The 112,256-nt window shown below is 65.7% G+C and carries 100 protein-coding genes and 1 pseudogene (1 of these 101 only partly in view); 42 read left to right on the top strand and 59 right to left on the bottom strand.

The genetic code is table 11. The annotated features are described in order from the left end of the window. Window positions 1-54 precede the first annotated feature (54 nt). A complete protein-coding gene (leuA, locus tag AABM56_RS16985; protein ID WP_133862752.1) occupies window positions 55-1,725 on the bottom strand; it encodes a 2-isopropylmalate synthase in 1,671 nt (556 codons plus the stop codon). A 362-nt stretch (window positions 1,726-2,087) separates the two neighbouring features. Between leuA and AABM56_RS16980 the strand changes: the two genes are divergently transcribed. Further along, window positions 2,088-2,519, top strand: coding sequence for a DUF4174 domain-containing protein (locus tag AABM56_RS16980; protein WP_133862751.1), 432 nt, complete (start codon window positions 2,088-2,090; stop codon window positions 2,517-2,519). Window positions 2,520-2,606: 87 nt separating this feature from the next. Here the strand turns inward: AABM56_RS16980 and AABM56_RS16975 are convergent, their stop codons facing one another. The 3 genes from AABM56_RS16975 to AABM56_RS16965 form a co-directional block, all read right to left on the bottom strand. Next, entirely contained in the window at window positions 2,607-3,575 is a 969-nt protein-coding gene (locus tag AABM56_RS16975; protein ID WP_347883270.1) for an IS110 family transposase, read from the bottom strand. A gap of 409 nt (window positions 3,576-3,984) precedes the next feature. Next, the gene (locus tag AABM56_RS16970) at window positions 3,985-4,653 is read right to left on the bottom strand and encodes a glutathione S-transferase family protein (protein ID WP_133863197.1); all 669 of its coding nucleotides are present in this window, start codon (window positions 4,651-4,653) and stop codon (window positions 3,985-3,987) included. 27 nt (window positions 4,654-4,680) lie between these two features. After that, window positions 4,681-5,961 (bottom strand): mechanosensitive ion channel family protein, encoded by a 1,281-nt coding sequence (locus tag AABM56_RS16965; RefSeq protein ID WP_347883538.1) that lies wholly within the window; start codon window positions 5,959-5,961, stop codon window positions 4,681-4,683. Window positions 5,962-6,073: 112 nt separating this feature from the next. Here AABM56_RS16965 and AABM56_RS16960 point away from each other — a divergent pair, with 112 nt between their 5' ends. Next, window positions 6,074-6,463, top strand: a complete 390-nt coding sequence (locus tag AABM56_RS16960; RefSeq protein ID WP_133863195.1) for a DUF6491 family protein — start codon at window positions 6,074-6,076, stop codon at window positions 6,461-6,463. 74 nt (window positions 6,464-6,537) lie between these two features. On the opposite strand, the gene AABM56_RS16955 is transcribed toward AABM56_RS16960, so the two are convergent. The 3 genes from AABM56_RS16955 to AABM56_RS16945 form a co-directional block, all read right to left on the bottom strand. Beyond that, window positions 6,538-6,744, bottom strand: coding sequence for a hypothetical protein (locus AABM56_RS16955; protein WP_133863194.1), 207 nt, complete (start codon window positions 6,742-6,744; stop codon window positions 6,538-6,540). A 98-nt stretch (window positions 6,745-6,842) separates the two neighbouring features. Next, window positions 6,843-7,664 (bottom strand): peptidoglycan DD-metalloendopeptidase family protein, encoded by an 822-nt coding sequence (locus AABM56_RS16950; protein ID WP_347883537.1) that lies wholly within the window; start codon window positions 7,662-7,664, stop codon window positions 6,843-6,845. 76 nt (window positions 7,665-7,740) lie between these two features. Beyond that, on the bottom strand, window positions 7,741-8,847 hold the full coding sequence (locus tag AABM56_RS16945) for an L-dopachrome tautomerase-related protein (RefSeq protein WP_347883536.1): 1,107 nt from the start codon (window positions 8,845-8,847) through the stop codon (window positions 7,741-7,743). 158 nt (window positions 8,848-9,005) lie between these two features. Between AABM56_RS16945 and AABM56_RS16940 the strand changes: the two genes are divergently transcribed. Then, on the top strand, window positions 9,006-9,185 hold the full coding sequence (locus AABM56_RS16940; protein WP_133863191.1) for a hypothetical protein: 180 nt from the start codon (window positions 9,006-9,008) through the stop codon (window positions 9,183-9,185). A gap of 11 nt (window positions 9,186-9,196) precedes the next feature. Here AABM56_RS16940 and AABM56_RS16935 read toward each other — a convergent pair whose 3' ends face one another. Then, window positions 9,197-10,234, bottom strand: coding sequence for a purine nucleoside permease (locus tag AABM56_RS16935; RefSeq protein ID WP_133863190.1), 1,038 nt, complete (start codon window positions 10,232-10,234; stop codon window positions 9,197-9,199). A gap of 73 nt (window positions 10,235-10,307) precedes the next feature. Next, window positions 10,308-11,687: an exodeoxyribonuclease VII large subunit gene (xseA, locus tag AABM56_RS16930; protein WP_133863189.1), complete on the bottom strand. Its 1,380-nt coding sequence runs from the start codon at window positions 11,685-11,687 to the stop codon at window positions 10,308-10,310. Between the two features lie 102 nt (window positions 11,688-11,789). Between xseA and AABM56_RS16925 the strand changes: the two genes are divergently transcribed. Next, window positions 11,790-12,341, top strand: coding sequence for a sugar ABC transporter ATPase (locus AABM56_RS16925; RefSeq protein ID WP_133863188.1), 552 nt, complete (start codon window positions 11,790-11,792; stop codon window positions 12,339-12,341). Window positions 12,342-12,521: 180 nt separating this feature from the next. Here AABM56_RS16925 and otnI read toward each other — a convergent pair whose 3' ends face one another. The 6 genes from otnI to AABM56_RS16895 all read right to left on the bottom strand — a co-directional run bounded on the left by otnI (window position 12,522) and on the right by AABM56_RS16895 (window position 18,469). Beyond that, a complete protein-coding gene (otnI, locus tag AABM56_RS16920; RefSeq protein ID WP_133863187.1) occupies window positions 12,522-13,301 on the bottom strand; it encodes a 2-oxo-tetronate isomerase in 780 nt (259 codons plus the stop codon). Window positions 13,302-13,316: 15 nt separating this feature from the next. Next, a complete protein-coding gene (locus AABM56_RS16915; protein WP_133863186.1) occupies window positions 13,317-14,777 on the bottom strand; it encodes an SLC13 family permease in 1,461 nt (486 codons plus the stop codon). 138 nt (window positions 14,778-14,915) lie between these two features. Beyond that, on the bottom strand, window positions 14,916-15,554 hold the full coding sequence (locus AABM56_RS16910; protein ID WP_347883535.1) for an aldolase: 639 nt from the start codon (window positions 15,552-15,554) through the stop codon (window positions 14,916-14,918). Next, the gene (gene otnK / locus AABM56_RS16905) at window positions 15,551-16,843 is read right to left on the bottom strand and encodes a 3-oxo-tetronate kinase (RefSeq protein ID WP_347883534.1); all 1,293 of its coding nucleotides are present in this window, start codon (window positions 16,841-16,843) and stop codon (window positions 15,551-15,553) included. The genes AABM56_RS16910 and otnK overlap by 4 nt, the downstream gene beginning before the upstream one ends. Before the next feature lie 5 nt (window positions 16,844-16,848). Next, on the bottom strand, window positions 16,849-17,742 hold the full coding sequence (gene ltnD, locus AABM56_RS16900; RefSeq protein WP_133863183.1) for an L-threonate dehydrogenase: 894 nt from the start codon (window positions 17,740-17,742) through the stop codon (window positions 16,849-16,851). Between the two features lie 22 nt (window positions 17,743-17,764). Continuing rightward, on the bottom strand, window positions 17,765-18,469 hold the full coding sequence (locus AABM56_RS16895) for a FadR/GntR family transcriptional regulator (RefSeq protein ID WP_044341678.1): 705 nt from the start codon (window positions 18,467-18,469) through the stop codon (window positions 17,765-17,767). Between the two features lie 192 nt (window positions 18,470-18,661). Here AABM56_RS16895 and dksA point away from each other — a divergent pair, with 192 nt between their 5' ends. Then, window positions 18,662-19,066 carry an RNA polymerase-binding protein DksA gene (dksA, locus tag AABM56_RS16890; RefSeq protein WP_133863182.1) on the top strand — a complete coding sequence of 135 codons (405 nt, stop codon included), beginning with the start codon at window positions 18,662-18,664 and terminating at the stop codon, window positions 19,064-19,066. Window positions 19,067-19,349: 283 nt separating this feature from the next. Here the strand turns inward: dksA and pdxY are convergent, their stop codons facing one another. Then, window positions 19,350-20,243 (bottom strand): pyridoxal kinase PdxY, encoded by an 894-nt coding sequence (pdxY, locus tag AABM56_RS16885; protein ID WP_133863181.1) that lies wholly within the window; start codon window positions 20,241-20,243, stop codon window positions 19,350-19,352. A 183-nt stretch (window positions 20,244-20,426) separates the two neighbouring features. Between pdxY and AABM56_RS16880 the strand changes: the two genes are divergently transcribed. Continuing rightward, window positions 20,427-20,864, top strand: coding sequence for a DUF4345 family protein (locus tag AABM56_RS16880; protein WP_133863180.1), 438 nt, complete (start codon window positions 20,427-20,429; stop codon window positions 20,862-20,864). An 18-nt stretch (window positions 20,865-20,882) separates the two neighbouring features. Here AABM56_RS16880 and AABM56_RS16875 read toward each other — a convergent pair whose 3' ends face one another. Beyond that, on the bottom strand, window positions 20,883-21,815 hold the full coding sequence (locus AABM56_RS16875; protein ID WP_133863179.1) for a LysR family transcriptional regulator: 933 nt from the start codon (window positions 21,813-21,815) through the stop codon (window positions 20,883-20,885). Window positions 21,816-21,935: 120 nt separating this feature from the next. Here AABM56_RS16875 and fpr point away from each other — a divergent pair, with 120 nt between their 5' ends. Together fpr and AABM56_RS16865 are read left to right on the top strand one after the other, a co-directional pair. Further along, on the top strand, window positions 21,936-22,715 hold the full coding sequence (gene fpr / locus AABM56_RS16870) for a ferredoxin-NADP reductase (RefSeq protein ID WP_007160677.1): 780 nt from the start codon (window positions 21,936-21,938) through the stop codon (window positions 22,713-22,715). A 137-nt stretch (window positions 22,716-22,852) separates the two neighbouring features. After that, complete coding sequence (locus tag AABM56_RS16865) at window positions 22,853-23,539, top strand: dihydrofolate reductase family protein (RefSeq protein WP_133863178.1); 687 nt, start codon at window positions 22,853-22,855, stop codon at window positions 23,537-23,539. Here the strand turns inward: AABM56_RS16865 and AABM56_RS16860 are convergent. From AABM56_RS16860 to AABM56_RS16835, 6 genes are all read right to left on the bottom strand, one after another. Then, window positions 23,536-25,773 (bottom strand): bifunctional diguanylate cyclase/phosphodiesterase, encoded by a 2,238-nt coding sequence (locus AABM56_RS16860; protein WP_133863177.1) that lies wholly within the window; start codon window positions 25,771-25,773, stop codon window positions 23,536-23,538. The genes AABM56_RS16865 and AABM56_RS16860 overlap by 4 nt on opposite strands. A gap of 351 nt (window positions 25,774-26,124) precedes the next feature. Then, window positions 26,125-27,501, bottom strand: coding sequence for a nucleotide 5'-monophosphate nucleosidase PpnN (gene ppnN, locus AABM56_RS16855; protein WP_133863176.1), 1,377 nt, complete (start codon window positions 27,499-27,501; stop codon window positions 26,125-26,127). 126 nt (window positions 27,502-27,627) lie between these two features. Next, complete coding sequence (tsaA, locus tag AABM56_RS16850) at window positions 27,628-28,323, bottom strand: tRNA (N6-threonylcarbamoyladenosine(37)-N6)-methyltransferase TrmO (RefSeq protein ID WP_133863175.1); 696 nt, start codon at window positions 28,321-28,323, stop codon at window positions 27,628-27,630. 31 nt (window positions 28,324-28,354) lie between these two features. Next, a complete protein-coding gene (locus AABM56_RS16845) occupies window positions 28,355-28,627 on the bottom strand; it encodes a hypothetical protein (RefSeq protein WP_347883533.1) in 273 nt (90 codons plus the stop codon). Window positions 28,628-28,696: 69 nt separating this feature from the next. Further along, on the bottom strand, window positions 28,697-29,323 hold the full coding sequence (locus AABM56_RS16840) for a CatB-related O-acetyltransferase (RefSeq protein ID WP_133863173.1): 627 nt from the start codon (window positions 29,321-29,323) through the stop codon (window positions 28,697-28,699). Window positions 29,324-29,377: 54 nt separating this feature from the next. After that, window positions 29,378-30,121 (bottom strand): haloacid dehalogenase type II, encoded by a 744-nt coding sequence (locus AABM56_RS16835; RefSeq protein ID WP_347883532.1) that lies wholly within the window; start codon window positions 30,119-30,121, stop codon window positions 29,378-29,380. 100 nt (window positions 30,122-30,221) lie between these two features. Between AABM56_RS16835 and AABM56_RS16830 the strand changes: the two genes are divergently transcribed. Next, complete coding sequence (locus tag AABM56_RS16830) at window positions 30,222-30,809, top strand: HAD family hydrolase (protein WP_133863171.1); 588 nt, start codon at window positions 30,222-30,224, stop codon at window positions 30,807-30,809. Between the two features lie 92 nt (window positions 30,810-30,901). Beyond that, window positions 30,902-33,091 (top strand): ATP-binding protein, encoded by a 2,190-nt coding sequence (locus AABM56_RS16825; protein WP_347883531.1) that lies wholly within the window; start codon window positions 30,902-30,904, stop codon window positions 33,089-33,091. Between the two features lie 2 nt (window positions 33,092-33,093). On the opposite strand, the gene AABM56_RS16820 is transcribed toward AABM56_RS16825, so the two are convergent. The 4 genes from AABM56_RS16820 to AABM56_RS16805 form a co-directional block, all read right to left on the bottom strand. Then, the gene (locus tag AABM56_RS16820) at window positions 33,094-34,095 is read right to left on the bottom strand and encodes an alpha/beta hydrolase (protein WP_347883530.1); all 1,002 of its coding nucleotides are present in this window, start codon (window positions 34,093-34,095) and stop codon (window positions 33,094-33,096) included. A gap of 19 nt (window positions 34,096-34,114) precedes the next feature. Continuing rightward, on the bottom strand, window positions 34,115-34,975 hold the full coding sequence (locus AABM56_RS16815) for a neutral zinc metallopeptidase (RefSeq protein ID WP_133863168.1): 861 nt from the start codon (window positions 34,973-34,975) through the stop codon (window positions 34,115-34,117). 118 nt (window positions 34,976-35,093) lie between these two features. Then, window positions 35,094-36,161, bottom strand: a complete 1,068-nt coding sequence (locus tag AABM56_RS16810; RefSeq protein WP_133863167.1) for an NAD(P)-dependent alcohol dehydrogenase — start codon at window positions 36,159-36,161, stop codon at window positions 35,094-35,096. Window positions 36,162-36,410: 249 nt separating this feature from the next. Then, a complete protein-coding gene (locus tag AABM56_RS16805; RefSeq protein WP_347883529.1) occupies window positions 36,411-37,343 on the bottom strand; it encodes a LysR family transcriptional regulator in 933 nt (310 codons plus the stop codon). Between the two features lie 166 nt (window positions 37,344-37,509). On the opposite strand from AABM56_RS16805, the gene AABM56_RS16800 reads away from it, so the two are divergent. From AABM56_RS16800 to AABM56_RS16790, 3 genes are all read left to right on the top strand, one after another. Next, window positions 37,510-38,574, top strand: coding sequence for an SDR family oxidoreductase (locus AABM56_RS16800; protein WP_347883528.1), 1,065 nt, complete (start codon window positions 37,510-37,512; stop codon window positions 38,572-38,574). A 100-nt stretch (window positions 38,575-38,674) separates the two neighbouring features. Continuing rightward, complete coding sequence (locus tag AABM56_RS16795) at window positions 38,675-39,445, top strand: sulfite exporter TauE/SafE family protein (RefSeq protein WP_133863164.1); 771 nt, start codon at window positions 38,675-38,677, stop codon at window positions 39,443-39,445. 222 nt (window positions 39,446-39,667) lie between these two features. Next, window positions 39,668-40,555, top strand: a complete 888-nt coding sequence (locus tag AABM56_RS16790; protein ID WP_133863163.1) for an alpha/beta fold hydrolase — start codon at window positions 39,668-39,670, stop codon at window positions 40,553-40,555. 221 nt (window positions 40,556-40,776) lie between these two features. On the opposite strand, the gene AABM56_RS16785 is transcribed toward AABM56_RS16790, so the two are convergent. The 7 genes from AABM56_RS16785 to AABM56_RS16755 all read right to left on the bottom strand — a co-directional run bounded on the left by AABM56_RS16785 (window position 40,777) and on the right by AABM56_RS16755 (window position 49,504). Then, on the bottom strand, window positions 40,777-41,748 hold the full coding sequence (locus tag AABM56_RS16785) for a D-2-hydroxyacid dehydrogenase family protein (RefSeq protein WP_347883527.1): 972 nt from the start codon (window positions 41,746-41,748) through the stop codon (window positions 40,777-40,779). A gap of 145 nt (window positions 41,749-41,893) precedes the next feature. Continuing rightward, window positions 41,894-42,700, bottom strand: coding sequence for an ABC transporter ATP-binding protein (locus AABM56_RS16780; protein ID WP_133862634.1), 807 nt, complete (start codon window positions 42,698-42,700; stop codon window positions 41,894-41,896). Further along, window positions 42,682-43,695, bottom strand: coding sequence for an iron chelate uptake ABC transporter family permease subunit (locus AABM56_RS16775; protein WP_133862635.1), 1,014 nt, complete (start codon window positions 43,693-43,695; stop codon window positions 42,682-42,684). Before AABM56_RS16775 ends, AABM56_RS16780 begins: the two co-directional genes overlap by 19 nt. Next, window positions 43,692-44,732, bottom strand: coding sequence for an iron chelate uptake ABC transporter family permease subunit (locus AABM56_RS16770; protein ID WP_347883526.1), 1,041 nt, complete (start codon window positions 44,730-44,732; stop codon window positions 43,692-43,694). The genes AABM56_RS16775 and AABM56_RS16770 overlap by 4 nt, the downstream gene beginning before the upstream one ends. Continuing rightward, on the bottom strand, window positions 44,729-45,673 hold the full coding sequence (locus AABM56_RS16765) for an iron-siderophore ABC transporter substrate-binding protein (protein ID WP_347883525.1): 945 nt from the start codon (window positions 45,671-45,673) through the stop codon (window positions 44,729-44,731). The genes AABM56_RS16770 and AABM56_RS16765 overlap by 4 nt, the downstream gene beginning before the upstream one ends. 241 nt (window positions 45,674-45,914) lie before the next feature. Continuing rightward, window positions 45,915-47,150, bottom strand: coding sequence for a hypothetical protein (locus AABM56_RS16760; protein WP_133862637.1), 1,236 nt, complete (start codon window positions 47,148-47,150; stop codon window positions 45,915-45,917). A gap of 227 nt (window positions 47,151-47,377) precedes the next feature. Then, entirely contained in the window at window positions 47,378-49,504 is a 2,127-nt protein-coding gene (locus AABM56_RS16755) for a TonB-dependent siderophore receptor (RefSeq protein WP_347883524.1), read from the bottom strand. A 165-nt stretch (window positions 49,505-49,669) separates the two neighbouring features. Between AABM56_RS16755 and guaB the strand changes: the two genes are divergently transcribed. Both guaB and guaA read left to right on the top strand, forming a co-directional pair. Next, the gene (gene guaB, locus AABM56_RS16750; protein WP_059315777.1) at window positions 49,670-51,139 is read left to right on the top strand and encodes an IMP dehydrogenase; all 1,470 of its coding nucleotides are present in this window, start codon (window positions 49,670-49,672) and stop codon (window positions 51,137-51,139) included. A 128-nt stretch (window positions 51,140-51,267) separates the two neighbouring features. Next, window positions 51,268-52,845, top strand: a complete 1,578-nt coding sequence (guaA, locus tag AABM56_RS16745) for a glutamine-hydrolyzing GMP synthase (RefSeq protein ID WP_133862639.1) — start codon at window positions 51,268-51,270, stop codon at window positions 52,843-52,845. A 471-nt stretch (window positions 52,846-53,316) separates the two neighbouring features. On the opposite strand, the gene AABM56_RS16740 is transcribed toward guaA, so the two are convergent. Beyond that, the gene (locus tag AABM56_RS16740; protein WP_347884132.1) at window positions 53,317-53,907 is read right to left on the bottom strand and encodes a helix-turn-helix domain-containing protein; all 591 of its coding nucleotides are present in this window, start codon (window positions 53,905-53,907) and stop codon (window positions 53,317-53,319) included. A 143-nt stretch (window positions 53,908-54,050) separates the two neighbouring features. On the opposite strand from AABM56_RS16740, the gene AABM56_RS16735 reads away from it, so the two are divergent. The 11 genes from AABM56_RS16735 to AABM56_RS16690 all read left to right on the top strand — a co-directional run bounded on the left by AABM56_RS16735 (window position 54,051) and on the right by AABM56_RS16690 (window position 64,263). After that, window positions 54,051-55,145, top strand: coding sequence for an alkene reductase (locus AABM56_RS16735; protein WP_347883523.1), 1,095 nt, complete (start codon window positions 54,051-54,053; stop codon window positions 55,143-55,145). A 60-nt stretch (window positions 55,146-55,205) separates the two neighbouring features. Beyond that, a complete protein-coding gene (locus AABM56_RS16730; RefSeq protein WP_347883522.1) occupies window positions 55,206-55,994 on the top strand; it encodes an SDR family oxidoreductase in 789 nt (262 codons plus the stop codon). A 34-nt stretch (window positions 55,995-56,028) separates the two neighbouring features. Next, window positions 56,029-56,958: an alpha/beta hydrolase gene (locus AABM56_RS16725; RefSeq protein WP_347883521.1), complete on the top strand. Its 930-nt coding sequence runs from the start codon at window positions 56,029-56,031 to the stop codon at window positions 56,956-56,958. Beyond that, complete coding sequence (locus tag AABM56_RS16720; protein ID WP_347883520.1) at window positions 56,955-57,599, top strand: SDR family NAD(P)-dependent oxidoreductase; 645 nt, start codon at window positions 56,955-56,957, stop codon at window positions 57,597-57,599. Before AABM56_RS16725 ends, AABM56_RS16720 begins: the two co-directional genes overlap by 4 nt. A gap of 150 nt (window positions 57,600-57,749) precedes the next feature. Then, a complete protein-coding gene (locus AABM56_RS16715; RefSeq protein WP_347883519.1) occupies window positions 57,750-58,751 on the top strand; it encodes an NADP-dependent oxidoreductase in 1,002 nt (333 codons plus the stop codon). A gap of 39 nt (window positions 58,752-58,790) precedes the next feature. Further along, window positions 58,791-59,147 (top strand): SDR family NAD(P)-dependent oxidoreductase, encoded by a 357-nt coding sequence (locus tag AABM56_RS16710; protein WP_347883518.1) that lies wholly within the window; start codon window positions 58,791-58,793, stop codon window positions 59,145-59,147. Between the two features lie 101 nt (window positions 59,148-59,248). Next, window positions 59,249-59,467 carry a hypothetical protein gene (locus tag AABM56_RS23135; RefSeq protein ID WP_367576154.1) on the top strand — a complete coding sequence of 73 codons (219 nt, stop codon included), beginning with the start codon at window positions 59,249-59,251 and terminating at the stop codon, window positions 59,465-59,467. A gap of 359 nt (window positions 59,468-59,826) precedes the next feature. Beyond that, entirely contained in the window at window positions 59,827-60,813 is a 987-nt protein-coding gene (locus AABM56_RS16705; protein ID WP_347883517.1) for an MBL fold metallo-hydrolase, read from the top strand. 189 nt (window positions 60,814-61,002) lie between these two features. Further along, a complete protein-coding gene (locus AABM56_RS16700; protein ID WP_133860784.1) occupies window positions 61,003-61,995 on the top strand; it encodes a zinc-dependent alcohol dehydrogenase family protein in 993 nt (330 codons plus the stop codon). Between the two features lie 152 nt (window positions 61,996-62,147). Beyond that, window positions 62,148-63,050, top strand: a complete 903-nt coding sequence (locus AABM56_RS16695) for a LysR family transcriptional regulator (protein ID WP_263259402.1) — start codon at window positions 62,148-62,150, stop codon at window positions 63,048-63,050. 250 nt (window positions 63,051-63,300) lie between these two features. Next, complete coding sequence (locus AABM56_RS16690) at window positions 63,301-64,263, top strand: LLM class oxidoreductase (RefSeq protein ID WP_347883516.1); 963 nt, start codon at window positions 63,301-63,303, stop codon at window positions 64,261-64,263. A gap of 147 nt (window positions 64,264-64,410) precedes the next feature. Here the strand turns inward: AABM56_RS16690 and AABM56_RS16685 are convergent, their stop codons facing one another. Together AABM56_RS16685 and AABM56_RS16680 are read right to left on the bottom strand one after the other, a co-directional pair. After that, the gene (locus AABM56_RS16685; RefSeq protein ID WP_347883515.1) at window positions 64,411-64,719 is read right to left on the bottom strand and encodes a hypothetical protein; all 309 of its coding nucleotides are present in this window, start codon (window positions 64,717-64,719) and stop codon (window positions 64,411-64,413) included. 369 nt (window positions 64,720-65,088) lie between these two features. Beyond that, window positions 65,089-67,002, bottom strand: a complete 1,914-nt coding sequence (locus tag AABM56_RS16680) for a methyl-accepting chemotaxis protein (protein WP_347883514.1) — start codon at window positions 67,000-67,002, stop codon at window positions 65,089-65,091. A gap of 754 nt (window positions 67,003-67,756) precedes the next feature. Here AABM56_RS16680 and AABM56_RS16675 point away from each other — a divergent pair. After that, window positions 67,757-68,257, top strand: coding sequence for an isochorismatase family protein (locus tag AABM56_RS16675; RefSeq protein WP_347884131.1), 501 nt, complete (start codon window positions 67,757-67,759; stop codon window positions 68,255-68,257). Between the two features lie 2,682 nt (window positions 68,258-70,939). Here AABM56_RS16675 and AABM56_RS16670 read toward each other — a convergent pair. The 8 genes and pseudogenes from AABM56_RS16670 to AABM56_RS16635 all read right to left on the bottom strand — a co-directional run bounded on the left by AABM56_RS16670 (window position 70,940) and on the right by AABM56_RS16635 (window position 79,573). Then, window positions 70,940-72,886 carry an EAL domain-containing protein gene (locus tag AABM56_RS16670; RefSeq protein WP_347883513.1) on the bottom strand — a complete coding sequence of 649 codons (1,947 nt, stop codon included), beginning with the start codon at window positions 72,884-72,886 and terminating at the stop codon, window positions 70,940-70,942. Window positions 72,887-73,299: 413 nt separating this feature from the next. Continuing rightward, on the bottom strand, window positions 73,300-73,977 hold the full coding sequence (locus AABM56_RS16665; RefSeq protein WP_347883512.1) for a type 1 glutamine amidotransferase domain-containing protein: 678 nt from the start codon (window positions 73,975-73,977) through the stop codon (window positions 73,300-73,302). A gap of 146 nt (window positions 73,978-74,123) precedes the next feature. Then, window positions 74,124-75,374 carry a hypothetical protein gene (locus tag AABM56_RS16660; protein WP_133862643.1) on the bottom strand — a complete coding sequence of 417 codons (1,251 nt, stop codon included), beginning with the start codon at window positions 75,372-75,374 and terminating at the stop codon, window positions 74,124-74,126. Window positions 75,375-75,551: 177 nt separating this feature from the next. Then, window positions 75,552-76,726, bottom strand: a pseudogene (gene chrA, locus AABM56_RS16655) (chromate efflux transporter). Between the two features lie 10 nt (window positions 76,727-76,736). Next, the gene (arsC, locus tag AABM56_RS16650) at window positions 76,737-77,162 is read right to left on the bottom strand and encodes an arsenate reductase (glutaredoxin) (protein WP_133862645.1); all 426 of its coding nucleotides are present in this window, start codon (window positions 77,160-77,162) and stop codon (window positions 76,737-76,739) included. Further along, window positions 77,159-78,244, bottom strand: a complete 1,086-nt coding sequence (gene arsB / locus AABM56_RS16645; RefSeq protein ID WP_347883511.1) for an ACR3 family arsenite efflux transporter — start codon at window positions 78,242-78,244, stop codon at window positions 77,159-77,161. The genes arsC and arsB overlap by 4 nt, the downstream gene beginning before the upstream one ends. Before the next feature lie 48 nt (window positions 78,245-78,292). After that, window positions 78,293-78,616, bottom strand: a complete 324-nt coding sequence (locus tag AABM56_RS16640) for a metalloregulator ArsR/SmtB family transcription factor (protein WP_133862646.1) — start codon at window positions 78,614-78,616, stop codon at window positions 78,293-78,295. Between the two features lie 69 nt (window positions 78,617-78,685). After that, on the bottom strand, window positions 78,686-79,573 hold the full coding sequence (locus AABM56_RS16635; protein WP_133862647.1) for a LysR family transcriptional regulator: 888 nt from the start codon (window positions 79,571-79,573) through the stop codon (window positions 78,686-78,688). A 101-nt stretch (window positions 79,574-79,674) separates the two neighbouring features. Here AABM56_RS16635 and AABM56_RS16630 point away from each other — a divergent pair, with 101 nt between their 5' ends. Beyond that, window positions 79,675-80,208, top strand: coding sequence for a GNAT family N-acetyltransferase (locus AABM56_RS16630; RefSeq protein ID WP_133862648.1), 534 nt, complete (start codon window positions 79,675-79,677; stop codon window positions 80,206-80,208). Beyond that, window positions 80,208-81,368 (top strand): MFS transporter, encoded by a 1,161-nt coding sequence (locus AABM56_RS16625; RefSeq protein WP_133862649.1) that lies wholly within the window; start codon window positions 80,208-80,210, stop codon window positions 81,366-81,368. The genes AABM56_RS16630 and AABM56_RS16625 overlap by 1 nt, the downstream gene beginning before the upstream one ends. On the opposite strand, the gene AABM56_RS16620 is transcribed toward AABM56_RS16625, so the two are convergent. Both AABM56_RS16620 and mntR read right to left on the bottom strand, forming a co-directional pair. Continuing rightward, on the bottom strand, window positions 81,365-82,678 hold the full coding sequence (locus tag AABM56_RS16620; RefSeq protein ID WP_133862650.1) for a PAS domain-containing methyl-accepting chemotaxis protein: 1,314 nt from the start codon (window positions 82,676-82,678) through the stop codon (window positions 81,365-81,367). The two genes, AABM56_RS16625 and AABM56_RS16620, sit on opposite strands and share 4 nt — an antisense overlap. Before the next feature lie 101 nt (window positions 82,679-82,779). Further along, a complete protein-coding gene (gene mntR, locus AABM56_RS16615) occupies window positions 82,780-83,229 on the bottom strand; it encodes a manganese-binding transcriptional regulator MntR (RefSeq protein ID WP_017640022.1) in 450 nt (149 codons plus the stop codon). A gap of 218 nt (window positions 83,230-83,447) precedes the next feature. Here mntR and AABM56_RS16610 point away from each other — a divergent pair, with 218 nt between their 5' ends. Continuing rightward, entirely contained in the window at window positions 83,448-84,794 is a 1,347-nt protein-coding gene (locus AABM56_RS16610) for an Nramp family divalent metal transporter (protein ID WP_133862651.1), read from the top strand. A 124-nt stretch (window positions 84,795-84,918) separates the two neighbouring features. Continuing rightward, on the top strand, window positions 84,919-85,932 hold the full coding sequence (locus AABM56_RS16605) for a YrzE family protein (protein WP_133862652.1): 1,014 nt from the start codon (window positions 84,919-84,921) through the stop codon (window positions 85,930-85,932). A 97-nt stretch (window positions 85,933-86,029) separates the two neighbouring features. Here AABM56_RS16605 and AABM56_RS16600 read toward each other — a convergent pair whose 3' ends face one another. Then, the gene (locus tag AABM56_RS16600; RefSeq protein ID WP_133862653.1) at window positions 86,030-86,587 is read right to left on the bottom strand and encodes a TetR/AcrR family transcriptional regulator; all 558 of its coding nucleotides are present in this window, start codon (window positions 86,585-86,587) and stop codon (window positions 86,030-86,032) included. 95 nt (window positions 86,588-86,682) lie between these two features. On the opposite strand from AABM56_RS16600, the gene AABM56_RS16595 reads away from it, so the two are divergent. After that, window positions 86,683-87,864 carry an MFS transporter gene (locus tag AABM56_RS16595; protein ID WP_133862654.1) on the top strand — a complete coding sequence of 394 codons (1,182 nt, stop codon included), beginning with the start codon at window positions 86,683-86,685 and terminating at the stop codon, window positions 87,862-87,864. On the opposite strand, the gene AABM56_RS16590 is transcribed toward AABM56_RS16595, so the two are convergent. Then, a complete protein-coding gene (locus tag AABM56_RS16590) occupies window positions 87,861-88,799 on the bottom strand; it encodes a DNA/RNA non-specific endonuclease (protein ID WP_347883510.1) in 939 nt (312 codons plus the stop codon). The genes AABM56_RS16595 and AABM56_RS16590 overlap by 4 nt on opposite strands. A gap of 153 nt (window positions 88,800-88,952) precedes the next feature. Between AABM56_RS16590 and AABM56_RS16585 the strand changes: the two genes are divergently transcribed. Then, on the top strand, window positions 88,953-90,308 hold the full coding sequence (locus AABM56_RS16585; protein WP_133862656.1) for an OprD family porin: 1,356 nt from the start codon (window positions 88,953-88,955) through the stop codon (window positions 90,306-90,308). 557 nt (window positions 90,309-90,865) lie between these two features. On the opposite strand, the gene AABM56_RS16580 is transcribed toward AABM56_RS16585, so the two are convergent. The 3 genes from AABM56_RS16580 to AABM56_RS16570 form a co-directional block, all read right to left on the bottom strand. Next, the gene (locus AABM56_RS16580) at window positions 90,866-95,998 is read right to left on the bottom strand and encodes a DUF4011 domain-containing protein (protein ID WP_347883509.1); all 5,133 of its coding nucleotides are present in this window, start codon (window positions 95,996-95,998) and stop codon (window positions 90,866-90,868) included. A gap of 140 nt (window positions 95,999-96,138) precedes the next feature. Next, a complete protein-coding gene (locus tag AABM56_RS16575) occupies window positions 96,139-97,521 on the bottom strand; it encodes a heavy metal sensor histidine kinase (RefSeq protein ID WP_273861353.1) in 1,383 nt (460 codons plus the stop codon). Next, the gene (locus tag AABM56_RS16570; RefSeq protein ID WP_093254533.1) at window positions 97,518-98,189 is read right to left on the bottom strand and encodes a heavy metal response regulator transcription factor; all 672 of its coding nucleotides are present in this window, start codon (window positions 98,187-98,189) and stop codon (window positions 97,518-97,520) included. The genes AABM56_RS16575 and AABM56_RS16570 overlap by 4 nt, the downstream gene beginning before the upstream one ends. Before the next feature lie 120 nt (window positions 98,190-98,309). Here AABM56_RS16570 and AABM56_RS16565 point away from each other — a divergent pair, with 120 nt between their 5' ends. The 5 genes from AABM56_RS16565 (at window position 98,310) to AABM56_RS16545 (ending at window position 102,363) form a co-directional block, all read left to right on the top strand. Beyond that, the gene (locus tag AABM56_RS16565; RefSeq protein ID WP_017640014.1) at window positions 98,310-98,921 is read left to right on the top strand and encodes a hypothetical protein; all 612 of its coding nucleotides are present in this window, start codon (window positions 98,310-98,312) and stop codon (window positions 98,919-98,921) included. A 63-nt stretch (window positions 98,922-98,984) separates the two neighbouring features. Next, window positions 98,985-99,611, top strand: coding sequence for a cytochrome b/b6 domain-containing protein (locus AABM56_RS16560; protein WP_133862660.1), 627 nt, complete (start codon window positions 98,985-98,987; stop codon window positions 99,609-99,611). Beyond that, entirely contained in the window at window positions 99,598-100,353 is a 756-nt protein-coding gene (locus AABM56_RS16555; RefSeq protein ID WP_133862661.1) for a molybdopterin-dependent oxidoreductase, read from the top strand. Before AABM56_RS16560 ends, AABM56_RS16555 begins: the two co-directional genes overlap by 14 nt. 231 nt (window positions 100,354-100,584) lie before the next feature. Then, window positions 100,585-101,466 (top strand): NAD(P)-dependent oxidoreductase, encoded by an 882-nt coding sequence (locus AABM56_RS16550; protein ID WP_133862662.1) that lies wholly within the window; start codon window positions 100,585-100,587, stop codon window positions 101,464-101,466. A 69-nt stretch (window positions 101,467-101,535) separates the two neighbouring features. Then, window positions 101,536-102,363 (top strand): AraC family transcriptional regulator, encoded by an 828-nt coding sequence (locus AABM56_RS16545; RefSeq protein WP_133862663.1) that lies wholly within the window; start codon window positions 101,536-101,538, stop codon window positions 102,361-102,363. On the opposite strand, the gene AABM56_RS16540 is transcribed toward AABM56_RS16545, so the two are convergent. Further along, the gene (locus AABM56_RS16540; protein WP_347883508.1) at window positions 102,349-102,936 is read right to left on the bottom strand and encodes a LysE family transporter; all 588 of its coding nucleotides are present in this window, start codon (window positions 102,934-102,936) and stop codon (window positions 102,349-102,351) included. The genes AABM56_RS16545 and AABM56_RS16540 overlap by 15 nt on opposite strands. Window positions 102,937-103,138: 202 nt before the next feature. Beyond that, window positions 103,139-105,361 (bottom strand): ATP-binding protein, encoded by a 2,223-nt coding sequence (locus AABM56_RS16535; RefSeq protein WP_133862665.1) that lies wholly within the window; start codon window positions 105,359-105,361, stop codon window positions 103,139-103,141. Window positions 105,362-105,612: 251 nt separating this feature from the next. Here AABM56_RS16535 and tadA point away from each other — a divergent pair, with 251 nt between their 5' ends. Continuing rightward, window positions 105,613-106,116, top strand: coding sequence for a tRNA adenosine(34) deaminase TadA (gene tadA, locus AABM56_RS16530; RefSeq protein ID WP_133862666.1), 504 nt, complete (start codon window positions 105,613-105,615; stop codon window positions 106,114-106,116). On the opposite strand, the gene AABM56_RS16525 is transcribed toward tadA, so the two are convergent. The 5 genes from AABM56_RS16525 to AABM56_RS16505 all read right to left on the bottom strand — a co-directional run bounded on the left by AABM56_RS16525 (window position 106,113) and on the right by AABM56_RS16505 (window position 109,809). Then, complete coding sequence (locus tag AABM56_RS16525) at window positions 106,113-106,511, bottom strand: SufE family protein (protein WP_133862667.1); 399 nt, start codon at window positions 106,509-106,511, stop codon at window positions 106,113-106,115. The two genes, tadA and AABM56_RS16525, sit on opposite strands and share 4 nt — an antisense overlap. Then, on the bottom strand, window positions 106,508-107,716 hold the full coding sequence (locus AABM56_RS16520) for an aminotransferase class V-fold PLP-dependent enzyme (RefSeq protein WP_133862668.1): 1,209 nt from the start codon (window positions 107,714-107,716) through the stop codon (window positions 106,508-106,510). Before AABM56_RS16520 ends, AABM56_RS16525 begins: the two co-directional genes overlap by 4 nt. A gap of 50 nt (window positions 107,717-107,766) precedes the next feature. Further along, window positions 107,767-108,801 carry a 2,3,4,5-tetrahydropyridine-2,6-dicarboxylate N-succinyltransferase gene (dapD, locus tag AABM56_RS16515; protein WP_133862669.1) on the bottom strand — a complete coding sequence of 345 codons (1,035 nt, stop codon included), beginning with the start codon at window positions 108,799-108,801 and terminating at the stop codon, window positions 107,767-107,769. A 73-nt stretch (window positions 108,802-108,874) separates the two neighbouring features. Next, window positions 108,875-109,237, bottom strand: a complete 363-nt coding sequence (locus AABM56_RS16510; protein WP_133862670.1) for an ArsC family reductase — start codon at window positions 109,235-109,237, stop codon at window positions 108,875-108,877. A gap of 131 nt (window positions 109,238-109,368) precedes the next feature. Continuing rightward, window positions 109,369-109,809 (bottom strand): YhcB family protein, encoded by a 441-nt coding sequence (locus tag AABM56_RS16505; RefSeq protein WP_064307427.1) that lies wholly within the window; start codon window positions 109,807-109,809, stop codon window positions 109,369-109,371. A 185-nt stretch (window positions 109,810-109,994) separates the two neighbouring features. Between AABM56_RS16505 and AABM56_RS16500 the strand changes: the two genes are divergently transcribed. The 3 genes from AABM56_RS16500 to zapE all read left to right on the top strand — a co-directional run. Beyond that, entirely contained in the window at window positions 109,995-110,630 is a 636-nt protein-coding gene (locus AABM56_RS16500; RefSeq protein WP_133862671.1) for an alpha/beta fold hydrolase, read from the top strand. Window positions 110,631-110,663: 33 nt separating this feature from the next. Next, on the top strand, window positions 110,664-112,010 hold the full coding sequence (locus AABM56_RS16495; RefSeq protein WP_133862672.1) for a tryptophan--tRNA ligase: 1,347 nt from the start codon (window positions 110,664-110,666) through the stop codon (window positions 112,008-112,010). A gap of 85 nt (window positions 112,011-112,095) precedes the next feature. Further along, on the top strand, window positions 112,096-112,256 hold the 5' end (the start) of the coding sequence (gene zapE / locus AABM56_RS16490; protein WP_133862673.1) for a cell division protein ZapE. The gene runs 934 nt beyond the window's last position; only the first 161 of its 1,095 coding nucleotides appear in the window; it begins with the start codon at window positions 112,096-112,098; the stop codon falls past the right edge of the window.

Below are 112,256 nucleotides of genomic sequence, written 5' to 3'. Positions count from 1 at the left end.
CATAAAAAAAGGGAATACCGGTCGGTATTCCCTTGGGCTTGACCAACGTCAGCGTCAGGCGGCCTTGGCCTGGGCCTGAGTGACCGCGCGGTTCAGGGCGCTGAGCAGGGCGCGGAAGCTGGCGGTGGTGATGTTCTCGTCGATGCCGATGCCATGCAGCGGACGCTGGCCTTCCAGGCGGACCTCGATGTAGGAGGCGGCCTTGGCGTTGGCGCCGGCGCCGATGGAGTGCTCGTGGTAGTCCATGATCTCCACCGCCTGGGGCAGGCTGGCGACCAGGGCTTCCAGCGGGCCTTTGGCGGTGCCGTGCCAATGCTCGGTACGACCCTCGACGGCGACCTTGATGTCGACGGTGGAGGTGCCGTCTTCCTCGCGCAGCTTGTGGCTGACCAGGGCATAGGGGCTCTTGGCCTGCAGGTATTCCTGTTCGAGCAGGGCATGGATCTGCGCCGCGCTCATCTCCAGGCCCAGGCGATCGGTCTCGCGCTGCACCACCTGGCTGAATTCGATCTGCATGCGACGCGGCAGGCTGATGCCGTATTCCTGCTCCAGCAGGAAGGCGATGCCGCCCTTGCCCGACTGGCTGTTGACACGGATGACCGCCTCGTAGTCGCGGCCGATGTCGGCCGGGTCGATGGGCAGGTAGGGGACCTCCCAGAGGGCGTCCGGCTTCTGCTGGGCGAAGCCCTTGCGGATGGCATCCTGGTGGGAGCCGGAGAAGGCGGTATGGACCAGGTCGCCGACATAGGGGTGACGCGGGTGCACCGGCAGCTGGTTGCACTCCTCGACGGTCTTGCGCACGGCGTCGATGTCGGAGAAGTCCAGCTCGGGATCGACGCCCTGGGTGTAGAGGTTGAGCGCCAGGGTCACCAGGCAGACGTTGCCGGTGCGCTCGCCGTTGCCGAACAGGCAGCCTTCGACGCGATCGGCGCCGGCCATCACCGCCAGTTCCGAGGCGGCCACGCCGGTGCCGCGATCGTTATGGGTGTGGACGCTGATCAGCACGCTGTCGCGGCGGTCGATGTGGCGACCGAACCACTCGATCTGGTCGGCGTAGTTGTTGGGCGTGGCGCACTCGATGGTGGCCGGGAGGTTGAGGATCAGCTTGTTGGCTGGGGTCGGTGCGAACACCGCGATCACCGCGTTGCACACCTCGACGGCGAAGTCGGTCTCGGTGGAGCTGAACACCTCGGGGGAATACTCGAAGCCCCACTGGGTCTCCGGCCGCTCGGCGGCCAGGCGCACGATGGTCTGGCCGGCGGCCACGGCGATGGCCTTGACACCGGCCTTGTCCTGGCCGAAGACGATGCGGCGGAAGCTCGGCGCGCAGGCGTTGTAGTAGTGGACGATGGCGCGCTTGGCGCCCTTGAGCGATTCGAAGGTGCGCTCGATGAGGTCGTCACGGGCCTGGGTCAGCACCTGGATGGTGACGTCGTCGGGGATATGACCGCCCTCGATCAGCTCGCGGACGAAGTCGAAGTCGGTCTGGGAGGCGGAGGGAAAGCCCACCTCGATCTCCTTCAGGCCCACGGCGACCAGGCACTTGAAGAAGGCCATCTTCTTCTCGGCATCCATCGGCTCGATCAGCGACTGGTTGCCGTCGCGCAGGTCGGTGGACAGCCAGATCGGCGCCTTGTCGATGACCTTGTCCGGCCAGGTACGGTCGGGCAGGGCGACGGGCGTGAAGGGACGGTACTTCTGCGAGGGATCTTTGAGCATGGTCATGGGGATTCTTTCCTTGGGCGGGGTCGGGACTTACGAAGCGAACGCGGTCGAGCTTCGCAGTCGTGGACTGACCAGTCGCAGGCAGCGGTGCTGCCGGAGGAGGATGAGGGTATGGGCGTTGTGCATGGCGCTAACGTTAGTCCGCCGAGGGCAGGTCTCGCAATGTTCTTTTTAAAATTGGCAGAAATGTTCGCATAAGGGGTTTTGGTGGGGATTTATTGCTGGTTGCGGCTGTGTATTGGTGATTTATAAATTGGAGGAGAGGTTTTTTTGTGTAACCCGAGATCGCCGGAGCGACCCCTGGCGCCGGGCCGGGGTCAATGCTGGACGATTCCCGGCAACCGAACGAAAGGAAGGCGTCCATGAAGACTCTCGCACTGGTAGGCCTGGCGACCACCCTGGTCGCCGGTCTGGCCTCGACGGCCCAGGCGGCCGACAACCCTCTGGAGGCGGAACGCTGGAAGACGCGACCACTGATCCTGGTCGCGCCGACGGCCAATGATCCCCAGGTCGCGAAGCTCCGCGAGGAACTGGCGCAGCCGGCCAACCGCGAAGCCTTCGTCGAGCGCGAGATGGTGCTCTATACGGTGGTGGGCGACGCTGGTAGTCGCAACGACGAGCCGCTGCGGCCGGAGCAGACCCGGGCCCTGCTCAAGGCGCTGGACGCCCGTACCGGCCAGCCGGCGACGCTCTATCTGGTCGGCAAGGACGGCGGGGTCAAGGTGCGAGAGCAGCAGGGGTGGTCGCTCAAGGCGCTGTTCGGCACGGTCGACCGGATGCCGATGCGGCGGTAGGGCAGGAACCTCACCCCAGTCCTCTCCCGGGGGGAGAGGGGGTTTTCCGAGACCAGCCGGACGCCGTGTAGATACCGTCTTCGCCCCTCAGTGTGCAATCGCTAAAGCAGGATCGAAAGGCTTGCCCGATTTGAGCACGCCATAGGCGATGGTCAGCAGCTTGCGCATGGCGGCACAGACGGTTTGTTTACCTTTCTTCCCCCTGGTTTTCAGACGCTCGGCTTGCGCCTTGATAGCCGGGTTGTAGGTCAGCGCCACGACGGCGGGTAGGTATAGCGCACTTCGTAAGCGGACCGATCCCATGCGCGAGATGCCGGTATGGCCGCGGTAAAGACCTGATTCCTGTAGGCGTGGGTTCAAACCGGCAAAGGCGGTCACGGCGCGGGCATCGGCGAAGCGACCGATATCGCCGAGCTCCGCCAGGATCAGGGCGGCGGTCTTGTCGGCGATGCCGTCTATGCTCACCAGCAGATCACGTTTGCCGCGCAGGTCCGGGTCATCGTCGATATGCCGTTTGATCTGTTCGAGCGTCCAGGCGATCTGCTCATCGAGCCGCTGCACGACCGCCTGGATCGAGTTTTGGACTTTTTCCGGGCTGACCTCGAGCCGATTGAGCTCCATCTGCCGTAGCGATTGGAGATCCTCCAGGCGCCGGGTCAGCGCGCGAAGCGTGCGGATGGACACAGGCTCCGGGTGCCAGGCCCGCAGGCTGTCTTCATGCCGCTGGCCATAGGTGGCGATCAGCTTGGCGTCGAGTTTGTCCGTCTTGCTGCGCTGCAACTGGCTTTGCGCATAGCGAGCGATCTGTGCCGGATTGAGCACGGCGATTCGGTAGCCCAGCGCATGGAAATGCTCGGCGAGCGCTTCGTGATAGGTGCCTGTGGCCTCCATCACGATCCAAGCGCCTGGCTCGGCATGCTGTTGCAGCCAGTCGGCAAAGACCGCGAAGCCTGACGGATCATTGCTCAGCCTGCCCTTGGTCCGGTGCTTGCCATTGGATTGCAGGATCGCCAGATCGAAGCTGCGCTTGGCGATATCAACACCGATTACGGCCATGATGTCTCCTCCTTCAGATGCGACACGATCACGTCATCCCGTCCAACCTTGTGCAATACGAGCTCTGGAGGCTCTAGATACCGTTCGGACTCGGGGATGGGTGTGGAGGAGGCGGCCTATCTACGTTGCAAGCTCAAAGGCTTAAGGGTGGACACGGCCTGCCATCCTCCCCCGATGATCAGTCGGGGACTATGCCCCCCTAAGGAGGCTGTCGTCGAGATACAAGGGTGGACAACGGCGTAGCCTTGTCCACGCGGCTAAGGCACCGGGCCGTCAGTGGAAAACGCTGGCGCGGTTTTCCACGCTACGGGGCTGGAGTTTCCCCCTCACCCCAGCCTTTCCCCGAGGGAGAGGAGGCGCAGGACCCTAGGTTGGGTTGAGCGTTTAGCGCGGCCCAACAGACCCAGCTTCAGGCGTAGACGTAGGGCCCGCCCTGTTCCAGCGCGCGCTGGTAGGCCGGACGGGCATGGATGCGCTTGAGGAAGTCCACCAGCTTGGGGCGCTTGCCGTTGTCCAGACCGGCGCGGCTGGCGGCGGCTTCCAGCGGGAAGCTGAGCTGGATGTCGGCCGCGGTGAAGCGGTCGCCGACGAACCAGCCGCTGGCGCCCAGCTGGCTTTCCAGGTAGTCCAGGTGCAGGTCCAGTTGCGGCTGGATGAAGCTCGCGGTGGCCTTGGCGGCGATGCCCTTGGCGATGGGCCTGGCGAAGAAGGGCATGGGCGAGGTGGCGATGCGGTCGAACACCAGCTTGAGCAGCAGCGGCGTCATGGCCGAGCCTTCGGCGTAGTGCAGCCAGTAGGTGTAGCGCACGAACTCCGGACTGTCCTGGGCGGGCAGCAGTTGCGGCCCGTAGCGCCGTGCCAGGTAGTCGACGATGGCGCCGGATTCGGCCAGGGTCAGCTCACCGTCGACGATCACCGGCGACTTGCCCAGCGGATGCACCTTGCGCAGCTCCGGCGGGGCGAACAGGCCGCCCGCCGCTCTCTCGTAGCGCTGCACCCGATACTCGATGCCGAGCTCTTCGAGCAGCCAGAGCACCCGCTGGGAGCGGGAGTTGTTCAGGTGGTGGACGACGATCATGGTCTTTCCTTAGGCCGGGGCGGGCGATCAGGGCGCCGGGGTGCCCGGTTCGCCGAGGGAGGTCATGGCCTCGCGCGGTTCCAGCCGCCCGCGGAAGTCGCGTCCGCTCGGGTGCTGGAACACATGGAGGCCGAATTCCGGGAGGATGGAGAGCAGGTGATCGAAGATGTCCCCCTGGATGCCCTCATATTGCGCCCACACCGTGGTGTTGGTGAAGCAGTAGATCTCCACCGGCAGACCCTCGCCGGAGAGCGGCATCTGGCGGACCAGCATGGTCATGCCTTGATGCACCCCGGGATGGGCGCGCAGGTAGCGTTCGACATAGGCGCGAAAGGTCCCCAGGTTGGTGACCCGGCGGGTGTTGACCGGCTCCTGGCCGCGCTTTTCCAGCTTGCGATTCCAGTCCGCCAGTTCCTGCTCCTTGGCGGTGAGGTAGTCGTCCAGCAGGTTGAAGCGGTGCAGGTGCTCGCGCTCGGCGTCGCTGAGGAAGTGCACGCTGTTCTGGTCGATGTTGAGCGCGCGCTTGATCCGGCGGCCACCGGCTTCCTGCATGCCGCGGTAGTTGCGGAAGGAGTCGGTGATGAATCTCTTCGTGGGGATGGTGGTGATGGTCTTGTCGAAGTTCTGCACCTTGACCGTGTGCAGGGCGATGTCGATGACGTCGCCATCGGCGTTGAGCTGGGGCATCTCGATCCAGTCGCCGACGCGGATGATGTCGTTGCTGGAGATCTGCACGCTGGCCACCAGGGAGAGCAGGGTGTCCTGGAAGATCAGCAGCAGCACCGCGGCCATGGCGCCGAGGCCGGAGAGCAGGATCAGCGGCGAGCGATCGATCAGGGTAGCGATCATCAGGATGACCGCGATGGCGTAGATGACGATCTTGCTGACCTGGACATAGCCCTTGATCGGCTTGAGCCGCGCCGAGGGCCGGCGCGAATAGAGCACGTTGACCACGTTCAGGGCGCTGCCCAGGGCCAGGGCGATGGTCAGCACGATGAAGGCGCTGCAGACGTTCTGCACCACGGTGACCAGGGCCCCGGGCCGCCCGGGCACCAGTTCGATGCCGATCGACAGCACCAGGGCCGGGACGATGTTGGCCAGCCTACCGATGACGCGATGGTGATTGAGTTCGTGATCCTGACCGAAGGAGGTGCTGCGCAGCAGGCGATAGAAGCCGCGCACCAGGATGCGCTTGACGATCCAGTTGAGCACCCAGGCTGCCAGCAGCAGGCCGAGGCAGGCGACCAGGGTAATTAGTTGCGGGTGTTTTTCGAGATCGTCGATCAGGTTGGTCAGGGCCGTGGGCATAGGGGGTCTCTTGACGGGATACTACGGACGCCACGTTAGCAAAGCTGCGCCCCGCTTGCCGTATTCGGCGCCCGGGGTCGGTCCAAGGTTCAGCCCTTCCAGGAAAATTTCCATGCGCGTCCTCCCTGCCTTTTTTACCCTCGTCGCCGTGCTGCTGCTCGCCGGTTGCGCCGGGCGTCCCTTCGGACCGCCGACCCTGGACGATCGCCTGGCCGAACTCGGCTATCGGCAGGGTGCGGCCATGGACACCATTCTGGGCTTCGACCTCTCCGGCTGGCACTACCTGGATACCCGGCACCTGGCGCTGGGGACGGGATTGGGCCGCGCCTATCTGGTGGATTTCGCCGTGCCCTGTCGCAACCTGGCCGCCGGCAATCGCCTCGGCTATCGCTCGCGCGCCGCCGGCCTGCGTCCGGGCGACTTCCTGGTGTCCACCGATGCCCGGGGCAGCCGGATGGAGTGCCCCATCGGCGGCCTGTATCGCCTCGATCCCGTGCGCTGAGTGGCGCAGGGCTGACCAGCTCGCACAGCCCGGAATCCGGTTGTGGCCGGCGATCCGTCTTGCCTGCGAGCGGCCTAGCGCTCCACCGGCTCGCGCTTCTTCCACCAGCCGCCGAACAGGCCGACCGGATAGATCGTCGCCATGACGACGAAGACCACCCAGGTGCGCCAGGACCAGGCCGACAGCACGAAGCCCTGGGAGAAGCCCACCAGCAGGTAGCAGGCCGCGGTGACCAGCAGGATGCTGCCGAGGGCGCTGCCGAAGCGAGGTCTTGGGGTCATGGCGGCGGTTCCAGGTCGGGCCAGAGGAGGGCGTCCCTTTTAAGCCAGCGCCGGACGCCTGGCAATGCCCCCGACTGCAACCAATTGTTTGCTGCCGGTCAGGGCTTGAAGGCGCCGATGAAGATGCTCGGGTCGACCCGCACGTCATTGAGACTGACGTTCCAGTGCAGATGCGGACCCGTGGCGCGGCCGGTGCTGCCGACGCGGCCGACCACGCCGCCGCGCGGGACCTCCTGGCCGATCTGGACATCGATGCGCGAGAGGTGGCAGAACATGCTGATCAGGCCCTGGCCGTGATCGACGAACACCGTCTTGCCATTGAAGAAGTAGTCACCCACCAGTACCACCTTTCCAGCGGCCGGGGCCTTGACCGGCGTGCCGGCGGGCACGGCGAAGTCCAGCCCTGAATGCGGGTTGCGTTCCTGGCCGTTGAATAAGCGGCGCAGGCCGAAGGGGCTGGAGAGCGGACCCTCCACCGGCTTGTCCAGCAGCAGGTTGCTGGGCTGGTTCGGCGAGAACAGCCGGTAGGCGGCCTGCTGTTCGGCCAGTTCGCGCTCGAAGCGCTTGAGGTCCTCCGGGTTGGGCGTGACCTGGCGCTGGTTCTTCAGGGTGATGCGCTGCTCGGCGTAGTGCCGGCTGCCGACCGTGAAGGCCTGGGGCGCGGCGCCGGCGACCTCCAGCGGCTGGCGACCCGCGGCGGTGCCCAGGGGGATGCCGACGATGGCCACCCAGCCGTTGCCATCCTTGACCACCAGCACCGGCTTGCCCTGGTAGCGCACCCGCGGCGCGGCGTCACCCGGAATGGGGACCACGGCGACGCCGCCCGGCACGGGCTTGTCCAGCAGGCGTTGCAGATAGGTGCCCGCATGGGCGGGCAGGGTCAGCAGCAGGCAGCAGAGCAGGACGAACAGGCGGGGCATGGGCGCATCCGGTGGCGAAAACGCCCATGCTGGAGCAGGCGAGGGCCCCGGGGCAAGGTGCCCCAGGCCCCCTTGGTCAGTTGGGGACGATCTTGTAGAGCACGGTTTCCAGCGCCGGCTTCTGCTTGGGATCGAAGAAGCTCATCTCGGGGATACGCGAATCCGTGACATAGACGGTGCCATCCGGACCACGGCCGAAGGTGTCCGGCCAGACCAGTTTCTTGTCCTGCACCAGGGTGGTGAGCTGGCCGTTCTCGCGGATCTTCACCGCATGCTCTTCCACCGCGCTGACATAGAGGCGCCCTTGCGGGTCCATCAGCAGGCCATCGGCCGGACCGTTCTCGCCGACCTTTTCCACCTTGGCCGGCAGGCTGCCGAGTTCGTCGCCCTGCAACGCCGCGGTAGGAATGCGGTAGAGGGTATTGCCCTTGACCGCCTGCCAGTAGAGGTAGTCGCCGGCCGGGGAGAGGGCGATGCCGTCGGCGGAGAATTCCACGCCACGGCCATCCGGACGCACCAGCGGCTCGCCATCGGCCTTGACCTTGACGCCCTTCTCGGCCTGGGTGCTCGGATCGCCATCCAGGGCGCGGCGGGCCTTGCCGCTCTCCAGATCCAGCACCACTAGGGCGCCGCGGGCACCGGAGTCGGTGATATAGGCGTGGCGGCCATCCGGGCTGAATCTGACGTCATTGAGGTAGCTGCCCTGGGGTGCCACGCTCTCGTCCAGGGCGTAGACCTTGCTCACCTGGTTGCTGGCCAGGTCGATCTTGACCAGCTTGGGTGCGCCGGGCACCACCAGCGCCTGGGCCGGAGCGCCCGGGTCGATCACCCAGAGACTGCCACGACCGTCGGCCACCACGGATTGCACGCAGACCCAGTGGTTGCCCGGGGTCAGCTCGTCGCGCTTGGCATTGCGCCAGCCGTTCCAGGCCGGGTCCGGATAGGGCACCAGGCTGCCGTCGGGCTTGAGTTCGGCCACCGAGACCTCGCTGTCTTCGGTCCAGCGCGGGAAGTTGACGAAGATCCGTCCGCTCTCGCTGACGGTCACGCCGGTGACCTGGTGATCGAAGCTGGCGACCTTTTCCAGTTTGGCGCCGGATTCGGCGGCCAGGGCGAAGGGTGCCAGGGGCAGGGCGCTCAGCAGGGTGGCCAGGGCGAGGCGGGAGAGGGCAGGTCTGGGCATGGCGGATTCCTGATAGGTGACCGGAGAGGCCGGTCCTGCAGGTACGACTGCGCCATCCACCTGGAAGATCGCCAGGGCCGACAGCCGGCCGGCCTTGGCCTGCGCGGGAACGTCCGGGGAAATCCCGGGGTCCTCCTTCAAACCCCAGGGAGAAGACCATGCCTCGTCTGATCACCAGTAGCCTGGCGTTGCTGACCCTCGGCGCTCTGCTCGCCGGTTGCGACAAGTCACCGGAAAGGCCGCCATCCCAGCGCAGCGAGGTGGTACAGAAGAGCGCACCGGGTAGCGATCCGGCCGCCCAGTCACCCGAGCGGACCGTGGAGCAGCCCCGCCAGTAGGGCTCGGAGTCTCAGCTCGCCGGCACGCCCTTTTCCCAGGCGTCCCAGTGCTCGACGATCTCCTGCACCAGCGGATTGCCGGTGCGATAGAGATTTTCCAAAGCCGGGGCGAAACCGCCCTGCTTGGCGTAGTCGAGCAGATTGGCCACCTCGGAGGCGCCCTTGGCCGGACGGTCGAAGTCGGAGCCGGCGCGGACCACCGCCAGCCGTTGCAGGTCGACCTTGCCCAGGCGGCTGGCGCGCAGCAGCGCTTCGTAGGTGGCGTTGTCTTCCTGCTGGGTGGTGCAGTAGCGGCCCTGGCCATCGGTGACCAGGCGGGTCCATTCCTCGGCCCGTTCGGCGAGGCGGGTGCCGGAATACCAGGTATCGCCGGCCAGGGTGTCGCAACGGGTCACCACCGGCGGCTGGTTGGCCGGGGCGTAGTCGTAGGTCTGGCGCCAGGCCTTGGATTCCGCACTTTCCGTCAGCTCGGCCTGGCGGGACAGGGCATAGGCCTTGTCTCTCAGCCGCACATTGAGTTCGAACACCTCGGTCTTGTAGTCGAGCGGCGGTTTCTCGCCAGGCCCGCGGGTATTGATGCCCAGGTAACCAGTGGGCCAGTCCTTGGGCACGTCACGGGGATCGAGCTCCCACTGGATGCCGAAGTCGACCAGGTAGCGCGCCCAGGCGGTGGTGCCCAGGGTGCCTTCCTTGGGACTGATCCCGGCGATACCGGCGACCAGGAAGTAGGTGTGCTTGAGGTCGAATTTGGGCGACAGGGTCAGCGCCAGGGTCGAGGCGGCGGCGTTGGCATGCCCCATTCCAGTGGTCATCAGGCACACCCGTGCCTCATTGCAGAGCACATCGGGATAGTCGGCGGACAGCCCGTCGACGGCGACCTTGTGGGTGAGCTTGAGGCGATCGATCCAGGTCTGGGCCTCGGGGGCGAACATCGCCACGAGCATGACCTTGGGTTGCAGCGGCGCGGCGGGCGGGGTCGTGGCCTGGGCCGCGCCGGCCAGCAGGGCGGTGGTGAGGGGGAGCAGGGAAGCGCGCAGAAGGGAATGCATGGAGGGCCTCGGTAGGGGGAAATCCTGACCGAGGGTTCAAGATGCATGCCACCATCGGTCCGGGTTGGACCGATCAGTCCAACAGAGACAGAGTGGTGGGTTCCTGGTGATTGTCCAGTACCCGCACCGCCAATTCACCCTCGGCGAGCCGGGCAGTGAGCTTCTGCCCATTGGCGACCTCGGCGGCGGCACGCACGGCGTGACCGCGTTCGTCGAGCAGGATGCTGTAGCCGCGACCCAGGGTGGCCAGGGGGCTGACGATCTGCAGGGTCTGGACGGTACCGGCCAGGCGCTGCTGGCGCTCCTTCAGCTGCCGCTGCATGACCCGCGGCAGGCGTTCGGCCAGTTGCTCCAGCCGTTGGCGCAGCAGGACCAGCTGGCGCCCGGGATGCTGGCCGGCCAGGCGGGTGTCCAGGTGCGCCAGGCGATCGCGGCGGCGATTCTGGGCGATGACATAGGCGCGGCGCAGGCGCAGATCCAGGTCGTCCAGCCGTTGGGCCTGCTGGCGCAGCCGCTCGCCGGGATGACGCAGGCGCCGGCTGCAGGCGTCCAGGCGCAGCCGTTCGCGGGCCAGCCGTTCGCGCATGCGCAAGAGCAGTTGGCGATGCAGGCCGTCCAGGCGCTGGCGCAGGTCGGCGCTGTGGGGGGCGAGCAATTCCGCCGCCGCCGACGGGGTAGGGGCGCGGACATCGGCGACGAAGTCGGCGATGGAGACATCGGTCTCGTGCCCCACGGCGCTCACCACCGGGGTCTGGCAGGCGGCCAGGGCGCGGGCCACGGGTTCTTCGTTGAAGCACCAGAGGTCTTCCAGGGAGCCGCCGCCGCGCGCCAGGATCAGCGCATCGAAGCCCTGGCGATCGGCCAGTTGCAGGGCGCGGACGATCTGGGCAGTGGCCTCGCGGCCCTGCACCGCGGTGGGGATCAGCGTCAGTTCGACCTGGGGCGCCCGTCGCTTGAACACGCTGACGATGTCGCGGATCACCGCGCCGGTGGGCGAGGAGACGATGCCGATGCGCTGCGGATGGGCGGGCAGTGCGCGCTTGCGTTCGGCGGCGAACAGTCCTTCAGCGGCGAGGCGCTCCTTGAGCGCCTCGAAGGCCAGGCGCAGGGCGCCGTCGCCGGCCGGCTCGACGCTGTCGAGAATCAGCTGGTAGTCACCGCGGCCTTCGAACAGCGAGACCTTGCCGCGCACCTTGACCGCCAGGCCGTCGCGTAGCGCTTGGCGCACCCGGCTGGCGTGCTGGCGGAACAGCGCGCAACGCACCTGGGCCTGGCCGTCCTTCAAGGTGAAATAGAGGTGGCCCGAGGCGGGCTTGGCCAGGTTGGAGATCTCGCCCTCGACCCAGACCTGGGCGAAGACATCTTCCAGCAGCACCCGGGCGCGGCTGTTGAGCTGGCTGACGCTGAGCACCTCGCGATCGAGACCGAGGCGGGCGAAGGGGTCCTTGAACATGGGGCGCTTTCTGTGGCTTTCGTCGGCCTCACCTTAGCAGCTCTGGGCGTGCGGCGAGCAGCCCATTAAGCTGCGCGCCCCTTCCTTCGAGACGCGTGTTCCATGACCCTGCGCCAGACCATCCTCGCTCCCCGCATTTCCAGCCATCCGCGGGTGGAGCGCACCGCCGTGGAGATTCTCGGCTGGCTCGCCGCCAGCGGCGTGGTCAGGGCCGAGGCCTCGCCCTGCCTGCCCAGTCGCGGCCGGCGTGGCCATGCGCCGGGGCCGCGACTGACCGAGGTGCTGCGCCTGGCGCCAGGCATGGACGATCCGCGCGACTTCGCCGACGGCGGCCTGGAGATCGTCACCGAACGCTGCATCTTCACCCCGCTGGCCGGCTTCCAAGGCCGCGCCCGCTGCCCCGCCTGCCGCCGGGAGATTGGCGAGGCGCTGTTCGAGCACCTGGAAGTCTGGATGCCGGCGGAAAGCGACAACTTCGCCTGCCCGGAATGCGCTCACGAAGACGACATCAACGGCTTCGATTTCCCCCAGCCCTGCGCCTTTTCCGACCTGGGCTTCATCTTCAACCACTGGCCGGCGCGGGCCTTCGCCCCGGCCTTCCTGGAGGAATTCCGCCGACGCCTGGGGCAGCCGTTGGCGGTGGTGGAGGTGTAGGGGCGAGCGTTTTTAGCGCGGCCATGGCGGTCCGCGATAGCCCCGTAGGGTGGAAAACCGCACAGCGTTTTCCACCGGGCCTAGGTGCCTGACGGTGGACAAGGCTGCGCCGTTGTCCACCCTACAAACCTGATCGTAGGTTGGGCTGAGACGGCTCTATCGTCGAAGCCCAACAGGGACTCAGGCCCTGAGCTTGCGCAACCACTCCAACCCCGCCGAGGTATCGCCCCGCGGACGGTATTCGCAGCCGATCCAGCCGTCGTAGCCGAGGGCGTCGAAGCGCTCGAACAGATAGGGATAGTGCAGCTCGCCCAGATCCGGTTCGTGGCGATCGGGTACCCCGGCGATCTGCACGTGGCCGATGCCGGCGAAGTCGCGCTCGAAGGTCTTGCTGACGTCTCCTTCGACGATCTGGCAGTGGTAGCAGTCGAACTGCACCTTCAGATTGTCAGCGCCTATGGCCTGGCGGATGGCCTGGGCGTCATCCTGGCGATTGAGGAAATAGCCGGGCATGTCGCGCGGGTTGATCGGCTCGATGAGAATCGTCACCCCGGCCTTGGCCGCCTGTTCGGCAGCATGGGCCAGGTTGCCCAGGTAGGTGTCGCGGGCGCGGGCCCGGTCGACTCCGGCGGGCAGCAGGCCGGCCATCACATGCACCAGGCGATTGCCCAGCACGGCGGCGTAGTCCAGGGCGCGGTCGATGCCGGCGCGGCATTCGGCTTCGCGACCGGGCAGGGCGGCCAGGCCACGTTCGCCCGCGGCCCAGTCACCGGGCGGGGCGTTGAACAGCACCTGGGTCAGGCCCGCGGCGTCGAGGCGTGTCTTGATCTCGGCGGCACTGTGCTCATAAGGAAAGAGGTATTCCACGGCCTGGAAGCCATCCGCCGCGGCGGCGGCGAAGCGGTCGAGGAAGGCATGCTCGGGGTAGAGCATGCTGAGGTTGGCGGCGAAACGGGGCATGGCTTGTCTCCCAGATCAGACGAAGGGCCAGAGCAGCAGGGTTATGGCGAAGCCCAGGCACCCTAGCAGGGTGGTCAGGACGGTCCAGGTACGCAAGCCGTCGGCGACGCTCAGGCCGACCAGCTTGGTGAAGATCCAGTAGCCGGCGTCGTTGATGTGCGACACGGCCAGACCACCGGCGCCCATGGCCAGGCAGAGCAGGGCCATGTGGTTGGCCGAGAGGTCCAGGGTGGCGATCAGCGGGCCGAGGATGCCGGCGGTGGTGACCAGGGCCACGGTGGTGGAACCCTGGACCGCGCGCAGCAGCAGGGTCAGCACGAAGCCCAGCGCCAGCACCGGCAGGCCGGTAGCGCGCAGCAGCTCCGAGACCACCGCGCCGATACCGGTGTCCACCAACACCTTGCCGAAGACGCCGCCGGCACCGGCGATGAGGATGACCATGGCCACGCCGGGCAGCGCCGAGCCGATGACGTCCGAGACCTGTTCGCGCGACCAGCCGCGGCGGAAACCCAGCACATAGGCGCACAGCAGGGTGTCGATCAGCAGCGCCACCAGGGGCGCGCCAATCACGGTGAAGATGTCGCGCAGCAGGTTGCCGGCCGGTAGCCAGCTGGTGGCCAGGGTGCCCAGCAGGATCAGCACGATGGGCAGCAGGATCAGGGTCACCACCAGGCCGAAGCCGGGGGCCGGGGCGGGCGGCAGGCCGGCGGCGAGGCCGGCCGGGGTCTCGTCGACCTTGACCGCGGCGGCGCCGAGGCTGGGCAGGCCGGGTGCCATGTCCTGGCCGCGGCCCCACTGCTGCAGGTGGGTGTCGGTGATCTGCGGACCGTAGACGTCGCTGCGGATGTCGTCGGTCATGGGGTAATGACGACGGGTCATGCGCCCGGCCACCCACCAGCCGATCAGGGCCAGCACGGCGGTGATCGGCAGGCCGAACAGCAGCACCCGACCCAGGTCGGCGCCCAGCTGGCCGGCGGCGGCCACGGCGCCCGGGTGGGGCGGCAGCATGGCGTGCACGGTGAGCATGGTGGCGCACATCGGCAGGGCGAAGACGATCAGCGGCTTGCGCGCGGTGCGGGCGATGCCATAGGCCAACGGCATCAGCACGATCACGCCGACTTCGAAGAACACCGGGATGCCGACCAGGAAGCCGGCCAGGGTCAGGGCCAGCGGCGTGCGTCTGTTGCCGAAGCGCTCGATCAGCGTCTTGGCCAGGGCCTCGGCACCGCCGGAGAGTTCTATGATGCGGCCGATCATGGCGCCCAGGGCGATGATAATGGCGATGTGGCCGAGGATCTTGCCCATGCCGCCTTCGATGGTGGCGACCAGCTTCGACGGTTCCACGCCAGCGGCCAGGGCCACCAGGATGCTCACCAGCATCAGCGCCACGAAGGGCTGGAATTTGTACTTGAGAACCAGGAACAGCAGCAGGGCGATGCCCGCCGCGGCGATGAGGACCAGCAGCAACGGACTCATGAGCGGGACTCCGGGCGGGTAGGGCTGACGACGTGGGACATGGCACTTTCCTCGCTATTGTTGTTTTTCCAGGGCAAGCCGATCCCGCGACGGCCGGCGAGGGCCATCGTGGGGTGTTGCGGTAGCGCGGGCTTCAGGTCACCAGACGGCGCCGAAGGTCTCCGCCAGTTCGGCCAGGGCGGCGGCATCGAGCGGCGCCGGGCGCGGCTCGCTGAGCAGCCACAGCCGCGCGGTTTCTTCCAGCTCCTCCAGGGCGAAGCTGGCCTTGCTCACGCTGCTCTCCCAGACCACCGGGCCGAGGCGTTCGAGCATCACGCCCCTTACCCGGTTGGCCAGTTGCGCCACCTGCTCGGCGACACTGGCGGCGCCGGGGCGGGCATAGGGAATCAGCGGGATATGGCCGACCTTCATCACCTGGTAGGGGGTGATAGGCGGCAGGATGTCGTCCGGGCACCAGACGCCGGCCAGGGTCAGGGCCACCAGGTGGGTGGAGTGGGTGTGCACCACGCCGCCCACGCCGGGATTGCGGTCATAGACCTGGCGATGCAAGGCCAGGGTCTTGGATGGCTTGTCCCCGGAGATCCAGTCACCATCCAGGCCGACCTTGGCGATGGCTGCCGGGTCGAGACGACCCAGACAGGCGTCAGTGGGGGTGATCAGCCAGCCGTCTTCCAGGCGGGCACTGATGTTGCCGGCGCTGCCCACGGTGTAGCCGCGGGCATAGAGGCTGGCGCCGACGGTGCAGATCTCTTCGCGCAGGCGGGCTTCGACGCTCATGCCTGCTCTCCTGCCAAATGGCGCAGCGCCTTGGCGAAGAAGTCGCGGCTGCCGAAGTTGCCGGACTTGAGCGCCAGGGCCAGGGGTTCGCCCTCGACCTGGCCGAGGGTGGCCGGCACGCCCGGATCGATCTGGGCGCCGATGCGCAGGGCCTGTACGCCCAGGGCCTGGACAACGGCGCCGGAGGTTTCGCCACCGGCCACCACCAGACGGCGTACGCCGCTGTCGAACAGGCCGCGGGCGATCAGGCCGAGGGCGCGTTCCACCAGTTCACCGGCGCGCGCCACGCCCAGCTCGCGCTGGATGGCCTTGACCTCGTCGGCGGGACTGGTGGCATAGATGAGCACGGCCTGGCCCTGCTCACGCGCCCAGGCGAGGGCGGCGTCGATACTGTCGTCACCCCGGGCCAGGGCCAGCGGGTCCAGGCGCAGAGCCGGGCGACCGGCTTCCAGCCAGACGGCGACCTGGCCATTGGTGGCCTGGGACGCGCTGCCGGCCAGCACGGCTTCGCCACCGGCGGGCAGCGCCAGGGCGGCAGCGTCATGGGCCTGGAGCAGGCCGGCGCGGCGGAAATTCTCCGGCAGGCCCTGGGCGATGCCCGAACCACCGGTGACCAGGGGCAGCTCGGCACAGGCCGCGCCCAGGGTATGCAGATCGGCGTCGGACAGGGCATCGGCGATGGCCAGGCGATGACCCGAAGTACGCAGTTCGGCGATGGCCGCGCGCACGGCCTCGGGGCCCTTGGCGACCTGATCGTAGCGCAGCAGCCCTACCTTGCCACGGCTCTGCGCCTGCAGCACCCGCACCAGGTTGGCGTCGCCCATGGGCGTCAGCGGGTGGTGCTGCATGCCGGACTCGCTGAGCAGCTGGTCCTGCACGAACAGGTGGCCGCGGAACAGGGTACGCCCGGTTTCCGGGAAGGCCGGGCAGGCCAGGGTGAAGTCGCAGTCCAGTGCCTCCTGCAGGGCCTCGGCCACCGGGCCGATGTTGCCTGCGGCAGTGGAATCGAAGGTCGAGCAGTACTTGAAGAAGAATTGCCGGCAGCCGCGCTGGCGCAGCCAGGCGAGGGCGGCCAGGGATTCGCTCACCGCCTCGGCGGCCGGCGTGGTGCGGGATTTCAGCGCCACTACCACGGCGTCGGCCGCTTCGAGTTCGGCGTCGGCCGCGGGCACGCCGATCACCTGCACGGTGCGCATGCCGCCACGCACCAGCATGTTGGCGAGATCGGTGGCGCCGGTGAAGTCGTCGGCGATGCAGCCCAGCAGCGGGCGGGTCTCGGTCTGGCTCATGGGTTTCACTCCGCGGCCTTGGGCAACTCGATGCCCGGGAAGATCTTGATCACTGCCGAGTCGTCTTCACGACCATGGCCGGCGGTGGACGCCTGCATGAACATCTGGTGGGCGGTGGCCGACAGCGGCAGCGGGAATTTCGAGGTCCGCGCGGTATCCAGCACCAGGCCCAGGTCCTTGACGAAGATGTCCACGGCGGACAGCGGGGTGTAGTCGGCCTTGAGGATGTGCGGTACGCGATTCTCGAACATCCAGGAATTGCCGGCGCTGTGGGTGATGACCTCGTAGAGGGCGTCCGGATCGACGCCTTCGCGCAGGCCGAGGGCCATGGCCTCGGCGGAGGCGGCGATATGCACACCGGCCAGCAGCTGGTTGATGATCTTGACCTTGGAACCCTGGCCGGGTGCATCGCCCAGGCGATAGACCTTGCCGGCCATGGCGGCCAGTACCGCCTCGCCCTTGGCATAGGCTTCCGCGGTGCCGGAGGTCATCATGGTCATCTCGCCACTGGCGGCCTTGGCGGCGCCCCCGGAGAGCGGGGCGTCCAGTAGCAGGATGCCACGCTCGGCCAGGCGCTCGCCCAGCTCGACGGCGTAGGCCGGGGCCACGGTGGCGCAGGCAATCACCAGGCTGCCCGGACGCAGGGCAGAGGCGGCGCCGCCTTCACCGAACAGCACGGCTTCGGTCTGCTCGGCATTGACCACCACGGTGATGAGGATGTCGCAGCTGTCGGCCAGGGCCGCAGGCGAGGTGCAGGCTACGCCGCCTTCGCTGGCGAAGCTTTCCAGCACGCTGGCGCGCACGTCACAGGCATGCACGGCGAAGCCGGCCCGCAGCAGCGAACGGGCGACGCCCAGACCCATGGCCCCGAGGCCGATGACACCGACGTTGTCTTGCATCTTGTTGTTCTCCGTAAAAAGGTCAGGCGAAGCCGGCCTGCCGCAGGCGGCGGGCGGCGTTGTAGATGTGCTGGCGGGCGGCGTTGGCGGCGGCCAGGGGATCGCCGAGGCGGATGGCGGCGACGATGGCCTGGTGTTCTTCGTGCACCTGGCGGGAGAAGTCCTCGCGCCGCGCCTCGTTGGTGCGGGTGATGCGCGTGGCCGTCTCCAGGTACTGGCTGACGAATTCCAGGGTCCTGATGAAGTAGGGATTGCCGGTGGCCTGGGCGATGGTGCGATGGAAGGCCACGTCGGCCCGTACCCCGTCATGGCCGTCGGCGACCTCTTCGTCGATGGCGGCCAGGGCCTCGTCGATGGCCACCAGATCGGTCTCGCTGCGGTTGATGGCGGCTTCTGAGGCGATCTCGGCCTCGATGGCGCGGCGCAGGTCCAGCAGGTGGAAGACGCTGCCGGGCAGGCTGGCTTCGTCGGCGTCGATGCGCAGCGGGCGGATGCTGGCGTGGGCCGTGACGAAGATGCCGCGCCCCTGCTGGGGCTGCAGCACGCCTTCGTTCTTCAGCCGCGAGATGGCCTCGCGCACCACGGTGCGGCTGACACCGAAGGCTTCGGAGAGCAGGGCTTCGCTGGGAATCTTGCTGCCGGGGGCGAAGACGCCGGCTTCGATCTTGTCCAGCAGCTGCTGAGCGACGCTGTCGCTCAGCACATTGGCGGGAACCTTGGCAAACATGGAGACCTGCTTATGTGGTTGTAAGGTTGTCATACAGGTTGTGACGCTACTTTCGCACAGGCTTTTGCCGTTGTGTAGTGGTTTTGACGGAGGCACTACGGAATTTTTGTGATGGGTTCTACGGCTGGCAGATGCAGGCTAGAACCATTGATAAATGTTATAATATAACATTTGCGATTGGAGGGCTGCCTCATGACCCCTGAAGAACTCCTGGCACAACCTGCCGAGGACTATATGAACGAGGTCCAGCGGGAATTCTTTCGTCGACTGCTGCTGACCCAGCGTGGCGACCTGCAACGCCTGATCGACGAGCAGGTGGAGGACCTGCGCGGCCTGGACACCCACGGCGATCCGGCCGATGTCGGCAATGCCGAGCGGGAACGCCAGTGGCAACTGCGCCAGCTGGAACGGGAAAAGAAGCTGCTGGACAAGATCGACGAAGCCCTGGAGCGCCTGGCCCGCGACGATTACGGCTGGTGCGAGGAGACCGGCGAACCCATAGGCCTTGCCCGCCTGCTGTTGCGGCCTACTGCGACCCTCAGCGTAGAAGCCAAGGAGCGCCAGGAGCAGCGCGAGCGGCATCTGCAGTCGTCGTGAGGGGCGGTAGCCGGGTTTTCCCTCACCCCAACCCTCTCCCAGGGGGAGAGGGGGCAAAGCGGACCCGTAGGTTGGGTTAAAACAGCTCCATCGTCGAAGCCCAACAGGCGGGTAGGGTGGAGAACCGCGCAGCGTTTTCCACGCGTTCAGGGGTTACCCTCACCCCAGCCCTCTCCCAGGGGGAGAGGGGGCAAAGCGCACCCGTAGGTTGGGTTGAGACAACTCCATCGTCGAAGCCCAACAGCGCCCGACACCCTTGGGCTTCGCTGGCGCTCGACCCAGCCTACGCCAGCCGCTGCGCTTCGAACAGTTCGCCTGGCTGCACGATCTGCTCGCGGGCGGCGATCAGCGGCAGGTCGCGGCTGCCGGGGCCGGTGCGAGCGACCAGAGCGTAGAGGGCGCTGACCGCATGGGACGCCGCGGCGGGGGTGGACTGGCCGTTGAGCAGCTGGCCCAGCAGCACCGCGGAGAAGACGTCGCCCATGCCGTTGGGCAGCGGCTGCAGGTCCAGGTAGGGCGTCTGCACCAGCCAGGCGTCCGCGGCCTCGACCACCAGGGTGCTGAGGACGTCGGTGGGCAGGTCCGGGGTGCGCAGGCTGGTGATGACGATGGTCGTGGGGCCCGGTTGGCCGCGGCGACCTAGCAGCAGCCGGGCGGCGTTCACGGCGTCGGCGGTGTCGGCCAGCGGCTGGCCGTGCAGCAACTCGAATTCGTACTGGTTGGGGGTGATCAGGCTGGCCTGTTCGATGGCGCGGCGGCGCAGGAAGTCGGGGATGCCGGGGCGCACGAAGATGCCGCGGCCGACGTCGCCCATCACCGGATCGCAGAGATACTGCAGGTCGCCGCGCTGACGGCGGATCTCCTGCACCACGCCGAGGATCACCTCGCCGATGGCGGCGTCGCCCAGGTAGCCGGAGAGCACCGCCACGCAGCGCTCCAGCACGCCGCGGGCGCGCAGGCCGTCGAGCACGTCGTGGATATGCTCGGGCGGAAAGACCTGGCCCTTGAATTCGCCGTAGCCGGTGTGATTGGAGAATTGCACGGTGTTGACCACCACCGGCTGCAGGCCGAGCAGCTGCAGTGGCAGGGTGGCGGCGGCATTGCCGACGTGGCCGTAGGCGACATGGGACTGGATGGACAGCACCAGCGGCGGCTGGGCGGGCAGGGCGGCGGGCATGGCGATCTCTCGGGCGACGGGCTCGGGCAGGAGCCGGAAGGGTGGAGGCCTGCAGCTTACCCCAGCCCTTCCGGCGAACCCTAACCCACCTGCGGCGGTCTGCATCGGCAGTGCAGATCGCTCCCGGCGCTGGCTACACTGGAGCGGCTGTCATTCGTCTCTAGCCCCAAGGAGAAACGGGGAATGTCCGAGCTTCGCTTCGCACGTCTGGTGTTGGGTCTGCAGGCCCTGGTCTGGTTTGGCCTCGCCCTGGCGCATTGGTTCTATCCCTACGAGATGGCCAATGCCCGTGGCATGGTACTGATGGATTCGGCGTCGGTGGCCGAGGCGCGGGTCTGGTACGGCGGCATGCAATTCGCCCTGGCGCTGTTCGCCGTGCTGGCCTTTCGCCGAGCGGAATGGCTGTCGGCCGGCCTGCTGCTGGTGGCCTTCGTGCAGCTGACGCTGTTCGTGGTGCGGCTGATCAGCGGCGTGCTGGGCGAGTCGGCCACCGCCGAGCTGGATCTCTATTCCCAGGGCTATCGCCTGGTGATCGGCATTCTGGCCCTGCTGGCGCTGCGCGCCCACCGTCGCCACGAGCAGCGGGAGCTGGAGAATCGCCGCCTCTACCAGGGCCAGTAAGCGGACCGGCGCCAGCCGCTAGCGTCCGGGGCGGGGCCGCGCGGTGTCGATCTGATCGCTGCGGCTCAGGCCCAGGGTCAGTTGGCGACAGAGGTCGAGGAATTCGACCATGGCCCCGGTCTGGTACTTCTGCTTGTGCCAGATGAAGCAGAACTGGCGACGCAGATCCAGGGTCGGCGTCTCGATGGGCACCAGGGTGCCGCGGGCGAAGGCATCGCGCAGCGCCAGCCGCGACAGGCAGCCGATGCCCAGCCCCGACTCCACCGCGCGCAGGATGGCCTCGGTGTGTTCCAGCTCCAGGCGCACGTCCAGTGGCTGGGCGTGGTGCCGCATGGCCTGGTCGAAGGTCAGGCGGGTGCCGGAGCCCTGTTCGCGCAGGATCCAGGCCTGGGCTTCCAGTTCGGCCTGGGTGGCCTGTCTGCCTGCCAGGGCGTGTCCGGGCGCGCAGAACGCCACCAGTTCGTCCTCGATCCAGGGCTGCACCTCCAGATCCGGATGCTGGCAGTCGCCCTCGATCAGGCCGAGGTCGATGTCATGGTTGGCGATGCGCTGCACCACGCTGGCGGTGTTGTGCACGTGCAGCCGCACCCGGCAGTCGGGATGGCGCTGCATGAAGTCGCCCAGCAGCAGGGTGGCCAGATAGTTGCCGATGGTGAGGGTCGCACCGACCTCCAGGGAGCCGAAGCCGGTCTTGCCGCGCAGCAGGTTTTCCACCTCGGCGCTGCGATCAAGCAGGGCCACCGCCTTGGGCAGCAACTGGCGGCCCAGGGCGTTGAGTGTCAAACGCTTGCCGGCGCGGTCGAACACCCGGCAGTCGAATTGCCGTTCCAGTTCGCCCAGGGCGGTACTGGTGGCCGACTGCGACAGACTGAGCGCCTCGGCCGCCCGGGAAACGCTTTCCTGGCGGGCCACGGCAACGAAGACCTCGAGTTGACGCAACGTGAATCTCATATCTGCCTTTTGGATAACCTATATTCGAATTATTCATTTCACGGATATTTTCCCCCTCTATAAACTGTCGCGCAATTTCTATCCAGCCCCGGGCTGTACCGATTTTTCCTGGAGTCATCGATGAGCAACCTGTACACCGAGCGCGTCCTGAGCGTTCATCACTGGAACGACACCCTGTTCAGCTTCAAGACCACCCGCAATGCGGGCCTGCGTTTCGAGAACGGTCAGTTCGTGATGATCGGCCTGGAGACCGAAGGCGGTCGTCCGCTGATGCGTGCCTACAGCATCGCCAGCCCCAACTATGAAGAGCACCTGGAGTTCTTCAGCATCAAGGTGCCGGACGGCCCCCTGACCTCGCGCCTGCAGCACCTCAAGGAAGGCGACAACCTGATGGTCAGCCGCAAGCCCACCGGCACCCTGATCCTCAGTGACTTGAAGCCCGCCAAGCACCTCTACCTGCTGAGCACCGGCACCGGCATGGCGCCCTTCCTGAGCACCATCCAGGATCCGGAGACCTACGAGCGCTTCGAGAAGGTGATCCTGGTCCACGGCGTGCGCTACGTGAACGAACTGGCCTACGCCGACTTCATCACCAAGACCTTGCCGGAGCACGAATTCATCGGCGACCTGGTCCGCGAGAAGCTGATCTACTACCCCCTGGTCACCCGCGAGGAATTCCGCAACCAGGGTCGTCAGACCGACCTGATGCGCAGCGGCAAGCTGTTCGCGGACATCGGCCTGCCGCCGATCAATCCGCAGGACGACCGCGCGATGATCTGTGGCAGCCCGAGCATGCTGGACGAGACCAGCGCCGTGCTGAACGAATTCGGCCTGACCATCTCGCCGCGCATGGGCGATCCGGGCGACTACCTGATCGAGCGCGCCTTCGTCGAGAAGTAACGCGACCCGGCTCCCCGAAAACCCGCCCTCCGGCGGGTTTTTCGTTTCCGCGGCCCGGTGGGCTGAACTCCCCCGGCGCCGGACCGGTCGGTTGCTGCAAGGCGTGTCATGGCGACACGCCATTGCCGGGAGCCCCCATGAAGCCCTATGTGATCTGCCATATGATGTCGTCGGTCGACGGTCACGCCCTCACCGACGGCTGGGACCGCGCCGTCAAGAAACAGGCCGATGCCACCTACGAGCGCCTGGCCGAGCGCTTCGAATTCGATGCCTGGGCCTGTGGCCGGGTGACCATGGAAGAGATCGCCCACGGCGAGGGCTATCCCACCGGCGTCGCCCAGGCGCCCATCCCGCGTACCCACCATTTCGCCCGGCGCGACGCCGCGAAGTACGCCATCGCCATCGATCCCCAGGGCAAGGTGGCCTGGAAGAAGAATGAGGCCCTGGATTCCCATGTGGTGGCAGTGCTCACTGAAGGGGTCAGCGACGACTACCTGACGCACCTGCAGAACATCGGCGCCTCCTACGTCTTCGGCGGCAAGGACGAACTGGATCTGAGCGCCGTGCTGGAGCTGCTGAACGCCGAACTGGGCATCGAGCGACTGGTGGTGGAGGGCGGCCCCCACGTCAGCGGCTCCTTTGTCGCCGCCGGCCTGGTGGACGAGATCAGCGTGCTGATCATCCCGCTGGTGGATGGCCGCGGTGCCCATCCGGCCTCCTTCGAGATCGCCGAGCAGGCCTGGCAGCAGCCGCTCTACCTCAAGCTGGACGCGGCCGAAGCCCAGGACGACGGCAGCGTCTGGCTGCGTTATCGCCGCGGCTAGCCGAGCGCCTTGGCCAGGGCCAGGGCGTCGGCATCCGCTTCCGCCTGGGCCTCTGCCTGGGCCTGCAACGGACAGACCCCGCTGGCATAGCGGGCGATCACCTCGGGCACCTGGGCCAGGGGCACCGGGCGGCTGATGTGGTAGCCCTGGATGAAGTCGCAGCCCAGGGCGCACAGCAGCCGTAGCTGCTCCAGGTGTTCGACGCCCTCGGCGGTGACCTTGAGCTTGAGCGGTCGGGCCATGCCGATGATGGCCTGGACGATCTGGTGATCGGCATTGCCCTCGGCCAGCCCGGTGACGAAGGAGCGATCGATCTTCACGGTGTCGATCGGCAGGCGCTTGAGATAGGCCAGCGAGGAGTAACCGGTGCCGAAGTCGTCGATGGACACCGTCACGCCCAGGTCGCGGATGCGCTGCAGCAATTCGGCGGTGGGCTGCACGTTCTTGACCAGGGCGTTCTCGGTGACCTCCAGCTCCAGCCGTCGCGGCGATAGCTGGTGGTCGTCCAGGCGCCAGGCGATCTGCCCGGGCAGGGCGTCGTTGCTCAGGCTGAGCGCCGAGCAATTCACCGCGATGCGCAGGTCCGCCAGGCCGGCGGCGCTCAGCTCGGCCAGGTCCTGGCAGGCGCGCTTGAGCACCCAGGCGTCCAGCTCCTCGATGAAGCCGTTGGCCTCGGCCACGCCGAGAAAGCAGTTGGGCGCCAGCATGCCCAGGCGCGGATGATCCCAGCGGATCAGGGCTTCGGCCTTGTCCAGCTGGCCGCTGGCGACGTCGAGGATCGGTTGGTAGTAGAGCTGCAGACCACGTTCCTCGACCAGCGCCTCGCGCAATTCGGCTTCCAGCTCCAGTTGCAGCGAGATCTTCTCGCGCAGGGTCTCGTCGAAGAAGCTGTAGGTGTTGCGGCCATTGCCCTTGGACAGATAGAGCGCGAGATCCGCGCTCTTGAGCAGTTCTTCGCAGCAGCCGCCGTCGCGCGGATAGAGGCTGATGCCGATGCTGGTGGTCATCACCAGGGTGCGGTTGCCGATGGTGACCGGATTGCGCAGCCGCTCCAGGATGCGCTGGGCCAGTTGCCGGGCTTCCTCGGGGCCGGCGAGGCTGGCGAGGATGCAGAATTCGTCGCCGCCGAAGCGGGCCACCAGATCGCCTTCGCGCACCGCGTCGCGAATGATCCTGGCCATGGCCACCAGCAGCTGGTCGCCAGCGTCGTGGCCGAGGCTGTCGTTGATGCGCTTGAAGTGATCGATGTCGAGAAACATCACCCCCAGGCTGCGCCCCTGCTGGGCGTGGCGTTCGAGGATCTCGGCGAAGGCCTGGTTGAAGGCGCGGCGATTGTGCAGGTCGGTGAGGGGATCGTAGTGCGCCGCCTGTTGCAGCGAGGCGCGGGCTTCGTCGAGCTGGCCGACCAGGGAATTGACCCGCTCCAGGTCGTTTTCCTTGCGCTGCAGCTGGCGATCCGCCCAGGCCGCGCCCAGGCCGCCGATCCCCAGGAGCAGGGCGATGATGGCGATGCCGACGCCGAGCTGCCAGGAATTGCTGGCGCCCTGCAGGGTGCTTTCGGTTTCGGCGGGGGCGATCAGCACCATGGACCACATGCCGGTGAAATGCATGGCGGCGATCGCCAGGCCCATCACCAGGGCGGTGGCGATGCGCAGCCAGCGATAGATGCCGGTGTAGTGGCGGCGAAAGATCTGGATCAGTTGCAGGGCGGCGAAGCTGGCCCCTACGGCGATGCCGATCGACAACAGGAAGGGCAGCGGGCGATAGAGCACCACCGCCTCGGTATGTACCGCGGCCATGCCGGTGTAGTGCATGAGCACGATGCCCAGGCTCAGCACCGTGCCGGCCTTGAGCCGCTGACCCAGGGTGAGGTCGGGCTGACTGAGGGCGGGCATGGCCATGAGTCCGGCCAGCACCACGATCAGCAGCGAGGCCACGGTGATGAAGAGGTCGTAGTGCACCCGGGTGGGCACGGTGAAGGCCAGCATGGCGATGAAGTGCATGCCCCAGACGCCAAAGCCAAAGCTCAGGGCGCCCATCAGACTCCAGGCACGCCGCCGCGCCAGGGTACGGGTCTGACCGATGCGCTCGGCGAACACCAGGGTGACGTAGCAGGCACTGACCGCGACGAGATAGGCGAGCGTCACCAGCCAGCCATCATGCTGGCCGTGCAGGTGCACCTGCTCCTGGGCAAGAGGGGCGACAAGGAAGTCGAGTCCCAGCCAATTGTTCATTCCGTGGCCTCGGCAGGAAGTCTGGCGCGGCTGGAGGAAGACGGCCCGGCGGGATCTCCGTCCGGGTAGGTTTCACCACGGCAACCTGCGCTCTGAGGTTAGCTTGCCTTGCCCTATCGGCGTGGTGAAGAGGGGCTTGAGGCCAGCGTCATGCAGTTAGCGCGCGAGGTGTTTTTGGAGCGGAAAAGTCACTTCGCCACCCGGCAGACGCAGGTCAGCGAAGCGCTCTGGATAGCTAGCTAGCGACTTTTTGATACCACCTGGCTAGCATGATGACCGTTCGTCGAACAGGGTGCTGACGAACGGTCATGGAAGCGGGAAACCAGCCAGAAAGGGCCTACGTGAAAGGATTCAGCTGACCACGCGGTAACAGGGCTCGTAGGCCGCGCCGCCCGGCAGCTTCATGCGGTGCTGCTCGACGAAGGCCTGCAGCAGCCGATCCAGCGGACGCATGATGTCGGGATCGCCATGGATCTCGTAGGGCCCGCGCTCCTCGATCAGCTGGATGCCCTTGGCCTTGACGTTGCCGGCGACAATGCCGGAAAAGGCGCGGCGCAGGTTGGCGGCCAGCTCATGGGGCGGCACGGCATGGGTCAGCTGCAGCGCGGCCATGTTCTCGTGGGTGGGATCGAAGGGGCGCTGGAAGCTTTCCTCGATGCGCAGCAGCCAGTTGAAGTGGAAGGCGTCGTGGCGCTCGCGACGGAATTGCTTGACCGCCTTGAGGCCCTGGGCCATCTGCCGGGCCACCTCGACCGGATCGTTGACCACGATCTGGTAGTGGCGCTGGGCGGCTTCGCCCAGGGTGGCGCCGATGAAGGCGTGCAGCTGCTCCAGGTAGGGCGCGGCGCTCTGCGGCCCGGTGAGCACCACCGGGAAGGGGATGTCCCGGTTGTCCGGGTGCATGAGGATGCCCAGCAGGTAGAGGAACTCCTCCGCCGTGCCGGCGCCGCCCGGGAAGATGATGATGCCGTGACCCGCGCGGACGAAGGCCTCCAGGCGCTTCTCGATGTCGGGCAGGATCACCAGTTCGTTGACGATGGGATTGGGCGCCTCGGCGGCGATGATGCCTGGCTCGGTAAGGCCCAGGTAGCGACCGCCCTGCAGACGCTGCTTGGCGTGGGCGATGGTGGCGCCCTTCATCGGCCCCTTCATCACGCCCGGGCCGCAGCCGGTGCAGATGTCCAGGCTGCGCAGGCCGAGTTCGTGACCGACCTTCTTGGTGTACTTGTATTCCTCGGTGCTGATGGAGTGACCACCCCAGCACACCACCATCTTCGGCTCGACGCCCGCGCGCAGGGTGCGGGCGTTGCGCAGCAGGTGGAAGACGTAATCGGTGATGCCCTCGGAGCTTTCCAGGTCGATGCGCAGGCTGCTCTGTTCGCTCTCGGTGTAGACGATGTCGCGCAGGGCGCTGAACAGCATCTCGCGGGTGCTGGCGATCATCTCGCCGTCGACGAAGGCGTCGGCCGGGGCGTTGATCAGTTCCAGGCGTACGCCGCGGTCCTGCTGATGGATGCGGATCTCGAAGTCCTGGTAGGCCTCGAGGATGGTCTTGGCGTTGTCGCTGTGGGCGCCGGTGTTGAGGATGGCCAGGGCGCACTGGCGAAAGAGCTGGTAGAGGTTGCCCGAGCCGGCGGCGCTGAGCTGCTGGACCTCGCGCTGGGAAAGGGTCTCCAGGCTGCCCTTGGGGCTGACCTGAGCGTTGATGACCTGTCTGCTTGGAGCCATAGATGCTTCCCTATCGGTGATACGGCCGAACGGCGGCCGTAGCCGGGTGCGGATCGCTTCATGCGATCCGCGATCCGGCAATGTCATTGTTGGGGCCTTGGCCGCCGGAATGCAAACCGGGCGGCGTCAGGACGCCGCGGTCACGTCCAGCACCCGGATCTGGTGCGCGGTCGGATAGTGCCAGTGCACCTCCACGTCCCAGAGGCGCACCCCGTAGCGGCGCTCGGGCGCCGGCACTTGGTAGGCCGGTCGGGGGTCCTGGGCCAGGCACTGCTCGATCAGCTCGGCCAGGGGCTCGCCCAGGCGCTGGCCGTGGGCCTCGGCCTGGACCCGCGCCGCATCCGCCCAGCCCACCGCCAGGGCTGGCGGCGGCGCCTCGGCGATGGCGTTGTGGGCGCCCGGCGGGCTGTCGGCGTAGGGCACATAGGGCTTGATGTCCAGCACCGGGGTGCCGTCGAGCAGATCGATCCCCGAGAGCAGCAGCCGCCCCGGTTCCAGGCCGTCGAGGCGGACTACCGACTGGCCGATGCCGTTGGGCCTGTGGGTGGCGCGGGTGGCGAAGACGCCCAGGTAGCGATTGCCCCCCAGGCGCGGTGGCCGCACCCGCAGGCGCGGCTGGCTTTCCAGCGCCTGGTGGAAGAGGAACAGCAGCCAGACATGGCTGACGCCTGCCAGGCCCTCCACCGCCTCGGGCCGGTCGAAGGGCGGCAGCAGTTCCAGCACGCCACGGGCGGCCGGGGCCAGCGCGGGTTGCCGGGGAATGGCGAATTTCTCCTTGAAGCAGGAGCGGACGTGGCCGATGGGGGTGACGCTGTACTGCATGGGGCGGGGCCGTCTGACGCAGGGCCGGTCATTATGCCCTGCCCGAAGCCTCCGCGACCGCCGCGGCCGACGCCTCGGCGGCGTTGCGGCGCACCCCGCGCAGATTCATCGCCGCCAGGCCCAGTTGCAGCACGATCAGGGCATAGGCCTCGGCCTGCAGGCCCCAGGCAATCCACAGGCCGTTGCTCAGCAGGAACACCCAGAAGCCGAAGTTGCGCCGGCCCTGGCGCTGGGAGGCCACCAGCCAGGCGGCGAGCAGGGTGATGGCCATGGCCGGCCATTGCAGCAGATCGAGCGCTTCCATGGAGAACCTTCAAAAGATTGACTAATGAAGGTGAGCCCTGGGAGGCGTCCCGAGTTCCGGGCGCCGGATTCAGGGCGCCGGATGGCGCGCCCGGGCATAGGCGATGAAGCCGTCGATATCGGCGCTGCACAGGTGTTCGCCGGCAGCCAGGATCTCGGCTTCGGGCCAGTCCCACCAGGCGATGTCGAGCAGCGCCTGGCAGGTGGCCTCGGGAAAGCGTCCCTTGATGAAGCGCGCCGGATTGCCGCCCACCACCGCATAGGGTGGCACGTCGCGGGTGACCACGGCACCGGCGGCCACCACGGCGCCGTGGCCGATGGTGACGCCGGAGAGGATCAGCGCATCGGTGCAGATCCAGCAGTCGCTGCCGATCACCACGTCGCCGCGGGTGCCGCCGTAGTCCCTGATGTGGGCCAGGTCGTCGACGAAGGCGGGGAAGGGATAGGTGGTCACCCAGTCCAGCCGGTGCAGGCCGCCAAGCAGGATGCGCACGCCCTCGGCGATGGAGGTGTAGCGACCCAGGCGCAGGGTGGCGCCTTCCTTGAGATCGAACACCTTTGGCGCGCCATAGGTACCGGCGCCGATCTCGTAGTCGGGCAGCTCGCGGCGCAGGCGCGCCGTGCGCTGATGCAGGCGGGGCAGGGCGGCCAGGGCCTGGCGTTCACGTTTCTTGCGCAGCTTGTCGAGAAAACCCATGGAGGTGCCCTGGCGAAAAGTATCCGGCAGGATACCGAAGCGCCCGGGCCGCGCTCAATCGTCGGGGTCGGGTTGATCGCCCGCCAGCACCGGCAGGCCCAGCTGGTCGGCGAGATCCTGGAGATCACTGGCTTCCAGATCCCAGCCGCCGCTGGACACCTCGCCACCCGCCGGTCCCTTTTCCCGGGGGCGCTGGATGAAGGCGGTGGCCAGCCCCAGCTCCTTGGCCGCCTGCAGGTCGCCGTTGTGGGCGGCGCAGAGCATTACCTGTTCCGGTTGCAGGTCGAGCAGGGCGCAGGCGCCCAGATAGACCTCCGCGGCCGGCTTGTAGCGCTGGAAGAGATCGGCGCCAAACAGCATGTCCCAGGGCAGTCCGGCATGGCGGGCCATGTCCAGCAGCAGGCTGACGTTGCCATTGGACAGGGCGCAGACCGGATAGCCCTGGCGCAGCCGCGTGAGACCCGGCACGGCATCGGGCCAGGGGGTCAGCTGATGCCAGAGGCGATTGATCCAGGCCACCTCGGCGGTGGTCAGGCCTACCAGTCCATGGCGTGGCAGCAATTCGTCCAGCGCCAGGCGATGGACCTCGTCGAGGGGCAGCCAGGGCAGGCTGCGGGCGGCGATCTGCGGCAGGATGGCCTCGTAGGCTTCGGCGCGCCAGGCATCGGCCAGCCGCTCCCAGTCGCCCCGGACGCCATGCTTGGCCGACAGCCCCTGCAGGCCCTCGACCAGGCTGCCGCGCCAGTCCACCACGGTGCCGAAGACATCGAAAAGTAGCGCTCGAACGGTCGTCGTCATGGGTAGACTCCTGCGGAAGGTTGTCTCCACCAGACGGAGCACGCATGACCGGGGTTCCCCCGGAGTGCCCGAAGGTCACCTCTCGCCAAAGGATCCCTGCATGACACTGCGTCACCTCAGCCACTGGGTGTTCGACCTGGACGGCACCCTGACCCTGGCGGTACACGACTTCGCCGCCATTCGCCGGCACCTGGGCATTCCCGAGCAGGCCGACATCCTCCACCACCTGGCCGAGCTGCCGGCCACCGAGCGCGAGGCCAAGCACGCCTGGCTGTTCGAGCACGAACGCGAACTGGCCGTCGCCGCCCGCCCGGCACCGGGTGCGGTGGCTCTGATCCGTCGCCTGCACGAAGAGGGTCGCCCGCTGGGCATCCTCACCCGCAATGCCCGGGATCTGGCGCTGCTGACCCTGGCCGCCATCGGCCTGGAGGACTGCTTCGATCCGCCTGCCGTGCTGGGGCGCGACGAGGCGGCACCCAAGCCCGATCCGGGTGGCCTGCTGCGGCTGGCCGACCTCTGGCAGGTGGCGCCGGCCCGGCTGGTAATGGTCGGCGATCACCGCTACGACCTGGAGTGCGGACGGGCCGTGGGCTGCCACACCCTGCAGGTCAATCAGCCGGGCGATCCCTGGCCGGCGGCGCGTGACCAGCGCTTCGACACCTGCGCGGAGATCCTGGCGGCGCTCTGACGCTGGAAATCTGCCCGTTAGGCGTAAATAGTCTGTTGTTTACCGGGTCGCTGGCTAAGATGCCGACTTCGGGTCCAGGTCGTGCCAGCCGTATGAGCCTCCACACGCTTTCGAGCGATCAGCCGTTCTCCGGCGATCTGCGCCAGTACGAGCGCCAGACGCTGGAAAGCCTTGCCACCGGGCTGCCCCTGACCCAGGTGCTGCACGCGCTGCTGCAGCGGGTGGAGGCCCTGGCCCAGGTCCGCCTGCATGCCTGCATTTTGTTGCTCAGCGAGGATGGTCGCTATCTGCAGGACGGCATCGCGCCGAGTCTGCCGGACGCCTACAGCCGCGATCTCGGTCGCCTGGAGATCGGCCCGCTGGCGGGCTCCTGTGGCACCGCCGCCTATCGCCGCGAAGCCGTCTATGTCGAGGACATCGCCTGCGATCCGCTATGGGCTGGCGCTCGCGACCTGGCGCTGCGCTATGGCCTGCGCGCCTGCTGGTCGATGCCGCTGCTGGCCCTGGATGGTCGGTTGCTGGGCACCTTCGCCAACTATTTCCTCGAGCCGCGACGTCCCCTGGCCGCCGAGCGCGACGCCTTCCGCCTGGTCACCGAGACCGCCGCCCTGGCCATCGAGCGTCATCAGGCGGATCTGCTGCTGCGCGAGAGTGAAGACCATTATCGGCACCTGGTGGAACTCAATCCCCAATACACCTGGACCTGCGATCCCAGCGGCCGGCGCATGGTCTTCTCGCCGCGCTGGCAGCAGCTGACCGGCCAGCCGGTACTGGAAGCCGAGAGCTTCTGGGCGCTGCTGCATCCCGACGACCGCCGGACGACCCGGCAGGCCTGGGACGCCGCGCGCAGCGCGGGTCAGGCCTACGACCGGGAGCACCGGGTACGGGTGGCGGACGGCAGCCACTGCTGGCTGCGTACCCGTGCCTATCCACGATGCGATGAAGCGGGCGCCGTGATCCGCTGGTACGGCACCAGCGAAGACATCGACGACCGCCGCGAGGCCGAGGAGGCCCTGCGTCGCGAACGCGCCACCCTGGAACTCCAGGTGCGGGCACGAACCGCCGAACTGGAGGAGCGCAATCGCCAGCTGCGCGAAGAGATGCAGAATCGCGCCCAGGCCGAGGAGCTGCTGCGCCAGGCGCAGAAGATGGAAGCCGTGGGCCAGCTCACCGGTGGCATCGCCCATGACTTCAACAACCTGCTGGCCGGCATCCAAGCCAGCCTGGATCTCATGCGCCGCCGCCTGGCGCCGGAGGCGCTGAACGGGGTCGGCAGTCTGCTCGATACCGCCACCCAGTCGGTCGGCCGGGGCGCCAGTCTGACCCATCGGTTGCTGGCCTTTTCCCGCCGCCAGACGCTCAATCCCCAGGCGGTGGACGTCACCCGGCTGATCGGCGATTTCCAGGAGTTGCTGCGGCACAGCCTGGGGCCGCAGATCCGCTGCCAGCTCGAACTGGACGCCGAACTCTGGCTGGTCGATGCCGATCCGCACCAGCTGGAAAATGCCCTGCTCAACCTGGCCATCAACAGCCGCGATGCCATGCCGGCGGGGGGTAACCTGACCCTCCGCGCACGCAACTGGGTGCAGTCCGACGCCGATCCGGCGCTGCCGGCGGGCGACTACCTGCTGATCGAGGTGGGCGACGATGGCGTGGGCATGACGCCAGCGGTGCTGGAACGGGTCTTCGAGCCCTTCTTCACCACCAAGCCGGTGGGCCAGGGCTCGGGCCTGGGGCTGTCCATGATCTATGGCTTCGTGCGCCAGTCCCGTGGCCAGGTCAGCGTGACCAGCACGCCGGGGCAGGGCTGCCGGGTGAGGCTGCTGCTGCCGCGCCATCCGGCCCTGGCCATTCAGGCCCCCCTTGCCGTCGCCAGCGCCCCGACCGCTCGTGCGCTACCGGATGTCCGGGTATTGCTGGTGGAAGACGATGCGGTCATTCGCCAGTTGCTGGCGCAGCTGTGCGTCGACCTCGGCTGGCGCTATCGCGACGCCGTCGATGCCGAAGCGGCGCTGGCGGCGCTGCGCGAAGGCGAGGGCTTCGACCTGCTGATCACCGATGTCGGATTGCCGGGGTTGAACGGCCGCTTGCTGGCCGGGGCGGCCCGTACCCTCAGACCCCACCTGCCGATTCTCTTCATCACCGGTTATGCGGCGGGCAACGAACCGCCCGTGCCCCTGGTCGGCGAGCGCATGGCGCTGCTGGGCAAACCCTTCACCCTGGAGGCCTTGGTCGCCCAGGTGCAGGAGCTGCTGGACGCGCCCGCGGCCCTGGAGCGCTGAGGCTAGTCGTCGGCGCCGAACAGCGCCCGGCGGCCGGCGGGCGAGGTGAAGATGGCGTCGCCGTTGTGACCGACGCTGGGGACCTCGACCAGCCGCTGGCGCAGCCCCGGATGACGGCCTTGCAGGTAACGGTAGTAATTCAGCCCGCGGGCCAGGCGATAGGGACCCTGGGCCTCGGCGGCGCAGCCCTTGTCCAGCGCCGGATGGTTGGGATTGGTGTCCTCGGCGCCCAGCAGATAGGTGAGGTCGAGTCCCGCATAGTGCTGCTCCAGGCTCGCCGCCGGGCGTCCTTCGGCATAGGCCGGCAGGCCCTGCATGCCGTATTTCCAGGTGTCGTAATCCGGGCAGCTGGCGGCGTCGGCGAAGGGCCCGGGCCGGCCCTGGGCATCCGGACGGCGGGCATCGAAATAGGCATAGGACGACGGATTGGCCACCACGTATCTCAGGCGGATGCCGCGGGCGGCGAGGGCGCGCCCGCCCTGGCCGAGCACGGCATAGCGCTGCACCACCTGGCCACCGCCGGAATGCCCGGCGATCACCACCTCCTGCAGATTGGGCAGCAACCGGCGCTCCGCCAGGCGGGCGAGCAGGGCGTCGAACACCGCGAAGCTGCTCAGCGGCTGCGGACCCAGGGCGGGTTCGCCACCCATCCAGGCATTGCCCTGCCAGCGCAGCAGGGTGTCTGGCAGCTGATGCCGCTGGACGTCCGTTTCGTTGAGGAACTGGGGGGCGATCACCAGGGTGTCCGCCGCGGCGCCGGCCGCCGCCGTGGCCGTCTCGCCGGAACGGAAATAGGTCGCGGCATTGCGCAGGCGACCATGCACGATCACCAGGGCGCGGCGGATTTCCGGATGGGGCTGGTTCCAGTCCGCCGACAGCTGCACGGTAGCCTGCGACTGGTCGATCGGTAGCCGGTCGCTGACGATGCGGGCGACCCCCTCACGAGGCGCCGCCAGGGCGGAGCCCCAGGCCAGGGCCAGGCACAGCGCGAGCAGGCGACGCATCGAGGGCTCCCGGTAGAGGTCAGAGCGTCTTGGCGGCGAAGGTGTCGCAGCTCTCCACCTTGCCACTGTCGAAGCCCGCGCGGAACCACTTGACCCGTTGCGCGGAGCTGCCATGGGTGAAGGAGTCCGGTACCACGCGGCCCTGGGACTGGCGTTGCAGGCGGTCGTCGCCAATGGCGTTAGCGGCGTTCAGCGCCTTCTCCAGGTCACCCGGCTCCAGCCAGTTCAGCCGCTTCTGGGCATCGTTGGCCCAGACCCCGGCATAGCAGTCGGCCTGCAGTTCCAGGCGCACCGACAATCCGGTGGCACCCTCGGTGGGAATGCCGCGACGGCGCGCCGCTTCCATCTTGCTGGTGGTGCCGGTGAGGTTCTGCACATGGTGGCCGACCTCGTGGGCGATCACGTAGGCACGGGCGAAATCGCCATCGGCGCCGAAGCGCTGCTGCAGTTCCTGGAAGAAGGTGAGGTCCAGGTAGACCTTGCTGTCGACCGGGCAATAGAAGGGACCGCTGGCCGCGGTGGCGCCACCGCAACCGGATTGCACCTGGCCGTTGAACAGCACCAGCTTGGGCGGCTGATACTGCTCGCCATGGGCCTGGAAGATGCGCGTCCAGGTGTTTTCGGTCTCGCCCAGCACCACGCGGACGAAGTCCACCTGGCGATTGTCGGCCGGCGCGGTGGTCTCCTGCTGGCTCGGCGCGCTCTGGCCGCTGAGGCTGATCAGGTTGCCGAGGATCTGCGTCGGACTCTGGCCGCTGAGCAGGCCGAACACCACCACCAGGGCCACGCCACCCAGCCCGAGGCCGCCGCCGATCTTCATGCCGCGTCCACCGCTGGCCTGTTGCACGTTGTCGCTACGTTGTCCCTTGTCCCACTGCATGGCGGCCGCCTCGTGATTGTCGTCATCGCTAGGACCGCAGGGCGCGCCAAAAATGCGTTACCGGAAATGACAACGCCCGCGACGGGCGCGGGCGTTGACGGCGGAGCGGAGCGCGGGATCAGGCCGCGGTCTGGCCCTGCTTGAGGCTTTGCATGTCGATCACGAAGCGGTACTTCACATCGCTCTTGAGCATGCGCTCATAGGCTTCGTTGATGTCCTGGATGGCGATCTGCTCGATGTCCGAGACGATGCCGTGCTTGGCGCAGAAGTCCAGCATCTCCTGGGTCTCGCGGATGCCACCGATGAGCGAACCGGCCAGCTGGCGGCGCTTCATCACCAGGTTGAACACGCTGGGCGCCGGGTGCGGCTCGGCGGGTACGCCGACCAGGGTCATGGTGCCGTCCCACTTGAGCAGGGTGAGGAAGGCGTCCAGGTTGTGCGGCGCGGCCACGGTGTTGAGGATGAAATCGAAGCTGTTCGCGTGGGCGGCCATCTCGTCTTCGTTCTTCGACACCACCACCTCGTCGGCGCCCAGGCGCAGGGCGTCGTCCTTCTTGTTGGCGCTGGTGGTGAAGAGCACCACGTGGGCACCCATGGCATGGGCGATCTTCACGCCCATGTGGCCCAGGCCACCCAGGCCGACGATGCCGACCTTCTTGCCCGGACCGACCTTCCAGTGGGCCAGCGGCGAATAGGTGGTGATGCCGGCGCACAGCAGCGGCGCCACGGCGGCCAGGTTCTCGGTGTGGCTCACCTTGAGCACGAACTTCTCGTTGACCACGATGTGGTCGGAGTAGCCGCCCTGGGTGTTCTCGCTGCCGCCGTAGAGGTTGCCGTTGTAGGTGCCGGTGAAGCCGTTCTCGCAATAGGATTCTTCGCCGGCATCGCAGGGGGCGCAGTGCTGGCAGCTGTCGACCATGCAGCCGACGCCGACGCTGTCGCCGACCTTGAAGTTCTTCACGTGGGCACCGACCGCCGTCACCTTGCCGACGATCTCGTGGCCGGGCACGGAGGGGAAGAGGGTGTTGTTCCACTCGTTGCGTGCGGTGTGCAGGTCCGAATGGCAGACGCCGCAGAAGAGGATGTCGATCTGCACGTCGTGGGCGCCGGGTTCGCGCCGCTCGAAGGAGTAGGGCGCCAGGGGCTGGTCGGCGGACTGGGCAGCGTAGCCTTGGGCTTGGCTCATGAGATACCTCATCTAGGTGGTGGAACCGGGGGGTGGAACGTCGCGGCCAGGCGGACCTGGCCAGGTGACAAACCGCCGATCCTGCTGAGCCAGAGCCGACGGCGCCAATCGATCGTCTCGATAATCGTCATGCCGCCCATCGATGGAACTCATGGACGGGCGGGGGTGCGAGAGTTTACGACCGGGGTGCCCGCGCGGATGTTCCCGCTCCCGGCGCGGCAGCCGGGGCCGGTCGTCGCGCGGTCGTGGCTAGTGCGCAAGCTTCGGTGCCACGGTAGGCAGCAGGCGACTGGCCAGATGCTCCAGCAACAGCCGGACCCGTGGCAGGGTCTCGCGACTGCGCGGCCACACCAGGTTGATCGGCGAGCCTTCGACGCCGTGTTCCGGCAGCACGTCCACCAGGGCGCCGCTGGCCAGGTGCGTGGCGATCAGCCAGGTCGGCAACTGGGCGATGCCATGCCCGGCCAGGGCGGCCAGCACCTCGCCTTCGCCATCACCCACCACCAGGCGCGGCTGGAACACCCAGCGTTCGCTGTCGCCCGGCTGCTCGCCGCGCAACTGCCAGGGGCTGATCAGGCCATCGGCCTGGCGAAAGCCGATGCACTGGTGATCGACCAGCTCGGCCGGGGTCCGGGGGCGGCCATGCTGGGCGAGATAGGCCGGAGCGGCGCAGAAGACCTGGCGCTGGGTGCCGAGGAAACGATGCCCCAGGCTGGCCGGCCAGGCGTCGGAGCCGCCGATGCGCACCAGGATGTCGATGCCCTCGTGGACCGGATCGACGAAGCGATCCGACAGCGACAGATCCGGTTGCAACAGCGGATAGCGATGCAGCAGCTCCAGGATCAGCGGCAGCACATGAAGGCGGCCATAGGAAGCGGGCAGGTCGATGCGCACCCGGCCATGGGGTTCGCCGTCCTGGGCGGTCAGCCCCAGCTCGGCCTGCTCCAGCTCGGCCAGTACCCCGGTGCAGGTGCGGTAGAAGCTGGCGCCGGCCTCGGTCAGGGTCAGGCGGCGGGTGGTGCGCTGGAACAGCCGCACGCCCAGGCGGCTTTCCAGGCGGGCCACGCTCTTGCCGATGGTCGAGCCGGTGAGATTGAGGCGCTCGCCGGCCGCGGTGAAGCTGCCGAGATCGGCCACGGTGACAAAGACGTCGAGGCCCTTGAGGCGTTCGGAGGAATACAAGGCTGGCTCCCGATTACGGAATCTGATTCCTGTTAAATAGGAATTTATACCCAGGATACGCCGTTAATTCTCCAATAGGCTGGAATCAACCCTGAGACAAGGCACTCCCTTATCTACAGCGCCTGCGACCGTCGCAGGCCGTCTTCCATCCCTATCTGGAGGTTTCATGCGCAAGGGCACCGCTCTCATCGTCGGCGTGACCGGCATTTCCGGCTACAACCTGGCCAACACCCTGGTCGCCTCGGGTTGGACCGTCTACGGTCTGGCACGCAAGCCGGTGGCGCAGGAAGGCGTCATCCCGGTGGCCGCCGACCTGCTCGACGCCGAGTCCACCCGCCAGGCCCTGGCCGGTCTGCCGATCAGCCATGTGTTCTTCTGCACCTGGACCCGGCGTGCCACCGAGAAGGAAAACGTCGAGGCCAATGGCGCCATGATGGACAACCTCTGCCAGGCCCTGGACGGCGCGCCGCTGCAGCACCTGGCGCTGGTTACCGGTACCAAGCACTACCTGGGTTCCTTCGAGGAGTACGGCAGCGGCAAGGCCGAGACGCCTTTCCGTGAAAGCGAACCGCGCCAGGCCGGCGCCAACTTCTACTACACCCTGGAAGACATCCTCTTCGCCGCCGCCGAGCGGCACGGCTTCGGCTGGAGCGTGCACCGCTCCCACAGCATGATCGGCCAGGCCAAGGGCACCAACGCCATGAACATGGGCCTGACCCTGGCGGTCTATGCCTCCCTGTGCAAGGCCACTGGCCAGCCCTTCGTCTTCCCCGGTTCCCGTACCCAGTGGGACGGCATCACCGACGTCACCGATGCCGGTCTGCTCGCCGAGCAACTGGAATGGGCCGCCCTGGCGCCGGCGGCGCGCAACCAGGCGTTCAACACCGTCAACGGCGACGTCTTCCGCTGGCGTTGGCTGTGGGGCGAGATCGCCGCCTTCTTCGACCTGGAGCCGGCACCCTATCCCGAGCAGCCCATGCCGCTGGAAGCGCGGCTGAAGGACGTGGCGCCGGCGCAGTGGCGCAAGCTCGCCGAGGAGCACGGCCTGGTGGAAGCCGACGTCGACAAGCTCGCCTCCTGGTGGCACAGCGATGCTGACCTGGGCCGCGAGATCGAGTGCCTCAACGACATGACCAAGAGTCGTGACCTGGGCTTCTTCGGCTATCGCGACACCCGGGCGAGCTTTCTCGACCTCTTCACCCGGCTGCGGGCCCAGCGCCTGATTCCCTGAGCCGCTCTGGATCGCCGGTTGCCTTGAACGCGGGCAGCCGGCGGTTTTCACCGGCTGTTTCCGGGGCGCAGAATGAGCTTTCTGTCGCAGGATGCGCCCCATGCTCGAAACCCTCGCTGCCCTGATTCCAGCCTTCAGCCCCATCGACTGGCTGTTCATCGAAGCCATCGTGGTCCTGGCCTATCTGATCTTTGGCGTCGCCGGCTTTGGCAGCGCCCTGGTCGCCGGTCCCTTGCTCACCAGCTGGATGCCCCTGTCGCGCATCGTGCCCTTGCTGGTGATGCTGGATTTCCTCGCCTCCTTCCACAACTGGCTGCCGGATCGCCGCGCCATCGCCGGCCGCGAACTCGGACGGCTGCTGCCGATGCTGCTGCTCGGCGCCGCCCTGGGCACCTACCTGCTGATGCGCACCGATGCCCGGCTGCTGATGCTCTGGCTGGGCCTCTTCGTGGTCGTCTATTCCACCTACAGCCTGCTCACCCCCAAAGGCTTTCGCCAACTGGCGCCGGCCTGGTCGATCCCGGCGGGCGGGGTCGGGGGCCTCTGTGGCGCCCTGTTCGGCAGCGGCGGCTTTCTCTATGCGCTCTATCTCAACGGTCGCTTGGAAGACAAGAACGCCATCCGCGGCACCCAGAGTTTTCTCATCGGCTGCAGCGCCTCCATCCGCATCGTCCTGCTGCTGATCGCCGGCGCCTACAGCGACGGCCGCCTGTTGCTCCTCGCGGTCTGCCTGCTGCCCGCCATGCTGCTCGGTGGCTGGATCGGTCGCCACCTGCAACGGCGCCTGTCCCGCGAACGCTTCACCCGCCTGGTGACCTGGCTGGTGCTGGTCTCCGGCGTGACCCTGATCGGGCGGTATCTGGCGGGCTAGCCAGATCATCCGGGGCGGAGGTCCCGTAGGTTGGGTTGAGACGGCTCCATCGTCGAAGCCCAACGAGACCGGACATCCCTGCTGGGCTTCGCTGCGCTCAACCCAACCTACATCGCATCTGGATGGAAAACCGCTTGGCGTTTTCCACGCGAAGTGGCCACCTTGGGAACTCCCAGGCCCACCCACCTCTCCGCTCTACAACACCCTTTGCGGAGAACTCTGATGCTCACCTCCATCCAGGCCGGCGTCTTGGACGTGGCCTATCAGGTCCAGGGACCGGACGGCGGCGCGCCGGTCCTGCTGCTGCATGGCTTTCCCTACGACATCCACGCCTACGCCGAGGTGGCCGATGAACTGGCCGCCGCTGGCTGCCGGGTCTATGTGCCCTATTTGCGCGGCTACGGCGCCACCCGTTACCTAAGCGCCGATACCCCGCGCTCCGGCCAGCAGGCGGCCCTGGCCCATGACGTCCTGGCACTGCTCGATGCCCTGGGCCTGGAGCGGGCGACCCTGGCCGGTTACGACTGGGGTGGCCGCGCCGCCGGCATCGTCGCCGCCCTCTGGCCCGAACGGGTCGCGGGGCTGGTGCTGGGCGACGGCTATCCGATCCAGGACATCGCCGCCGCGGCGACCCAGCCGGCCGAGCCGGCGGCGGAGCTGCGCTATTGGTACCAGTACTATTTCCACGGTGAACGGGGGCGCGCCGGCCTGGCGGAACATCGCCGCGATTTCTGTCGACTGCTCTGGTCGCTGTGGTCACCCAGCTGGCGCTTCAGCGACGCCACCTATACGCTTAGCGCCGCGGCCTTCGACAATCCCGATTTCGTCGACACCGTGATCCACTCCTATCGCCACCGCTACGGCCTGGCCCCGGATGCTCCGGCCTATGCCGAGACCGAGCGCCGGCTCGCCGCGCAGCCACCCATCCACGTGCCCACCACGGTATTGGCGGGCGCCGACGATGGGGTCACCAAGGTGCAGGGTGAGGCCAGGGTGGCGCAGCACTTCAGCGGACCCTTCCGCTACGAGGTGCTACCTGGCTGCGGCCACAACATTCCCCAGGAAGCCCCCGTAGCCTTCGCCGCCGCGGTAAGGGAGCGGTTGCCGTAGGTTGGGTTGAGACGGCTTCATCGTCGAAACCCAACAGCGCTCAAGCCTGGACAATGGTGGGCTTCGCTGCGCTCAACCCAACCTGCGAGGTGTACACCGCTTTTCCCCCTCTCTTTCTGGGAGAGGGCTGGGGTGAGGGTGCAGTTGTCAGGCCTCGCTGCGCCCAACAGAGCGCTGCGTAGAGTGGATAACGGCGCAGCCTTATCCACGCGCCCCCAAGCCTACCGCCCCCACACCTCCGGATTGGCCAGCCCCGTCGGTTCGCCGGCGAAGAAGCCCACCAGGTTGGCGAAGGCCTCGCCGAAATAGAGTTCGTAGCTGTGCTTTTCCACGTATCCCAGGTGCGGGGTGCAGAGCACCTGGGGATGGGCGAGCAGGGGATCGTCCGGCGCCACCGGCTCCTGCTCGAAGACATCCAGCGCCGCCTGGCCGGGATGCCCCCGTTCCAGCGCCGTGAGCAGGGCGCCGGGTTCGATCAGGCCGGCGCGGGCGGTGTTGACCAGCAGGGCGCTCTTCTTCATCCGCGCCAGGTCTTCGGCCCGCACGCAGCCGCGGCTGCGCTCGCTGTATCTCAGATGCAGGCTGATGATATCGGCCTCGGCGAAGAAAGACTCCTGGCTGGTCGCCGCACGATGGCCGTCGGCTTCGGCGCGGGCGCGCGAGGCCTCGCTGCCCCAGACCAGCACCGGCATGCCGAAGGCCTGCCCGTAGCGCGCCAGGCGCTGGCCGATCTTGCCGTAGCCCCAGATGCCGAGGAGCTGCCCATCCAGCCGTTCGCCCAGGTTGACCTGCCAGCGTCCGGCATAGAGGGCGTCGATGGCCGGCTTGAGCTTGCGCCGGGCCATGAGTATCAGCGTCCAGGTCAGCTCGGCGGTGGAGACCGGCGAACCACTGCCTTCGCAGACGGCTATTCCCCGGTGGGTGCAGGCGGCCACATCGAGGTGGGCGGTGGCCTTGCCGGTCTGGCTGATCAGCTTGAGGCGTGGCAGATGCGCCAGCAGCTCGGCGTCGATACGGGTGCGCTCACGGGTCAGCACCAGGGCATCGGCATCGCGGAAGCGCTCCACCAGCACCTTGGGATCACGCTCGGCGTCGTGATAGAGCGTCACCTGATGCCCGGCGCGCTGGAGCAGGGGGTAGCAATCCAGGGTTTCGACGACGTGCTGGTAGTCGTCGGGGATGACGATATGCATGGCGGGCTCCGTTGTTGTTCTGGATCGCCAGTGGAGCACCTGCGGGATCGTCCGACAAGATGGGGTGCAACGGTGGACGAGGCGGCGCCGTCGTCCACCCTACCGGTAGCCTGGAAAACCGCGCAGCGTTTTCCGGGGCCTGCGTCTAATAGGGAATCACCAGCGGCGTGCCCGCCAGGGGATTCTCGATCACCGCGCACCTGAGGCCGTACAACGCCTCGATCAGCTCGGGGGTGACGATCTCCGCCGGCGGGCCCTCGGCGAGGATGCGGCCGGCGCGCAGGGCGATGATGTGGTCGGCGTAGCGACAGGCCTGGTTGAGGTCGTGCAGTACCGCCACCAGGGTGCGGCCACCCTCCCGATTGAGCCGGCAGAGCAGCTCCATCAGCTCCACCTGGTGGGCGATGTCGAGAAAGGTGGTGGGTTCGTCGAGCAGCAGTAGCGGGGTCTCCTGGGCCAGCGCCAGGGCGATCCACACCCGCTGGCGCTGCCCGCCGGAGAGGCTGTCCACCGCCCGCTCGGCCAGTGCCAGGGTATTGGTGGCTTCCAGGGCGTGCTGCACCGCGCGCTCGTCGGCCTCCGTCCAGCCGGCGAAGGCCTGGCGATGGGGATGGCGCCCGCGGGCCACCAGGTCGCTGACCAGGATGTCGTCCGGTGCCACCGCGCTCTGCGGCAGCAGGCCGATACGCCGGGCCACCTCGCGGGTCGGCAGGTCCTGGATCAGCCGGCCGTCCAGGCGCACCTCGCCGGCGCTGGGGCGGATCAGCCGCGCCAGGCTGCGCAGCAGGGTCGACTTGCCGCAGCCGTTGGGGCCGATGATGACGGTGAAGCGGCCATCGGGCAGCCGCACATCGAGGTCGGCGCAGATCGGCTGGCCGCCGTAGCCCACGGTGAGGCGGTGGGCGGCGAGGCGACTGGAGGGGGCGTCTTGGCTCATGAGGTCCGCCGCCATTCGCGGCTCAGCAGGAAGATCAGATAGAGGCCGCCCAGGGCGCCGGTGAGCAACCCGACCGGAATCTGGAAGGGCGCCAGCAGCCGCTGGGCCAGCAGGTCGGCCAGGGCGGTGAGGCAGGCGCCGAGCAGGGCGGGGGCGAGGATGCCGAGATCGGCGCTGCGGGTCAGGCGGCGGGCCAGCTGGGGCGCCGCCAGGGCGACGAAGCCGATGGGGCCGGCGGTGGCGATGGCCAGGGCGGCCAGGGCCACGGCGACCGCCAGCAGCAGATTCTGGCTGGGCAGCACGGCCAGGCCCAGGGCGCGGGCCAGGTCGTCGCCCAGCTCCAGCAGGCGCAGCCGCCGCGCCAGCCAGGCGGCCAACGGCAGGAGCAGCAGGCAGCCGGCGAGCAGGGTCAGGGTGCGACTCCAGGTCAGCATGTCGAGGCTGCCGAACAGCCAGAGCCGGGCCTCCTGGGCTTCATCCAGCTCGGCGCGGGTCAGCAGGTATTCGTTGAGCGAGGCGAGCAGGGCGCTGACGGCGATGCCGAGCAGGATCATCCGCTCGCCACGTATCCCGGCCAGAGCCGCCAGGCCGGCGACCAGTGCCGCGGCCAGCAGCCCGCCGCTGAGGGCGCCCAGCATCAGCGCCGCGCCGCCCAGTTGCAGCCAGAGCAGGGTGATCAGCGCCCCGCTGGCCGAGCCGACGGTGAAGCCCACCAGATCCGGACTGGCCAGGGGATTGCGCGCCAGCCGCTGGAAGATGGCGCCACTGGCACCCAGGGCCGCGCCGACGCCAAAGGCCGCCAGCAGTCGCGGCAGGCGCAGCTCCAGCAGGATCAGACTGGCCAGGGCGTCGCCCCGACCGAGCAGGGTGGCCGCCACCCGGTGCGGCGCCGGAGCGAAGGCACCGCCGCTGAGCGTCAGGGCACAGATGCCGATGGCCGCCAGCAGGAGCAGCAGCAGGCAGGCCTTGAAGCGCGCCGAGCGGCGGGGGGCGAAGCGATGACGACTCAAGGGCGCACCCGCCGGGCGAAACGGATGATCAGCGCGAGCAGCACCGGGGTGCCGAGCAGGGCGCAGACTATTCCGGCCTCCAGCTCGCCCGGCAGGGCCACGCGGCGGCCCAGGGTGTCGGCCAGCAACAGCAGATTGGCCCCGGCCAGGGGCGCCAGCGCCAGAATCCAGCGCCAGTCGGCGCCCACCAGCAGGCGCAGGGCGTGGGGCACCACCAGGCCCAGGAAGCCGATGGGGCCGGCCACCGCGGTGGCGGCGCCGCACAGCAGCACGATGGCGACGAAGGCCAGCAGCCGCAGTTGCCCGGGGCGGGCGCCCAGGGCACGACCGAGGTCGTCGCCCAGGGCCAGGGCATTGAGACGGCTCCCCAGGGGCAGGCCCAGCAGCAGGCCGATCAGCAGCAGCGGCAGGATGCCGAGGGCGCCACCCGGCGTCTGGCCGCTCAGGGCGCCCACCGCCCAGAAGCGGTAGCTGTCGAACACCGCGCTGTCGAACAGGGTGATGATGCCGGTGCAGGCGTTGAGGCTGGCGCTGAGGGCGATGCCGGCCAGGATCAGTCGCAGCGGCTGGCCACGGGCCGGGGCGCTGCCACCGAGCAGATAGACCAGGCCGGCGGCCAGGGCCGCCCCCAGCAGGGCGCAGGCCAGGCGCGTCGGGGCGTCGTCCAGCCCTGCCAGCGACAGCCCGGCCACCACGGCAAAGGCCGCTCCGGCATTGATCCCCAGCAGTCCGGGGTCGGCCAGGGGATTGCGCGTCAGCGCCTGCATCAGGGCGCCGGCCAGGCCCAGGGCGGCGCCCACCAGCAGCCCGAGCAGGGTGCGCGGCAGACGCAGCTGCCAGAGCACCACGGCCTCGGTGGAGTCATCGGGCGCAACCAGCAGGTGCAGGATCTGCGCCGCCGACAGCGACCGTGCGCCTATGCCCAGACTCGCCACCACCGCCAGCGCCAGGACGATCAGCAGCAGGACCAGCACCAGGCCACCGCGGGCGGCGGATGCCCGTTGTGCAAGAGGCGCGGGGCGGGCCGGCGGGGTCATGTCATCCCCAGGGCGCCGGCGACCGTGCCGATCACCTGGCGGGCGGCGAGGGGCCCGGCGTTGAGATAGAAGGCGTCGGTATCCACGCGAACGGCCCGGGACTGACGCACCGCAGTCAGCCGCGGCCACAGCGGTTGCCGCGCCAGGCTGGCCAGGGCGGTGCCCTGCTCGGCGTAGAACAGCCAGTCGGCGTCGGCCAGATCCAGCAACTCGGCGCTGACATCTCGCGAGGTGCCCTTGAAGCGCTGCGCCGCCGGGCGGGTCACGCCCATGGCCTGCAGCAAGCCGCCGGCAAAGGAATCCGCGCCCATCAGGCGCAGCCGGGCGCCACTGGAAAACAGCAGGGAGGCGGAGGGTGGCTGAGCGCCGAAGCGCTGCGCCAGGCCGGCGAGATCCCGATCCAGGTCCGCCAGCAGGCGCTCGGCCTGCTGGCGCCGCCCCAGGGCATCGGCCAGCACGAGGAAGTCCGGCCGCCAGTTGCCACCGGTGCCGCGCGCCACCACCGTGGGGGCGATGCGCGAAAACAGCTCCAGGCCGCCGGCCTTGAGCACGGTGCGATTGAGCACGATCAGATCCGGCGCCAGACGCGCCAGGGCTTCCAGATCCGGCGCCTGGCGACTGCCCAGATCGACCATGGCGTCCAGCTCGCCGGCGCGGCTGGCGAGGGAGGTGCGCAGATAGCCGGGGGCCAGTTCGCGATTGTCCACCCGGGTGGTGCCCGCCGGGATCACGCCCAGGCTCAGGGCGGCGTCCAGCTGGCCGGTGGAGATCACGGCCACGCGTTGGGGCTGGCGGGGAATGAGGGTCCTGCCCACCACATGCTCCACCTGCCGCGGAAAGTCGCCATCCACCGCCGACGCGCGTGCGCATACCCGACCCGGCAGCCCGGCGAGCAGGGCGGTACCGGCGGCGAATTGCAGAAGGGCGCGGCGATCGAGCATGACGGGGACTGGCTGAAGACGGAAAGAGGCCCGCCAGGCGGGCCGAGGCCCCGAGCGGGGCGGCTAGGATAGAGCATCAGCGCAGGGCTGGCATCCGCTGTCCAGTGCCTCTTTCTGGCTCAGGGCTGTTTTCTTCGCCCGCCCTCGGCGGTGCTGTCGCCTCGATTGCTCCGAGCCACCGGATCGGGCGAAAGCCATGGGACCCCGACGCTCGTGCAGGCAGGGTCCCCACGGCCGGGCCCTAGCTGCCTATGCCACGCTGACCGGCGGATACCGTGCCGGCCACGTCCTGCAGATCCTGGATGCCCACCAGTTGGATCAGCGAGTCGGCGGTGTCGATCTGGCCGGTATCGCCCACGTTGTGCAGGACGTAGGTGTCCGTCCCATAGTGAAAGACGGCGGCATGCTCGTTGTAGGCCATGGATTGCGCCACCTGTTGCAGCGCGCCGTACAGGCTGGTGGCGTCTTTGAGGGCGGCATCCGCTACCGTGGTCACCGCTTCGGGTTTCTGGATCGAAAAACCGAAGATGAGGTGGTCTTCACTGGCCTGGTAGTCGGTGATTGTGATGTGGTTGGCCGCCAGGGAGCGATTGGCGGCGGCGCTGCTACTGCCATCGAAGTTGGCCAGCGTGCCGCCGCCCAGGGTGTCGACGGATAGGTAATCCCGGCCTTCACCCAGGGTGACGGTGGCACCGTGACCATAGTTGCCCCTTACGGTGGCATTGTGCGCCGCGACGCCTTTTTCGACGGACAGGTCGATGGAGTCACCACCCGCGCCGGCGTTGATGACCACATCGGCCTGCTGGATGTAGGCGAAGATATCGTCCCCACCTGCACCTGTGTCTATCGTCAACGGCTTCGCCCGGGAATTGCCGAGCGCGGCGACGCTGTCCAACTCCGCTGCGGCGATGGTGCTGACATAGAGAAAATCGCCCGCGCTACCGGTCGTTACCGTCTTAAGAAAGGCACTCTCGCTACGCACGTCAGGGCCATCATTTCGGTAGGCATTGGTCAGGTCGATGAACAGGCCGACGGTGGACTGGGAGCCGTCGAACGTCTGCAGCCCGTCGAAGTTGCTCAGGTCGACGTGGGACCAGAGATTGAGGTCGTTGCTGGGCACATCGGTGAGGCTGACGGTCAGCTTGGCAATGCTGGAGTCCAGCGAACTATCACCCGGACTGGTGCCGCGGGTATGGCCATCCAGAAGCGTTCGTTGCTCTTCATAGTGACCGATGAGGCTCACTTCATTCAGCGTGGAGCCTGCCGTGTAGTGCGGGCCGCTGGCGTCGAAGGTCTTGGCGAAACCGACCTTGGCTGCGGCGGCATTGATGTCGAGAGTAAGGCGCGGCTGGTTCTGGAACGCGTAGTAGCTGACGCCGTCGAAGGTGCCGGCTGGCGTGGCGGGTACGGTGCTCTGCGATGCCTTGGCGAAGGCGAGGGTTTGGTCATCTTCTAGCGGTAGTTGCTTGGCAGTCATGGCGTTCATCCTTTGAAGATCAGGTTGAGCGCTCGCTGGACTTGCTCAGGGGAGCAAACGACTTGAACAGACGAACGTGGACGGGACAGTGCCTGCCTTTCAAAGGCTCGTCAGCGAACCATGCCGCAATTTGTTGTAACTGATAGAGGTTGCCAGGAGGTCGAAAGCCTCCTAGCCCTCGGCCTGTTTCCCATGCTGAGAACTGGCAGGTAGGCATCCCCTTTGGATCAGAAGCTCACCGTGGCAGTCAGCCGCGCCGTCCGCGGTTCGCCCACCGCCACCTGCAGCGGACTGTTGGCGCTCGACGGGTAGTACTGCTTGTCGAACAGGTTGTCGACGTTGAGCTGCAGGCGGGTCTGGTAGCCGGTCACCGGCAGGTCCCAGCGCAGGAAGGCGTCGGCCACGGTGTAGCTGCTCATGTAGAAGCTGTTGGCCGCATCGCCGGCCCGCTCGCCGACGTAGCTCGCGCCGCCGCCGAGGTGCCAGCCACCGAGGTTGGAGGGGACCAGCAGGTGGTGGGTCAGATAGAGACTACCGCTGTGCTTGGGCGCCTGGGGCAGGCGCTTGCCCTCGTTGCTGGGATCATCGAGCACCTCGGTATGATCGTAGGCGTAGGTGGCAATCATGTCCCAGCGCTCGGCCAGATGGCCGGTGAGGTCCACTTCGAGGCCCCGCGAGCCGACTTTGCCGGCGGCTTCGCTCACGCTCACACCCGCCACGTTGCTGGTGGTCACCACATTCTTCTTCTGGATGTCGTACAGCGCCACGTTCAGATTCAGACCAGGCGTCAGGTCGTACTTGGCACCCACCTCGAAGCTGCGGCCTTCTTCGGGATCGAAGGTGTTGCCGCGGTCGTCGACGGTGGTGTTCGGCACGAAGGATCGACTGTAGTTACCGTATAGCGACAGGGTATCGGTGGCCTGGAACACCACACCGGCCAGCGGCAGAGCCGCGTGATCGCGCTTGTTCAGATTGACGACGTAATCCCGGCCCAGGCCTTGATCGCTGTGCTGCTTGAAACTCTGGTAGCGGCCGCCCAGCACCAGGATCCAGCGATCATTCAGGTGCCAGTTGTCCTTGAAGTACAGCGAAGTGGATTCCAGGCTGCTGTCCTGATCGCTCTGGGTCGTACTCAGGAGGCTGGGTGCTGCCAGGCTGCCGTACACCGGCGCGTTGATATTGATGTTGCGGCGCGAGGCATTGTTGTTGCGGTAGGTGTTGCCACGGTACTGGTCGTTATCCTCGTGATCGAGGCCCACCAGCAGATCATGGCGTTGGCCCAGCAGATCCTGCCGGCCGATGAAGTCCCAACTGGCGTACGTCGTCTCGTAATTGTAATGGGCGCCATTGGCCGTCCGCAGCAGATTGCCATTCGCGGCCAAGGAGACCGGCTGGGCGAAGTCCAGGCTGTACCTGTCGTTGTTCCAGGCGTAGATCAGCCGCGTCTTCCAGTCATCACTGAGCTGGTACTCGTAGCGAGCGCTAGCCGTCTCGGTGATGCCTTTGCTCTCGGACCATTTCTCGTCGAGGCGCTTGTCGTAGCTGGCGCTGCTGGGATGCCCATTGACGAACACCGTCCCGCGATCCACCGGGCCGGTGTAATCGTTATAGGAATAGGCCAGGGTCAGGCTGGCGCGCTCGCCGGTCCAGGACAGCGACGGCGCCACCAGGGTGTGCTGATCCACCCCATAATTGCGCCAGTAGTCCTCGCTCTGGCGCTCGGCGATCAGCCGATAGGCGAAGCCGCTGTCACCCAGGGGGCCGGTGGTGTCGATGCCGAGATTGCCGCCGCCTTCGCTATAGGCCGAGCCGCTCAGGGTGGTGCGTTGCTGGTACTGCGGCTGCTTGCTGACCACGTTGATCAGGCCGCCGGGCTCCAGGGCGCCATAGAGCAGCGAGGCGGGGCCCTTCAGGACTTCCACGCGCTCGGCGGTGGCGTCGAAGTTGTGCGACAGATTCGAGCGCACCCCATCGCGAAAGATGGAGCCATCGGCGTTGCTGCCGAAGCCGCGTTTGACGAAGGCATCCTTGGTCCCGGCCAGGGTGTTGCTCTGGGTCACGCCGCTGACGAATTTCGAGGCATCGTCCAGGGTCCGCACCTCGTAGTCCTGGATCAGCTGCGGGGTCACGGTCTGCACCGACTGCGCCTCTTCCCTGATCAGCACATCGCTCTTGCTCGCCGTGGAAGCGGTAGCCGCCCGATAGCTGTCGTCCGCCTCGCTGGCCGTGGCGGAAATATCCATGGGGGCGAGACTGGCGTTTTCCGCGGCCAGCAGGCCCGAACTGGTTGCCAGGGCCAGGGTGCTGAAGGCGAAGGGCGCGAAACGGCGAAGGGCTCTGGGCAGCGTGTTCAAGGGCGATCTCGGCAGGGGCGGGTGAAGTGGCGGCGATTCTATGTTGATAGTCATTCTCACGTAAATCGAATCCTCTTACCGTTGGTGTCCGAGTGCGTTGCCGCCCATCCCCAAGCGCAGGTATAATGTCGCGCTCCTAAATTTTCCCGCCCGGGAGCGCCCGCCATGCTGCGCATCAGCCAAGAAGCCCTGACGTTCGACGATGTTCTCCTCATCCCCGGCTATTCGGATGTCCTGCCGAAAGACGTCAGTCTCAAGACCCGCCTGACCCGTGGCATCGAGCTGAACATTCCCCTGGTGTCCGCCGCCATGGACACCGTGACCGAGTCCCGTCTGGCCATCGCCATGGCCCAGGAAGGCGGCATCGGCATCATCCACAAGAACATGACCGTCGAGCAGCAGGCCGCGGAAGTCCGCAAGGTCAAGCGCTTCGAGGCCGGCGTGGTGAAGGACCCCATCACCATCGACGCCGACGCCAGCGTGCGCGATCTGTTCGACCTGACCCGCCTGCACAACATCTCCGGTGTCCCGGTGATCTCCGGCCGTGACCTGGTGGGTATCGTCACCTCCCGCGACGTGCGCTTCGAGACCCGTCTCGACGTGCCGGTGCGTGAAGTCATGACCCCCAAGGATCGCCTGGTCACCGTGCGCGAAGGCGCCGACAAGCAGGAAGTCCGCGAGCTGCTGCACAAGCACCGCATCGAGAAGGTGCTGATCGTCGACGAAGCCTTCGCCCTCAAGGGCATGATGACCGTCAAGGACATCGAGAAGGCCAAGGCCTACCCCAACGCCAGCAAGGACGACGCCGGTAGCCTGCGCGTCGGTGCTGCCGTCGGTACCGGTTCCGAGACCCCCGAGCGCGTGGCCGCCCTGGTCGCCGCCGGCGTCGACGTCATCGTCGTCGACACCGCCCACGGTCACTCCAAGGGCGTGATCGAGCGCGTGCGCTGGGTCAAGGAGACCTATCCGCAAGTGCAGGTCATCGGCGGCAACATCGCCACCGCCGAAGCCGCCAAGGCCCTGGCTGACGCCGGCGCCGACGCGGTCAAGGTCGGCATCGGCCCGGGCTCCATCTGCACCACCCGCATCGTCGCTGGTGTCGGCGTGCCGCAGATCTCCGCCATCGCCAACGTCGCCGCCGCTCTCGAAGGCACTGGCGTGCCACTGATCGCCGACGGTGGCATCCGCTTCTCCGGTGACCTGTCCAAGGCCATCGTCGCCGGTGGCTACTGCGTGATGATGGGCTCCATGTTCGCCGGTACCGAAGAGGCCCCGGGCGAGGTCGAGCTGTTCCAGGGTCGCTCCTACAAGTCCTACCGCGGCATGGGCTCCCTGGGCGCCATGTCCCAGACCCAGGGCTCCAGCGACCGCTACTTCCAGGACTCTGCCTCCGGCGCCGAAAAGCTGGTTCCCGAAGGCATCGAAGGCCGCGTCCCCTACAAGGGCCCGCTGGCGGCGATCATCCACCAGCTGATGGGCGGCCTGCGTGCCTCCATGGGCTACACCGGTTGCGCCACCGTCGAGCAGATGCGCACCAAGCCGCAGTTCGTGCGCATCACCGGCGCCGGCATGGCCGAGTCCCACGTCCACGACGTGCAGATCACCAAGGAAGCGCCTAACTACCGCGTTAGCTGATTCCTGATTCAAGAGCCTGTTAAAAGCGCCGCGTGTGGACTTTTAACAGGCTCTTAGTTCTTACGTTGCGATTCGGGGCTGTCTTACAGCCCCGAATCGTCTGAACCTAGCGCTATCGAGACCTGGCCATGTCCCAAGACATCCACGCCCACCGCATCCTCATCCTCGACTTCGGCTCCCAGTACACCCAGCTCATCGCCCGCCGCGTGCGCGAACTGGGCGTCTATTGCGAGCTGCACCCCTTCGACATGGACGACGCCGACATCCGCGCCTTCGCTCCGCGCGGCATCATCCTCGCCGGCGGGCCCGAGTCGGTCCATGAGGCCGGCAGCCCGCGCGCACCCAAGGCAGTGTTCGACTTGGGCGTACCGCTGTTCGGCATCTGCTACGGCATGCAGACCATGGCCGAGCAGCTCGGCGGTAAGGTCGAAGGCTCCAACATCCGTGAATTCGGCTATGCCAAGGTCGACGTGGTCGGCAAGAGCCGCCTGCTCGAAGGCATCCAGGACCACCTCGACGACGACGGCGTGCTCGGCCTGGACGTCTGGATGAGCCATGGCGACAAGGTCGGCAAGCTGCCGGAAGGCTTCCACATCGTCGCCAGCACTCCGAGCTGCGCCATCGCCGCCATGGGCGACGACGAGCGCGGCTGGTACGGCGTGCAGTTCCATCCCGAGGTGACCCACACCAAGCAGGGCGGGCGCATCCTCTCGCGCTTCCTCAAGGACATCTGCGGCTGCGAAGCCCTCTGGACCCCGGCCAACATCGTCGAGGACGCCATCGCCCAGGTGCGCGCCCAGGTCGGCAGCGCCAACGTGCTGCTGGGCCTCTCCGGCGGCGTTGACTCCTCCGTGGTCGCAGCCCTGCTGCACAAGGCCATCGGCGACCAGCTGACCTGCGTCTTTGTCGACAACGGCCTCTTGCGCCTGCACGAGGGTGACCAGGTGATGGCCATGTTCGCCGAGAACATGGGCGTCAAGGTGATCCGCTCCAACTCCGAGCAGCGCTTCCTGACCAACCTGGAAGGCGAAGCCGACCCGGAGAAGAAGCGCAAGATCATCGGCCGCACCTTCATCGACGTCTTCGACGCCGAAGCCAGCAAGCTCGACAACATCAAGTTCCTGGCCCAGGGCACCATCTACCCCGACGTCATCGAGTCGGCCGGCGCCAAGACCGGCAAGGCCCACGTCATCAAGTCCCACCACAACGTCGGTGGCCTGCCCGAGGAGATGAACCTCAAGCTGGTCGAGCCGCTGCGCGAACTGTTCAAGGACGAGGTGCGCAAGATCGGCCTGGAGCTGGGCCTGCCCTACGACATGGTCTATCGCCACCCCTTCCCGGGCCCGGGTCTGGGTGTGCGCATCCTCGGCGAAGTGAAGAAGGAATACGCCGACCTGCTGCGTCGCGCCGACGACATCTTCATCAGCGAACTGCGCAAGGCCGACTGGTACCACAAGGTCAGCCAGGCCTTCGTCGTCTTCCAGCCGGTCAAATCCGTCGGCGTGGTCGGCGACGGCCGCCGCTACGCCTGGGTCGTCGCCCTGCGCGCGGTGGAAACCATCGACTTCATGACCGCCCGCTGGGCCCATCTGCCCTACGAGCTGCTGGAAAAGGTCTCCAACCGCATCATCAACGAAATCGACGGCATCTCCCGCGTCACCTACGACGTCTCGAGCAAGCCGCCGGCGACGATCGAGTGGGAGTGATCCCGCGGCCGGCATAGACCGGTACGTCTCGCAGAAAAAGCCAAAAGCCCGCTTAATTGCGGGCTTTTGGCTTTTTGATGAGGGTGAATCCTGGCAGTCTCAACGACCTGCGCCGCACGGCCAGCGATCATCCGTCGAACGCGCCACAGGAGTGTCTAGACTCTTAGGTGGAAAGTTGCATCTGACTTGACCAGCCATTTGCATCGGATGTGACCAACCCCACGGGTAGGTCTTGACCGGCAGGAATCGACCCAAAGCAGCCGGTGGCGACAGTCAGAAATCGGCCGTATTGGACGTTCGCTAGCGGACAGCGCCGGTGAAATGCCAATACGCTGGCAGAAAAGTCACCTGAACGAATTGCTGTTTTCGTCGTTCACTCGGTTGGGGAAGTACCTCGAAACCAGGATGGGTGGTTTCCATCAAGTGATGTCCTTTTCTAGACGCAGGGTCCCCCCCCGGCCGAACAAGTGGTCAGGAGGCGCTGGAAGGTTTCGTGCGGGAGGAAAGCCTCGTCAAAACGTCCGCACAGCAGGCCTCCAGAATCTCGTCGGCTAGTGCTGAGTCATCCGGACAAGCACGCGACAACATGAGTGCGCCGACAACTTGGGCAATCACCACAATGCGTTGGGCGCGTAACTCGCTTTCGGCCGAGTCTGCATCGTTAGCTTTGCTTGCCACCGTCGCCAGCATGCTTTCGAGGCCAGACGCAAACGCCGCTTTAATCTGCTCGGGCTGACGTCCCGCGTCGGCAGACAGTGCTGCCATCGTACAGCCGTCGCCCCTCGCGTCGCGATGTTCCCTGGACAGGTAGTCCTTCACGAACCCCAGCCCATCCATCTCGTCTGCTCTGGCGGCGCCTTGTGCGAAACCACAGGTGGCCGCCTCCGCCATCAGCTCGGCTTTGGACGCAAAGTGCTTGTAAAACCCGCCGTGGGTGAAGCCTGCGGCGGCCATCAAATCGGCGATACCTACGCCGTCGTAACCCCGTTCGCGGAACAGCACCGACGCCGTATGGACAATGTGCGCACGGTTTGCCTGCACCTGCGCTTTGCTGACTTTCATCTTCAGGACTCCTCTGGTTCGGCCATCAGAAATACCGGCAATCATACATTGATGTTGGTCATCATCAAAACTCTTGACAGCAAAGATGACGATCAACATCATAAATGGACTTTTAGTGAAACCGATCCGGCGCAGGTAACCTCATGACTGACAAAACCCTTTTCGAGCCCTACACCCTTGGCTCGATCACGCTCTCGAACCGTATCGTGATGGCACCGCTGACACGCAATCGTGCCGGTGCCGGTCTGGTTCCCAGTGAGCATGCCGCTACCTACTACAGTCAGCGCGCCTCGGCAGGCTTGCTGATTACCGAAGCCACGCAGGTCTCAGCGCAGGCTCAGGGCTACCAAGACACACCCGGTCTCTATACGCAGGCGCAGATCGAGGGTTGGCGAAAAGTAACCGATGCCGTTCATGCAAAGGGCGGGCGGATTTTTGTACAGCTGTGGCACGTCGGTCGTGTTTCCCATGTCGATCTGCAGCCCAATAGCGAAGCGCCGGTTGCCCCCTCGGCCATCCGCGCCGAGACCAAGAACTTCATTGACAACGGTTTCGCCGATGTCTCTGAACCACGCGCACTGGCGCTGGATGAGTTGGCCGGCATCGTCGACGATTTCCGCCAGGCGGCGGCCAACGCTATTGCGGCTGGGTTCGATGGCGTTGAGGTGCATGGTGCCAACGGCTACCTGCTCGAACAGTTCATCAAAGACGGCGCCAACGTGCGTACCGATGCCTATGGCGGATCTATCGAAAACCGCGCCCGCCTCCTGCTGGAGGTCACCGCCGCAGTAGTCAAGGAAATCGGTGCCGAGCGCACGGGCGTGCGTATTTCTCCCGTCTCACCGGCCAACGGTATTTCCTGCAGCGCTCCACAGCCCCAGTACGACTACATCGTCGACCAACTCAGCGCGCTGGGCATCGTCTACCTACACGTGGTGGAAGGCGCCACCGGTGGCCCCCGTGATGTCGCACCATTCGACTTCGATGCGCTACGCCGCCGATTCCAGAACACTTACCTGGCCAACAACGGTTATGACCTCGATCTGGCCAACGCCCACCTGCAAGCGGGCAAGGCCGATCTGTTTGCCTTTGGCCGCCCCTTCATTAGCAACCCAGACCTGGTCGAACGCCTGGAGCAGCGCGCGCCCCTCAACGCGCTCGATCCCTCCACCCTGTATGGCGGCGGCGCCAAGGGCTACATCGACTATCCCACCCTCGCCAATTCCAACGTCAGTTAACCCCCTGCCCATGCTGCGTACGGCGGCATGGGTTCACCTTTTCGCTCACGGGAGAACATCTTGACCTCCAAAGCTACTGTTCTGATCACCGGCGCCTCGACCGGCATTGGCGCCACCTACGCACAGCGTTTCGCACACCGCGGCCACGACCTGGTACTGGTCGCCCGCGACCGCGCACGCCTGGACGCACTTGCCGGGCGTCTACACGAGGAAACCGGTGTCGCGGTAGACGTTCTTGCAGCAGACCTCACGCAGCCGGGCGATCTGGCGGCAGTCGAGACCCGTCTGCGCGAGGACATCACGATTGAAACCCTGATCAATAACGCCGGGGCCGCGATGACCGGTCAGTTCATCGACCAATCCACAGACGATATCTCCCGCCTCGTCACGCTCAACACCACCGCACTGGTTCGCCTGGCCAGCGCCATCGCCCCGCGTCTGGCGCAGGCTGGCAAGGGTGCAATCGTCAACATCGGCTCGGTGGTTGGCTTGGCGCCGGAGTTCGGCATGTCGGTCTATGGGGCGACCAAGGCTTTTGCGCTGTTTCTGTCCCAAGGCCTGAGCCTGGAGCTCGCGCCCAAGGGCGTCTACGTGCAGGCCGTGCTGCCGGCCGGAACCCGAACAGAGATCTGGGAGCGTGCAGGCATCGACATCAACACGCTTGCCGACCTGATGAGCGTGGACGACCTGGTCGACGCGGCACTGGTCGGTTTCGACCGCCGTGAACTGATCACCATCCCGCCGTTGCACGACTCGGCGCGCTGGGAAGCGTTGAACGGTGCACGACTGGGCCTGATTTCTGACTTGCGTCAGGCGCAGGTCGCCGAGCGCTATCAGCTAAAGGCATAAGGGCCGCCCCGGCACGTTGCCCCAGGAGAGAACCATGACAGCCCAGGTAGAACGCGCTGAACCAGGTGGCATACCAAGCTCCAGCTACATCGACGCCCCAACACGCACGGTCGCGGTTGGCAGCACTGCATTTGCCTACCGAGACCTGGGCCCGCGCAATGGCGTGCCATTGATTCTGCTGAACCACTGGGGCGCAGTGCTGGATAATTTCGACCCGCGAATCGTGGATGGGCTCGCCCTTACGCGACGCGTTATAGCCATCGACTACCGAGGCATTGGCGCCTCAGGCGGAATAGCACCGGTGACCATCGATGGGATGGCGCGAGATGTGATCGAACTGAGCAATGCGCTGGGTTTGAACACCGTCGATCTGCTGGGATTTTCGCTCGGCGGCTTCGTCGCACAGGACATCGTGCTGAAGGCCCCTGAGCGCGTGCGCCGGCTAATTCTGACGGGTACGGGGCCGGCCGGTGGAATCGGAATCGAACAGGTCGGCAAGGTCTCTTGGCCATTGATGCTCAAAGGTCTTTTGACCCTGCGCGACCCCAAGACTTATCTGTTTTTTACCGCCACAGCCAATGGCCGGTCGGCTGCTAGGGCTTTTCTGCAGCGGCTGAAAGAGCGCAAGTCAGACCGGGACAAAGGCCCGACCCCCTATGCCTTGCTGCGCCAACTGAAGGCCATCAAGGCTTGGGGCCGGCAGGCGCCTCAGGCGCTCGACAGCATCCGTGTCCCTGTCCTAATCGCCAATGGCGATCAGGACATCATGGTGCCGACCGAGAATAGTCACGACATGGCGCGGCGCATCCCTGGCGCGCAACTGGTGATCTACAACGATGCCGGACATGGCGGAATTTTTCAGTATCACAGCGAGTTCGTGCACACAGCACAGGCCTTTCTTGAGAGTCAACCGGAGTCTATCGGGGGGATCAGCTCCCTCAGCGCAACGGAAACGATGAAATGAGTCAGCCAACGGCAATTGTGTTAGGCGTGGGATCGGTACGCGGCGTTGGCGGGGCCGTGTGCAAACGTTTTGCGCGCGAGGGCTATCACGTCGTCGTGGTGGGCCGTACGGCAGCCAAGATCGACACCGTGGTGGCAGAAATCACCGCTCTGGGCGTCGACAGCGCCGAGGCGTTCCCAACTGATGTAACCGACGAAACCCAGGTAATGGCCGCGTTCGATCGAGCGATGAGTCCCGGCACCGGACGCGAACCTGCCGATGTGGTGATCTCCAACGCGGGCAACAACGCCGTTATCGATTTCACCCAGTTAACCGCCGCGCAGTTTGAGGACTTCTGGCGGGTTGGTTGTTACTCGGGCTTCCTGATCGGTCGCGAAGCTGCACGTCGGCTGATGCCATTGGGCCGGGGCACCGTGATCTTCACGGGCGCGTCAGGCAGCCTGCGCGGCAAGCCCGGCTATGCCCACTTCGCCGCCGCCAAAGCCGGGCTGCGCATGATCGCGCAGAGCATGGCTCGTGAGTACGGCCCCAAAGAAGTCCATGTCGCCCATGTCGTCATCGACGGCGGAGTCAGTGGTGATCGACTTCAGGCCGTCTTTCCCGGCAGGGACCTTGCCGAGTCGGATGACCTGCTCGGCTAAGACGCCATAGCCGGAATCTACTGGCTGCTGCACCGCCAGCCGAAATCGGCGTGGACTCAGGAGCTCGAGCTGAGACCGATCAAGGAAAACTGGTGACTGCGTCGCCACAAGCGCCCCATTCGCTCAAAAACTCTAGAGAACAGTCCCACCATGAAAGCGTTCATCATTGATCGTTACGGGAAAAAAGACGTTGGCCACATCAGCGAAATGCCCGCCCCTGAAGTACGGGACGATGACGTGCTCATCCAGGTTCACGCGGCGAGCGTCAACCCGTTGGATAGCAAGATTAAGAGCGGAGAATTTAAGCTGATTCTTCCCTACAGCCTGCCGCTTGTTATGGGTAATGACGTGGCCGGTAAAGTCGTGGGAGTTGGCGCCCGCGTTTTCGATTTCAAGCCGGGTGATGAGGTTTATGCACGTCCGGATGATGACCGTATCGGCACCTTTGCCGAGTTCATCGCCGTCAAGGCGTCGTCGGTTGCAGTGAAGCCCAAAAACCTCGGCATGGTAGAGGCCGCCGCCCTGCCGTTGGTAGCTTTGACTGCGTGGCAGGTGCTGGTCGAAACCGCCCACTTACAGAAAGGGCAGAAGGTATTTATCCAGGCCGGCTCCGGCGGTGTCGGATCCGTCGCCATCCAGTTAGCCAAGCACTTGGGCGCCTTTGTCGCCACCACCACGAGTACAGCCAATGTCGATTGGGCTACCGCTTTGGGTGCGGACGTCGTCATCGACTACAAAACGCAGGATTTTGCCAAGGAACTGCGCGACTACGACGTAGTGCTGAACAGTCTGAGCAACCACGAGTTGACCAAATCCCTACGTATTCTCAAGTCCGGTGGGCACCTCATCTCCATTTCCGGGCCGCCCACTCCGGCATTTGCCGCCGCGCGTGGCCTAGCTTGGCCGCTCAGACAGGTGCTGCGTCTGCTGAGTGCTGGTATCCGGAGAAAGGCAAGGCAAAACCAGGTCGATTACTCGTTTGTCTTCATGCAAGCCAGTGGCGCACACCTGCGCAAAATCACGGCCCTCGTTGAGGCCGGCGCCATTCGCCCGATTATCGACAATGTTTTTTCCTTCGCTGACACCGCTAAAGCACTGGCCTACGTTGAAAGCGGGCGCGCCAAGGGCAAGGTCGTGGTGCAAGTAATTTAGCCAGCAGCCCCTGCCGAGATCGTAATCCAGGGGAAGACCATGCCCGTTTCTAAATCCACCTGCGTTGGCAAGCGTGCACTAGTAACCGGCGCATTCAGCGACATTGGTGCAGCCATAGCGCGTGAAGTGGCCAAACTGGGTGTTGACCTAGTGCTGACTGCATGGCGTCGCGACGCACTGGCTGCAGTCGCCACTGCCTGCAACGGTGTGAACGTAGAAATCATCATCGTCGACCTCGGTGAACGTGACGCCGCCTTTACGCTATGGGCCTCGGCGACTGCCAGCGGCCCTATCGACATCCTCATCAACAACGCTGGCTTCGGATACTTCCGCCGCTTCGAAGAGATCGACTGGACACGCGACGCGGAGCTCATGCAGCTCATCATGACTTCCTAATCGCCCTCGCGCGATGCTTTGTAGACGCACACAAAACCACTAATACGCTCGCTTAAAGGGTGAACATCGCGTCCACCGGTGCCTACCAGTCCGTGCTCAACATGGCGCTCTATGCCGCCTCGAAAGCCTTCGTTCGCAACTTCAGCGAAGCGCTCCACGACGAATTAGTGACACGCCCTTATCGGTCACCTGTATCTGCCCTGGCGGCACTGACACCTCCTTCCACAGTACGTCCGGAGGCGGCGACTACGCATGGATCGCCAACCCTTCGACTAAACGGGCTTAGTTTGTCGCACAGCCCGCTATCCAAGCCATATTGAGAGGCAAGCGCACGGTTATACCTGGACTGTTCAACAAGCTGACGTGTTTTGGTGTGCGTTTTCTATCACGCTCCCTCGCATCACGGGTCACAACATACGTGCTGGGCATACCGAAGCTGGCTCTACCGGTACGCACTAAAGGTTGACTAAACGTCTGCTTCTGGCAGATTGCAGCCCGTTGCCACCGGCTGCAATCGGCCAGAAGCAGCCATTCACCATGTGATACCTCTTCATAGCTTTCACTCGGTCGAATGTATTGGCTTTGATTACCAATCTGGTTCCATTGACGCTATGGGTCTGCGCTGCGTGCGCTCATACGATTTCGCACTAGGCAATGGCGCCTGATTGTGGAGTTTGTCATGGGTGCACTAAATCTACCGCAGCGTCTTAAGATGCTCGGCGTAATCGGGGTTATGGCTGTCGCATCGCAAGCTGCACTCGCAGCACCGACCGACCAATACCAGCAAGCCGCCGGCTTTTACCGGCATATGGTTGGCAACACCGTGGTTACTGCCGTTTACGACGACTATATCGATCTGGATCCGAAGCACCTCGCGGGCATGCCGCAGGAAAAGATCCAGGAGCACATCCTGCACGAGTATCAAAAGGCGGCTCCGTTCGTTCAGACGGCGGTCAATGCCTTTCTTGTCGATGACGGTAAGCAGTTGGTGCTAATCGACTCGGGCTCGTCTGATTGCTTCGGCCCTACCATGGGGCGGATGGTCGACAACATCCGTGCTGCCGGTTATACGCCAGAAGAAGTTGATGCGGTGCTGCTAACGCACCTGCACCCTGACCATGCCTGCGGCGTGACCCTACCAGGCGGCAAACGAGCCTTTGCTAATGCGACCGTCTGGGCCGCAGACCGAGATGCGAATTACTGGCTCGACGTGAAGCAGGAGGGCTCACTGCCTGAAGACCAGCGACCATTCTTCAAGATGGCGCGTGATGCAATTACACCTTACTCAGATGTAGGCAAATTCAAAACCTTCAATGAAGGTTTCTCCATCACCCCTGGCATTCAAGTCGTGCCGTCAAATGGTCATACCCCCGGCCACACGTCTTACCTGCTAAGTTCGGGAGGCGAAAAGTTGCTGCTTTGGGGCGACATTGTGCACGTGCATTCTGTGCAGTTACCGCATCCAGAGGTAACTATCGCGGTGGATGTTGATCCTAAGGCTGCCGTTGCATCGCGCACCCGGCTGTTCGCTGAGGCTGCTAGTGAGCGCTGGTTGGTGGCAGCGGCGCACTTGCCCTTTCCTGGCATTGGACATCTGCGTAAAGAAGAAAAGGGCTACAGCTGGGTGCCTGTTGAGTACCGAAACCCTGTTAACTCTGAACGCTAATTAGCGCCAGCGGAGTGAAAAGACCACGGCCTCTCCGTGGTCTTTTTTATTTTCCTATCAGTCCGGGATTGGTTCTTCTTGAGTAACAATCTATGAGCTGACCAGTGCTCTATTGCAGGCAAAAGGTTCAGTAGCATCGGCACAACTTTCCAGAAGTAACCGTGTCTCTTGCCGTTGATGAGGTGTGCCATGCCCAAGGTTGTCCGTTTTCACCGTACCGGTGACGCTGATGTTCTGACTCTCGATGAGGTCGCCGTACCATCGCCGAAAAGCGGCGAGGTTCAGATCGAAGTAAAAGCCATTGGCCTGAACCGTGCTGAAATCATGTACCGCACTGGGCAGTACGTGATTGACCCCCAGTTCCCGGCGAATCTGGGCTACGAAGCAGCGGGGATTGTTCGCGCGGTTGGCAGTGACGTCAGTGACGTTGCGCCTGGTGACGTAGTAAGCGTCGTGCCCGCGTTCTCCTTTGCCGATTACGGCATGTATGGCGAGGTGGTCAATGCACCTGTGCATGCTGTCGTCAAGCATCCGACCAACCTCAGCTTCGTGGAGGCAGCGGCCAGTTGGATGATGTTTGTCACTGCATACGGCGCCCTGGTTGAGTACGGCAATCTACAGGCTGGCGAAATCGTGCTCATTCCGGCTGCGTCGAGCAGTGTCGGCCTGGCGGCGATCCAGATCGCCAACATGCAGGGCGCCATCCCGGTGGCCCTTACCCGCACAAGTGCCAAACGCCAGGCATTGCTGGACGCTGGGGCAAAATATGTTATCGCTACCCAGGAAGAGGATCTGATTGCCGAGGTGGCAGCGATCACCGAGGGCAAGGGGGCGCGTATTGTTTTCGACCCCGTTGGTGGCCCCGAAGCGACCAAGCTAATCAAGTCCATGGCCAACACAGGGATCTTCTTTCAGTACGGCGCCCTGGATCATCGCGATATTCCAGTTCCGGTTTTCGATATTCTCGGCAAACACCTGACCGTGCGCGGTTACGAGCTTTTTGAAATCACCACGGATATGCAGAAACTGGCCAATGCCAAGGCATTTGTCACCAAAGGCTTGGCAAGTGGTCAGCTCAAGCCTGTCATCGACCAAGTCTTCTCACTCAAGGACATCGCGGCAGCACACCGCCGAATGGAGTCGAACGCGCAGATCGGCAAGATTGTCGTCGTGGTTGACTGAGTAGCCCCCCTGCGGCAGTTAATTTGGCTGCTGTATGCCATCGCTCCTCGGGAGCAGCGATGGCATTTTCCGTTTTTGATGCCTGAGAGAGGTAGCCCAGCTTCGCTATCATCCTCTTTGCAGAGTATCTCTGGCCCGTGCAGGTAGGTAGGATGGCGATGAACCTGATTGAAGCCATGCAAATGTTCGTGGCAGTGGTTGAGCATGGTAGCTACACCAAAGCTGCCGAGGCGCTCAATGTGCATCGGCCGGCACTATCAAAGCTTATTCAAAATCTTGAGCACGAACTGGGCGTGCAGCTGCTGCACCGCACCACACGCAGAGTGAACACCACACCCGCCGGCGATGAGTTCTATGAACGAAGCCTGAAATTACTTTCCGACCTTGCAGACACACTGGACTGGTTTTCGCCGACTCGTCCGCCGCGAGGAAAACTCAGGATAGACATGCAGACCGTACTCGGTCACGCCGTAGTCATCCCACGACTGCCCGAGTTCATGGAGCGCTACCCCGGCCTGGAAATATCTCTGGGCGCCTCCGACAACCTGAACGACCTCATCGCGGGCGGCATCGATTGCTCCGTGCGGCTAGGCGACCTGGATGATTCGAGCCTGGTTGCCAAGCGTATCGGCGAGGTTGCTCTGGTGACCTGCGCGGCCCCTTCCTACGTAAAGAAGTATGGTTTACCAGGCTCGCTGGATGATTTGCAGGCACATGTGGCGGTCAATTTCATGGTTGAGCAGCGTCGCCAGATCATGCCCTGGCGGTTCAGGGGCAACGGTAAAACTATCCGTGTGAAGATGCGCAGCGGAATTGTCGTCGATAATGCCGAGGCGTTGCTTTACTGCGCGTTGGCAGGGATTGGGATGGTGCAGGGGCTGCGCCCTGCGTTGCAGCGATACATCGATAGCGGACGCTTGGTAGAGGTGCTGCCAGATGTTCCAGTCGAGCCGAAGGCCGTTTCCGTATTGTTCCCAGAACGACGTCATCTCTCACCCAATGTGCGGGTATTTGTCGAGTGGGTGAGCGCGCTTTTCCAAGAGAAAAGGCGTTAGTGCGGATCAATTGGTAGTGGCTCGAATAACAGTCCATGACTCGTTAGCGAATGTATCCCGCCTTCGTCGACGCGTACCGTTCTTTCTACAACCGGATATGACGCCAGTCGTTGTACTGGGCAGATGCCGCAGTGTGCGTGCCTTACTCGATGAGCTTGCCCATTTGCCAGAGCACTCGCGATGAGGTTCGTGAACCAGCGACCCAGTCAAGCAGCCCGCTTGGCCAACTGGCTTAACACCTGAGAGAGCGATGATGTCGGAGCAAAGAGTGCCCCCGCATGGGCTGGTTGACAGTGTTTTTGCCAAAGTTTTTGTCCCAGGAAAATTGACGTTCGGCCTGTTGACGCCATTAGAGGGCTATCCCCTGAGCGATACTCCGACCATGGCAGAACATACCGAGCTAGCTGCGCTTGCTGACGATCTGGGTTTCGCTGCACTTTGGCTACGTGACGTACCGCTGCGCGACCCGGCTTTTGGGGATGTAGCCCAGATATACGACTCGATGGTGTATGCGACATGGCTTGCTGCGGCAACTCGTCGTATTGCGATCGGCACAGCCGGAGTGATCCTCCCGCTACGAGATCCTATTGCCGTGGCCAAGCAGGCGCTGTCAGTCGATCAGCTTTCCCAAGGGCGATTCCTGCTGGGAGTTTCGACAGGAGATCGCCCCTCGGAGTACCCAGCTTTTGGAGCCGACTTCGACAATCGAGAATCTCGCTTTCGTGATGCATATGCTGTGATCCGTGCTGTCTCGAATGGGTCATTTCCCATCCACAAGTCGAGTCACTACGGTAGGTTGGACGGAACCCTAGATCTGGTTCCTAAGGCATTTCATGCACGGCTACCGATGTTAGCGGTAGGGCGTTGTGGCCAGGAACTAACTTGGTTGGCAGAGCATATGGATGGCTGGATCTGGCACCAGAGCAACCTTGAGCAATTACCTTCATTGATTAGCCTCTGGCAGTCTGCATGTGGGCCAGAGGCGTTCAAACCCTACGGTTATGGAACCTTCTTCGAGCTGGACAAAGGCCCCAATGCCCCTATTCGCTGGGGACGAGGACTGCGCGGGGGGCGAAATGCGCTCATCAGTCTCTGGCAGCGACAGCGTGACCAGGGTGTGTCGCACATTGCCTTGAATATGAGGGTGTCGCACCGCTCAGTGAAAGAAAGTATTCAAGAGCTGGCGGAGTATGTGCTTCCACTCTTTGCCTGAAGGAATATGAAGACTTGCTGCGTGCCCGCTTTGGGCCGCTAGTTGCCCTACGGCAACGGCAGCTTTGGGTCGTTTGCCGACGTCCGCTTCTGGTATTTCCTGAAGTTCACAGCAAATTCGAACACCGACACCTGCCGCTTGAAAGATCTACTTGGCCTTATGCCGGGCATGCAGCTCTGGATTGAAGGACTTCAAGCCGCGCGAGCCCAAGCGCCGCATCAGCTTCGCATGCTCTTCTTCACCGCCCTCCCGGCCCAACGCCATATCGCGTTTGAAGTCGTTGATGACGTCGGCGAGCTTGGCCGGATCTTCTAGGTCGGAAAGCTTCACAGCACGAGTGACTTCCGCCGCCTCATAACTCACCGTTACCACCAAAGCCCTGTCGGCCGGACGAGGGGCCGCCGTTGTGGTGTAGGGCGCTAAAGCCGCTCTAAGCCGATCGATTCCTTGCTCCATGACTTTTCCTTGCTATGGGCACCGGTTGTCGAGGTCATAGAGATCGTCGATTTTGGATAAAGGTCCTGCTACAGCGCGAATGCTGAGGGATCGAAGCCTTGAAGGCGCTCAGGCCTTCGCCGTGTGTCTGCTGCTCTTCGCGCTCCACAAGCTGAGCGGCATGCAGCTGTGACCACGGAATGAGGCAGCCCTGCGCCCGCGTGGCAGTTGGAGATTGCCGGACAGACAAAACCACGGCAGGCGGTTGACCGACCTGGATGTCAGCTTCCAGGGCGGCGGGCATGACTTTGACCAGCGTTGTTACAGGCCTGTTCAGAAAGCATTTGCCAGCAGCTGTCGAGCCCGGTGCGGTACCGGGCCCGGCAGCCATCAGACCTTAAAGCGAGCAGTCATCTCCTGCAGGCGCACGCCAATGCGGGCCAGCTCCATGCTCGAGGACGCTGTTTCCTCGCTTGCTGCAGCGGTTTGGTCGGAGATATCGCGGACGTTGGTGACGCTTCGGCCAATCTCCTCTCCCGCCGCGCTCTGCTGCTCGGCCGCGCAGGCAATCTGCTCATTCATCGACTCGATGTTTTTCACCGACTGGGTGATGCGCTTCAGCATCTCTCCGGCCTCATGGGAAAGGCTCACGCTGCTACCGGTGAGCTGGACGTTCTGCTCAAGTATCCCCGCCATCCGGTCGGTGCTTTGGTTCAACCCAGTAATCAGCTGGGCGATCTCGTCTGTGGAGGCGCGCGTGCGTTGCGCCAGGCCTCGCACCTCGTCAGCGACCACGGCAAAGCCCCGGCCTGCCTCGCCGGCCCGGGCAGCCTCAATAGCAGCGTTCAGCGCCAGGAGGTTGGTCTGCTCTGCGACTGCCTTGATCACATCCAGCACCCCACCAATCCTATCGGCTTGGTCGCGCAGCGCAGTCATCGCGGCCTTAGTCGAATCCATCTCGTGAGCCAGCAGCTCGATCTGGGTGACCGCCTTGGTGACAGCCTGGTCACCTTGCTGTGCCTGCTGACTGGCATCCATAGCCGATTTGGCCGCCTCTCCCGCGTTACGCGCTACCTCATGGGTGGTCGCGGTCATCTCCTGCATCGCGGTGGCGATCTGATCGGTCTCGACTTTCTGGGACTGCACGCCTGCACTGGTCTGCTCAGTGACCGCCGACAGCTGCTCGGCTGCACTCGCAACCTGGACGACACCGTCCTTCATCTCGCCAATCAAGCCACGAAGGCTGGCGGTCATCCGCTGCATGCTGGCCTGCAGCATGCCCAGCTCGTCCTTACGGGTAACCGACTGCTGCTGGGTGAAGTCGCCACTGGCAACGGTCTCGACCAACGCAAGCGTCTCCTTCAAAGGCCGAACGATAGACCGGGTGATCAGCCAGGCACCAAGGAGGCCCAACGCGATGGCGACGGCCAACCAGATCAACAGCATTTGCTGGGCGCCTGCCGCATCAGATGCCTGGAGTTCTTTCTGGATAGCGGTCAGCTTGTCGGTAATCGCAAGCAGCGCGGTGATAGAGGTTGTGATACCCCCCTGTGCAGCATCAACTTTAATTTGGTCCTCAACTAACTGTTGGAGTCGGTCTCGGTAACCGCTTACCTCGTTGGCAAGCTTCTGCACGCTATCGCGTGGAAGCCCCGACGTTTCGAGGGCCTTGATTTGAGCCAGCACTGCTGAGATAGCGGTGCGTGCCATTTCCTCGGTGTCCTTGCCTGGCAGCGCGGTATAACCGCGGAAACTGACCCGCATGCGCTGCACGCCAACAGCAAGCGAGGCGAGCTGCTGACGATCTTCGAAGCGACCGCCTTCGGCGTTAGCCGCCTCAGAAAGTACCAAGAGATGTGCGTTGGTAGCCTCGGCGGACGTCGCTGCGATCTTCCGCGTAGCCTCCCGATCGCGGGTGGCTGCCACCGTCTGCAGATAAAACTCACGATAGCGCTTCAGGATGGCGTCCGCTTCACCCAACAGCGCCTTGTTGGCGGGGGCTCTGAACTGGGGGGCAATGCTGTTCAGTTGACCCTCGGTTTTATCAAGGGCGGCGAGCCACTTCCCGGCCTGCGCGTCATCGGCCTTGTTGAAGTAAACCAGGCGTTCGATGCGCATATCCCGGGCTAGCGCGCTGAAGCCGGAAATGTCAGCCATTCGGGTGCCACGGTCGCGCAGGGTATCGGTTGCTTTCCAACCGGTGTAGGCCACCAGCAAAATCATGCCGATGAGAAGGGAAAAGCCAAGCGTTAGTTTGGCCCGAACGCTGATATTGCTGAGGAAATTCCAGCCATTGTGCTGCATATGGACTACCTGGATAGCGAACCTTATAAAGCGATGGCGCAACGGCCGTCGCCTCGTGCGTGACGGTTACCGCGACCTCTACGATTTCGTCAGCCTTCCGGCAGGGCCGGCCGGCGCGAAGGGGCGCTTGGCGTTAAATGCGGGTAACCACGATGTCCCAGAGAGCCACTATCCGACCAAAATCAACGAGCTACTGATGTCCAGGCTCAAACATACGATTAGCGTGATAATCGTCAGAACCAGCAATAGGTTGCGGACAGTAACGTGCTTCAAGTCAGTGATCTCAAACGGGACGCTTACTAGACCGCGAATTGCTCAGGAAAGCGACTTTAGTCGACCGTCAGCTGATCTGAAGGGATAGCCGGCTCGCTTCATGCGAAGTCATACGTCATATGTTTCTCAGATGCTACAAGTTGTTACTGGATATATCTTGATTGCGCCCGCATATCTAACGGCCGGTCCAAAAACTGGTCAGTTTAGAGGACCGATTTCGATACCGTTCCGGCATTTAAATGTGTGGCGACGGATTGGGTTTAGGGTCTCAGGGGCCGGTCGAAACGGCCCCTTTTGTCCGGCAGCCTCTGGCTCATCCAAAACCGTTTCTCTTGCTAATCGGGCCGGCGTCGGGCAAAAAAAACCCTGCCGAAGCAGGGACAAACTCAGTTCGAAGCCGACAGATTTGCCAACCTGAAGGGGGTGAGTGTGGAGCACTCATGGAGACTGACCGGCCTGCCGAGCCGCGGTTCCGCAACGCATCTCCCACGCATATCGACGTCGAGAAGTGCTCGACGCAGTCAACATGCTTATTAAGCGGGCGCGTGATGCGCACTTGCCGGTTGTCTGGGTCCGCCATTCCGACCAGGATCTGGTGGCGGGCAGTGAGGGGTGGCAAATCGTTGCCGAACGGGCTCCGACGCCAGGGGAGGCGATTGTCGAAAAAAGTTATCGCGACGCGTTCGAGGGCACCGATCTGGAGCAGGTTCTATCACAACTGGGTGTAGGTAGACTCATTGTGACGGGCGCGCAAACGGACATGTGCGTTCGGTCCACACTGCATGGCGCAATCGTTCGTGGCTATGACGCGACGCTAGTAAGCGATGCCCACACCACCGAAGACATGACGCAAACGGGTGCGCCGCCCGCAGAGGCCGTGATCAGGCACACGAACCTTTACTGGAGCAAACAAAAAGCCCCGGGGCGCTTGGGCGGAGTCATGGAGTGTGAGGACGTTGATTTCGCGCTCTGTGGGTCCTGAGCTCGACGAGCGATCGTGTGAGCTCAATGCGGCTGTCTGCTGCATAACTGTATTCGGCACAGAGCGGATGTCCTTTTCGCCGCTGTGGGTTACTGCACCAGGCCGATTTCTGCCTCTCGCGAAGGGCCGCAACCGGCCATGAGTTGCCGGTGGTTGCGAGTAAAAGCGAACGCTCAACGCCCGAATTAAGCTGTGCCGCGAAGCAGCATCGGCTTGAATGAATTTTTAGAGGAAATCAGTCGAACTTGAATGACAAAGGCTTCGCCTTCAGTAGATAGATTCCCATAGTGTTCCCACTAGATGGCTTTGAAAGCTACGTCTTTGACGAACTCCGCATCTAGATCTATCTTTCAATTGTGGTAACACCTCGCGTTCGGCTTGGAAATCACCTTGCAATTCAATACTAGCTATCAAAAATTAGAAAGGTAGCCTCAAAAAAATGAATTTTCGCCAAGGCACACTAACTTTCGGGATTTCTCTTTGGGTATTTGCGGGAACCGTATTTGCTAGTGATCGTCCCGCCGAAGGTAAAGAGGTTCACGCCTGCGTGAGCACGATCTGCGAGGAGACGATGGGAGACATGGATCTGAAGCTCGATGGTCCAACCCCTTTCGTACTTGAGATCACTCGCGAAAAAGTCAATCGTGTTTCACCCTTCAAGCGACCATGGCCTGACGCTTGCCACTATGAAATTATATTTCCTAAGCAGTGGACGGTATTTAGCGAGAGTCCGGGTAATGTCTGGCAGAGTGTAATATCCGGAGTACGGTCGAACTTTATACGGAGTTTGAGAGTGGGTCTAAGCCGAAGCTATTTTGTAAAGAATGTCATGTCGGAGAGTTTCGTTCATTCCTATATTTATCAGAATGCTGCGAACAATTATAGGTTCGAGTCGCTGCAAGCCAAGGTGGTTATCAGGGAGGTAATTCCTGGGTTTTCCTACGTCCATTTGAAAGGGATATGCCCAGAGCCGATCAAGGGGAGTAACGTAACGATTTATCTTCCTAAGGAAGGAGCGTATCCGAATGAGGACGCTCGGAATACTAGAAGGCCCAACCTAGATAATTTTTCTGAACTACAGTTTCCGAAAGAAGTTGTAAAAGTTTTTTATAGTGATTAAAGCACCATTTTTAGAAAGACGGCTACATAGAAAATTTAGCAGCGGGCAAAAGAAAGGCGCCCGAAGGCGCCTGATAGGGGGTTAGAGCTGAGGCAGGCCTTCGAGCAGGCAGCTATTGGGATTAAGGATCAGGATCCTGACGTTGGCCTGGCCTGGCCTGCGGATGCCGGCTAGAGCCAGTCGAAGCTAGTAGGTCTACACTCGCATTGACTATTTATCAGGATCAGCGCAGTTTCGAAATTTTTAGATGGTAGAATATATTGGCTGTTTCATCTAAATTTAAAAAATCGGCAATTATCGCTTTAATATTGCTATTGACTGGATTCGTAGTTTCTATAAATCGCTATCTAGCATGGAAATACGCGGAAGAAAGAAAGAATTTAAGGCTCGGCAAATTAATAGTAAACTTACCTAACGGTCCCCCCGAGGTTGCAGCACTAGTCAAACTGGATTCTGGTTCGCGTAGGCTCGCCTCATATACTTACGGGTTTCGATACCCATCTATGCACCTTTACCGTAAGGAGGATTTTAGGGAATGGGCGATGATAGGGGACGGAAGCGATTGGGTCCGAGTGGAAGCGGCTACTGCGCCTAAGCCATCCTGCAATGTTCATGTTTTTTCCAGGTGGATCAATCCCGAATTTTCTTTGATTCGTCTCTTTCTTGCACATAGTTCTGGTAGGCCAGAGCGGTATAGACATGCGGTGATGGTACCCTCCGATTCAGAATTCGGATTGAAACATTTAACACTGCCTGCAGACCCTTTCCTATGGGACTCAAAAAACTACCTTGGGGATTCAGATGTATATTCATCAGGACCGCCTCAATGTGCCGAAATCGCTTGCGACTTGCGACAAGATTTGAATAACAAGACCCCTAATTGTAAGCATACCGTAACTGATACTTCGACGCACATTACATACTCATTGAATTACAGTGGTTCGCTACTACGCAACTGGTCAGACATTCAGACCAAAGCTATCGCTCTTGTAACCGCTATGCGGAAGGACTCTGAAAATGCACCACGGAACAAAACTAACTAACATTCAGTCAGTGGAAATTACTCCGCAGCCGGCCTAAAGGCTAAATAGAAAAAATTACTCACGGCGTTCCGTTTGAGAATTAAACAGGAAGCTGCCTTCTAATATCTATCAGGCGGAAATATGGGCAGAGCGCAACGTCCATCTACCCGCTGGTGGCCGTTAGCTGCCCTCCGCCAATGGCAGCTTTGGGTCGATAGCGGTCGCTTGTCGACGTCCGCTTCTTGCAGCCAGCAGCCATGGACTGATCACATCACGGTATTCATGTTCTAGGCCCGGCGGGCCGAATGTGTCGCGTAAGCGAGTATGTCTATATCAGCCTTCCGCGGGCTTCAGGACTGCAGGGTCAAGCCCATACTCATCGGCCTAATCTAGACCTATTGAAGATTCTGAATGAAGCAACATGAGTGCCTATGTAAACCCGAGCAGGAGCGAGGTATTGCGGGATTATAGTAGCGAGCGCGGCTGAACCAGAGTTTGCTACTTGGACAAGAGCCCGCGTCGCACCTGATACCCTGCGAGTCAAACCTCCAACACCTCAGCCAAATGCTCCCCCTCCAACCAACCCCTAATCTCACTCGCCCGCATGGGCTTGGCGAACAGATACCCCTGTGCCCGCGTACAGCCAAGATTCTTTAGCGCCCCCAGTTCCGCAGCCGTTTCTACGCCTTCCACGATGCATTCCAGCTGCATGTCCTGGCACAGGGCGATCAAGGATTTGACGATCTTGAAGCTGGCCGGATCGAGGTGGAGGTCGGTGACGAAGGTGCGGTCCACCTTGAGTTTGGTCAGGGGCAGCGCGTGGATCTGGCTCAGGCTGGAATAGCCGGTGCCAAAGTCGTCCAAGGAGATGCCGCAGCCCAGTTCGCGAAAGCGGCTGATGGCGCGCTGGGTCTGGGGCAGGTCCTGGATGGCGGCGGTTTCGGTGATTTCCAGATCGAGGCAGGCCGGGTCGAAGCCGCTGTGCTTGATCAGTTCGACGATCTGCTGGGCGGCGTCTTCCGAGCCGCAGTCGTGGGCGGAGAGGTTGAAGGCCAGGCGGATGCCCGTGGGCCAGCGCGTGGCCGCGTTCAGGGCCTTGCTCAGCAGGGGCAGGGTAAGGCGATTGACCATGCCGACGCGCTCGGCGGTGGCGATGAAATCACCCGGTAGCACGTTGCCCAGCTCCGGACTTTTCCAGCGCGCCAGGGCCTCGAAGGCCACGGTCTGCTTGCTGTGGATGTCCACGATGGGCTGGAAGACCATGTAGAACTCGCGCTCCAGGTCGGCTCGGCGCAGGGCCTGTTCGGTCAGGCCTTCGCGATTGAGTTGCTGGCGATGGGCGGTGCTGAACAGGCAGGCCGTGCCGGAGCGGTGGCGCTTGCTCTGGTACAGGGCGTAGTCGGCGTGTTCATAGACGTCCGTGGCGGTAAAGGCCTGGTCGGGAAAGGTCGCGATGCCCAGCGAGCCACTGATCTGGATGGGCATGTCCACCAGCAGGAAGGGCTCTCGCAGGCTGGCGCAGACCTTTTCGCCAAAGGTCCGCAGCTGCTCGTCGTTCAAGACCCGGGTGATGATCAGGCTGAATTCGTCGCCGCCCAGGCGGGCCAGGTGGACGTCCTCGTCGAGCAGTCCGCTCAGGCGCTGGCCGACCTGATAGAGCAGGCGGTCGCCCACGCTATGGCCATAGATATCGTTGACCGGCTTGAAGCCGTCCAGGTCGATCAGGCCCACGGCCAGTCGGGTCCCCTGGGCGCGCGCGTCCGCCAGCAGGGTATCGAGGCGGGCAAAGAACTGCCGGCGGTTGGCGAGGCCGGTCAGGCTGTCCTGGTTGGCGAGCTTGAGGTTTTCCTCGCTGAGCTTGGCTGTTTGCGCCTGCATGTTCACCAGCCGGGTGAAGTCGCCGTACTGCGCCTTGAGGATGACCAGCATGGCGATGGACACCAGCAGGACGTCGATCGCCGTGGCCACGAAGGTGCTGATGGTGGTGGAGGCGAAGAACACCACGAAGGCGGTGTTGACCACGGCGGTGGTGGCCAGGGCCGCGGGCAGCAGGTGCATCATGCAGAAGATGCAGCCGATCACGGTGATCGCCATGTAGAAGCCCACATGCGCCTGGGTATAGCTGTCGCCATAGGGAAACAGCGCCAGCGCCCAGGCGGTGAAGGCCGAGGCCACGATGGGCGCGAGCCTGTTGGTGCGCTTCAAGGCCGTCAGCATCTGCGCCGGACTGCGTGGCTGGTTGCGCGTGCGGAACCATTCGGCCGCCCGAATCACGCCGAACAGCGTCATGATCAACGGGCAATACAGCACCAGCCAGCGTGGCGCCACGGCATAGTGGGTGCCGGCCAGCATCAGGGTGTTGGTCAGCAGGATGAAGTACATCATCGGCAGCTGGCGCGACAGCGCGAGGTATTGCGCCTTGACCAGGCCGGGATTGTCCTTGGGCACGGACATCAGGACGCGCACGCCGAGCAGGATTCTCTTCATCGGGCAATGCTCTGAAAATACGACCAGGTAACCAACTGCACGGATATCCTTTCCAGCCTGGGCGGAGCAGGGTTGAAGGCTGCGCTCATGGGAGGGTGTCGGCTGGCGCTTGGATTTCTGCAACCTTGGCGACTAATGGCACTTTGATCTTGTTCGAATTGCCAATCGTCATAGTTATAGGCGAGGCGAGCGCCGGTGAACAGCCTGGACGATTGTTGGCGACCAAGCGCTTGGCGGAGACCTCTAGTGGTCGTTCAGCGATGAAGACAGGGGCGCCTGGCCGGTCCGCCTGAGCATTCGGGAACGGGGGCAGCCCTGTGCTCAGCTTTACCGCGCGCGAGCCGCCAGGTCGGTGGTGATGGACCACAATGAAAAAGCCCGCCATTAGGCGGGCTTTTTCAGGTTCGGGTTGCTCAGCCCAGCTTGGTCAGCAGGGCATCCGCCGCCGCTTCCGAACTGGCCGGATTCTGGCCGGTGACCAGGTTGCCGTCCTCCACTACGAACTCGCCCCAGTCCGGGCCTTTTTCGTAGCGGGCGCCAAGCTTCTTCAGCTCGTCCTCCACCAAGAAGGGCACCACGTCGGTGAGTTGCACGCCGGCTTCTTCGCTGTTGGTGAAGCCGGTGACGGTGCGGCCCTTGACCAGCGGCGTGCCGTCGGCGGCCTTGACGTGGCGCAGCACGCCGGGGGCGTGGCAGACCAGGCCGAAGGGCTTGTTGGCCTGGGCGAAGGCTTCGAGCAGGGCGATGGAGTCGCGGGACTCGGCGAGGTCCCAGAGCGGGCCGTGGCCGCCGGGATAGAAGAGGCTGTCGTAGTCCTCGGCCTCTACCTCGGCGAGCTTGACGGTATTGGCCAGGGCCTGCTGCGCTTCGGGATCGTTCTTGAAGCGTTCGGTGGACTCGGTCTGGGCGTCGGGGGCGTCGCTCTTGGGGTCCAGCGGCGGTTGGCCACCGGCGGGGGAGGCCAGGGTGATCTCGGCACCGGCATCCTTGAAGACGTAGTAGGGGGCAGCGAATTCTTCCAGCCAGAAACCGGTTTTCTTGCCGGTGTCGCCGAGCTGGTCGTGGGAGGTCAGGACCATCAGGATCTTCATCGCGCGTTCCTCGTGTTCGGAAGGGTATCGCTAGACAGACCCTGGGTCCCTGCCGTGAGTGCCCGGCTCTTGTGGTAAGCCACGAGTACCTCACAGAAGCGGCCGGCGAGCCGCCCGGTTGGGGCGGCCGTGGCGTTCAGGGGCGATCAACCCCAGCCAAGCGTGCCGCCCGGCTCATAGCGCTCACGAGCGGAGACGGTGCTGGCGACGTCATCGAGGTTATGAACGCCTACCAGTTTGATCAGCGAGTCCAGGTTGTCGACCTGGCCTTCGTAGCCTGCGTCACGGAAGACATAGGTGTCCTGGCCGTAGTGGAAAACGGCGGCATTAACCAGGCCGGTGGTGGACTGGGTCACGGTGTTGAGCGCGGCGAACAGGCTGGTCGCCTTCGCCAGGGCGGCGTCCTGGATGGTGACCACGGCTTTCTCGTCGTACACCGCGAAGCCGAAGATGATGTGGTCATCGTTCGCGTTGTAGTCCGTGACCGTCACATGGTTGGCGGCCAGGGAACGGTTGGCGGCGGCGCTGCTACTGCCATCGAAGTTGACCAGACTAGGTTCGAGGCTCAGGTAATCGGGCCCTTCGCCCAGGGTGATGGTGGCCCCGTGACCGTAGCTGCCGCTCAGGTTGGCGTTGTGGGCGGCCACGCCCTTGGTGAACAGGAGGTCCACGTAATCGTTGCCAGCGCCGGCGTTGATGGTGACATCAGCCTGCTGGATATGGGCGCTGATCTGATCGCTACCGGCGCCGGTATCGACGGTGATGGCCTTGACCCGCGAGTGGGCGAGGGAGGCGACGCTATCCAGTTCCGCGGCGGCGATGGTGCTGACACTCACCGAGTCCTTGCCGCTGCCGGTGATCACGCTCTTCAGGAAGGCGCTCTGGCTGGCATAGGTGTAGTCATGGCCTTCGGTGTAGCCATGCAGGAAGTCAATCGACAGGCCGGCAGTGGAGGTAGAGCCGTCGAAGGTCTGCAGGCCATCGAAGTTGTCCAGAGTGATGATGTCGCCTTCATTGAACTGATTGGTCGGCACGTCGGTGAGGCTGACGGTCAGCTTGGCGATGCTCGAATCCAGGGTGCTGTCGCTGGTGGTGGCGCCGCGGGTATGGCCGTCGAGGCGGGTGATCTGGTCTTCCCAATGACCGGTCAGGGTCAGTTCGTTCAGGGTAGAGCCGGCAGCATAGTGCGGGCCCTTGGTGTCGAAGGTCTTGGCGAAGCCGACGTATTCGGGCGCGGCATTGATATCCAGGGTAAGGCGCGGCTGGCTCTGGAAGGCGTAGTAGGTAACGCCATCAAAGGTGCCGGCCGGCTTGGCGGGCGCGGCGGCCAGGGGCGCCTTGGCAAGGGCAGCGGTGAACAGGGGGGCGGTGGTGTCCAGGGGATTCTTGTAGGTCATGGCGGTCATCCTTAATGCAGGTCAGGCCGAGCGCTCGCTGGACACGTTCTCGCGCAGGGCAAGACGTTTCATACAGCTGAACGTCACGCCGACAGTGCCTAGCTTTCCACGGAGCTACAGCGAACCACGCCGCAATTTCATCGGGCCACTAGTGGCACGCCGCTAAACGGTAGTGCGCTAAAAGTTCAACAACCAGGCGGCCAGAACGACCAATAGCGCGATCAGGACGGGCGACCAGCGGGTGCTCAGGAGCAGCACCAGGGCCAGCGCGGCCAGCGCGACGTCCAGCGGGCCGCGGATGCCTCCCGTCCAGACCGGATCGTAGAGGGCCGCCAGCAGCAGGCCGACCACCCCCGCGTTGAGTCCGGTCAGGGCGCGTTGCCAGCCGGGGTGCTGGCGCAGGCTCTGCCAGAAGGGCAGGACGGCGAGCAGGATGAGCGCGCCGGGCAGAAAGATCAGCAGGGTCCAGAGCAGGCCATTGAGCCAGGCGGGCAGGGCGGCGGGCACAGGGCACCCAGGTAGGCGGCAAAGGTGAACAGCGGTCCGGGCACCGCCTGGGCCAGGCCGTAGCCGGCCATGACCTGGCCATCGCTGACCAGGCCGCCGGGCACCACTACCGCCTGCAACAGCGGCAGCACCACATGGCCGCCACCGAAGACCAGGGCGCCGGCGCGATAGACACCCTCGGCCAGGTGGCTCCAGGCGGGCAATAGCAGCAGCGGCAGCAGGAACAGCAGCAGGGCGACGACCCCCAGGCGCCGGGAGAGTCCGGTTCGCAGGACCAGGGCCGGCGGCGTGGCGGTCGGTGCCAGTGCCAGGCGACCGACCAGGGCGGCCAGGCCTAGCCCCGGCAGTTGCCCCGCCGAACCGGGCAGCCAGAGCGCCAGGCCGGCGACGACCAGCGCCAGGACGCGACGCGGCGTATCCGGGCACAGGCTGCGGCCCATACTCCAGACCGCCTGGGCCACCACCGCCACGGCAAACACCTTGAGCCCATGCACCGCGCCCGAGTCGGCCAATCCCGGCGCGTAGGCGAGGCCCAGGGCGAACAGGATCAGCAGCAGGGCGGAGGGCAGGGTGAAACCGAGCCAGGCCGCCAGCAGGCCCCAGCCGCCGGCGCGCCCCAGGCCCAATGCCATGCCGACCTGGCTGCTGGTCGGACCGGGCAGCAGCTGGCAGAGCGCGACCAGCTCGGCATAGGCTGCTTCATCCAGCCATTGACGGCGGGTGACGAAGGCCTGGCGGAAATAGCCCAGGTGGGCGATGGGCCCGCCAAAGCTGGTGCAGCCCAGGCGCAGAAAGATCAGGAAGACCTGCCAGGCGCTGTCCTTATCGCGGGCGATGTCGCGCATGGCGGCCCGATCAGCCGCGCGGCGTCGCAGAAGGAGCCACCACCTCGCCGTCTTCCTTGACGAAGGGTCCGCGCTGCGGCTCGGGCAGGATCTCCAGCACCCGTCCCGAGGGGCGGCAAAGCCGGGTACCCAGGGCGGTCACCACGATGGGCCTATTGATCAGGATAGGGTGCTGGAGCATGGCGGCGATCAGGGCCGCGTCATCCAGCCGCGGATCGTCCAGGCCCAACTCGGCGTAGGGCGTACCCTGCTGGCGCAGCAGCTCCCGTACCGGCATGCCCAGGTCGGCGATCAGCCGCTCCAGCTGCGCCTTGTCGGGCGGTGTCTCCAGGTAGTGGATGACCGTCGGCTCGACGCCGCTGTTGCGAATCAGGCCCAGCACGTTGCGCGAGGTGCCGCAGGCGGGGTTGTGGTAGATCGTGATGGCGCTGTTCATGGATGGTCTCGACGGGCGGAAAGGGCGCCGCGTTCGTACCAGCCGCGGGAGCCGTTCACCAGGCGCACGACCAGCAGCATCAGCGGTACCTCGATAAGGACCCCCACCACGGTAGCCAGGGCGGCGCCCGAGTGGAAGCCGAACAGGCTGATGGCGGCGGCCACCGCCAGTTCGAAGAAGTTGCTGGCGCCGATCAGCGCCGAGGGACAGGCGACGCTGTGGCTCTCGCCCACCTGGCGATTGAGCCAGTAGGCCAGGGCCGAATTGAACAGCACCTGGATCAGGATGGGCACGGCCAGCAGGGCGATCACCAGCGGCTGCGCCAGGATCGCCTCGCCCTGGAAGGCGAACAGCAGCACCAGGGTCGCCAGCAGGGCTCCCATCGAGAAGGGCCCCAGGCGGGCCAGGGTGCTGTCGAAGGCGGCCTGGCCCTGGCGCAGCAGCGTGCGCCGCCAGAGCTGGGCGAGGATCACCGGCAGCACCAGGTAGAGGATCACCGAAAGCAGCAGGGTGGCCCAGGGCACCGCGATCGACGACAGACCCAGCAACAGACCGACGATGGGGGCGAAGGCGAACACCATGAGGGTGTCGTTCAGTGCGACCTGGGACAGGGTGAACAGCGGATCGCCCTGGGTGAGTCGACTCCAGACGAAGACCATGGCCGTGCAGGGCGCCGCCGCCAGCAGGATGAGTCCGGCGATGTAGCTGTCCAGCTGCTCGGTCGGCAGCCAGGGCGCGAAGAGCTCCCGAATGAACAGCCAGGCGAGCAGCGCCATGGAGAAGGGCTTGACCGCCCAGTTGACGAACAGGGTGACGCCGATCCCGCGCCAGTGCTGGCGGACCTGACCGAGGGCGCTGAAATCCACCTTGAGCAGCATCGGCACGATCATGATCCAGATCAGCAGGCCGACCGGCAGATTGACCTGGGCCAGCTCGATCCGGCCGATGAAGCGGAACAGGCCCGGTGCCAGCTGGCCGAGGGCGATGCCGGCGACGATGCAGAGCGCCACCCAGAGGCTGAGGTAACGCTCGAAGGTGTTCATGGCGGGTGCTGCCGGTGGGCAGGCGTGGGGACTGTGCATGGCGGCGGGCCTGGTCGGATGATCGGTGGATGGGTGCGGGTCAGCGGATCAGCAGGCACAGCGCGGCGATTCGCTGACCACGCAGTCGCCGCCGGCGCAACAGTGCTCGGTCAGATAGCCGAGCAGCGCATTCATGTGCTCGTAGGCCGCCCGATAGATCAGGTTGCGTCCCTGGGACTCCACCGTGACGAGACCGGCATTGGCCAGTTCCTTGAGGTGGAAGGAGAGGTTGCTGCGGGCCACCTCGAGCTGGTCGGCCAACTGGCTGGGCATGAGGCCGGCCGTGCCGGCGACCACCAGGGCGCGGAAGACCCTCAGGCGCTGGGCATGGGCCAGGGCGGAGAGGGCGGATACGGCGAGTTCTTCCTGCATGATTCGATAATTCAATGATCGTTGAATTATCGAATCATAAGGCGTGGCGGCCGCGCGGTCGAGCCCTGCTCAGCGACGCAACCGCCGGAGCGCTTCCAGCACCTGCTGCAGCGGGCGGCTCAGGGGTTTGTCGCGGCGCAGCACCAGGGCCAGGGTGCGGGTCAGGGGCGGCGCCAGTGGCTGGACCCTCAGGCCGTGGCGATGGTGCTCGGTGGCCACGGCGATGCCGGGCACCAGGCTGTAGCCGAGTCCGGCGGCCACCAGTTCCTTGAGCGCCTCGATGCTGCCCAGCTCCATCACCGGCCGGCTGGCCTGGCCGGCGCGGCGGAACCAGTCGTCGATTAGCAACCGGGTGCTGCTGCCGGTCTCGAAGGCCAGCAGCGGCGCCTCGGCCAGTTCCGCCGGGGCCAGCGTACCTGTCGGTAACGGACTGGCAGGCGGTAGCAGGGCGACGAAGGCATCCTCCAGCAGCGGCTCCACCTGCAGGTTGCGGCCACTGGCGGGCAGGGTGACCAGGCCCAGGTCGAGGCGGTTGTCTTCCACCGCCCGCAGGACGTCCAGGGTGTTGCCGGTGCTGACCCGCACGTCCAGCTGGGGAAAGCGCTGGCGCAACTGGCCCAGCAGCGGCGGCAGGAGATGGATGCAGGCGGTGGCGCCGGTGCCGATGGCGACCCGTCCGCTGACCGTCTCGCCATGGCTGGCCAGGGCCTGCAGGGCCTGGTCCACCGCCGTCTGGATCTGTTCGGCGTGGTCAAGCAGCAGACTGCCCGCGGCGGTGGGCTTGAGTCCCCGTCCCAGGCGCTCCAGCAGCTTGAGACCCAGGCGCCGTTCCAGCTGGCGGATCTGCAGGCTGACCGCCGGCTGGCTCAGCCCCAGGCGATCGGCCGCGGCGGAAAAGCTGCCGGTGGCGACGACCTGGACGAAGGTCTGCAACTGGGTGAAGTTGAGGTCGGCCATGCCAAGGTTTCACTTATACCGGTGATAACCGAGCATAGCTTTATCTTTGGCTGGCCGTCCCGGCATGATCACTTAATCGACCCCGCGAATGGACCTCTCCCGTGAACACCGCTCTGCAGTTGCGCGATGCCACCCCCGCCGATCTGCCGGCCATCCAGGCCATCTATGCTGAACACGTGCTGCGCAGCTGCGCCAGTTTCGAGCTGGAGCCACCGGACCTGGCCGAGCTGGAGCGCCGGCTGGCAGCGGTGCGCCAGGCCAGGCTGCCTTACCGGGTGGCCGAACGGGACGGCGCGGTGGTGGGCTATGCCTATGCGGTGCTCTATCGCCCGCGACCGGCCTATCGCCATACCGCGGAAGACTCGGTGTATGTGCGCGACGGCCTGGGTGGCCAGGGTATCGGCCGGCGGCTGCTGGAAGAGATCGTCGCGGCCTGCATGGCGGCGGGCTTTCGCCAACTGGTGGCGGTGATCGGCGACAGCGCCAACCAGGGCTCCATCGCCCTGCACCAGCGCCTGGGGTTTCGCACCGTCGGCACCTTCGAGGCGGTGGGTTTCAAGCATGGGCGCTGGGTGGACACGGTCCTGATGCAGCGCAGCCTGGGTGAGGGCGAGCGGACCCCGGGTACGCGCTGATGACGCCGATGCCGAGCGATCGCGCCATCTGGCAGCTGGGGCTGATGCAGTTGCTGGCCTGGGGGCTGGCCTTTTATCTGCCGGGTGTCTATGGCCCGGCGATGGCCGCGGGACTGGGCTGGGACGCGCGCTGGGTCTATGGCGGCTTTTCCCTGGCGATGCTGACCATGGGGCTGGTCTCACCCTTCAGCGGCGCGGTGATCGAACGCCTGGGCGGCTGTCGTACCCTGCAACTCGGCCTGGTGCTCGATGCCCTGGGTTGCCTGGGCCTGGCGGCGGCCCAGTCGGCGCCGCTGTTCTACCTGGCCTGGGTGACCCTGGGCGTGGGTATGCGCCTGTCGCTGTACGACGCCGCCTTCGCCACCCTGGCGCGCCTGGCCGGCGAGCGCTCGCGGGCGGTGATGGTGCGCATCACCCTGCTCGGCGGGCTGGCCTCGGCGGTGTTCTGGCCGCTGGGGCACTGGCTGCTGGAGGTGCTGGGCTGGCGCCTGGGGCTGGTGGTCTATGCCGGCATCGCCCTGGCCGGCGTGCTGCTGCTCTTGCCGCTGCCCAATGTGCGTGGGCGCCTGCCCAGTGCCGAATTGCCGCCCGCGGCAGGGGGCGGCTCGCCGCGCCTGGCCGGCGTGCTGTTCGCCACCGGGATGGCGTTGATCGGCTTTCTGTCGGCGGGGCTGTCGGCCCATCTGCCGGCGCTGCTGGCCGAGCGTGGGGTGCCGGTGGGGGTAGCGGCGCTGTGGGGGATCGGCCAGGTCTGCGCGCGGCTGGCGGAGCTGGCTTCCGGCCAGCGGCTTTCGGCGCGTCAGCTCAATCTGGTGCTGGGCCTCGGCCTGCCGCTAAGTTTTGCCCTGGCGCTGGCGAGCGAAGGCCATCTCGGTCTCACCGCCGGCTTCGTCTTTCTCTATGGCGCCCTCAACGGCCTGGTGGCGGTGCTGCGGGCCAGCCTGCCGCTGGAGTTGTTCGATCGGGCGCTCTATGCGCGCCTGACCGGCAAGCTGCTGGCGCCGAGCTTCCTGCTCTCGGCGGCCGCGCCCTGGTGCTATGCCCTGGCTCGGGAGAACTGGGGTGACCGTGGCCTGCTCGGGCTGTGCCTGCTGGTCAGCCTGGGGGTGACCCTGGCGGCGCTGGGGCTGCTCGGGTGGCGGCGTCCGGCGCCGGGCTAGTTGAGGCGGCGGGCGAACTGACCCACCGCCCCGACCACGCGCTGGGCGCCGTCCTGGATCTCGGTGATGCGGGTACCCGCGGCGTTGGCCAGTTGCAGGCCCTGTTCCGCCTGGTGCTTGCTCGCCGCCATGTTGGCCACGGCGGTCTGCGCCAGTTGCTGGTTCTGCTGCACCACCCCGACGATCTCCTCGGTGGCCTTGCTGGTGCGGCCGGCCAGTTGGCGGACCTCGTCGGCCACCACGGCGAAACCGCGGCCCTGTTCGCCGGCCCGTGCCGCCTCGATAGCGGCGTTGAGCGCCAGCAGGTTGGTCTGTTCGGCGATCCCGCTGATGGTCTTGACGATGGTGCTGATCACCAGCGACTGCTCGCCCAGGGCCTCGATGCCGTTGGACGCGACCTGCAATTCCTCGGCGATCTTGCGCATCACCGCGACGGTGTCCTGCACCACCTCGGCGCCCTGACGAGCGCTTTCGTCGGTCTGCTGGGAGATGTCGAAGGCGACCTTGGCCGCCTCGGCCACCGCCTGTTCCTGTTCCACCTGGGCGGTGATGACGGTGGCGAATTTCACCACCTTGTACAGCTCGCCACGGGTATTGAGGACCGGGTTGTAGGAGGCTTCCAGCCAGACGGTGCGACCGTGGCTGTCGATGCGCTTGAAGCGGCTGGCGATGAATTCGCCGCGATTCAGCCGTGCCCAGAACGCCTGGTAGTCGGCGGAGTGACTCTCTTCGCTAGTGCAGAACATGCGGTGGTGCTTGCCCTGGATCTGCTTGAGTGAATAGCCCATGCCCTGCAGGAAGCGGTCGTTGGCGGTGAGCACCTCGCCGGCCAGGTTGAATTCGATGACCGCGGTGGATCTCAGCAGGGCATTGATCAGACCGGAGTGCTCGGTGGAGGTCTCCACCTGTTCGGTACGGTCGTTGCCGTAGCAGATGGTCTTGTGAATCCGGCCATCGGCGTCACGCAGCGGCTGCCAGGTGGCATAGAGCCAGGCTTCCTGGCCGTTGGCCCGCAGCAGGCGGTACATGCCGCTGGTCTGCTGGCCCTGGCTGAGTGCGCTCTTGAGATCGCGATAGCAGGGCAATTGTTTGACGTATTCGGGAATGAAGGCATCCAGCGGACGCCCCACCACGTTCTCGGCGCGATAGCCCATCTCACGGCAGAAGCGCTCGTTGACCTTCTCGATGTTGCCACGGTCATCCACGGTAAGACTGAGCGCCTGGCTTTCGAAGCCCGCGTGCAACTGACGCAATTCGGCGACTTCGGCACGCAGTTGGGCGAGTTCGGTCTTGAGGGGGCGATTGAACATGGCAGGGCACCGAGAGGAGTGAAAGTATGACTTCCACTACTTCGACGGTGCCGGGATTTTCTTAAGGGAAGCTGAGCGACTTTCGACTAAAGCCGCAGGCGTCAGGCCTGACGGCTGGCGATGAAACGGCGGAAGACGGCCAGGGTGGCCTCGCTGACATGGTGCTCCATGCCCTCGGCATCGCGCCGTGCGGTATCGGCGTCCACGCCCAGGGTCAACAGAAAGGTCTCCACCACGTGGTGGCGCGCGCGACTGGCTTCGGCCAGGGCTTCGCCTTCGGGGGTGAGGAAGACGCCGCGATAGGGACGCTGCACGATCAGGCCGGCGGCGGCCAGGCGCTTGAGCATCTTGGCCACGGTCGGCTGGGCGACGCCGATGCGCGCGGCAATATCCACCTGACGGGCTTCACCGCCGTCCCGGATGAGGTCGGAAATGAGCTCGACATAGTCTTCGATCAGCTCCTGACGATGGGCTTCGCGGACCTGTTGAAAACCTTCCATATGAATGGATGGATCGACCAACCGATTCAGCAGTTCGTCGTCCTTTGTCATGTTGCCCACCTGAATGACCTTCTCCGCAAAGACCTGAGGCGCGTCGAGAGGACGCGTGCGGGCGCCATTTTGACCGAGTTGCGAGCGAATACCAAAGATTCCTTCGCCAATGGGCGTTATCGACGGATGAGATAGAGATTTTTTATTGCTGGATGTGTGAATTTTAGCCTAGGCTAAATTCTCCAAAGGGTAGTCCTACCTTGCCGCACGAGTCCGCCATGAAAGAGTCCGCCAGCTACGTCGAGCCTGCCTGGCAGGAGCCTGCGCCGTCCGCCCGGCCCAGCCTGGGGCGGATGAATGCCAGCGTGCCGGTTCCCGAAGGCGGCAGCTGGCTGCGCCGGCTGCTGGCCTTTATCGGCCCCGGCTACATGGTCTCGGTGGGCTACATGGATCCGGGCAACTGGGCCACGGACCTGGCCGGTGGCTCGCAATTCGGCTACCTGCTGCTGTCGGTGATCCTGCTCTCCAATCTCATGGCCATCCTGCTGCAGGCCCTGGCCGCACGCCTGGGCATCGCCACCGGGCTGGACCTGGCCCAGGCCTGCCGCGCGCGCTATTCGCGGCCGGTGAGCCTGCTGCTGTGGATCGCCTGCGAGATCGCCATCATCGCCTGCGACCTGGCCGAGGTGATCGGCACCGCCATCGCGCTGAATCTGCTGTTCGGCATCCCGCTGATGTGGGGCGCCATCCTCACGGCGCTGGACGTCTTTCTCATCCTGTTACTGATGAATCGCGGCTTTCGCTGGCTGGAAGCCTTCGTCATCGCCCTGCTGACGCTGATCTTCGTCTGCTTCGGCGTGCAGATGGTGCTGGCCCAGCCGTCACTGGCGGCGATTGCCGACGGCTTCCTGCCCAAGGCGGAGATCGTCACCAATCCGGCCGCGCTGTACCTGGCCATCGGCATCATCGGTGCCACCGTAATGCCCCATAACCTCTATCTGCATTCGTCCATCGTGCAGACCCGCGCCTATCCGCGCACCGAGGCCGGGCGGCGAATGGGCCTGCGCTGGGCGGTGGCCGACAGCACCCTGGCGCTGATGCTGGCGCTGTTCGTCAACGCCGCCATCCTGATCACCGCCGCGGCGGTGTTCCACAGCGCCGGGCGCACCGACGTGGCCGAGATCCAGAACGCCTACCACCTGCTGTCGCCGATGCTGGGCGTCGGCATCGCCTCGCTGCTGTTTGCGGTGGCGCTGCTGGCGTCGGGCATCAACTCCACCGTCACCGCGACCCTGGCCGGCCAGATCGTCATGGAGGGCTTCCTGTCGCTGCGCATTCCCGACTGGGCGCGGCGGCTGATCACCCGGGGCATCGCCGTGATCCCGGTGGTGGTGGTGACCGGCCTCTATGGCGAGAGCGGTACGGCCAAGCTGCTGGTGCTCAGCCAGGTAGTGCTGTCCATGCAACTGCCCTTCGCGGTGATCCCGCTGGTGCGCTTCGTCTCGGACCGCCAGCTGATGGGCAGCTTCGTCATCGGTCGGGTCACGCAGGTGCTGGCCTGGGCGATCGCCGGGCTGATCGTGGTGCTCAATGTGAAGCTGCTGGCCGACATCCTGCTCGGATAGCGGACAACTGAGGTCCTACGACCTCTGAGGGCTCTGGAACAAGGGTCTGGGAACTTCCGAAAGCGTGACGGTATCAATCCGTTACCACAATAAGTTCTTCTCATAACCACCCGGAGCACTTGCCATGTCCTATGACGCCCGTCACACCCCAGCCTATGCAGCCACCACGGCCACCGCCACCGCGCCTCTGCTGAAGCGCATTTCCTGGAGTTCGATCATCGCCGGCGTGGTCATCGCCCTGACCGTTTCGCTGCTGCTGAGCCTGCTCGGCACCGCCATCGGCTCGGCTTCCATCGATCCGCAACAGGAAGCCAATCCGCTGTCCGGCCTGGGCAAGGGCACCGGTATCTGGGTCGGCGTCAGCGCCGTGGTCTCGGTCTTCGTCGGCGCCTGGATCGCCGGTCGCCTGGCGCAGCGCGAAGGCGCCCTGCACGGCATCCTGGTCTGGGCCAGCGTGACCCTGGTCAGCGTCTATCTGGTGTCCAGTGCCGTGAGCGGCGTGGTGCGTACCGGTCTGAACGTGGCGGGCAGTGGCCTGTCGATGGTCGGCAGCGGCCTGTCCCAGGCGGCACCGGCCCTGACCAACCAGGTTCAGGACCAACTGCGTCAGCAGGGCATCCAGCTCGACCTGGGTGATCTGCAGAACGAACTGGAAACCGCGCTGCGCCAGACCGGTAAGACCGAGCTGCAGCCGGAGAATCTGCAGCAGCAGGCTCAGGGCGCCGAACAGGATGCCAAGAACACTGCCCAGAACAGCGCCAACAATCCGCAGCAGACCGATGACCAGCTGGGTGCCCTGCTGGATCGTCTGAAGCAGCGTGGCGACCAGGCCTGGAACGCCGCTGACCGTCAGGCACTGGTGAACCTGATCAAGGCCCGCACTGGCAAGAGCGACGCCGAGGCCAACGCCATCGTCGACAAGGCCCAGCAGACCTATCAGCAGGCCTATGCCAAGTACCAGGAGCTCAAGGCCCAGGCCGAGCAGAAGGCCCGCGAAGCGGCTGACGTGGCTGCCCGCAAGGTCTCCCAGGCCAGCTGGGTCCTGCTGATCAGCCTGGTGATCGGCGGCATCGTCGGTGCCATCGGTGGTGCCCTGGGTCGTCGTACCCAGCCGGCCAACAAGGTGGTCGCCGCCTAAGCGCAACCTCTGGCGGATCCCACGGGATCCGCTGCCAAGGCACGAGGCCCGGACTGGCGACAGTCCGGGCCTCGTCGTTTAGGGGCCGGTGCTTTTCCTAGCGGTCTGGTCGCAGGACCCGGGCAAGCAGCTGCAGGCATAGCGCCAGGTCGGGGCGTTCGGCACCGAACAGGGTGCGATAGATCAGCGGGGCGACCAGGCCGTCGAGCAGGGCATCCAGGGTCGGCGCTGGCTCGCCACGCCGTTGGGCGCGTTCGAGCAGCAGCTCCAGGCGCTCTCGGGTCGGTTCGGTGCAGCGCACCGCGCACCCCGGATCGGTGGCGGCCAGGGCATCCCTGAGCATGGCCTGGCCAGGGGTGGAGGCAAGGTCGTCGACATAGTGTTCCAGCCAGCGTTCGAGATCGCCTCTGAGGCTACCGGTGTCTTCCGGCGGCTGGTCCGGGCGCAGGCGCTGCAGGTCGACGTCGGCCAGCAGGCTGGGCAGATTGCCCCAGCGACGATAGAGGGTCGAAGGCGTGACCCCGGCGCGCGCGGCGATCAGAGGGACGGTGAGGGCTTCCCGGGGCTGTTCCTGCAGGAGCGCCAGGACGGCCTCGTGGATGGCTTGCTGAACCCGGGCACTGCGACCACCGGGACGGGCTTGCTTGCTGGTCATGCTGACAGGATACCCGGCTCTTAACGCAAACGCATTGCTTTTGCTGCGGTAAGGGTTCAGGCTTTAAAGCAATTATTTAGCTTTAAGGTGCGGACATGTCTTCGCTGAACGGCTCTCCCGCCGCACGCCTGGCGCTGCTGGGCTCGGTGCTGCTGACCTTCCTCGCCGCGTCCAGCGCGCCGACACCCCTTTATGCCAGCTACCAGCAGGCCTGGGGCTTTTCCACCTTTTGGCTGACGCTGGTGTTCGCCATCTATGCCTTTGTCCTGCTGGCCGCCTTGCTGGTGGGCGGGCGGCTATCCGATCACCTCGGGCGCCAGCCGGTGATCCTGGCGGCGCTGGTGGTGGAAGCGGGTTCCATGCTGCTGTTCCATCAGGCCCACGGTCTGGCGGATCTGGTCCTTGCCCGCGCCCTGCAGGGCCTGGCGACCGGGATCGCCACCAGTGCCCTGGGTGCGGCGCTGCTCGACGTGGATGCCGAGCGCGGCCCCTGGTTGAACAGCCTGACGCCCCTGCTCGGCATGGCGGTCGGCGCGCTGGGTTGCGGTCTGCTGGTGGAATTCGCGCCGGCGCCGCTGCAACTGGTCTATCGGCTGTTCTTGCTGCTGTTCGTGTTGCAGGGCCTGGCGCTGCTGCGCCTGCCCGATCGCGTACCGCGCCGGCCGGGCCTGCTCGCCGCCTTGCGTCCCCAGCTGGCGGTGCCGCCCCAGGCTCGCGCCATGCTCTGGCGGGTATTGCCGCTGGAACTGGCGGTCTGGGCGGTGGGCGGCTTTTATCTGTCGTTGATGCCGGGGCTGGTCAAGGCGGCGACCGGTACGACGTCGATCCTGGTCGGCGGGGTGGTGGTGGCCGGTCTGACGTTCACCGGTGCGGCCTGTCTGCACGGCCTGCGTGGCTGGCCGCCCATGCGCCTGCTGCGCCTGGGCGCGGTCACCCTGGTGGCCGGTCCGGCCGTGCTCTGGTTGGCGGTGGCCAGCGGTCAGCTGGGTTTCTTCGCCCTGGGTACCCTGGTGACCGGCGTCGGCTTTGGCAGCGGTTTTCTCGGCGCCACCCGCAGTCTGCTGCCGCTGGCCGAACCGACCCAGCGCGCCGGGTTGCTGGCCGCCTTCTATGTGCTCAGTTACCTGGCGTTCTGCCTGCCCGCCCTGGCGGTCAGCGCCCTGGTGCCGCTGCTGGGCCTGGCCGGCGCCGCCGAACTCTATCTGGGCGGGGTGATCCTGCTGGCGGCGCTGGGCGTGCGCAACAGCCTGCCGCGCGCCTGCGTGCAGCCGGGCTAGAGCAGCATATCGGCTGGGCCGAAGATGGCCCGCTCGACGGGGCTGCCAGTGGCCCGCTCCTCATTGGAAAAGCCGTCATGGTCGCGCAGCGGGCCGAAGTCGATGCCGGTCAGCTGCTCGATGCGCAGGACGCTGCACTGGTAGGTGCGCAGGCGACCGAAGGCGATGGAGAGCTCGTCGAGTTCGCGCCGCTGGTCGATCAGATAGGCGCTGGCGGAGGGCTTGCCGTCGTCACCGAGAAAGGCCACCACCTTCCAGAAGGCCTCGGGAATCCGGGCCTCGCGATAGGGGCGGTCATCCGCGCGCAGGACCGGGCCGCTGAAGACGGTGATGCGCGCCTGCCAGCGCTGGGTGTTGTCGAGCAGATAGTCCTCCAGCTCCAGCCAGGTCCGCTGGTTGAAGGCGGCCATCTGCGGTGCGCAGTTGGTGAAGTGGAAGGTGTCGCGGTTGGCCTGGGTGGCGGCGGCGCCCCAGTTGGGGTCCTGGCGGCGCACCAGGTGGCCGCGGTCGAGCAGGTTGTCGACATAGAGTGCCTCGCCGAGCTGAGCCTCCAGCGGCACCCGGCCGTCGTAGGCCCAGGCATCGCGGCTACGGGGCACCTCGACGTGCTGGTCGCCGTCGATATTGACGCCGACCCAGAGCGCCATTCGCCGGCTGCGCGAGAGCGTGACCGAGAAGTGGGTGTAGTCCAGGCGATCGCCGGAGGCGGGCAGCGGATAGACGTCGCCGGCCAGGGCCGCGCTCGGACGGGGCCAGGGGACCTGGAAGGCGCCCAGGAAGTCGGCCTGGTAACCCTGGCGATCCGCCAGGCTGGCGGAGGGAGTGATGCGCGGCTCGGCGCTTCTCAGACCGGCGGGTTGCGCCGGCAACAGGGGACGCAGGTCGGGGAGGCGTGGGCGATAGGCGAGATCGACGGCAAAGGGCTGGCTGGGCATGGGTTATCTCGGGCGCAGAGGGCGAACCGTCAGCGCAGCACAGGAAGGTGACCGGACGATGACCACGGTCAGCGAAGTGGTATGCGCCGGCGCTAGCTGGCAAACTCGTTCGCGACCTAACGATTCCCACCGAGATCCCCGAGTGAACCGCCCATGAAGCTATCGCTGTTTTCCCCCCTTGCCCGTCGGCGTACCTGGCTGCTCGGCGTGCCCGGCCTGCTCCTCAGCGGCGCCGCCCTGGCCAGTCAGCAGTCCGATGCCAAGGGCTTCGTCGAAGACGGTGACCTGACCCTGTTGCTGCGCAATTACTACTACCTGCGCCAGAACGAGGGCGACGGCCATGGCGCCGCCGCGCGCAACAGTCGCGATCCGCGCAGCTGGACCCAGGCCTTCCTGCTCAATTACACCTCGGGCTTCACCCAGGGCACCGTGGGCGTGGGCGTGGATGCCTATGGCTACCTGGGCCTCAAGCTGGATGGCGGTGATGGCCACGCCAATACCCCGAACATGCCGGTGGACGGCGACGGCAGCCAGCGCAGCGAATTCAGCAAGGGCGGGGCGGCGGTCAAGCTGCGCGTCTCCAACACCGTGCTCAAGTACGGTGACCAGCAGCCCACGGCGCCGGTGCTGGCGGCGGGCGGCAACTGGCTGTTTCCCCAGACCGCCCGTGGCTGGAGCCTGGTGAGTCAGGAAGTCGATCACCTGATGCTCGAAGGCGGACACTTCACTGCCGCCACGGCGCCGCGCACCACCGGTTCGGACGGCGGCATCTTCGCCGGCTATGCCGGCGTGGAAGCGGCCTCGGCCAGCTATGCCGGGGGCGTCTACAAGTTCAGCGATCACCTCAGCGCCTCGCTCTACGCCGGGCACTTCGAGGACGTCTGGGACCAGTACTACGGCAACCTCAACTATGTCGTACCGCTGGCGGCTGAGCAGAGCCTGACCTTCGACGCCAACCTCTATCGCACCCTGGACGCTGGCAGCGCCAAGGCCGGCACCATCGCCAACACCGCCGGCTCGCTGGCTGCCGCCTTCCAGACCGGCGCCCATACCTTCACCCTGATCCACCAGCGTATCCATGGCGACCAACCCTTCGACTACGCGGTGTTCGGTGCGCCGGTGCCGGGGTCCTTCGGTGACTCCATCCTGCTCGGCAACTCGATGCAGTTCTCCGACTTCAACGGTCCGGGCGAGCGCAGCTGGCAGGCCCGCTACGACCTGGACATGGAAAGCTACGGCGTGCCGGGCCTGAGCCTGATGGTGCGGCATACCCGCGGCAGCGGCATCGACGGCAGCCACGTGGCCGCCGATTCGGCCTATGCCGGCCTCTATGGCGACGGCGACAAGGAACACGAGACCGATCTGGAAGCCAAGTACGTCCTGCAGAACGGCCCGGCCAAGGAGTTGAGCTTCCGCCTGCGCCAGGCCTGGCATTCCGGCAGCCAGAGCACCGGCGGCACCGTGGCCGAGACCCGGCTGATCACCGAGTACCCGCTGAATATCCTGTAATTGATCGCGCTCCGTAGGTTGGGCCGTTTAGGTTGGGTTGAGCGTCGCGAAGCCGAACAGTCCATTGGCCATCGGCATGCCCGGGAATGCCCTCACCCCAGCCCTCTCCCAAGGGGAGAGGGGGTAGTTCGGTGTGAGCAGGTGCCTGGTAGGTTGGGTTGAGCGCAGCGAAGCCCAACAGTCCTTTGGCTATCGGCATGTCCGGGAATACCCTCACCCCCGCCCTCTCCCAAAGGAAGAGGGGGTAGCCGCGTAGAGTGGATAACGGCGCAGCCTTATCCACGTCCAGGTGCAATTGATCGGTGGAAAACGCGGCGCGGTTTTCCACGCTACGGACGCCCTGGCAGCGTGATACCAGGGGGCAAGCCACCACCTGCGCCGGACCCAATCGCCCCCTCTCCCTCCGGGAGAGGGCTGGGGTGAGGGTTGCCCCCACCAACGGCGCCAGGGTCGAGCGCGGATCGTTGGGCTTCGGCGATAAGGCCGCCTCAACCCAACCTACGGGTGTGGGCCTGGTAGGTTGGGTTGAGCGCAGCGAAGCCCAACAGACCTCACCCTCAACCCTTCGTCCGCGACGCCTCCAGCAGCCGCTCGATCTCCCCATGCAATCGTTCGGTCGCGCCCGCGCGGTCGATCCACCATTCGGTGGACCAGACGCGCAGGAGCGTCCAGCCGAGGCCCTGGAGGATGGCGCTGCGGGTCTTGTCGCGGTCACGGGCGGTGGCGGCGCTGTGGTAGGTGGCGCCGTCGCATTCGATACCCACCAGGTAGTCGCCCGGGCGATCGGGATGGACGATGCCCAGGTCGATGCGGAAGCGCGACACGCCGATCTGCGGCACCACCTGCCAGCCCTTCGCCTCTAGCGCCTGGGCTACGGCTTCCTCGAAGGGGGAGTCGTGCCCACCCAGCGAACCCTTGACCGCCGCGGCCAGGGCCTGGGGGCCGCGCTGGGCGAATTCCAAGAACAGCTTGAGATCGCGCACGGCGCGGGCATTGGTGCGATTGAGGTCGATCAGCCCCGGATCGAAGGAGGAGAACACCAGCATCTCCCGCCGCGCCCGGGTCACGGCGACGTTGAGGCGCCGCCAGCCACCGTCCTTGTTCAGCGGACCGAAGTTCATCGACATCGTATTGGCGCCGGGCTCGGTGGGGCCGAAGCCGATGCCGAGCATGATCAGGTCGCGCTCGTCGCCCTGGACCGTTTCCAGGTTCTTCACCACCACCGGCTCGGCCAGGTCTTCGGCGAAGTGCGCCTCGATCTCCGGGTGCTGCTGGCGCGCGCGGTCGAGCAGGTCGGTGACCAGCCGCTGCTGTTCGCTGTTGAGGGTGATGATGCCCAGGCTGAGGCCGGCAAAGGCTGGATCGAGCAGGCGCTTGACCGCTTCGGCGACCATGGCCTGGGCCTCGATGGCATTGTGGCGGCCCTTGCCCTTGGCGTAGACGCCGTCCACCCGCCGCCATTCCACCGCGCTCGGACGGATCTCCGGGGCGGGAAAGGTGATGAGCTTGCCGTCGTAGTAGTGGTGGTTGGAAAAGGCAATCAGGCTCTCGTGGCGACTGCGGTAGTGCCAGTTGAGACTGTGGCTGTAGATGCCGGCGCCCAGGCATTCGTCGAGGATGCTTTCCAGGTCCTCGGCGGTGTCGTCCTCGCCGGCGGCGCGGTCGAAGAAGCGCGTTGGCGGCATCTGCCGGGGGTCGCCGGCGATCACCACCTGCACGCCGCGGGCGATGGCACCCACCGCGTCCCAGGGCGCGATCTGCGAGGCTTCGTCGAAGATCACCAGGTCGAACAGACCACCGTCCGGCGGCAGGTACTGGGCGATGGACAGCGGACTCATCAGCATGCAGGGCGCCAGTCGCGCCAGGGCGTCGCCCATTTCCAGGGCCAGCTGGCGCAGCGGCTTGTGTCGGCGCTGCTTCTGCAGTTCGTGCTTGAGCACGGCGAAGCCGCCGCCCTGACGCGCCGCGTCGTTCTTCGCTGGCAGGCCGTGGCAGAGCAGGGCGCGGATATGGCGCACGGCCAGGGTCTGCAGGCGATCGTCCAGCCGGCGATAGGCCTGGATATCGCTCTCGTGCTCGGCCGGGACGAAGTCGCGCAGCAGCGGCTCGGCGTCCAGCGCGGTGGCGGCGAACCAGCGGGCATAGGCGGTCTCGAACAGGGTTGCCAGGTTCTCGACCGGGGCAGCCGTGGCGCGCGCGATCAGAGTTGCCAGGCCGAGGGCATCGGCTTCTTCGCGGACGCGCTGCCAGTCGCACCACGCCTTAAGGCGACCCGGCTGACGCAGCAGCGCGGCAGCGGTACGCACCAGCTCGGCAGCGGTGGTGTCACTGGCCAATCCCGCCTGAGTGGCGAATGCCTGGCGGGCGGCTTCGGCCGCGTCGAGGGCCTCGGCGAAGGCGCCGCTGGCCGGGGCCAGGGTGGTGTCCACCGGCTGGTCCTCGGGATGCTGCAACCGGCGCGCCGCCGCCTGGCGCAGGGCCAGCAACTGCTCGGGCGTTTCCGCCAGGGGCGGCAGCGCCGCGCTCAGTCTTTCCGCCAGGGCGCGGCGCGCGAGCAGGGCGTCGAGATCGCTGGTGACACCCTGCCAGCCACTGATGCCAGCCAGGGTGGGCGTCAACTCGTCCAGTTCGGTGAGCAGGGTGCGCTGACGCCGCAGCCGCGGCAGATCGGCAGCCACATCGGGCTGACCCTGGGTTTCGCCCTGGCGGGCGAGATCCTGGGTGACCTGTCGCTGGGCGCGGCTGGCGAAGATCCAGAAGCGCTGCCCGGCGGCGTCCCAGGCGGTTTCCAACTGGGTCAGGGCGACACGGCGACAGGCTTCGGCGGCATAGGGCACCGACAGCTCGCGCTCCAGCGTCTGGTAGTCGCGCAGCAACTCCAGGGCGCGCCCCAGCTGGCGCTGACGCTCGGCAGCGCCAGGCCCGAAGGCGAAGGCCAGGTCCTGGCCAGCGGCGTTCTGCAGCAGCTCGGCGAAGTCCAGCAGGCGACGGGGCGCCACCTGGTCCGCCAGTGGCAGACCGAGGACATCGCGCAGGCGTTGCCGCGCCTGCTGCAGGACCTGTTGGGTGTCGCGCAGCCGTTCGGCGGCGCTGACTAGGGCATCCTGCCAGGCGTTGGACCAGGAATGGGCCGGCAAGAGCGCGAAATCCGCCGCCAGGCTGCGGCCGGTCTCGGCGTGCAGGGCCAGGCGCCGCACGGCGTTGCGCAACTCGGCCAGGCCCTCGGCGTCGTGGGCGTCGGCCTGGGACCAGGCGAGGCGCGGGGTATCGGGGGCGGCGTCGCGCAGTACCCGACCGATGCTCTGTTGCAGGGTCAGGCCGTTGGGCCAGCGCCGGTGCAGGCGCTCGACCACGGCATTGAGGCGATCGCGCAGGCGTTCCACCTCGGCGGCCTCGACCAGCCATTCCTCTTCGTCGAGGCCGTCGCGGGTATCCCAGGCGCGCTCCAGCTGCTTGAGCACCTCGGCCTTGGAGGCCTTGCTCGAATGCAGTTCCAGGCAGAACTCGCCAAGCCCCTGGGCCTCCAGGCGGCGATACACCACGTCCAGCGCCGCGCGCTTCTCGGCGACGAACAGCACCCGCCGACCGAGCGCCAGGTTGTGGGCGATCATATTGGCGATGGTCTGGGACTTGCCGGTGCCGGGCGGGCCGTCGAGCACGAAATCCTGGCCACCGGCCGAGGCCAGTACCGCCGCCAGCTGCGAGGAATCCGCTGGCAGCGGGGTGAAGAGTTCGGCCGGGGTCACCTGGCGATCCAGCTCGCGCTCGCGGGGAAAGCTGCCGCCGCCCAGGTAGGCGCCGGATTCCGCGGTACGTTCCAGCAGGTGGCGCACCAGTGGGCTTTCCAGCAGCTGGTCGCTGCGTTCGGTGAGGTCCTTCCACATCAGGTACTTGGCGAAGGAGAACTGGCCCAGCAGCAATTCGCTGCTGACCTCGAAGCCGGGCAGGTCGCGCACCGCACGCCGCACCCTGGTCCAGATGCCGTCCACGTCGATGCCGTTGCCATCGCCGGGCAGCGGGCCGTCGAGCCCGGGGATGTCCAGGTCGAAGTCGTGGCGCAGGAGCTCCAGCAGGGTCAGGTTGAAGCGCGGCTCGTCCTCGAACAGGTGCAGGGTAATGCCGCTGGCGGCGCTCTGCCGTTCCAGGCGCACCGGCAGCAGGATCAGCGGCGCGCGGTAGTGCTTGGGATCGTCGGCGGCCTTTTTCCAACGCAGGAAGCCCAGCGCCAGGTAGAGGGTGTTGGCGCCGCCCTCGTCGAGATCGCTGCGGGCGCGGCGATAGAGTTCCACCAGCGCCGCGTCCAGTCTTGTCGCATCCAGGGGGGCGGCCACCTCGCCGCGGGCCAGGGCGCCGCGGGCGTATTCGTCGTCGAGATTCTCGCGTTCGCGGGCCTCGTGCAGCACGGCGTCGCGGCCGCTCACCGCCAGGTCCGGCAGCGGCACCAGGCGCAGCGCCCGGCCCTCGGCCAGGCGATCTTCCAGCGCGGCCGGCTCGGGGCAGAGCAGGGGCACGCTGCGGGCGTTGTCCGGCACGTGCAGCAGGCGATTGCGGGTGGTGAGGTCGAGCAGCTTGCGCTGCCACAGCGCCAGGCGCCCGACCGGGGTGGTCGGCGCCGCCTCGACGTCCACGTCGAACGCCGGCAGCGGCGGGGCCTCTTCCAGGGCCTCGCCCGGCAGCAGCAGACCGTCCGCGTTGCTGGCCGGCTGGCCGGGCACCGCCAGCGGGCGGATGCGTTGCAGGCGGGCACGGCGGACGTCTAGGGCCAGTACGAAGGTCTCGTCGTCCAGCTGCCGCTCGGCCAGTTGCATGGCCTGACTGAAGGACGGCGGCGGCGAAGCGGTGGCCTGGGTGGTCTCGAAGACCAGCAGGTCCTTGAGCGCCACCCGCTTGCGCACCGGCTCGGCGTCGTCGGTGAGCAGCTGGGCGAATTCCTGGGGTTGCAGCCAGACCCCGGCGAAGGCATGGCCGCGGGTGATGACCAGCAGTGGATTGAGGCCGGCCTGTTCCAGCGCCGCGCAGGCGAGCAGGGCGAGATCCAGGCAGGTGGCCAGGCCACCGTCGAGGATGCTGCCCGGCGTGCGGATCTTCTGGCCCTGGCGCTCGAAGCTGGCGGGCGGCACCGCATAGGTCAGCTGCAGACCGCACAGCGCCGACCAGAGCGCCGAGCCCAGTTCCCAGACGCGCCGCCGCGAGCCGCTCTCGTACCCGTCCAGCGCCGTGGACTTGCCGGCGCGACGCAAGACCTCGGCGGCCGCGCCCAGCAGGCGATCCACCGCCGGATCATTGGGCATGACGAAGGCCGCCGCCAGTTCCGGCATGCTGTCCACGCCACCCCATTGGTTGCGTGCCAGCAACTCGACTGGATAGCGCCGCGTCTGCAGGATCGTCTCGCCCTGGCGCACCGTGAAGGTCAGCTGGGCGACCAGGCTCTCCTGCAGGCTGCCGAGCAGCGCGGCGTCGAATTCGAGGTCGCGATCATCGAGGTAGAGGGTGCCCTGGGGATCGAGGCGCTCCAGGTGCCAGGTGCGCGGGACCACGAAGGCCGGCTCGGCCGTAACCGTCAGACTGAGGTCGGCGAGGGCTTCCTGGCCACTGTGGGTGAGGCGCAATTCGCGCAGCACGGGCACCGCGTTCTGGTGCGCCGCGAAGCCGATCTTGCCGGCCAGCACCAGTTCGACATCCACGCTCATCGCCTACCACCCTTGCTTATTGCCTAAGGTAGATGAATGTACAGTAGTGGGCGGGTCGATGCAGCCCATAGCCCGCCTGGGCAAGCGGAAAAAGTCCTTTGGTGACGGGCGGTTGCGTGGTTTGAGCGATAGGTCGCGGTTCAGGCTGCCGGGGTCGGGAAGACCAGGCTGAAATGGATGCCTCGTTCATTCTGCTCGACCTCGGCACGACCGCCATGCAGACGCATGATCGCCGCGACGATGGCCAGGCCCAGGCCGTTGGAATCATGGGGTTGATGGCGGGAGGGATCGGCGCGATAGAAGCGGTCGAACAGCCGTTGCAGATGCGCCGGCGCCAGGGCGGGGCCGGTGTTGCTGACGCGAATACGCTCGCCCTCCGCCTGCAGGCGGATCTCGCCATCCGGTTCGGCGTAGCGGATGGCGTTGGCCACCAGGTTGCTCAGGGCGCGGCGCAGCATCAGCGGATCGGCGACCACCTGGCCGCCACCGGCCACCACCAGGCGCAGGCCGCGCTCGTCGGCCGGGCCTTCGAAATAGTCGGCGATGCGCGCCAGCTCTTCGTCCAGTTGCAGCGGCTGCGGGGTCAGCACCGCCTGGGCGTCGTCGGCGCGGGCGAGGAAGAGGATGCTCTCCACCAGCCGCGAGATGCGCTCCAGCTCTTCCAGGTTGGACGCCAGTAGCGTCTGGTAGTCCTCGCTGCTGCGCACCTGGCGCAGGGCGACCTCGGTATGGCCCATGAGGGCGTTGATCGGCGTGCGGATCTCGTGGGCGAGGTCGGCGGAAAACTGCACCAGCCGGCCATAGCCGTCGGCCAGCCGCGCCAGCATGGCATTGTAGTTTTCCACCAGCGGCTGCAGTTCGCGCGGGGCATCGGCCAGCTCTAGGGGCGCGGCCAGTCGGGTCGGGGTGATGCCGCCGGCATGGCGGGCGATGCGCCGCAGCGGCGCCAGGCCGCGCCGCAGCAGCAGATAGCCGAGCCCGGCGGTGGCGAGGAAGGCCAGGGTCACGGCGCCGAGCAGCCCCAGCCGGAAATCGGCCAGGGTGGTGTCCTCGTTGCGCAGCACATGGGCGGCGGTCAGTTCCACCGGGCCTTCGGGGGTGTTGACCGCGACCCGCGCCGCGCGCCAGCGGGTCCCGTCGGCCAGCTGGCCTTCGCGCAGATCGGCCCGGGTCGGTCGCCGCGTCTGTGGCACCACGGCCAGGTCGGGGAGGGCGATCTGCAGCGGATTGGAGGCGATCACCGGCTTGGCGCCCGGCGTGCCGATGAGAAAGACGTCCTGCTCGTTGCCCAGCATGTTGGCGAACAGCTGCGGACTGCGGCCCAGGGTTTCCAGCGACAGGTCGGCGCTGAGCAGGCTGCGAAAATGCGCGAGCCGGCCGAGCAGGGCGTAGTCGGCGCGCTCCAGCACGGTACGTTCCAGGCTGTGGTAGAGAAAGGCCCCCGCGCCGCCCACGGCGAGCAGCGCCACCAGGGCGAAACCCAGGGTGGCGCGCAGGATCAGCGAGGGTGACCGCGCGCTCAAGGCCGCACCTCGCAGACGTAGCCGATGCCGCGCACGGTATGGATCAGCTTGACCGGGTAGGGGTTGTCGACCTTGGCGCGCAGCCGCTTGATGGCCACGTCCACCACATTGGTGTCGCTGTCGAAATTCATGTCCCAGACCTCGGCGGCTATCAGGGTGCGCGACAGCACCTCGCCTTCACGGCGCAGCAGCAGGTGCAGCAGGGCGAATTCCTTGTTGGTCAGCACGATGAGGTCGTCACCGCGGGTCACCCGCCGTCGCAGGAGGTCCAGCTGCAGGTCGGCCAGGTGGAAGTGCTCGGGCTCGCGCACCACGCCACGGCGCAGCAGGGTGCGGATGCGCAGCAGCAGCTCGACGAAGGAGAAGGGCTTGACCAGGTAGTCGTCGGCGCCCAGCTCCAGGCCGCGGATGCGATCCTGCAGACCGTCGCGGGCGGTGAGAAAGAGCACCGGCACGTCGAGCTTCTTGCGCAGGACTTCCATGATCTGCCAACCGTCGATGCCGGGCAGCATCACGTCGAGGATGACCAGGTCGTAACGGCCGTCCAGCGCCAGGTGCAGGCCGTCGGCGCCGTGCTGGGTCCAGTCGACCGCGTAGCCGGATTCGCCGAGGCCCTTTTTCAGGTACTCGCCGGTCTTCTGGTCGTCTTCGATGAGGAGAATATGCATGACGTCATGGTAGGGCCTCCGGTCGCTTCGCTGGGTGACATTTTTGTCATTCGCCGGTCATCTTGCTGACCCCCCACGCGTCGCACTGTGGCGGGGCGATTCCCTATCCCAGGAGGTTTCATGCGTACCCAGACTCTGCTCCGCGGTTCCCTTGCCCTGCTGCTCGCCAGCAGCGCCCTGCTGGCCCAGGCCGCGCCCATGCCCACTGTCAAGCCCATGCGTGGCACCGTGGACAGCGTCCAGGGCGACACCCTGGCCTTCACCACCCGCAACGGTGCCCACCAGACCCTGATGCTGGATGACAAGACCAGCTACCGCGCCGTGTCCAAGGCCAACCTGGATCGCATCGAAGCCAACAGCTTCATCGGCTCGGCCGCCACGCCGCAGCCGGACGGCACCCTCAAGGCGCTGGAGGTGACGGTGTTCGAGGCCAGCCTGCGCGGCTCCGGCGAAGGCCACTACGGCTGGGAAAACGCCGATGGCAGCACCGGCACCATGACCAACGGCACCGTGGGCGAACTCAAGAAGGCCAACGGCCGTACCCTGACCGTGCAGTACAAGGGCGGCGAGAAGCAGCTGGTGGTGCCGGAAGACGTGCCCATCGCCTATGTCGAGAAGGGCGACCGCAGCCTGCTCAAGCCCGGCGCCAAGGTGGTGCTGTTCCCCGCCGAAGACGGCAAGCACGCCAAGGGCGTGGCTGTCGGTAAAGACGGTTTCACCCCGCCCATGTAAGCCCCACGCGGTCGCCTGGTTTGACGGCGACCGCCTCCATCTCGCGGTGAAGAGGGAAATGTCATGACCACCTCGCGACGGCGCCTGGTGCACCGCTGGCCGGTGCGCCTCACCCATTGGCTCAACGCCCTGGCGATGCCCTGCATGTTCATGAGCGGCTGGGCGATCTACAACGCCTCGCCGCTGTTCCCCTTCACCTTTCCCGCCTGGGCAACCCTTGGCGGCTGGCTGGGCGGCGCCATCGCCTGGCACCTGGCGGTCTTTTGGCTGCTGCTGGTGAATGGCCTGATCTATCTGCTCTATGGCCTTTTCAGTGGCCACTTCCGGCGCGATTTCCTGCCGCTGTCGCCCCGCGCCATCGGCCGCGATTTCGTCGCCGCCGCACGCCTGCGCCTGGGTCATCGGCTGGGCACCTACAACGCCGTGCAACGCCTGCTCTACTGGGGCGTGCTGGCGCTCGGTGTGCTGGTAGTGCTCTCGGGCCTGGCCATCTGGAAACCCGTGCAGCTGCAGGGATTGGCCGCTCTGCTCGGCGGTTTCGACACCGCCCGCTACGTGCACTTCTTCGCCATGGCCGGCATCGGCGCCTTCGTCGTCGTGCACCTGGCCCTGGTCATCCTGGTACCCCGCACCCTGCCGCCGATGATCACCGGTCGGGCGCATGAGGAGGTTAACGATGAGTCGGCGTGAACGTCTGCGCCTGGAGCCGGCGCAACAGCGGCAGGTGGAAAATCTGCAACGACGCCTGCTGCTCAAGCAGGGTCTGACGGTGGGCGCCCTGGCCATGCTCAGCGGCTGCAACCTGCAGGACGGCGATAGCGTCGACAAGGTGCTCTGGTCGATGTCGCGCTTCAACGACCGGGTACAGGCCTGGTTGTTCGGCCGCGAGCGCCTGGCGCCGACCTATGCCGCCAGCCAGATCACCAATCCCTTTCCCTTCAATGCCTTCTACCCCGAATACAACGTTCCGGAAGTGGACCTCAGCGACTATCGCCTGGAGGTCTCCGGCCTGGTCGCCAACAAGCAGGCCTGGACCCTGGAAGACCTGCGCCGCCTGCCGCAACGCGCCGACATCACCCACTTCATCTGCATCGAGGGCTGGAGCGCCATCGGCCAGTGGGGCGGGGTGCCCCTGCGCACCTTCCTCGAACGCATCGGCGCCGACACCAGCGCCAAGTACGTCGGCTTCAAGTGCGCCGACCGCTATTACTCCAGCATCGACATGGCCTCGGCGCTGCACCCCCAGACCCTGCTGGCGCTGGACTTCGGCGACGTGGCCCTGCCGCCGGACTACGGCTATCCGCTGCGGCTGCGGGTACCCACCAAGCTCGGCTTCAAGAATCCCAAACACATCCAGGCGCTGTTCGTGACCAACGACTATCCCGGTGGCTATTGGGAAGACCAGGGCTACAACTGGTTCAGCGGCATCTAGGGACAACCTCTGCTGCGCGTCGGCCGAACTGCGTTGAAAAGACCCTGGGTCGCCAGCCCGGCCTAGGCGGTCCCTGCGGAAGGCTCATTTACCACTCTCAAACTGCGCTTCCTCAGGTCTTCTCGTCTGGTCTGGCTCTAGCTCGCGAGACGTTGCCTAAGCTTCTGATGGCGGAACCCCGGCCTGGAGGTAGAGTCGAGATACCACCATCCTCTACCGGGAGCTCCCCTCATGTCCGCTCATCCCTCGATCGGTTTCATCGGCTTCGGCGCCATGGCCCAGCGCATGGGCGCCAACCTGCGCGAGGCCGGTTATACGGTCAGCGCCTATGCCGAACACCAGCAGGACGGCGAGCGCCATGGCACGCCGATGGAATCCCTGGCGACCCTGCTGCCCCAGGCCGAGGCAGTGATTGTCTCCCTGCCCAACGACGCCATTCTCGAACAGGTGCTGCTCGGCCCTGACGGCGTCCTCGCCCGTCTGGAAAGCGGTCGGCTGCTGATCAACACCAGCACCAATTCGCCCGCGCTGTCGCTGCGTCTGGAAGCGGCCGGCCGGGCCCGCGGTATCGCCGTGGTCGAGGCGCCGGTGTCCGGTAGCACGCCCGAAGCGGAAAAGGCGCAGCTGGTGGTCCTGGCCGCCGGCGAGCCCGAAGCGGTGGAGCGGGCGCGGCCGATCCTCGAAGTCCTGGGCAGGACCGTGCACCACGTCGGTCCGACCGGGCAGGGCGCGGCCATCAAGCTGGCCATCAACGGCCTGATGGGCGCAGGGCTCGCCGCCCTGGCCGAGGCGCTGGCCTATGCCACCCGCGCCGGCCTGGATGCCGAGGTGCTGTTCGAGGTGTTCGGCGACCTGGCGGTGCTCTCGCCCCATCACCAGCGCAAGCTGGCGGCGCTGCGCGACGGCGACTTCGCCCCGCAATTCCCGGCGGCGCTGATGCACAAGGACATGGGCCTCCTGCTGGCCGAGCTCAACGCCACCTTCCAGGGTGCGCCAACCCTGGCCGCCGCGGCGCAGCAACTGGCGCTGGGCGCCGAGCTGCATCCGGATGCCGATTACCTGATCACCGCCGACATCCTGCTGGAAGAAGCCGAAGACGCCGCCACCCGCTGACGCCTGGCTTTCCCCCTCTCGGGACGACGTCTAGACTGATCCGGTCCGTCGTCCCGGAATCCCTCCCACATGACCGCTAGCGGTGCCGTCCCCCAATTCTGGCGCGATCCCGCGCTGCCCTTCCTCGAAGCCCGTTCGATCCAGGATGGCCGCGCGCTGTGCTATGCCCCGCATTCCCACGAAACCTTCTCCATAGGTACCGTGCTGGGTGGGCGCAGTCGCTATCACAACGGCTCGACCCGCGAACTGGTGGGGGCGGGTACCCTGGTGCTGATGAATCCCGGTGACGTCCATGCCTGCAATCCGCAGGGCGAGGACGCCTGGCGCTATCGCATGCTGCACGTGGACGCTGGCTGGCTGGCCGAGCTGCAGCGCCCGGGGGGCGACGACTTCCAACCGCTGGCGGTACAGCTGTCCCGTGACGGCCAGCTGTACGCCGGGCTGGAAGCCCTGCATGCCTGCCTGATCGATCCAGAGAGCCTCACCCTGCAGCGCCAGAGTCAGGCGCTGCTGTATTTCGAGGCCGTACTGGCGCGCCTGGGTCGCACCCCGGTCGCGGTGGCGCGGGCCCGCGAGGATCGCCGCCTGAGGCACGCCGCCGAATTTCTCGATGCCCACTGCAGCGAGGGTGTCAGCCTGGACCAGCTCAGCCAGGTGGCGGATCTCTCGCCCACCCAGCTGATTCGCAGCTTTCGCCGGCGCTACGGCCTGACGCCCCACGCCTACCTGATCGACCGGCGCATCCGCCTGGCGCGGCAACGCCTGCGTCAGGGCGATGGCCTGGCCGAGGTCGCCCTGGCCACCGGCTTCGCTGACCAGGCCCATCTGCAGCGCACCTTCAAGCGCCTGGTCGCGGCCACCCCCGGTCAGTACCGCGCCGCGTCAGCCCTCCCATAGCAGCGAAGCGGCGCACAGCACCAGCAGCGCCGCGAGGGCGCGATTGAGCAGGCGCAGGCGGGCCGCCGACGGTGAATGGCCGCGCAGCCATTGGCCGGCCACCGCCCAGCAGGCCAGGGAGGCGAAGCAGATCACCAGGTAAAGACCGGCGAACAGCATCAGGCGCCCGCGATCTTCGCCGACGAACAGCGCTACCCCGGCCGCGGCGGCCAGCCAGGCCTTGGGATTGAGCCACTGCAGCAGGGCGCCGTCGCGAAAGCCCGGGCAGGCGGCCAGCGCGCTACTGCCCAGGTCCCCCGCGGCCCGTGCCAGTTTCCACGCCAGGTACAGCAGGAAGAGCGCGCCGGCCACGCGCAGGATCCAGAGCAGCGCCGGCCAGGCGGCCAGTACCTGGTGCAGGCCGAGGCCGACCGCCAGCAGCAGGACGACGAAGCTCAGGGTGGCGCCGGTGACATGCCACAGGGCCGGTCGCCAGCCATGGACAAGGCCGGTATTGAAGCCCACCAGATTGACCGGGCCAGGAGAAAGGGATGCCACCAGGGCAAAGGTGGCCATGGACAGGATCAGGGTCATCGCAAGGTCTCGACAGTTGTGGAGACCTGAACCTAGCGAGGGCGACCCCTGGCGGTATTGAAGAAAATGACCCTTCCGACCCGACGAAAGGCGGGAATTCGCAGCGTTTCGCTGACGTCCATTACAGCGAGCTTAGCGCTCCCCCGGTGGTTTCAACGTCGCTGTCGGCCACCGGGGCTTTCTCTTCTCGGATCCTGGCGCGCTAGGGTGCGATAGGCAGGGTAAATCTGAAGGTGCTGCCCTGACCCAGGGCGCTGGTGACGCTCAACTCACCGCCGTGGGCCTCGACGATGCCCTTGGCGATGTACAGTCCCAGGCCGTGACCGGTGGGATTGTCCTCCTGCACGTGCCAGAAGCGCTCGAATACCCGTGCCTGTTGCGCCTGATTCATGCCGCGGCCGTTGTCGGTCACGCTGATCTCGGCCAGGTTGCCGATCTGGCGCATGCTGAGTTGCACCAGACCACCTGGCGCGGTGAACTTGATGGCATTGCCCAGCAGGTTCATCAGCACCTGGAAGATGCGCTCGGCTTCCACCAGCACCTGGAGCTCCGGATCGGCGGCGTATTCCAGGCTGATGTTCTTGATCTCTGCCAGTGGCCGCGACAGCAGGATGGGTTGCGCGCAGACGTCCGCCAGGCGCGCCGGGTTGAGGTTCAGCGCCAGGCGATCCGACTCGATCTTCGACAGGTCCAGCAGGTCGCTGATCAGGGCGTTCATGCGGTTGGCCGCGGTCTCTATCACCTGCAGCGAACTGGGCAGGCGGTCATCGCCCAGCGCCAGCTTTTCCAGCTGGCGCTGCAGCATCCCGACCTTCATCAGGATGATGGTGATGGGGCTGCGCAGGTCATGGGAAACCGCCGCGACGATCTCGTCGCGCAGGCGCACCGCCTGGCGTTCGCGTTCGACCTGACGCGCCAGGTCCAGCTCGATGGCCGAGCGGCGCAGATCCTTGGCGGCAAATAGATCGGCCGGGCGCCAGCGCTCCGAGCGCAGGCGGACCAGTTCCTTCCAGGCATCGAAGGAACGCCGCGGATGCGGATAGTTGAGCCCCGGGCCCGGCGTGGGCGACGTGGCTTCAAGCTTGGCCGGATTACCACTCCAGACCACGGTGGTGACGATCTCCGGGCGGAACCAGAGCACCAGATTGCGCACCGGCTTGGGCAGCGCCAGTGCCAGGACGCCGCTGACCCGATCGCTGTAGCGACGGGCCTCGGGCAGTTCGTCGGCCAGGCAGCGGGTCGCATAGATGCCCGAGGCATCCATCTCGGCCGTCACCCAGGCGGCGAGGATGCGAATGTCTTCCGCGCTCGGGCATTCGCCCAGGGTGCTGAGCTCATCCTCCACCAGCACCGCGACACCGGCGGCATTCACCAGCTCCAGGAGATCGGTGGGTCTTTCGCTGAGGCCACTGAGTACCTCGCCACGGCTGTCGCACATGCCCTGGATCAGCGCCGCCAGTTGCGCCTCGCGCGCATCGATCTCGCGTTGCACCTGGCGGTTTTCCAGCGCGCGGATCATCAGCGACACCAGCACCCCGACCGAGCGGCAGGCCATCCGGGTACGGAAGGGCAGATAGAGCGGTTCGCGATGGCCACAGCTGATCAGTCCCCAGAGCTTGTCGTCGCTGATCAGCGATACGCTCATGGACGCACGCAGGCCCTGGTTGCGCACGTACTGACAATGGATGGGCGATACGCTGCGCAGCACGGCGTGGGTGAGGTCGATCGGATCCCGCCCGGTGCCATGCAGAAAGGCCGGTACCAGCGGGACCGCCTCGTACTGGGCGTCGGGGATGTTGCGAATCCAGTTCTCGTGATAGAGCGCGCGGGCCTGGGCAGGAATGTCGGCCGCCGGAAAGTGCATGCCCAGATAGCTGTCGATGTCGTCGACACGGTCCTCGGTCACCACCTGGCCATCGCCGCCGTCATCGAAGCGATAGACCACCACCCGATCGAAGCCGGTGAGGGCACGCACCTCGCGCACCGCACCTTCGCACAGCTCGGGCAGGGTGCGAGCCTGCTGCAGGCGGGCCAGAGCGCGCGCCAGCCCGGCGGGCTCGACACCGCCATGGTCGTCCGGCTCGAATTCCAGAAACACCAGGCCGCGGCTGCGATGCAGGATCACGTCCATGTCGCGGACCGGACGTGTCCAGCTCAGCGGATTGGCTTCTTCCAGATGCTCCAGGGTCAACGCCTGCCGCACCTGCTCGAACAGCTCGAGCGGCAGCACCTGCTGCAGTGGCCGACCCAGCAGCTCGACCTGCGGCTTGCCCAGCAACTCGGGCAGATTGCGGCTGACATGCTTGGTCAGCCACTCCGCCTCATCGAAGGCGATGAGGTAACCGTGTGCCTGGATGGCGCCTGGAATGCGGATCGGCTCGCTTTCGCAGCTTTGCAGCGACTGACCGGAAGGTACAGCAATCATGCGACTGTCTCAGATGAACTCTTGAATAGGACCGCACCAAGGCAGTCCTGTTAAAGCTTTAGCACCGAATGGCTGTGAATGTGATGCCGATCACGCACGGCTCCCAGACGTCGCACCAGTTTCGCATCGGCTGTATCCGATAACCATTATTGCGATCATTTTTTGCCGAAGGATTCATTCTTGGTGTCGGATCCCATGGCTGGCCTCCCGGGCTGACGGCGGTATCATGGCGCTTTGCGCAGAGTTCAGTCATGGCCCGCTTCCGCCCCTTGCCCATCATCGATCGCAGCCGGGATGACCTGTTCATGCGCGAGGCCCTGGTCCTGGCAGAGCAGGGCGCCGGACAGGGCGAGGTGCCGGTCGGAGCCGTGGTGGTGCTCGACGGAGAGGTCATCGGCCGCGGTTTCAATCGGCCCATCGGCGCCCACGATCCCAGCGCCCATGCCGAGATGGAGGCCATCCGCGATGCCGCCACGCGTCTGGCCAATTACCGGCTGCCCGGCGCGACGCTCTATGTGACGCTTGAGCCCTGCAGCATGTGCGCCGGCCTCATCGTCCACAGTCGCATCCAGCGGCTGGTCTATGGCGCCAGCGAGCCACGCGCCGGCATGGCCCAGAGTCGCGGGCGCTTCTTCGAGCAGGACTTTCTCAATCACCGGGTCCTGGTGGAAGGCGGGGTACTGGCCGAGGCCTGTGGCCAGGTACTGACCGAATTCTTCCGTGCGCGGCGCAATCCCGCGGCCAGCGAAGGCTAGGCCGCCAGTTCGCGCATCCGCGTGAGCACGGCGTTCAGGCCGTTGCTGCGCGATTGCGACAGCTGCCGTTCCAGCCCGAGTTCGCCCAGCCAGCCGTGGATGTCGAGGCGGCCCAGCTCTTCGCGGGTCAGGCCATTGGCGCGCACCAGCACCACGGCGAGCAGTCCCTTGAGCACCCGGGATTCGCTGCTGGCGCGAAAGAAGTGGCGATCCCCCTGGGCTTCATGGGTCAGGCGCACCCGACTCTCGCAGCCCTGCACCAGATCCTCGTCGCTTTCCGCGAGCACCGCCGGCAGGCGCTCGGCCCACTGCAGCAGCAGTCGCGAGCGCGCCTCCCAGCCCTTGGCGATGATGAAGGCGCGGCGCGCTTCCGCCGCATCGGGAAGCAGATTCATCGCAGCAGCTCCAGGGCGTTGTCCAGGGCAGTGAAAAAGCGCTGCAGGTCCTCGGCATCGTTGTACAGGCCGAGGGAGACCCGCAGCGCACCGGGGGTCTGCAGGGTCTGGAACAGCGGCATGGCGCAGTGCTGACCGGCGCGCACCGCTATGCCCTGTTCACCCAGCAGGTGGGAGAGGTCGCCGACATCGATGCCCGCGACCTGGAAGCTGGCCAGGGCGATCTGGGGTTCACCCAGCACCTGGACGCCGTCGCGGGCGGCCAGCCCGGCCAGGAGCTTCAGACTGAGCGCCTGCTCGTGACCGCGGATCAGCGTCTCGTCCTGACCCTGTAGCCAGTCGACCGCGGCGCCCAGGGCGATGGCCGCGCCTATGGGCGGCGTCCCGGCTTCGAAGCCCATGGGCGCGGCATGGAAGCGGGCGTCGGTGAAGGTGGTGTGCTGCACCATCTCGCCGCCGAACTGCCAGGGCTTGAGCCGCGCCAGGCCAGCGGCCTTGCCCCAGAGCACGCCGATGGCCTCGGGGGCATAGAGCTTGTGGCCGGAAAAGACATAGAAGTCGGCGTCGAAGTCGCCCGGGCGATGGCGGCCATGGACCGCGCCCTGGGCGCCGTCCACCACCAGCCAGGCCGGCGAGCGCGCCCGTACCAGGGCCGCGAGTTCCGCCAGTGGCTGCCAGGTGCCGAGCACATTGGACAGCTGGCTGACCGCGACCACGCGCGTTCGTGGGCCCAGCAGCCGCTCGGCGGCTTCCAGGTCCAGATGACCGCTCGGGGTCAGGGGGATGACCCTGAGTTCAAGGCCCCGACGCCGGGCCAGCTGCTGCCAGGGCAGCAGATTGGCATGGTGCTCGAGGGCGCTGATGAGAATCTCGTCACCCGCCGCGCAGGCGTCTTCCAGCCCATAGGCCAGCAGATTGAGGGCCTCGGTCGCGCCGCGGGTCAGCACCACCTCGTGCGGCGCGGCCGCGCCCAGCCAGGCGGCGATCCGTCCACGGGCGCCTTCGTAGGCGGCGGTGGTCCGCTCGGCGGCCCAGTGCTGGGCGCGGTGCACATTGGCTGCACCCAGGCTGTAGCTGGCCAGCAGGGCATCCAGCACCACCTGGGGCTTCTGCGCCGTGGCGGCGCTGTCGAGGTAGGTGATGCCGTCGGCGGCGAAGGCGGTGAAAGCCGGAAACTCGGCTCTCCAGGGAGAGGGTAGCGACATGGCGACAGCTCCGGGGTAGCCCGCGTGAGGCGGGCTGCCCGGTTGTGGACTCAGTTGTGCGCGTGCAGCGCTTCGTTGAGTTCGATGGCGGTCTTGTTGGTCTTGCACTCGACCGCGCCGGTTTCCGAATTGCGGCGCAGCAGCAGGTCGCTCTGACCGGCCAGTTCGCGCGCCTTGACCACCCGTACCAGCTGGTTCTCGTCATCCAGCACGGCGACCTTGGTACCCGCGGTCACATAGAGGCCGGATTCCACGGTGCAGCGATCGCCCAGCGGGATGCCGATGCCGGCGTTGGCCCCGATCAGGCAGCCTTCGCCGACGCTGATGATGATGTTGCCACCGCCCGACAGGGTGCCCATGGTCGAGCAGCCGCCGCCCAGGTCCGAGCCCTTGCCGACGAAGACGCCCGCGGAGACGCGGCCTTCGATCATGCCCGGGCCGGCGGTACCGGCGTTGAAGTTGACGAAGCCTTCGTGCATCACCGTGGTGCCTTCACCCACATAGGCACCCAGGCGCACGCGGGCGGTATCGGCGATACGCACGCCGGCCGGCACCACGTAGTCGGTCATCTTGGGGAACTTGTCCACCGAGAAGACTTCCAGCAGCTTGCCGCGTAGACGGGCTTCCAGCTGCTCGGCCGGCAGCTCGGCCAGGTCCACGGCGCCCTGGTTGGTCCAGGCCACATTGGGCAGCAGGGCGAAGATGCCGGTCAGGTTCAGCCCATGGGGCTTGACCAGGCGATGGGACAGCAGATGCAGCTTCAGGTAGGCCTCGGGGGTGGAGGCGGGTGCGGCGTCTTCGGCCAGCAGGGTGGCCACCAGCGGCTTGTTGCTTTCCGCCAGGCGGGTCAGCAGCGCCGACTGCACGGCATCGATGCCCTTGAGGGCTTCGGCCAGACCGCGGGCCTGGGCCGGAGCGAAGGCGATGGCCTGGTTGCCACCCTGGTACTCCAGCAGTGGCGCGACCGCCTCGACCAGCGCTGCCGGGGGATTCAGCAGAGGCTGTGCATAGAAGACTTCCAGCCAGGCGTCCTGGCGATTCTGGGTGCCGACACCGAAGGCGATACTGAAGAGGGCATTCGACATGAGACTGTTCCTTTGCAGAGGCACCGATCCGGTCGGTGCGAGATGTTCGGTAGTAGGGGCGGTGGCCGCGGAGTCAGTTCAGGGCCGCGGCATAGAGCTCGGGCTTGAAGCCCAGCAGGGTACGGTCGCCGAGATCGAGCACGGGTCGCTTGATCATCGAAGGCTGCGCCAGCATCAGGTCGATGGCCCTGGCGGTATCGAGGTCGGCCTTCTGGGCGTCGTCGAGTTTGCGGAAGGTGGTGCCGGCGCGATTGAGCACCTTGTCCCAGCCATGTTCCGCGCACCAGGCCGCCAGCCGTTCGCGGTCGATGCCGCTCTGCTTGTAGTCATGGAAGTGATAGGCCTGGCCATGCTCATCGAGCCATTGGCGGGCCTTCTTCATGGTGTCACAGGCCTTGATGCCGTAGAGGCTCAGGCCACTGGCCGCTGCGGGCATGGCGTTCTCCTGCGAAAGACTGCAACCGCAGATTATGCCATGACGGGCCGGAAAAGGGCCGGGCGTCGCGCCCCGAGTGACGAGGGCAGGCGCCGGAAAGCAGAAGGCCGGGGAGTCCCCGGCCTTGGCGATCAACCGCGGCTTTTCACGCCGTAGGTTTCGTCGAGGGTGCCGGGGGTGCCGTCACCCTTGGGCGCATAGTCCCGCGGCGCTTCGGTCGGACCGTCGATGCGCTCGCGACTGGACGGGTAACGCTGCTCGGCGCTGTGCAGCGAGGCCAGCAGGTGCTGACGGGTCAGCTCGTCCTGGGCAAGACGCTCGGCGCCTTCGGACAGGTGCGACTGCATGTCCTGGTAGGTCTGGGTGAGCTTGCGCACCAGGCCGGCGGTGGTGCTGAAGTGGCTGGTGACCTCGTGCTGGTAGTCGTCGAACTTCTTCTGCAGGTCATCCAGCTGGCGCTGCACGCGGCTCGGCGCGGCACCCGGCACCAGGCGCGCCAGCAGAAAACCTATCCCGACCCCGATCAGCAGCGCGATCAGGGGCAACAACCAGGTAGTGAGCGACTGTTCCACGAAACTTCCTCTATGAGCGGCTTTGCTTTACGGTAACGGCAGACCGGCGAGCCTGTACACTGGGTTGCGTCATCTGCCATTCGCTGGGCGTCATCATACCCCGCAGTCAGGCATCGCGCAGGATCGACCCTATCAAAATCAACTCCTTGGATGAGCACTGTTCGTCCGGGATCACGGAGTCAAGCGTGTCAGCCCGTGAACAATCCCTGCTGCTGGAGGGCCCCGCCGGCACTCTGGAAGCGCTGTACCAGAGCCCGGATGCCGCCACCGGCGCGGTCCTGCTCTGTCATCCCCATCCGCTCCATGGCGGCGCCATGCAGAACAAGGTGGTCGCCACCCTGCAGCGCATCGCCCGGGACGCCGGCCAGGCCACCCTCAGATTCAACTTTCGTGGCGTCGGCGCCAGCACCGGCGTGCATGCCGGCGGTGAAGGCGAGATCGACGATGCCGCGGCCGCCGTGGCTTGGTTGCGCGAGCGCCATCCCGACCTGCCGCTGACCCTCTGCGGTTTCTCCTTCGGTTCCTGTGTCGCCGCCTGCCTGGGCGGCCGCCTGGAAGGCGAAGGCGTGGCGGTGGAACGGCTGTTCATGCTGGCGCCGCCGGTGGAGCGTTTCGCGGTCGACGGTCGCCTGCCACAGCGGGGGCGCCTCACGGTGATCCAGCCCGAAGCCGACGAGGTGGTGACCCCCGAGCGGGTCTACGCCTGGTCCGCCGCGCTCGAACAGCCGCACGAATTGCTTCGCGTCGCCGAGTGCAGCCATTTCTTCCATGGCAAACTCGTCGAACTCAAAGATCTGGTCCTGCCGCGCCTGCAGGCCTGACCCTCGTTAGTCTCTCGGATTCCCAGCGCCTCCATGACCACTCGCATTCTCACTGGCATCACCACCACCGGCACCCCGCACCTGGGCAACTACGCCGGGGCCATCCGTCCCGCCATCCGCGCCAGTCTGGCCGCCGATGCCGACTCCTTCTATTTCCTCGCCGACTACCATGCCCTGATCAAGTGCGACGATCCCGCGCGCATCCAGCGTTCGCGCCTGGAGATCGCCGCCACCTGGCTGGCCAGCGGCCTGGATCCGGAGCGGGTGACCTTCTATCGCCAGTCCGACATCCCGGAGATCCCCGAACTGACCTGGCTGCTCACTTGCGTCGCCGGCAAGGGCCTGCTCAATCGCGCTCATGCCTACAAGGCCGCGGTCGACCGCAACCTGGAACAGGGCGAAGACCCCGACGCGGGCGTGACCATGGGCCTCTACAGCTACCCGGTGCTGATGGCCGCGGACATCCTCATGTTCAATGCCCTGCGCGTGCCGGTCGGGCGCGACCAGATCCAGCACGTGGAGATGGCCCGCGACATCGGTCAGCGCTTCAACCACCTGTTCGGCAACGGGCGCGACTATTTCGCCCTGCCCGAGGCGGTCATCGAGGAAAGCGTCTCCACCTTGCCCGGTCTCGATGGCCGCAAGATGTCGAAGAGCTACGACAACACCATCCCGCTGTTCGGCAGCGCCAAGCAGCTCAAGGACGCCATCGCCCGGATCGTCACCGACTCGCGCCTGCCCGGCGAGCCCAAGGATCCTGACAGCGCCCATCTCTTCACCCTCTACCAGGCCTTCGCTACCCCCGAGCAGAGCGCGGCCTTCCGCGCAGCCCTGCAGGATGGCCTGGCCTGGGGCGAAGCCAAGGGTCAGCTGTTCGAGGTACTGGATGCCGAGCTGGGCGAAGCCCGCGAGCGCTATGCGGCGCTGATCGCCCGTCCCGACGATCTGGAAGACATCCTGCTGGCCGGCGCCGCCAAGGCCCGCCGCGATGCCACGCCCTTCCTCGGCGAACTGCGCGAAGCCGTGGGCCTGCGCTCGCTCAAGACCCAGGTCGCTGCCGGCAGCACCAAGAAGAAGGCCAGCAAGACCGCCCGCTTCGTCAGCTTCCGTGAAGGCGATAGCTTTCGTTTCCGCCTGCTCGACGCCGACGGCACCGAACTGGCGCTGTCGGTCCCTTTCGCCGAAGCCAAGACCGCCGGCATCACCAGCAAGCAGTTGGTCGCGACGCCGGCCAGTGTCGTGGCAGGCGAGGGCAACGGCTTCCAGCTGCTGCTGGATGATCAGGTGATGGCTGAGGGCGTCGCCAGCGATTCCCCCGCCGCGCGCGATGCCCTGATCGAGCGCACTCGGGCCGCGCTCGCACAACTGGCCGAGTCCTAAAGGGCACCCGTGGTCCCCGGCGTTGTCAACGCCAGGGACCGCCATTACAGTGACCACCTTTTTTCCCACCCGACCAGAAGCCGCCATGACCCCCCTCGAGCGTTACCAGGCCGACCTCAAGCGCCCGGAGTTTTTCTACGATGCTGCCCAGGAAGAGGCCGTCCGCCATCTGCAGCGCCTCTATGACGAATTGCTCGTCGAGCCCGCGTCCAAGGGTGGCCTGTTCGGCAAGCTGCTCGGGCGCAA

This window comes from Pseudomonas aestiva (assembly GCF_039908605.1).
Taxonomy (GTDB): Bacteria; Pseudomonadota; Gammaproteobacteria; order Pseudomonadales; family Pseudomonadaceae; genus Chryseomonas; species Chryseomonas aestiva.
This window is presented reverse-complemented; position numbering and strand designations above follow the sequence as displayed.

Bases quoted from the DNA above. Each gene is read 5' to 3' on its own strand.
- leuA (WP_133862752.1), bottom strand. From the start codon at position 1,725: ATGACCATGCTCAAAGATCCCTCGCAGAAGTACCGTCCCTTCACGCCC.
- AABM56_RS16980 (WP_133862751.1), top strand. From the start codon at position 2,088: ATGAAGACTCTCGCACTGGTAGGCCTGGCGACCACCCTGGTCGCCGGT.
- AABM56_RS16975 (WP_347883270.1), bottom strand. From the start codon at position 3,575: ATGGCCGTAATCGGTGTTGATATCGCCAAGCGCAGCTTCGATCTGGCG.
- AABM56_RS16970 (WP_133863197.1), bottom strand. From the start codon at position 4,653: ATGATCGTCGTCCACCACCTGAACAACTCCCGCTCCCAGCGGGTGCTC.
- AABM56_RS16965 (WP_347883538.1), bottom strand. From the start codon at position 5,961: ATGCCCACGGCCCTGACCAACCTGATCGACGATCTCGAAAAACACCCG.
- AABM56_RS16960 (WP_133863195.1), top strand. From the start codon at position 6,074: ATGCGCGTCCTCCCTGCCTTTTTTACCCTCGTCGCCGTGCTGCTGCTC.
- AABM56_RS16955 (WP_133863194.1), bottom strand. From the start codon at position 6,744: ATGACCCCAAGACCTCGCTTCGGCAGCGCCCTCGGCAGCATCCTGCTG.
- AABM56_RS16950 (WP_347883537.1), bottom strand. From the start codon at position 7,664: ATGCCCCGCCTGTTCGTCCTGCTCTGCTGCCTGCTGCTGACCCTGCCC.
- AABM56_RS16945 (WP_347883536.1), bottom strand. From the start codon at position 8,847: ATGCCCAGACCTGCCCTCTCCCGCCTCGCCCTGGCCACCCTGCTGAGC.
- AABM56_RS16940 (WP_133863191.1), top strand. From the start codon at position 9,006: ATGCCTCGTCTGATCACCAGTAGCCTGGCGTTGCTGACCCTCGGCGCT.
- AABM56_RS16935 (WP_133863190.1), bottom strand. From the start codon at position 10,234: ATGCATTCCCTTCTGCGCGCTTCCCTGCTCCCCCTCACCACCGCCCTG.
- xseA (WP_133863189.1), bottom strand. From the start codon at position 11,687: ATGTTCAAGGACCCCTTCGCCCGCCTCGGTCTCGATCGCGAGGTGCTC.
- AABM56_RS16925 (WP_133863188.1), top strand. From the start codon at position 11,790: ATGACCCTGCGCCAGACCATCCTCGCTCCCCGCATTTCCAGCCATCCG.
- otnI (WP_133863187.1), bottom strand. From the start codon at position 13,301: ATGCCCCGTTTCGCCGCCAACCTCAGCATGCTCTACCCCGAGCATGCC.
- AABM56_RS16915 (WP_133863186.1), bottom strand. From the start codon at position 14,777: ATGAGTCCGTTGCTGCTGGTCCTCATCGCCGCGGCGGGCATCGCCCTG.
- AABM56_RS16910 (WP_347883535.1), bottom strand. From the start codon at position 15,554: ATGAGCGTCGAAGCCCGCCTGCGCGAAGAGATCTGCACCGTCGGCGCC.
- otnK (WP_347883534.1), bottom strand. From the start codon at position 16,843: ATGAGCCAGACCGAGACCCGCCCGCTGCTGGGCTGCATCGCCGACGAC.
- ltnD (WP_133863183.1), bottom strand. From the start codon at position 17,742: ATGCAAGACAACGTCGGTGTCATCGGCCTCGGGGCCATGGGTCTGGGC.
- AABM56_RS16895 (WP_044341678.1), bottom strand. From the start codon at position 18,469: ATGTTTGCCAAGGTTCCCGCCAATGTGCTGAGCGACAGCGTCGCTCAG.
- dksA (WP_133863182.1), top strand. From the start codon at position 18,662: ATGACCCCTGAAGAACTCCTGGCACAACCTGCCGAGGACTATATGAAC.
- pdxY (WP_133863181.1), bottom strand. From the start codon at position 20,243: ATGCCCGCCGCCCTGCCCGCCCAGCCGCCGCTGGTGCTGTCCATCCAG.
- AABM56_RS16880 (WP_133863180.1), top strand. From the start codon at position 20,427: ATGTCCGAGCTTCGCTTCGCACGTCTGGTGTTGGGTCTGCAGGCCCTG.
- AABM56_RS16875 (WP_133863179.1), bottom strand. From the start codon at position 21,815: ATGAGATTCACGTTGCGTCAACTCGAGGTCTTCGTTGCCGTGGCCCGC.
- fpr (WP_007160677.1), top strand. From the start codon at position 21,936: ATGAGCAACCTGTACACCGAGCGCGTCCTGAGCGTTCATCACTGGAAC.
- AABM56_RS16865 (WP_133863178.1), top strand. From the start codon at position 22,853: ATGAAGCCCTATGTGATCTGCCATATGATGTCGTCGGTCGACGGTCAC.
- AABM56_RS16860 (WP_133863177.1), bottom strand. From the start codon at position 25,773: ATGAACAATTGGCTGGGACTCGACTTCCTTGTCGCCCCTCTTGCCCAG.
- ppnN (WP_133863176.1), bottom strand. From the start codon at position 27,501: ATGGCTCCAAGCAGACAGGTCATCAACGCTCAGGTCAGCCCCAAGGGC.
- tsaA (WP_133863175.1), bottom strand. From the start codon at position 28,323: ATGCAGTACAGCGTCACCCCCATCGGCCACGTCCGCTCCTGCTTCAAG.
- AABM56_RS16845 (WP_347883533.1), bottom strand. From the start codon at position 28,627: ATGGAAGCGCTCGATCTGCTGCAATGGCCGGCCATGGCCATCACCCTG.
- AABM56_RS16840 (WP_133863173.1), bottom strand. From the start codon at position 29,323: ATGGGTTTTCTCGACAAGCTGCGCAAGAAACGTGAACGCCAGGCCCTG.
- AABM56_RS16835 (WP_347883532.1), bottom strand. From the start codon at position 30,121: ATGACGACGACCGTTCGAGCGCTACTTTTCGATGTCTTCGGCACCGTG.
- AABM56_RS16830 (WP_133863171.1), top strand. From the start codon at position 30,222: ATGACACTGCGTCACCTCAGCCACTGGGTGTTCGACCTGGACGGCACC.
- AABM56_RS16825 (WP_347883531.1), top strand. From the start codon at position 30,902: ATGAGCCTCCACACGCTTTCGAGCGATCAGCCGTTCTCCGGCGATCTG.
- AABM56_RS16820 (WP_347883530.1), bottom strand. From the start codon at position 34,095: ATGCGTCGCCTGCTCGCGCTGTGCCTGGCCCTGGCCTGGGGCTCCGCC.
- AABM56_RS16815 (WP_133863168.1), bottom strand. From the start codon at position 34,975: ATGCAGTGGGACAAGGGACAACGTAGCGACAACGTGCAACAGGCCAGC.
- AABM56_RS16810 (WP_133863167.1), bottom strand. From the start codon at position 36,161: ATGAGCCAAGCCCAAGGCTACGCTGCCCAGTCCGCCGACCAGCCCCTG.
- AABM56_RS16800 (WP_347883528.1), top strand. From the start codon at position 37,510: ATGCGCAAGGGCACCGCTCTCATCGTCGGCGTGACCGGCATTTCCGGC.
- AABM56_RS16795 (WP_133863164.1), top strand. From the start codon at position 38,675: ATGCTCGAAACCCTCGCTGCCCTGATTCCAGCCTTCAGCCCCATCGAC.
- AABM56_RS16790 (WP_133863163.1), top strand. From the start codon at position 39,668: ATGCTCACCTCCATCCAGGCCGGCGTCTTGGACGTGGCCTATCAGGTC.
- AABM56_RS16785 (WP_347883527.1), bottom strand. From the start codon at position 41,748: ATGCATATCGTCATCCCCGACGACTACCAGCACGTCGTCGAAACCCTG.
- AABM56_RS16780 (WP_133862634.1), bottom strand. From the start codon at position 42,700: ATGGCGGCGGACCTCATGAGCCAAGACGCCCCCTCCAGTCGCCTCGCC.
- AABM56_RS16770 (WP_347883526.1), bottom strand. From the start codon at position 44,732: ATGACCCCGCCGGCCCGCCCCGCGCCTCTTGCACAACGGGCATCCGCC.
- AABM56_RS16765 (WP_347883525.1), bottom strand. From the start codon at position 45,673: ATGCTCGATCGCCGCGCCCTTCTGCAATTCGCCGCCGGTACCGCCCTG.
- AABM56_RS16760 (WP_133862637.1), bottom strand. From the start codon at position 47,150: ATGACTGCCAAGCAACTACCGCTAGAAGATGACCAAACCCTCGCCTTC.
- guaB (WP_059315777.1), top strand. From the start codon at position 49,670: ATGCTGCGCATCAGCCAAGAAGCCCTGACGTTCGACGATGTTCTCCTC.
- guaA (WP_133862639.1), top strand. From the start codon at position 51,268: ATGTCCCAAGACATCCACGCCCACCGCATCCTCATCCTCGACTTCGGC.
- AABM56_RS16740 (WP_347884132.1), bottom strand. From the start codon at position 53,907: ATGAAAGTCAGCAAAGCGCAGGTGCAGGCAAACCGTGCGCACATTGTC.
- AABM56_RS16735 (WP_347883523.1), top strand. From the start codon at position 54,051: ATGACTGACAAAACCCTTTTCGAGCCCTACACCCTTGGCTCGATCACG.
- AABM56_RS16725 (WP_347883521.1), top strand. From the start codon at position 56,029: ATGACAGCCCAGGTAGAACGCGCTGAACCAGGTGGCATACCAAGCTCC.
- AABM56_RS16720 (WP_347883520.1), top strand. From the start codon at position 56,955: ATGAGTCAGCCAACGGCAATTGTGTTAGGCGTGGGATCGGTACGCGGC.
- AABM56_RS16715 (WP_347883519.1), top strand. From the start codon at position 57,750: ATGAAAGCGTTCATCATTGATCGTTACGGGAAAAAAGACGTTGGCCAC.
- AABM56_RS16710 (WP_347883518.1), top strand. From the start codon at position 58,791: ATGCCCGTTTCTAAATCCACCTGCGTTGGCAAGCGTGCACTAGTAACC.
- AABM56_RS23135 (WP_367576154.1), top strand. From the start codon at position 59,249: ATGGCGCTCTATGCCGCCTCGAAAGCCTTCGTTCGCAACTTCAGCGAA.
- AABM56_RS16705 (WP_347883517.1), top strand. From the start codon at position 59,827: ATGGGTGCACTAAATCTACCGCAGCGTCTTAAGATGCTCGGCGTAATC.
- AABM56_RS16700 (WP_133860784.1), top strand. From the start codon at position 61,003: ATGCCCAAGGTTGTCCGTTTTCACCGTACCGGTGACGCTGATGTTCTG.
- AABM56_RS16695 (WP_263259402.1), top strand. From the start codon at position 62,148: ATGGCGATGAACCTGATTGAAGCCATGCAAATGTTCGTGGCAGTGGTT.
- AABM56_RS16690 (WP_347883516.1), top strand. From the start codon at position 63,301: ATGATGTCGGAGCAAAGAGTGCCCCCGCATGGGCTGGTTGACAGTGTT.
- AABM56_RS16685 (WP_347883515.1), bottom strand. From the start codon at position 64,719: ATGGAGCAAGGAATCGATCGGCTTAGAGCGGCTTTAGCGCCCTACACC.
- AABM56_RS16680 (WP_347883514.1), bottom strand. From the start codon at position 67,002: ATGCAGCACAATGGCTGGAATTTCCTCAGCAATATCAGCGTTCGGGCC.
- AABM56_RS16670 (WP_347883513.1), bottom strand. From the start codon at position 72,886: ATGAAGAGAATCCTGCTCGGCGTGCGCGTCCTGATGTCCGTGCCCAAG.
- AABM56_RS16665 (WP_347883512.1), bottom strand. From the start codon at position 73,977: ATGAAGATCCTGATGGTCCTGACCTCCCACGACCAGCTCGGCGACACC.
- AABM56_RS16660 (WP_133862643.1), bottom strand. From the start codon at position 75,374: ATGACCTACAAGAATCCCCTGGACACCACCGCCCCCCTGTTCACCGCT.
- arsC (WP_133862645.1), bottom strand. From the start codon at position 77,162: ATGAACAGCGCCATCACGATCTACCACAACCCCGCCTGCGGCACCTCG.
- arsB (WP_347883511.1), bottom strand. From the start codon at position 78,244: ATGCACAGTCCCCACGCCTGCCCACCGGCAGCACCCGCCATGAACACC.
- AABM56_RS16640 (WP_133862646.1), bottom strand. From the start codon at position 78,616: ATGCAGGAAGAACTCGCCGTATCCGCCCTCTCCGCCCTGGCCCATGCC.
- AABM56_RS16635 (WP_133862647.1), bottom strand. From the start codon at position 79,573: ATGGCCGACCTCAACTTCACCCAGTTGCAGACCTTCGTCCAGGTCGTC.
- AABM56_RS16625 (WP_133862649.1), top strand. From the start codon at position 80,208: ATGACGCCGATGCCGAGCGATCGCGCCATCTGGCAGCTGGGGCTGATG.
- AABM56_RS16620 (WP_133862650.1), bottom strand. From the start codon at position 82,678: ATGTTCAATCGCCCCCTCAAGACCGAACTCGCCCAACTGCGTGCCGAA.
- mntR (WP_017640022.1), bottom strand. From the start codon at position 83,229: ATGACAAAGGACGACGAACTGCTGAATCGGTTGGTCGATCCATCCATT.
- AABM56_RS16610 (WP_133862651.1), top strand. From the start codon at position 83,448: ATGAAAGAGTCCGCCAGCTACGTCGAGCCTGCCTGGCAGGAGCCTGCG.
- AABM56_RS16605 (WP_133862652.1), top strand. From the start codon at position 84,919: ATGTCCTATGACGCCCGTCACACCCCAGCCTATGCAGCCACCACGGCC.
- AABM56_RS16600 (WP_133862653.1), bottom strand. From the start codon at position 86,587: ATGACCAGCAAGCAAGCCCGTCCCGGTGGTCGCAGTGCCCGGGTTCAG.
- AABM56_RS16595 (WP_133862654.1), top strand. From the start codon at position 86,683: ATGTCTTCGCTGAACGGCTCTCCCGCCGCACGCCTGGCGCTGCTGGGC.
- AABM56_RS16590 (WP_347883510.1), bottom strand. From the start codon at position 88,799: ATGCCCAGCCAGCCCTTTGCCGTCGATCTCGCCTATCGCCCACGCCTC.
- AABM56_RS16585 (WP_133862656.1), top strand. From the start codon at position 88,953: ATGAAGCTATCGCTGTTTTCCCCCCTTGCCCGTCGGCGTACCTGGCTG.
- AABM56_RS16580 (WP_347883509.1), bottom strand. From the start codon at position 95,998: ATGAGCGTGGATGTCGAACTGGTGCTGGCCGGCAAGATCGGCTTCGCG.
- AABM56_RS16570 (WP_093254533.1), bottom strand. From the start codon at position 98,189: ATGCATATTCTCCTCATCGAAGACGACCAGAAGACCGGCGAGTACCTG.
- AABM56_RS16565 (WP_017640014.1), top strand. From the start codon at position 98,310: ATGCGTACCCAGACTCTGCTCCGCGGTTCCCTTGCCCTGCTGCTCGCC.
- AABM56_RS16560 (WP_133862660.1), top strand. From the start codon at position 98,985: ATGACCACCTCGCGACGGCGCCTGGTGCACCGCTGGCCGGTGCGCCTC.
- AABM56_RS16555 (WP_133862661.1), top strand. From the start codon at position 99,598: ATGAGTCGGCGTGAACGTCTGCGCCTGGAGCCGGCGCAACAGCGGCAG.
- AABM56_RS16550 (WP_133862662.1), top strand. From the start codon at position 100,585: ATGTCCGCTCATCCCTCGATCGGTTTCATCGGCTTCGGCGCCATGGCC.
- AABM56_RS16545 (WP_133862663.1), top strand. From the start codon at position 101,536: ATGACCGCTAGCGGTGCCGTCCCCCAATTCTGGCGCGATCCCGCGCTG.
- AABM56_RS16540 (WP_347883508.1), bottom strand. From the start codon at position 102,936: ATGACCCTGATCCTGTCCATGGCCACCTTTGCCCTGGTGGCATCCCTT.
- AABM56_RS16535 (WP_133862665.1), bottom strand. From the start codon at position 105,361: ATGATTGCTGTACCTTCCGGTCAGTCGCTGCAAAGCTGCGAAAGCGAG.
- tadA (WP_133862666.1), top strand. From the start codon at position 105,613: ATGGCCCGCTTCCGCCCCTTGCCCATCATCGATCGCAGCCGGGATGAC.
- AABM56_RS16525 (WP_133862667.1), bottom strand. From the start codon at position 106,511: ATGAATCTGCTTCCCGATGCGGCGGAAGCGCGCCGCGCCTTCATCATC.
- AABM56_RS16520 (WP_133862668.1), bottom strand. From the start codon at position 107,716: ATGTCGCTACCCTCTCCCTGGAGAGCCGAGTTTCCGGCTTTCACCGCC.
- dapD (WP_133862669.1), bottom strand. From the start codon at position 108,801: ATGTCGAATGCCCTCTTCAGTATCGCCTTCGGTGTCGGCACCCAGAAT.
- AABM56_RS16510 (WP_133862670.1), bottom strand. From the start codon at position 109,237: ATGCCCGCAGCGGCCAGTGGCCTGAGCCTCTACGGCATCAAGGCCTGT.
- AABM56_RS16495 (WP_133862672.1), top strand. From the start codon at position 110,664: ATGACCACTCGCATTCTCACTGGCATCACCACCACCGGCACCCCGCAC.